Here is a 113,995-nt window from a genome sequence, read left to right as displayed (position 1 = left end):
CGCCGACCTCTCCCGCAAGCGGGAGAGGTGCACCGCGCCCACGGCCACACCTCCGGAGCCAAGTAGCACCATGTCCGTGCGCCTGAAGCTGCGAGATATCGCCTTCTTCGAACGTCCCGTGCATTTCGCGCGGCCGTTCCGCTTTGGCGCGATTACCATCAACGCGACGCCGCAGCTGTTCGTGCGGATCGAGATCGAGGTCGAGGGCAGGGGCGTCGCGGTCGGCGCCAGCGCCGAGCTGCTGGTGCCAAAGTGGTTCGACAAGCGCCCGGAGCTGTCGCCGGCGCAGACGGTCGATGGCCTGCGTCGCTCGCTCCAGATCGCACGCGGTCTTTATCTGGCGCGGACTGGATATCTGACGGCGTTCGATCTGCATGCCGCGTGCATCGGTGCGCAGGTTGCGACTTGTGCGAAGAAGAACATTCCCGCGCTTGCAGCGGCTTACGGTCCAGCGGAAATCGACAAGGCGATCCTCGATGCGCTGCTGCGCGCTATCGAGACCAGCTTTTTCGACGGGATGGCCGGCAACATTGCCGGCATCGATGCGCGGCTTTCGCCTGACCTGAGCGAAAGGGACATCAGGACGTTCCTCTCCGGCCGGAAGCGGCTGGAGCGTGTTGCCATCATCAGGCACACGGTCGGCCTCGATGATGCCGTGGAAGGCGAGGGCGGTGTTGCCGATCCACGCGAGAACGCCGGTGCTCGCTATTTCAAGCTCAAGCTGTCGGGCGATCCCGCGGCCGATGCGGCGCGGCTGGCGCAGATCGGCAAGGAGCTCGGTAGGCTGGGACATGATTACAAGGTGACGCTCGACGCCAACGAGCAATACGCCGATCTCGCCGCGTTGCAGGCGCTGATGGCTCGGCTCGATCATGATGCAGCGTTGCGGCCGATCGCCACGCGCCTGCTCTATGTCGAGCAGCCGATGCCGCGCGACATCACCCGGCAGTCGCCGCTGGGCGCGCTGGCCACACGTGGCTTCATCATCGACGAAGCGGATGATTCCTATGGCGCCTTCCCGGCAGCGCGGGCGCTCGGCTATCGCGGCATCTCATCGAAATCCTGCAAGGGCCTCTACAAGTCCATCGTCAATGCCACGCGCGCGGCGAAATGGAGCGCGGAAGGCGAGACCTTCTTCGTGACCGGTGAGGATTTGACCTGTCAGGCAGGCCTTGCCGTGCAGCAGGACCTCGCGCTCGGCGCCTTCATCGGCGTCACCCACGCCGAGCGTAACGGCCATCATTATGTCGACGGCTTCGGCGACACGCCGGCCGCTGAAGCACAAGCCTTCGCGGCCGCGCATCCCGATCTCTATGCCGCTGCCGGGCAGGGCATCCGGCTCTCCATTCACGACGGCGATCTCCTGACGGGATCGCTTCATGCTGCGGGCTTCGCCACCTCGGTCCATCCGGACTGGTCGGCGCTCCGCCCGCTCGAACAGCCAAAATCACTTCAGGAGCAATTGTCATGACCACCCAGCGTCTCGGCCTCATCATGAACGGCATCACCGGGCGCATGGGGCTCAACCAGCATCTGATCCGCTCGATCGTCGCGATCCGCGAGCAGGGCGGCGTCCGCCTGAAGAACGGCGACCGCGTCATGCCCGATCCGATCCTGGTCGGCCGCAGCGCCGAGAAGGTCGAGGCTCTGGCCAAACGCTACAACATCACGCGCTGGACCACTGATCTGGATGCCGCGCTCGCCGACAAGAACGACACCATGTTCTTCGACGCCGCGACCACGCAGGCGCGCCCCGGCCTTCTGACCCAGGCCATCAATGCCGGCAAGCACGTCTATTGCGAGAAGCCGATCGCGACGAACTTCGAGGAGGCCGTCGAGGTCGTGAAGCTCGCCAACGCCAAGGGCGTCAAGCACGGCACGGTGCAGGACAAGCTGTTCCTGCCCGGCCTGAAGAAGATCGCCTTCCTGCGCGACTCCGGCTTCTTCGGCCGCATCCTCTCGGTGCGCGGCGAGTTCGGCTATTGGGTGTTCGAAGGCGGCTGGCAGGAGGCGCAGCGGCCGTCCTGGAACTACCGCGACGAGGACGGCGGCGGCATCATTTTGGACATGGTCTGCCACTGGCGCTATGTGCTCGACAACCTGTTCGGAGAAGTCGAGAGCGTGAGCTGCATCGGCAACACCGACATTCCCGAGCGCTACGACGAGCAGGGCAAGAAATACACGGCGACCGCGGACGACTCGGCTTACGCGACGTTCCAGCTCAAGGGCGGTGTCATCGCCCACATCAACATGTCCTGGGTAACGCGGGTCTATCGCGACGACCTCGTCACCTTCCAGGTCGACGGCACGCTGGGCTCGGCAGTCGCAGGGCTCACCGACTGCATGATCCAGGCGCGGCAGGCGACGCCCCGTCCGGTGTGGAATCCCGACGAGAAGCGGCTGCACGATTTCTACGGCGACTGGCAGAAGATGCCCGACAACGTCTCCTACGACAACGGTTTCAAAGAGCAGTGGGAGATGTTCATCCGTCACGTCTACGAGGATGCGCCCTACAAGTTCACGCTGCTCGAAGGCGCCAAGGGCGTGCAGCTCGCCGAATGCGCGCTGAAGAGCTGGAAGGAGCGGCGCTGGATCGACGTCGCCCCGATCAAGGCCTGAGGTCTATTGGATAAGCCCCGATGTCTACTAAGCCGTCATTGCGAGGAGCCCGCGACAAAATTGCGAAGCAATTTTGCGCTGGCGACGAAGCAATCCAGACTGTTGCCGCGGAGGCATTCTGGACTGCTTCGCTTCGCTCGCAATGACGGGGAGAGGTTCGAAGTCATGAACAAGCCCGTCCAGCCCAAGCCTGTCCCTTCAATGTCGTCATTGTCGCTAAAATTGCCGAAGGCCGACCGGTCGATCGAGACCTATCGGCTCGCGGCCTCGCGCACGTTCCCCGCAAAGCTCGAGGGGCCGCTCAACCGCATCGCCTTCTCGGCCGTGCACACGGTGGCCGATCCTTTCGCGGACAATGATCCCTGGCTTTCGGTCGCTGTCGACTGGGACAAGACCATCGCCTTCCGCGAGCACGTCTGGGACCTCGGTCTCGGCGTCGCCGAAGCGATGGATACCGCGCAGCGCGGCATGGGGCTGGACTGGCCGACCTCGCTGGAGCTGATCACGCGCTCGGTCGGTGCCGCCAAGCGCCGCAACGCGCTGGTGTTCTCGGGCGCCGGCACGGACCATCTCGCAGTCGAGGATGCCAAGACCATCGACGACGTGATCCGCGCCTATGAGGAGCAGATCTCGGCAGTCGAGAAGGTCGGCGGCCGCATCATCCTGATGGCGTCGCGGGCGCTCGCCAAGCTCGGCCGTAACGCCGACGATTACGCAAAAGTCTATGACCGCGTGCTGTCGCAAGTCCGCGAGCCCGTGATCATCCACTGGCTCGGCGACATGTTCGATCCGGCACTGACGGGATATTGGGGCACCAAGGATCTCGACAAGGCGATGGATACCGCGGTTGCCATCATCAACGGCAACGCCGCCAAGGTCGACGGCGTCAAGGTCTCGCTGCTCGACAAGCAGCGTGAGATCGATATGCGCCGGCGGCTCGACAAGCGCATCAAGATGTACACCGGCGACGATTTCAACTATGCGGAGCTGATCGCCGGCGATAGCCAAGGCTTTTCGCATGCGCTGCTCGGCATCTTCGATGCGATCGCGCCGGCAGCCTCCTACGCGCTGTCGCGGCTGGCAGCCGGCGACGAAGCCGGCTTCCACGACGTGCTGGGACCGACGGTGCCGCTATCGCGCCACATCTTCAAGGCGCCGACGCGCTTCTACAAGACCGGCGTCGTGTTCATGGCGTATCTCAACGGCCATCAGGACCATTTCACCATGATCGGCGGCCAGGAGAGTGCGCGTTCGATGCTGCATCTGGCCGAGCTGTTTCGCCTTGCCGATCAGGCCGGCCTGCTCGCCAATCCAGAGCTGGCGACGCGGCGGATGAAGACGGTGCTCGCCTCGCACGGACTGGAAGACTGATGCGCGATTTTTCGTCCGACCATCGCTGGCTGTCGCTGAACACGGCGACGGTCCGCAAGCAGGGTGACCTCGTCGAGATCATCGAGGCCTGTGCGCGTCACGGCATTCGCGCCATCGATCCCTGGCGCGACCAGGTCGCCGCCGTCGGTCTCGACCGTGCCGCGCGCGCCGTGCGCGATGCCGGTCTCGATCTCTCAGGCTATTGCCGCGGCGGTATGTTCACTTCGGACGCCTCACGCCGGGGCGAAGTTCGTGACGACAACCGCCGCTGCGTCGATGAAGCCAAGGCGCTCGGCGCGCCTTGCATCGTGCTCGTCGTCGGCGGCCTGCCGCAATATTCGCGGCCGGGCAGCGAGGCCTCGAAGGATATCGCCGCAGCGCGCGGGCAGGTCGAGGAAGCGCTCGCCGAGATGCTCGACTACGCCAGACAGGCAAACCTGCCGCTTGCGATCGAGCCGTTGCATCCGGTCTATGCAGCCGACCGCGCCTGCGTGAACACCACGAAGCAGGCGCTCGACATCTGCGACCGGCTCGACCCCGGCCGCAGCGGAATGCTCGGCGTCGCGCTCGACGTCTATCACATCTGGTGGGACCCGGATCTGATGGGCCAGATCGCGCGCGCCGGCCAAGATCGCCTGCTTGCTTTCCACGTCTGCGATTGGATGGTGCCGACCAAGGACATCCTCAATGACCGCGGCATGATGGGCGACGGTGTCATCGACATCAAATCGGTGCGTCAAGCGGTCGAAGCGCAGGGCTTTGCCGGCTATTCGGAGATCGAAATCTTCTCCAATGACTGGTGGGCCAAGCCGATGGACGAGGTGCTGCGCACCTGCATCGCGCGGCATAAGACGGTGGTGTAAAGCGTTTTCGAGCGAAGTGGATACCGGTTCGCGTGAAGAAAACGCGTCAAAACAAAAATCTAGAGCGTCGGTTCTGATTCAATCAGAACCGATAGTGCTCTAGGTCACGCGCGCGCTGACCTCACGGGCTTGCGACCTGTTGCAGCGTGTTGAAGCGCGCCTTCTGCTCGCTGCTCAGCGTGGCGTAGAACTCGTCCAGCGCAGGTTCGACCAGCTTGGCGGCCGTCAGCATGGCCTCGAGCCGGCGCTGCATCGCCTCCAGCCGTCCGACCGGCGTCAGCGGCACATCGTTCGGGCAGGCCGCCTGCAAGTCCTGAACTCCCTTCGCCGTCGCTTCGCCGAGGCGGTCGAGCGCGTCCTTCTGCTTGCCTGCGGGGTGAAGCACGGCCTCGATCCTCTGGATCGGCAACTGGGTCAGGCCGGACTTGGGATCACCGCAGCCCTCGGCACTGGCTTGCTGCTGCTGCTGCTGCTGTGACGAGCGGTCGCCGACGTTGGGGCCGAGCGCGTTGAAGCGGGCCTGCTGTTCGTCACTGAGCGAGTTGTAGAACTTCTCCAGTGCCGGTCGCACGATCTTGACGGCTTCCAGCGTCGCGCTGATGCGGTTCATCATCGCGCGCAAGCGGCCGGGCGGCGTCAGGGCATAAGTCTCCGCGCAGGAATCCTTGAACACACCGGCAGCATCGGCCGCCGCAGTCTTCAACTCGTCGAGCAGCGCGCGTTGCTCCGGCGTCGGCTGCACTGCTTTCGCGATATCGGCAAGCGGCCAAGCGGTGACGCCCTTGTCCGGCGTGCCGCACAATTGCTGTAGCGTCTGCGGGCTCACACTGGCGCGCGGACGCGCGCGGCCGCCGCCGCCGGCTTGCGGATAGTCATACGGGTTGGTGCTGGCAAAGGCGGAATAGGGGCCGTCACCGCCCCAGAACACGGTGTCGACGAAGTCGTCATAGGCGTACGCCCAATAGCCGGGCTCATAAGCATAGGACCAGAACGTGTAGTCAAAAATGTCGGAGTAAGCGTATGGCCAGAACACCGGCCCAAGCCACGCCACGAACACCGCGGGATGGCGGTGACGCCAGGCCTGCCGGGGAGCCCAGCCGCTCTGGCGGGTGAGGAGGGCGGCTTGGGTCTGCGGAGCGGCCTGCTCACGGAAGCGCTCCGCAAACCGCCCGCGCTCGGCAGCCTGCACAGCGGCGGCCGTGGCGGCTCGCCCAACCGTCGTCGGCTCAGGTCCCAACCGCTGCAGGCGCGCCTGATCACTTTGCTGCAAGCGCTGTTCGCGCTGCAGCAGCCGGTTCTGCGTCTGCAGCATCCGCTCCTGCGCGCGTTGCGCCCGCAGGCCTTCCGGCTTCTGCGACTGCAGTTGCTGGACGCGCTGCTGCATGCGATCGATGCGGCTCTGCCGTTCTGTGCTCTGGCGCGACAGCATCTCGCGCTGCCGCTGCTGCACCACCTGCTGGCGCTGCTGGATCTGCTGCTGGCGCTGTTGCGCGCGCTGTTCGATCTGATCCCGCCGCGACAGCCGCTCGCTCGCGGCCGGCGGCGCGCTGGGGCGTGAGGGGGCTGCGATATGCGGCGTCCGCTGGGGTGCCATGGCCGGACGCTGCACTGCTGCCGGCGCCCGATGGATTTCAGGCCGCGGAGCCGCCACGTGCGGGGCCGCCCGCGACGGTGGTGCAGCGAAATGTGGTGTCGGGCGGGACGGCGGTGCAGCGAAATGCGGGGTCGGGCGCGATGGCGGTGAGGCGATATGCGGCGCCGAATGTTGCGGCATGGCCGGTCGTTGCGACATGGCCGGGGGATGGAATGCCGGTGCGGCGGGACGCGCCATGGCTGGCGGCGCCGCCGGACGGGCCATGGCCGGTGGTGCTGCTGGCCGAGCTGCCGGCGCTGCGCCCGCACCGGGTGGTCCGCCCCTTCCGTGTCCCTGGCCGGGTCCTTGGGCGAATGCACTGAGGCTCGCCGACAGCATCGAGACACCAACTAAAACAGCCGTAAGGCAAAAGCCACGCGGAAGCATGATTGCAGCTCCCAGCTCGTAATCGCCCACGACGTTTCAACGCGCAGCTGGCGGAATCGTTCGTTGTTGGCCGCTTCAGGCATTGCGATCTTCCGACGCAGGCAGCCTCAAGAGAAATCCTGCGTCAGGGTGGTGGCGAGCCGCTCCAGCGCCCAGTCGACCTGGTCGCTGGTGATCACCAGCGGCGGGGCGATGCGGATCGTGTGCTCATGGGTATCCTTGGCGAGGATGCCCTTGCCCTGAAGCGCCTCACAGTAGCGGCGTGCGCGGCCGGCCTCGGGATGCAGCTCGACCGCCAGCATCAAGCCGCGTCCGCGCACCTCGCGGATCGTATTGGCACGAATGTCCTTCAAGCCTTCCAGAAAGCGCGCGCCCTGCCTGGCCGCGTTGTCGATCATGCCTTCTTCGACCAGCACGCGGATCGCCGCGCGCGCCACCGCGCAGGCAAGCGGATTGCCGCCAAAGGTCGAGCCATGCTGCCCGGGTCTCAATGTCCCGAGCACGTCGTTGTTCGAGAGCACGGCCGACACGGGATAGAAGCCGCCCGACAAGGCCTTGCCGAGCAGCGTCACGTCCGCCTCGATTCCCTCGTGCTCTTCGGCGAGCAGCTTGCCGGTGCGGCCGAGCCCGGTCTGGATCTCGTCGAGCACCAGCATCACGTTGTTGGCGGTGCAGAGCTCCCGCACCTCAGTGAAATAGCCGGCTGGAGGAATGACGACACCGGCTTCGCCCTGGATCGGCTCGACCAGGAAGGCGACGGTGTTTGGCGTGATGGCCTCTTCCAGCGCCGCGGCGTCGCCGAACGGGATGATCCTGAAGCCAGGCGCGAACGGACCGAAGTGTGTGCGCGTCTCGGGGTCGGTTGAAAAGCCGACGATGCCCAGCGTGCGTCCGTGGAAATTGTTGGCACAGACGATGATTTCGGCCTGGCCGTCCGGCACGCCCTTCACCTCATAGCCCCATTTCCGGACCGACTTGATCGCGCTTTCGACCGCCTCGGCGCCGCTGTTCATTGGCAGCACCTTGTGGGAGCCGGTGAGCGCCGCGATCTCCTCGTAGAACAAGGCGAGCTGGTCGTTGTGGAAGGCGCGCGAGGTGAGCGTCAGCCTGTGCGCCTGTTCGACCATCGCCGCCAGGATCTTGGGGTGGCAGTGGCCCTGGCTGACCGCCGAATAGGCTGAAAGGCAATCGAGATAACGGTTGCCTTCGGTATCCCAGACCCAGACACCTTCGCCGCGCGACAGGACGACCCCGATCGGCTCGTAATTACGGGCCCCAAAGCGTGCTTCTGTTGCGATGAAATCAATGACCGACGCGCTCATCTGTCGTCACTCCATTGCTGCGCGCGGGGGCGTCAACCGACGGCACCGGCGGCCTTCAGCTTGATCTGGGGATCGGACTGCCGCCTTGGAAGCCTTCATGCGCGCCAATGCGTGGCGCGGCCCGATTTGCCCGAGATGTCAGATAGTTCTGCGGAACCGCGGGGCATGGTTCGCCGATCCAGGCTCTACTGTGCATGGGGTTGTTTTCGTCATTTTTGTTTGGAGGCGTCAGCCGATCGCGCAGGGCACGCTCAAAAAGCCGCGAAACCGGACCCGTCCGCCCCGCACCGGCTGCCCGCTCACGGCATAGTTCGGGAATCGCGCCAGGAAGCGCGAGATCGCGATCGCGCCTTCCAGCCGCGCCAGTGCCATCCCGGCGCATTGATGCGCGCCGGTGGCGAAGGCGAGGTGCCGGTTCGGTGTGCGCGCGATGTCGAAGCGTTCGGCGTCCGGAAACTGCGCGGGGTCGCGGTTGGCCGCCCCAATGCACAGTGTCACCGACGTGCCGGGGTCGAGCACGACGCCGCCGAGCTCGACCCGTTCGGTCGTCATGCGGTTGCCGAGCTGATTGGAGCTCTCGTAGCGCAGCATCTCCTCCACGGCGGTCTTGATCATGTCGGGGTTGTCGATCAGGCGCTGCTTCTGATCCGGGTTCCGATGCAGCGCGACGAGGCCGTTGCCGATCAGGTTGGTGGTGGTCTCGTGACCGGCATTGAGCAGGAAGATGCAATTGTGCAGCAGCTCCTTCTCGGTCAGCCGCTCGCCGTTCCCTTCTCCTTGGATCAGGCGCGTCAGCACGTCGCGCTCGGGATTGCCGGGCTTTTGGCGCCGGCGCGCGACCAGCGTCTCGAGATAGGCGAGGAAGTCCTGTACCGCCTTGTTGCCGCGCGCAGCCGCTTCGGGCGACACCACCGGTTCGAGCGCGCCCAGGATCGCCAGCGACCAGTCGCGCAGCGGCGCGCGTTCCTCGTGAGGCACGTCGAGCAGATTGCCGATCACCTCGATCGGAATGGAGGCGGCAAAGTCCTCGATCAGCTCGCAAGACCCTTTGGCAGCGATGGCGTCGAGCAGGCCGTCGACCAGCTTGATGAGGTCGCCCTCCATTCCGGCGATGGCGCGCGGCGACAGCGCGCCCATGATCAGGCGGCGCACGCGGGTGTGGGAGGGCGGATCGTTGAAGACGAGGCTCGTGGTGTGGTGCTCGTAGAGCAGGCTGTCGCCGTATTTCGGCGCGAACTCGCGCTTCTTGTCCGAGCTGAACGATTTGGTGTTCTTGTAGGTGGTGACGAGATCGTCATAGCGGGTCAGGAACACGGTGCCGTTCGGCAGGCGCTTGACCGGCTCGTTCTCCCGCAGTGCACGATAGGTCGGATAAGGGTTGTCGTAGAACTCAGGCGTCAGCTTCTCGAGATCGAAGCTTGCCGCCAGCTCCTTCGCATCTGCGTTCATCCCGTTATACTCGCCGGTTAAAGCCGATATGCCGTTTTTGTTGTTCTGATCGACGCACGCATGCGTCTACAGTCGCGCCGTCTTTGCTAGCCGACCGGACAGGAAAATGCACGCGCGCGCTGACGCTCCCGACACGGCCCCGAATTGGCCCGACGATATTTTCGCGACATTGCAGCGCTTCGACGTCCGGCAGGTGCCGTACGTGCCCGACGCCGGTCACTCGAAGCTGATCCAGCGCGTGCTGGCCTCCTCCACGATGCGCGGCATTGCGCTGACGACGGAGGAGGAGGGCGTGGCACTTCTCGCTGGCGCCTGGGCGGGCGGACAGCGCGGCGTGTTGCTGATGCAGTCGAGCGGCGTCGGCAATTGCATCAACATGCTGTCGCTGATCCCGATCCTGCGCTTTCCCTTCCTCACGCTCGTCACCATGCGCGGCGAGTGGGGCGAGTTCAATCCGTGGCAGGTGCCGATGGGATCGACCACGCAGGGCGTGTTCGAGCTCTCCGGGGTCAAGGTGCTGCGCGCCTCGAACGCGGCCGAGGTGCCGGCCGTGTTGGAGGCGGCCGCAGCGCAGGCCTACAACGCGCTCACCCCCACCGCCGTCCTGTTGTCGCAGCGCCTGATCGGCGCCAAGGTTTTCACCAAATGAGCAAGGCCAATCTCCTCGACCGCCGCCAGGTGGTGTCCACGCTGCTCGCGGACCGCAAGGACGTCGTTGCGATCGGCGGCTTAGGTGCCTCCACCAACGACATGTGCGCGGCCGGCGACCACGCGCGCAACTTCTATCTCTGGGGCGGTATGGGGGGCGCTGCGATGATCGGGCTCGGGCTCGCACTGGCGCAGCCAAAGCTGCCGGTGCTGGTCATCACCGGTGACGGCGAGATGCTGATGGGCATGGGCAGCCTCGCCACCATCGGCCTGCAAAAGCCGGCCAATCTCTCCATCGTCGTGCTCGACAACGAGGCCTATGGCGAGACCGGCGGCCAGACCAGCCACACCTCCGCGGCCGCCGACCTCGTCGGCATCGCCAGGGCCTGCGGCATCGAGGACAGCCGGGCCGTCACGACCATGGCCGAGGTCGAGGCCTTCGCAAAGGCCGTCCACGACGTCTCCGTGGGCCCCCGCTTTGCCAATGTGAAGATCGACAGCGCGAGCGTCGAGCGGATCTTGCCGACCCGGGACGGGACCTACATCGTCAACCGGATCCGTCGCGACCTGGGCTTCCAGCCGATCTAGGGTCAGCCTTGCCCGGCGTCCCGTTCTGCTCGTGCGCCGTGTATTCTAGCCAATTTCTACTGAATCTAGAGGTTGCGTTGCAACATATTGCTTGACTTCTGCGTGGGTGAGTGCTTACTCACTAGCATGAGTTCATTGCGTATGACGAGCGACCTGAGGCGTCAATTGATCCTCGGTGCCGCGAAACGCTGCTTTGCCCGACACGGCTATAACGGCACCACGACCAAGAGCGTGGCGGCCGCCGCTGCCATTTCCGAGGCGCTGCTGTTCAAGCATTTCCCGTCCAAGGCGGCGCTCTACGCCGAGATCCTGAGCGACGAATGCGAGGCCGATCCGGCCCTAATGGACTTGCTCGAACGGGAGCCATCGACGGCTACCCTGGTCGAGCTGATCCGCGGCATGGTCCAGCATTTCCTCGCGATCGCGGACGGGCCCGACCAGGAAGAGGCGCAGCGCCTGCGGTTGATGGCCACGAGCCATTTGGATGATGGTGAATTCGCCCGTTTGCTATATGCCAAGATCGAGACGCTGATCGGGGCTGTCTTCGTCACTTCGCTCGAGCGCGCGATTGCGGCCGGGGACGCGCGGCCGTGCACTGGCGATCCGCTCAACCTGTTCTGGTTCGCGCATCATTCGGTGATGACCGCGGCGCTGACCAGGCTGCCGGCCGCGCCCTGTCTTGCATACGGCAAGGCAAACGATCTGGAGCGGCAGCTCTGTGAGTTTCTCCTGAGGGGTATCGGACTTAACGACGCCGCAATTGCTTCGCATCTGGGCCACAATCAGGCGGCCGGTGCCGGCAAGACGGCAATTGCAGAAAGTGCATGACATGAACATCGTAGCCGAACACAAGATTTCGGGCGAACCGATCGACAAAGCGCCGAAGCGTCCGGTCAGGCCGGTGCGCTGGTTCATCATCGTCGGCACGCTTCTGGCCGTGCTCGTCGGTGGCCTCGTCTGGTTCAATTATTTCCGCGGCCAGATGATCAAGCAGTTCTTCGCCAACAACAAGCCGCCGCCGGTCGCCGTCAGCGCGGCCGAGGCGAAGTCCGAAGTGGTGCCGAACCTGCTCACCGCGGTCGGCGGCCTTGCCGCCGTGCACCAGGTCGACGTCTCCGCCGACGTCAACGGTCGCGTCACCGAAATCAAGTTCGAGCCGGGCACGCGTGTCGAAGCCGGCACGCCGCTGGTGCAGCTGTTCGACACGCCCGAGCAGGGCGATCTCGCCAACTACAAGGCGCAGGCGACCGTCGCCCAGCTGTCGCTCGACCGCGCCAAGCAGCTGGCCTCGCGTCAGTTCGGCCCGCAGGCGACCGTCGACCAGGCGCAGGCCGCCTACGACCAGGCGCAGGCGGGCATCGCCAAGACCGAGGCGCTGATCTCGCAGAAGCTGGTGCGCGCGCCGTTCTCCGGCGATCTCGGCATGCGCAAGGTCGAGGTCGGCCAGTATCTGACGGCCGGCACCGCCATCGTGTCGCTGACCGATTTGTCGGAGCTGTGGGCCAACTTCACGGTGACGGAAAAGGATTCCGGCAGCCTCAAGGTTGGACAGGTGGTGCGGTTGAAGGTCGACGCCTATCCGGGCCGCACCTTCGAGGGCAAGATCACCACGATCGAGCCGCAAATCTCGACCGACACCCGCAACATCCGCGTGCAGGCGACGATTGCCAATCCGGAGAGGATCCTGAAGCCGGGCATGTTCGTGACCACCACGGTGGTGCTGCCAGACAAGCCGGCCGTGATCACCGTGCCGGAGACGGCGGTCGACTACACGCTGTACGGCGACTCGGTGTTCGTGATCACCGAGAAGAAGGAAGAGGACGGCAAGACCAGCCTCTCCGCGGTGCGCACCTTCGTGCAGACCGGCAACCGGGTCGAAGGTCGCGTCGAGATCGTCAAGGGCCTGAAGCCGGGCGACAAGGTCGTCGCCGTGGGCCAGCTCAAGCTGCAATCGGGCGCGCCGGTGTCGATCTCGACCGATCCGGCCCCGGCAATCCCGGCGCAGCCGCCGCGCTACTGACAAATACATTCACGTGATCCGGCTCGGCCGGATCACGCCTCTTGAGACATAGAAATCGAGATCGCCGCGATGGCCTTTACCGATATTTTCATCAAGCGACCGGTCCTGTCGGTCGTCGTCAGCCTATTGATCCTGCTGATCGGTCTGCGTGCGGCGATGGTGCTGCCGATCCGGCAGTATCCGAAGCTGTCGAACACGGTCATCAACATCACGACCGTCTATCCCGGCGCATCCGCGGACCTGATCCAGGGCTTCATCACGACGCCGATCGAGCAGGCGGTCGCTTCCGCCGAGGGCGTCGACTACATCACCTCGTCCTCGGTGCTCGGCACCTCGACGATCCAGGTCTACATCAAGCTGAACTTCGATCCGAACCAGGCGCTCACCGAGGTGCTGGCCAAGACCAACTCGGTCAAATACCTGATCCCGAAGGAATCCAACGACCCGATCGTCACCAAGACCACGGGCCAGACCACGGCCGTGATGTATCTCGGCTTCTCGTCCGAGGAGCTATCGGGCTCGGCGATTTCGGATTATCTGACGCGCGTGGTGCAGCCGGTGCTGTCGACCGTCGACGGCGTGGCCTCAGCCGACATTCTTGGTGGTCAGACCTTCGCGATGCGGCTGTGGCTTGATCCCGTGAAGATGGCCGGCCGCAACGTGTCGCCGGCCGACGTCGCCGCCGCGATCACTGCCAACAACTTCCAGTCTGCGGCGGGCCAGGCCAAGGGCTATCTCATCGTCTCGAACGTCTCGACGAATACGGGCCTGACTGACGTCAACCAGTTCAAGAAGATGATCGTCAAGGCCAAGGACGGCGGCTTCGTGCGGATGGAGGACATCGCCACCGTCGAACTTGCGGCCCAAAGCACCGACGCGAGTGTCGCCTTCAACGGCGAGCATGCGATCTTCATCGGCGTGCAAGCAACGCCGCAGGGCAACCCGCTGACGTTGGTCAAGGGCGTGCGCGCGCTATTCCCTGAGCTCGAACGCAATTTGCCTCCGTCGATGAAGATGAAGGTCGCCTACGACTCGACCAAGTTCATCCAATCCTCGATCGACGAGGTGGAGAAGACGTTGGGTGAAGCCGTGATCATCGTGATCGTGGTCATCTTCCTGTTCCTCGCCTCGCTCCGCTCGGTCATCATTCCCGTCGTCACGATCCCGCTATCGATGATCGGCGTCTGCACCCTGATGCTGGCGCTGGGCTTCAGCTTCAACCTCCTGACCCTGCTCGCGATGGTGCTCGCGATCGGCCTCGTGGTCGACGACGCCATCGTCGTGGTGGAGAACATCCACCGCCACCTTGAGGAGGGTAAGACGCCGGTTCAGGCGTCGCTGCAAGGCGCGCGCGAAATCGTCGGCCCCGTCATCTCGATGACCATCACGCTCGCGGCCGTGTACGCGCCGATCGGCTTCCTTGGCGGTCTCACCGGTTCGCTGTTCCGCGAATTCGCCTTCACCCTGGCCGGCTCGGTGATCGTGTCGGGCGTAATCGCGCTGACGCTGTCGCCGATGATGTGCTCGGTGTTGCTGAAGAACACCGAAGAGGGCCGCTTCGCCAAGCTCGTGAACCGAGTGTTCGGCGCAATCACGCGATGGTACGGGCGCAAGCTCGACCGCTCGCTGGACTACAAGGCCATCACCGGCCTGTTCGCGGTGACGATCCTCGGCCTGGTCGGCTTCCTCTACATGCACACCTCGAAGGAGCTGGCGCCTGAGGAAGACCAGGGCATCGTGTTCGCGGTGACCAAGGCGCCGAAATACGCCAACATCGACTATGTCGATTTCTATGGCGAGAAGCTTGACAAGGAATTCCAGAAATTCCCCGAGACCGATCTGCGTTTCGTGCTGAACGGCATCAACGGTCCGCAGGGTGGCATCGCCGGCATGCTCTTGAAGCCCTGGGACGAGCGCAAGCGTTCGTCGATCCAGCTGAAGCCGCTGGTGCAGGCCGAGCTCTCCAAGATCGAGGGCGTGCAGGCCTTCGCCTTCAACCTGCCGCCGCTGCCGGGCGGACCGGGTGGTCTCCCGATTCAGATGGTGATCAACTCCACCGCCGGATTCCAGACGGTCTATGAGCAGATGGAGAAGCTGAAGGACGCCGCGCGCAAGAGCGGCATGTTCATCGTCTCCGACAGCGATCTTAACTTCAACCAGCCGAACGTGAAGGTCACGATCGACCGTACCAAGGCGCAGGACCTCGGCGTCAACATGCAGAACCTCGGCTCTACGCTCGCGGTGCTGCTTGGCGGCAACTACATCAACCGCTTCAACCTCGAGGGCCGCTCCTACCAGGTGATCCCGCAGGTGCCACGCGGCAAGCGTCTGTCGCCGGAATCGCTCGGCGGCTACTATGTGACGACCAACACCGGTCAGCAGTTCCCGCTGTCGACGGTGGTGTCGATCGAGACCAAGACCGACCCGAATTCGCTGACCCACTATAATCAGCTCAATTCGGCGACGTTCTCGGCCGTGCCGATGCCCGGCGTGACCGTTGGTGCGGCGGTCGACTTCCTCGAAGGCGAGGCCAAGAAGCTGCCGCAAGGCTTCAGCCACGACTATCTGGCCGATAGCAGGCAATACGTACAGGAAGGCAACCAGCTCGCGATCACCTTCGGCTTCGCGCTGATCATCATCTTCCTGGTGCTGGCGGCGCAGTTCGAGAGTCTGCGCGACCCGCTGGTGATCATGATCTCGGTGCCGATGGCGATCGTCGGTGCGCTGATCCCGCTGTTCTTCGGCGCGGCGACGATGAACATCTACACCCAGGTCGGTCTGCTCACCCTGGTCGGCCTGATCACCAAGCACGGCATCCTGATGGTGGAGTTCGCCAACGAACTCCAGGTCAATGAGCGGCTCGACCGCCGCTCGGCCATCGAGATGTCGGCCCGCATCCGCCTGCGGCCGATCCTGATGACCACGGCAGCGATGGTGACGGGCCTGATCCCGCTCCTGACCGCGACCGGCGCGGGCGCGGCCAGCCGCTTCTCGATCGGTCTGGTCGTCGTCGCCGGCATGTCGATCGGCACGCTGTTCACGCTGTTCGTGCTGCCGGCGGTCTATGTGGTGCTGGCGACCGACCATCGCGCGGCGGCCGATTCGGAGCGGAACAAGCAGGTGGCCGATCTCGACCTCGGCTCCGACAAGGCCCTGCGGCCGACCTGAGGCCCATCCGAGCGAATCCAGAGGGCGGCAATGGGTTAACCTCCATTGCCGCCCTTTTTCGTTCTCGGCTCCAGCAAAGAGTCCGTTCCCGCGCTTGCGAGAGACAAGGTCCGGTCTTCTTGCTAGGTTCCGAGGGATGAGCCTTTCCCTCCATCCCGACACCCCGCAAGCCAGGACGCTGCCGAGCGCGGCGCCGGGGGAGGGCGCGTCCGGCGAAGCGGCGGGCCGCGGGATCAGGACCCGGCTGTTCACCAAATATGTTGCGCTGTTCGTGGCAGTGGTCGCCGTCGCGCTGCTCGCCAACGGCCTGTTCGAGGTCTTCTTCTATTATCGTGAGCACAAGGCCTCGCTGATCCGGGTCCAGCACGAGCAGGCCGAGGCAGCCGCGGCCAAGATCGGCCAGTTCGTCAAGGAGATCGAGAGCCAGCTCGGCTGGACCACGCAACTGCCCTGGTCGGGGGGCTCGATCGAGCAGCGCCGCTTCGACGCGCTGCGGCTGCTCCGCCAAGTGCCTGCCGTCACCGAGCTCGCCCAGGTGGATTCGACCGGCAAGGAGCGGTTGCGCGTCTCGCGGCTGGCGATGAATGCGATCGACAGCGGGATCGACCTGTCGAACGATCCGAAATTCACCGAAGCGCTCGCACACAAGGTCTATTATGGACCTGTCTATTTCCGCCGGGAGTCCGAGCCCTACATGACGCTGGCGCTGGGCGGCGCGCGCAAAGATGCCGGCGTCAGCATCGCCGAGGTCAATCTCAAGCTGATCTGGGACGTCGTGTCGCAAATCAAGGTCGGCGAGCACGGGCATGCCTATGTGGTTGGCCCCGAAGGGCGCCTGATCGCGCATCCCGATATCAGCCTGGTCCTACGCAACACCGACATGTCGGGTCTCGCGCAAGTGCGCGCCGCGCAGGCCGGCAGTGGCCCCACCTCCGACGCGCTTCCCGAAGCGCGCAATATCCAGGGGCAGAAGGTGTTGACCGCATCGGCCCCGATCGCGCCGCTGGGCTGGACCATGTTCGTAGAGCTTCCTGTCGAAGAGGCCTACGCCGCGCTTTATGCCTCGTTGCAGCGGCTCGCGATCGTGCTGCTGGCGGCTTCGATTTTCGCGGTGCTTGCGGGGATCTTTCTCGCGCGCCGCATGGTCGGGCCGATCCAGGCGCTGCGCAGCGGCGCGGAGCGCATCGGCGGCGGCGACTTCTCCCAGCGCATCTCGATCAAAACCGGCGACGAACTCGAAGGCCTCGCCAACCAGTTCAACGAGATGGGCGCGCGCTTGCAGGAATCCTATGCCGACCTCGAAAACAAGGTCGAACGGCGCACAGCGGAATTGAGCGAGTCCCTGCAGCAGCAGACTGCGACCGCCGACGTGTTGAAAGTTATCAGCCGTTCGGCGTTCGACCTGCAAGCCGTGCTGAACACGCTTGTTGGCTCGGCAGCTCGCTTGTGTGACGCGGACGAGGGGACGATTTTCCGCCCCAACGATGGCGTTTTCTATTTGGCGGCAAGTTGCGGACTCGACGCGGAACAGGAAAACAAGCTTCGGACATTCGCGTCCGTACCTGAACGCGGAAGTGTGGTCGGCCGCACGCTGCTCGACGGTAAGACGGTTCATGTCCCGGATGTGCAGGCCGACCCGGAATATGCGCCCTCGTCCGCCCGAAGGCGCGCCAACGTGCGTACGATGCTGGGTGTGCCCCTGCTTCGAGAGGGGGCACCGATCGGGGTATTCGTTCTGACACGACACGAGGTGCGGCCGTTCAGCGCGAAGCAGATCGAACTCGCCACGACCTTCGCAGACCAGGCCCTTATCGCGATCGAGAATGTCCGATTGTTCGAGGAGGTCCAGGAACGTACCAGAGAGTTGTCGCAGTCGCTCGACGACCTCCGCGCTGCCCAGGACCGCCTGATCCAGACCGAGAAGCTCGCCTCCCTCGGCCAGCTCACGGCGGGCATCGCCCACGAGATCAAGAACCCGCTCAATTTCGTCAACAACTTCTCCGCGGTGTCGACCGAGCTGATCGACGAGCTCAAGGAGACCCTGCAGTCGGCCGCGCTCGATGGCAAGACGAAGGAGGAGGTCGACGAGCTGACCGGCATGCTCAGGGCCAATCTCGAGAAGGTGGTGCAGCACGGCAAACGCGCCGATTCCATCGTCAGGAACATGCTGCTGCATTCGCGCGAGGGCTCCGGCGAGCATCGCGCGGTGGATATCAATGCAGTCGTGGAGGAGAGCCTCAATCTGGCCTACCACGGCGCGCGCGCCGAAAGGCCGGCCTTCAACGTCACGCTTCAGCGCGAGCTCGATCCGGCCGCCGGTATGGTCGATATCTATCCGCAGGAGATCACGCGCGTCTTCCTCAACCTGATCTCCAACGGCTTCTATGCCACTGCCAAGCGCAAGGACAGCGCGGGCGAGGCGTTCGAGCCGACCTTGCGCGCGGCAACGAAGAACCTCGGCGACAGGGTCGAGATCCGGATCCGCGACAACGGCACCGGGATTCCGCCCGAGGTGAAGCAGAAGATGTTCAATCCCTTCTTCACCACCAAGCCGGCCGGCGAGGGTACAGGGCTCGGCCTTTCCATGAGCCATGACATCGTCGTGAAGCAGCACGGCGGCACGATCGACGTGAACACCGAGCCCGGTGTATTCACCGAATTCATCATCACACTGCCGCGCACGATGGCGGCAGGCGGAACTACTGGAGACGAGACTTGAACGTTTACATCCTGGTCGTCGATGACGAGCCCGACGTCGAGGCGCTGTTCCGGCAGCAGTTCCGGCGGGAGCTGCGCGCGGGACGCTTCCAGATGGAATTTGCGTCCTCTGCGCCCGATGCACTCAAGCGTGCCGCAGAGGTTCGCGATCCCTCGCTGATCCTGATTCTATCGGACATCAACATGCCCGGCATGAGCGGGCTCGACATGCTGCCGAAGGTACGTGCCGCGCATCCGGACGTTCCCGTCATCATGATCACTGCCTATGGCGACGCCGAAACGCGCCGCAAGGCGATCGAGCGCGGCGCCGTCGGGCTCCTGACCAAGCCGATCGACTTTGCACTGCTGCGGCAGGAGATCGACACGAGGCTCGAGCAAGCCGCATGACTGCGACCATCCTCTTCGTCGATGACGAGCCGGACCTCGAGGCGCTGATCCTGCAAAAATTCCGCAGGCAGATCCGGGAGGGGCGCATCGATATCATGTTCGCGCGCGACGGCCTCGAGGCGCTGCAATCGCTCGAGCAGAATCCGCATGTCGACATGGTGGTCTCCGACATCAACATGCCGAGGATGGACGGACTGTCGCTGCTGGCGAAGCTCCAGGAGGCCGAGGACAAGAAGTCGACCATTATCGTCTCCGCCTATGGCGACATGAGCAACATCCGCACCGCCATGAATCGCGGCGCATTCGACTTCCTGACCAAGCCGATCGATTTCGCCGATCTGGAAGCCACGATCGACAAAACCATTCGCCACGTCGAGATGCTGCGCGAGGTGCGGCGGCGCCAGCTGGAGGCCGAGCGCGCCCACGCCTCGCTGTCGCGCTTCTTCTCGCCGGAGATCGCCAGGCGCCTGGCGGCGGATGTCGCCGGCGACGGCATGGAGGTGCAGTGGCGCGAGGTCGCGACCATCTTCACCGACATCACCGGCTTCACGTCGCTGGTGGAGAGCGCGGCGCCCCAGATGCTCGGCGAGCTCCTCAATGAATATGTCGGCGGCATGACCGAGATCGTCTTCGCGCATGAGGGAACGGTCACGAAAATCATCGGCGATGCGATCCAGGTGCTCTTCAATGCGCCGGGGGACCAGCCGGATTATGCGACGCGTGCGGTCGCCTGCGCCCATGATCTCGACGCCTGGGCGGAGGACTTCTCGGCGCGGTGGAGGGCGAGAGGCGTGAATTTCGGGACCACCCGGATCGGCGTGCATGCAGGCCCGGCGCTGGTCGGCAATTTCGGCGGCAATCGCTTCTTCGACTACACCGCTTACGGCGACACCATCAATATCGCGGCGCGGCTGGAGGCTGCCAACAAGCATCTGGGAACGCGCATTTGCGTCAGCGCCAGCGTCGCCAAGTCGGCCGAAAACTTCCAAGGCCGCCCCATAGGCGAGCTGATGCTGCGCGGACGCAGCGAACCGCTCCGCGCGTTCGAACCGCTGCCGCAGGCCAAATTCGAAGCGCCTGAGACGGCGCTATATTCGGCGGCTTTTGCCAAGATGGAGGCCGGCGATGCCGCCGCCATGCCGGCCTTTGCCGCGCTGGTCGGCATGCACGCCGACGATCCCTTGGCTGGCTTTCACCTAAGACGCCTGCTCAACGGCGCCAAGGGCATTCGCATGCAACTGGAATAGGAGTCCGTCATGATCCGTGAGTTCTCTGCCGGCAATTATCGTTTCATTCCGTCCGTGTTCCAGTACTCGGCGGGTGCCGCCGCAGATGATGGCTACGAGATCGAGCGCGTTCGGTTCGACCGCCTGGTGCCGCTTGCGGAAGGATTTGCGCTGGCGGCGAAGTTCATCCAGCAGGCCGGGCGCCCGCTGACGGCATTCTGTGCCTGCGAATTGCGCTCGCCGGCGGCTTTCAGCGAGGAAGGTTTTCGGGCGTTCAACCTGCACTATGTGAAGACGCTGTCGGAATGGGGCATCTTCGACGGCACCACCAATCCGGTGGCACGCAGCAATGTCTGCCCCGAGATCGATCCGCCGTCCGAGCCGTCATTCTACGCATTCTCCTTCACGCGCCCAACCCGCTCGACAGCGCCGAGCTTCGTGATCGCCGGCGGCGCCGAGGCACGCGAGGGCAGCGGGACCTATGTCGAGCGCACGGTGCGCTACCGCGACCTCAGCCCGGAAGGGCTGCGGGAGAAGGTGCGCTTCACCACGACGTCGCAGATGGAGAACCGGATGGGGGCCTTCGGCTTCGGCTGGAAGGACACGACCGGCGTGCAGGCCTATTCGGTGCACGACTTCCACCACGCGCTGGTCGATGAGCTGGTCCGTCGCGGCGCGCTGCGCTCCGGCCTGACCTGGCATTTTGCCCGGCCTCCCGTGGTCGATCTCGAATATGAGATGGATTGCCGCCGCGTGATGCGAGAGGTGGTGATTTGAGGTCTATCGGCTGGTGATCTTCACCTCTCCCGTAGGGAGAGGTCGGATCGCATCAAAGATGCGATCCGGGTGAGCGGTTTCAGTCTCACTGAATGCTGCGGCCCCTCACCCGGATTGCACTGGACGATGCTTTGCATCGCCAGGCGCAATCCGACCTCTCCCCCGACGGGGAGAGGTGTAGGGCGGCAACGTTGATCCAAACTCAGCGCTGGCGCGGGTCGAGTGCGTCGCGCAGGCCGTCGCCGAGCAGGTTCAGCGACAGCACCACCAGGAAGATCGCAAGCCCCGGCCAGATCGCCATCCAGGGCGCCTGGGTCAGGAAGCGCTGTGCGGCATTGAGCATGCTGCCCCATGACGGTGCCGGCGGCTGCTGACCGAGGCCGAGGAAGGACAACGCCGCTTCGGCGATGATGGCCGCCGCGATCGACAGTGTCGCCTGCACCAGCAGCGCCGGCAGGATGTTCGGCAGGATGTGTGAGAACGCGATCCGCCACGGTGGATTGCCGAGTGCCCGCGCGGCCTCGACATAGTCCTCGGCCTTGACGCTCAGCACCTGGCCGCGGGTCAGGCGGATGAAGATCGGGGTCGCCGAGATGCCGATCGCGATCATGGCATTGCCGAGGCTCGGACCGAGGAATGCCGCCAGCGCAATCGCCAGGATCAGGAACGGGCAGGCGAGCATTGCGTCGGTGATCCGGCTGATCAGCGCATCGGTGAAGCCGCCGCGATAGCCGGCGAGCAGGCCCAGCGGCAGGCCGATGCCGAGCGCGATCGCGACCGAGATCAGACCGGCGAGCAGCGAGGCGCGCGCGCCGTAGATGACGCGGCTCAGGATGTCGCGGCCAAGCTCGTCGGTGCCAAACCAGTGCGCGGCGGTCGGCGGCTTGCGCACCAGGCTCCAGCTCGTCGCGACGGGATCATAGGGAACGACGATCGGTGCAAGCACCGCAAGAAGAATGAACGCGATGATCACCATGAGGCCAAATACAGCGGCCTTGCGCTTGAACAGACGCCGCCGCGCGCGGCGTGCCGGGCTGTCCGGCTCGTGAGCTTGCGTGACGGGGCTGGCGAGCGCCGTGTCAGTCATGGCACTAGCCCCGTAGCCGCGGATTGACGAGGATATAGGCGACGTCCGCAACGAGATTCAGCGTGATGTAGACCGTGGCCGTCACCAGCACCACGCCCTGCACGACCGCATAGTCGCGGTTGAAAACGGCGTCCACGATCAGCTTGCCGAAGCCGGGGATGGAGAAGATCTGCTCGGTCAGCACCGCACCTGACAGCAGCGTGCCAAGCTCAAGCGCGCCGAGCGTGATGATGGGCGTCAGTGCGTTGCGCATCGCGTGCTTGAGGATGACCGAGCGTTCCGACAGTCCCTTGGCGCGCGCGGTGCGGACATAGTCGCTCTCCAGCACCTGCAGCATGGCACTGCGCGTATGCCGCATCAGGATCGCGGCAATCGCGTTGCCCAGCACGAAGGCCGGCATGATGGTGGCCGCCAGGCTCGCGCGCCAGTTCTCGGTGAGCGGCACATAGCCCGAGGCCGGCAGCCAGCCGAGCTCGATCGAGAACAGGAAGATCAGCATGATGCCGAGCCAGAAATTCGGCGTGGAGATGCCCCACAGCGCGAAGAAATTGGCGCCGTAGTCCCAGACAGTGCCTTTCTTCACGGCCGCGACGATGCCGGCGGGAATGCCGATGCAGAACGCGATCAGGATCGCCATCGAGCCGAGCTGTAGCGTCACCGGCAGCTTCTGTGCGATCAGCTCGCGCACCGGCATCTTGTTGCGCAGCGACTCGCCGAAATCGCCCGACAGGACGCCCTTGATCCAGTAGGCATACTGCACGGGAATCGGCTGATCGAGCCGGTACTGATGCCGGATCTGCTCGATCACCGCAGGATCGCGCTCTTCGCCCGCCATCACCAGCGCGGGATCGCCCGGCAGCAATTGCTGCAGCGAGAAGATCAACACCGACACGAAGAACAGTGTCGGCACGATCTGGACAAGGCGGCGGGCGAGGAAGTTCAGCATCCTTTCGGCGTCACTTCAGCTTGAGGCCGACCACGCGCACGAGGCCGTCGGGCATCTGCCTGTAACCTTCGAGCTTGGTCGTGTGCGCGATGATGATGCGGCGATGGTAGAGGTAAAGGAGCGGCTCTTCCTCCCGGACCAGTTTCGCCAGAGCTTCGTAACTGGCCTTGCGCTTGGTGGAATCGGTCACCGCTCGCGCATCCTCCAGCGCCTTGTCGGCCTGTGCATTGTTCCACGCGCCGTAGTTCTGCGGCGCGCCGCTGTGGAGGAAGACGTAGGTGTTGCCGTCGGGATCGACGCGGCCGCTCCAGGCGAGCATGTAAGCCTGGTAGTCTCCGGCCTCCGCCTGCTTCAGTCCGGTCGCGAATTCGGTGAGGCGAATCTTCATGTCGAAGCCGGCTTCGGCCGCCATCGACTGGATCACCTGCGCCGGCGTCTCCGTCTCGGCGCCCTTCGGCACCAGGAAGTCGACGCTGACCGGCGGCGTCACACCGGCTTCCTTCAGCAGCGCCTTGGCTTTCTCGACATTGCGGGGACGGACCGGAAGGGATTTCTGATAATACGGATGATCAGGATTGACCCATTGATTGCCAACCTGAAACTCGCCGTTGAACACGACCTGGTTGATCGCTTCGCGGTCGATGGCGAGATCGAGCGCCTGTCGCACCTTGGCGGATTGGCTGAGCGGCCCTTTGGCCTTGTCCTTGCCGATGTTGAGGGTGACCCCCTGATAGCCCAGCTCGATGGCGGTCGCGACCTTCAGCCGCGAATCCGCGCGAACCTCCTTGAGGTCGGTGGCGAGCACCCGCTCGATCAGGTCGAGGCCGCCGGACTTCAGGTTTGCGAGCCGCACCGTGGCATCGACGATCGGCTGGAACACGATGCGGTCGATGAAGACGTTGTCCTTGTTCCAGTAGTCGGCGAACTTCTCGAACACGATGCGGTCCTGCTGCACGCGCTCGACGAATTTGTAGGGACCGGCGCAGACCGGACGCAGGCCGAACTTGTCGCCGGCTTCCTTGGCCGCCTTCGGCGACACCATCATGCCGGCACGATCGGTGAGCTGCGCGAGCAGCGGCGAGAACGGCGACTTCAGCACCAGCTTGATGGTGAGGGGATCGACGACGTCGATGTGGTCGACCGAGGCCAGCTCCGGCTTGCGGAAGGAGCCCGGGAAGGTCAGGTGGCGCTCCAGCGAGAACTTGGCGGCCTCGGCATCGAACGGCTCGCCGTCGTGAAATTTCACGCCGGGGCGGAGCTTGATGACGAGCGCTTTGCCGTCATCGGCCGTTTCGCTGGACAGCGCGAGCTGCGGCACGATGTTAAGCTTCTCGTCGATGTCGAACAGCTTGTCGCAGAACGCGGAGAACACGATGCGGCCGACATAGGTGCGTGCCATCGATGGATCGAGGATGTCGGGATCCTCGGCAAGACCGATGCGCAGCGTGGTTTGGGCTTGTGCTGTTACGACCGACAGCAGGAAGGCGGTGGCCGTTGCGGCCCGGCGAAACATCTTCATCGGACAGTCCCCATTGCTTCGACTACGTCGTTGTGGGCGCGGTGTCTTGTATACCAACCCCGGAGACGGCTTCGCCTTCCGTCTTTTGGCTGAAGGCCGCGACCAATTTTGCAAGTGCCGGCGAAAACCCGCCGGCCGCCGGCAGGATGGCGTCGGCAGACGGCAGCTCGCTTACACGGTGACAGGCGGCGGCGTGGCCCGCGCGGTCGGCCACGAGCTCCGGCGCCTCGGTACGACAGCGCTCGATAACGAAGGGGCAGCGCGTATGGAAGCGGCAGCCGGCCGGCGGGTTGAGCGCGCTAGGGATCTCGCCCGCCAATAGGACCGTCGTTCGCTTCGCTTTCGGCTGTGGCAGGGGGATCGCGGACAACAGCGCCCGGCTATAGGGATGGCGCGGTGCTGCGAAGAGCGCGTCGGCCTCCGCCGTCTCGACGATCTGGCCGAGATTCATCACCGCCACGTGGTCGGCGATGTGCTTGACCACGGCGAGGTCATGCGAGACGAAGATGTAGGCGAGGCCGAGCCGGTCCTGGAGCTCGCGCAGCAGATTAAGGATCTGCGAGCGGATCGAGACGTCCAGCGCCGAGACCGGCTCGTCGCAGATGATCAGCTTCGGCTCGACCGCGAGCGCACGGGCGATGGCAATGCGCTGGCGCTGACCGCCGGAGAATTCATGCGGATAGCGCTGCGCCAGCCGCGGCTCCAGCCCGACCAGCCGCAGCAGTTCGGTGACCCGCTCGCGCCGCTGTGCGGGAGGCACGAGATCGTGTAGCGCCAGCGGCTCGGTCAGGATCTGGCCGACCGTCATGCGCGGATTGAGCGAGGCGTAGGGGTCCTGGAAGATGATTTGGGCTTCGCGGCGGAAGGCGCGGAGTGCATTGGCGTCCAGGGAGAGAAGATCACGGCCGTCAAAGCGTACCGTACCTGCATCCGGCTCGATCAGCCGCAGCACCAGGCGACTGACGGTGGATTTGCCGCAACCGGATTCGCCGACCAGGGCCAGCGTCTTGCCGGCTTCGAGCGAGAAGCTGACGCCATCGACCGCCTTGACGTGCGCCCGAGCGCGGCCGAACAGCGAGCGTTCGGCGACGAAATGCTTGACCAGCCCTTCGACCTCGAGCAGTGCCATCACGACACCAGACGTTCAAGCGGCGCGCGGATGCAGCGCGACAGGTGGCCGGGGCTGACTTCGATCAATGGCGGCGGCGCCTTGGTGCAGGCATCCAGCACGAACGGACAGCGCGCGGCGAAGCGACAGCCGGCGGGCGGCTGCGCCATGTTCGGCACCATGCCTTCGATCGTCGCGAGCTCCTCGGCGCGATGGTCGAGGCGCGGGATCGAGCCGAGCAGGCCGACGGTGTAGGGATGCTGCGGTGCCGAGAACAATTCGTCCACCGGCGCGCGCTCGACGATCTCGCCGGCATACATCACCGCGACCTCGTCGCAGACCTCGGCGACGACGCCGAGATCATGCGTGATCAGAATGATGGCGGCACCGCTCGCCGCCTTCAACTCCCGCATCAGCTCCAGAATCTGGGCCTGCAAGGTGACATCGAGCGCCGTGGTGGGCTCGTCAGCAATCAAGAGGCGCGGATCGCAGGCCAGCGCCATCGCGATCATCACGCGCTGGCGCATGCCGCCGGAGAGCTTGTGCGGATATTCGTCGATCCGTCGCTCGGGTGAGGGGATGTGGACGCGGCGCAGAAGCTCGATCGTCCGCTCGCGCGCACTGCGCCGCGAACCGCCGCGATGGCGCAAGATCGTCTCGATGATCTGGTCGCCGATGGTCAGGCTCGGGTTGAGCGAGGTCATCGGCTCCTGGAAGATCATCGCCAGACGGTTGCCGCGGAGGTCGCGCAGGGTCTGGTCCGGGGTGCTCAGCAGGTCGAACCCCTCGAAGCGGATCGTACCCGATATCTCCGCGCTTTGCTTCGGCAGCAAGCCCATGATCGCCAGCGACGTCACGCTCTTGCCGCAGCCGGATTCGCCGACGAGGCCGAGCGTGGCGCCATTGGCGACGCTGAGATCGACGCAGTCGACCGCGTGGGTGACACGGCCATCGTCGCCGTGGAAGCGAATGCGCAGATCCGTGATCTCGATGAGGGGACTGGCGCTCATGACTGTCTTGCGCGGGCTGCTTTGATGCTGGCGTCGATGACGCTGCGATCGGTGTTGCCGGCCGGGTTCTGCCGCGTCGGCATGGAGGCGCGGAAGTGCACCCAGAGCTCCTGGCTGACCCGCTCGAGCCGTTCGAGTTCCCCGAGCGGATCGGGATGATCGTCGGCGCGAATGTCCAACGCCGGCCATTCCTCCTCACCATGGATCAGCAGCGCCGCCGATTGCTTGCCGCGCTTGTCACCGCCGGCGGCTTCGCCTGCGCGCATGGCCGCGAGCAGACGGCGCGGGAAGGGCAGGCTGTCGTTGGCGATGTAGGTCTTTGCGGTCTCGTCGAGCACGTCGGCGCCCGCAAGCATGTTGCCGGCGATGGAGAAGCCGCTGCCCGCGATGTGCCCGCACCAGTCGATACAATCGCGCCCGGTATGCGCGGCGATCGCGCCGCTCGCGTCCATGATGTGGGTCTGGCGACTTTCGCGGCCGTCGTCGGCAGCGAGCAGCGCGGCAATGACGTCGTGTGCATTGAGGCCTTCGCGCAGCAGCTTGACGCCGTCGATGCCGTAATAGGGATTGACCAAGGCCTGCGTGGCGATTGCCCCGAGTCCAGCGGCAATGTACGGGACACGCGCGCCCACGGCGAAGAAACGCGTCGCAACGGCGATGCCGAACTGGTCGGTGGCAGGATCTCGCGCGATGATCGACCAGGTCATTTTCTGCCCATCAGCGTCCTGTGGCGTAGCCCTGCATGCCGCGGGGATTTGCGGCAGCGCGCCGGCGCACGCCGACGCGCGAGGCCGCGGTGAGGCGGCCCTCGGACCAGTCGGGACCGACCTCGACGATGTGCCCGCGCTCGCGAAGGTTCTCGATCGTGGCCTTCGGCACGCGGTTCTCGACCACGAGCACGCCCGGGCGCGCGGTGCGCGGCCAGAACGAGATCGGAAAATGCTCGGAGTGCCAGGCCGGCGCGTCGATCGCCTGCTGGAGATTGAGGTTGCAATGGACGTGGCGCAGGAAGAACTGCGTGATCCACTGGTCCTGCTGATCGCCGCCGGGCGAGCCCCAGGCCAAGTACGGCTCGCCATCGCGCAGCGCCATGGTCGGCGACAGCGTGGTGCGCGGCCGCTTGCCCGGCGCGAGCGCGGCAGGATGGTCCTCCTCGAGCCAGAACATCTGCGCACGGCTGCCGAGACAAAAGCCGAGCTCGGGAATGATCGGCGAGGATTGCAGCCAGCCGCCCGACGGTGTCGACGAGACCATGTTGCCGGCTTTGTCGATGATGTCGAAATGCACGGTGTCGCCGCGCACTTCGCCGAAGCGGCCCACGGTCGGCTCGCCGGCCCCGAGCGCGCCGACCGCCTCGCGCTGGCCCTCGGCGCGGCGAAGCTTGACCACGCCGCCAAAGCCCTCGACCGAGCCGGGGCGGAAGTCGAGCGAGGCCTTGTCGGTGACGAGCTTGCGGCGCTCGTCATTATAGGCATCCGACAGCAACGTCGCGATCGGGATCTCGTTGAATTTGGGGTCGCCGTAGAACTTTTCGCGGTCGGCGAATGCCAGCTTGGCGCATTCGATCTGGAGATGGATGAACTCCGGCCCGGTCGGATCGAGCCCGTCGAGCGCAAAGCCTTTCAACAGAGCGAGCTGCTGGAGCGTCACCGGGCCCTGGCTCCAGACGCCGGCCTTGCAGACGGTGTAGCGGCCATAATCGTAGGTGAGCGGCGCCTCGATCGTCGGCTGCCAGCGCGCCATGTCGTCGGCCGAGAGGACGCCGCGATGCGGTGAGCCGCTGACGTCCATGACCTCCTGGGTGCGGCAGAATTTGTCGATGGCTTCTGCGACAAAGCCCTGCGACCAGGCTTTTCGCGCGCGCTCGATCTCGGCGTCGCGGCCGCCGCCGCCGCTCTCGGCTTCGCTGAGAATGCGGGTATAGGTCGCAGCCAGCGTCTTGTTGGTGAACAGCGTTCCGGGCCTCGGCACCTCGCCATTCGGCAGGTAGACGGCGGCCGAGGTCGGCCAATGCTTGCGGAACAGCTGCTCGACCGTCTGGATAGTGGCGCAGGCGCGCTCGACCAGCGGATAGCCGTCACGCGCATAGGAGATCGCGGGCTCCAGCACATCGCGCACACGCATCGTGCCGTAGTCGCGCAGCAGCAACATCCAGGATTCGAAGGTGCCGGGAACGCAGGCGGCGAGCAGACCGGTGCCGGGCACCATGTCGAGGCCTTCGCTCTTGTAGTGCGCGATGGTGGCGCGTGCCGGTGCCGGGCCTTGACCGCAGATCACTTCGGTGCGGCCGCGCTTGACGTCATGGACGATGACAGGCACGTCGCCGCCGGGGCCGTTCAGATGCGGCTCGACCACCTGCAGCGTGAAGGCGGTGGCGACACCGGCGTCGAAGGCGTTGCCGCCCTTCTCCAGGATGCCCATGCCAACGGCGGTCGCAATCCAATGCGTGGTGGCGACGACCCCGAAGGTGCCTTCGATCTCCGGCCTTGTCGTGAACGGATCGGGATTGATCTTGCTGGCCATGGGCTACCTCATTTGCGACGCGCGCAATTGATCACAGGGCCACGCCGCCGCCAAATGCGCAGGCTGCATGGCACGCGCGCGTCACGCCGGGACCGGCGCGGTGTTGACCGCGTGGCAGGCGACGCCGTCGATCAGTTCCGGCGTGTCCCTGCGACAGAGATCGAACGCCAGCGGACAGCGCGGGTTGAAGGCGCAGCCGGAGGGGGGATGGATCGGGTTCGGGATCTCGCCCTTGACCGGAATGCGCTGGCGGCCGCTCATGGCGAGATCAGGCACGGCACCCAGCAGCATCTTGGTGTAGGGCATGCGCGGACGGGCGAACAGCTCGCGTCCTTCCGCGATCTCGACGATGCGGCCGAGATACATCACGCCGACCCGGCTCGCCATGTGGCGGACCACGGCGAGGTTGTGGCTGATGAACATATAGGTCAGGCCGAACTTGTCCTGGAGATCGCGCATCAGGTTCAGGATCTGCGCCTGCACGGAGACGTCGAGCGCCGAGGTCGGCTCGTCGCAGACGATGAACTCGGCGTCTGATGCAAGCGCGCGCGCGATCGCGATGCGCTGGCGCTGGCCGCCGGAGAACTCGTGCGGAAATTTCAGCCTGTCGTCGGGGTGCAGGCCGACGAGGCTGAGCAGCTCGCCGACGCGAGCCTGGATGTCGCGCTCGCCCTGGATCAGGTCGAAGGCGCGGATCGGCTCGGAGATGATGGCGTCGACCCGGAAGCGAGGGTTCAGGCTGGCATAGGGGTCCTGGAAGATCATCTGGATGCGGCGGCGTAGCTTCCGCCGCGCCGACGCTTGTCGCGGATCGGTCATCGACACGCCGTCGATCAGCACGTCGCCAGAACTCGGCGGCAGCAGGCCGACGACCATGCGCGCCACCGTGGTCTTGCCGGAACCGGATTCGCCGACCAGGGCGAACGTCTCGCCCTTCCTGATCTCGAAGCTAACGTGATCGACCGCCTTGAGGTATTCGAGATGCCCACCTTCGAGCACGCGGTTGAGCCATGGCTTCGAGACGTCGAAGACGCGGCGCAGATTGGTGGCCTGGACGAAGGGAGCACTCATGCCGCGCTCTCCGCCGGCACGTTGTCATAGAGGTGGCAGGCAACCGACTGCGCGCCACGTGGGAGCGGCTCCGGCCGTTCCACCCGGCAGCGGTCGAAGGCGAACGCGCAGCGCGGATTGAACGAGCAACCCGGCGGAATCGCCGACAGGCGCGGCATGGAGCCGGGAATCTGCACGAGACGCTTGTCGTCTCCGGTCAGCGTTGGGATCGCGCCCATCAGCCCCCTGGCGTAGGGGTGTAGCGGATTCTTCACGACATCCTGCACCGGACCGATCTCGGCGATGCGGCCGGCATACATCACCGCGACCCGGTCCGACGTCTCCGCGATCACGCCCATGTCGTGGGTCACCAGCATCACGGCGGTGCCGTGGTCGCGCCCGAGCCGTTTGATCAGGGAGATGATCTGCGCCTGCACGGAGACATCGAGCGCGGTGGTCGGCTCGTCTGCGATGATCAGTTCCGGCTCGGCGCAGATCGCCAGCGCAATCACCACGCGCTGGCGCATGCCGCCGGAGAATTCGTGGGGATAGCCGTCGATGCGCTTTTCCGGCGCGGGAATGCCGACTTCGGCCAAGAGGTCGATGGCGCGGCGGCGCGCCGCTTGTTCGGAGAGATTGAGGTGGGTCCGGATCGTCTCCACGATCTGGTCGCCGACCCGGTAGAGCGGATTGAGCGAGGTGAGGGGATCCTGGAAGATCATGCCGATGCGCTTGCCCCGGATGCGGCGCATCTCCTCCGGTGGCAGATTGTCGATGCGCAGGCCCGCGAGATGAATCTCGCCGCCGGCGATGCGGCCAGGCGGATCGATCAAGCCGATCACCGAGAGGCCGGTGACGGACTTGCCGGCGCCGGATTCGCCGACCACGCCGAGCACCTCGCCCTTGGCGATGTCGAAGGACACGCCGTCGATGGCGCGCAGCGTGCCGCGGCGGGAGGCGAACTCGACCTGGAGGTTGCGCACGGAGAGAACGGGTTCGGTCATGGGCGAGGCATACTCATCGAAGTTTTGGATTGAGCGCGTCGCGCAGCCAGTCGCCGAGCAGATTGATCGACAGAATCAGCGCCGCGAGCGCAAGCCCGGGGAAGGCGACGATCCACCATTCGCCGGCGAACAGGTAGTTGTTGCCGATCCGGATCAGCGTCCCCAGCGAGGGCATGGTGTCGGGCAGGCCGACGCCGAGGAAGGACAGCGTCGCTTCGGTGATGATGGCCAGCGCGAGGTTGATGGTGGCGATGACCAGGATCGGGCCCATCGTGTTCGGCAGCACATGCCGCAGCATGATCTTTGGTGCGGGCAGGCCGATCAGCTGCGCGGCGGCGACATAGTCCTTGTTCTTCTCGACCATGACGGAACCGCGCACCGTCCGGGCATAGCCCACCCAGAAGCTCAGGCCGATCGAGATCACCAGCACCACCAGCATGCTGTTGGCATCCAGGCGGTTGCCCAGGATCGATTTCGCGATGCCATTGACCAGCAGCGCGATCAGGATGGCGGGGAAGGTGAGCTGCACGTCGGCGATCCGCATGATCACGCCGTCGACCGCGCCGCCGAAATAGCCGGCGATCAGGCCGAGCGCGATGCCGAGCGCGCCGGCGAAGATCACGCCGGCCACGCCGACGGCGAGCGAGATGCGCATCCCGTAGAGAATGGCGGAGAACACGTCGCGGCCCTGCTCGTCGGTGCCGAGCAGGAATGGGCTCTGGCCGTCCGCGGTCCACAGCGGTGAAATCCGCGAATTCATCAATTGCAGTTGCGCCGGATCGAAGGGGTTCTGCACCGCGAGCCAGGAGGCAAAGATCGCGAGCAGAAAGAACAAGACCGTGATGGCCGCCGCCACCATGGTGAGCTTGGAGCGCCGGAACGAATAAAAGAGGTCGCTGTCGAGCGCGCGGCTGAACCAGCTGTGGGCGGCATGCGTCGGCTGCGCGCTCGGCTTGTCGGAATTGGAGACGACTGCGTCGGACATGCAGGCTGCCTTATGCGGCGCGACCGACGGTCGCGCGCAAGCGCGGATCGACCACGGTGTAGAGGATGTCGACCACCAAATTGATAGTGACGAAAATCAGCGAGACCATCAGCAGGTAGGCGGCCATGATCGGGATATCGACATTTTGCACGGCCTGCACGAACAGAAGTCCCATGCCCGGCCATTGGAACACGGTTTCGGTGATGATCGAAAAGGCAATAACCGAGCCAAACTGAAGTCCGGCGACCGTGATCACGGGAATCAGCGTGTTCTTCAGCGCGTGGCCGAAATGAATGGCACGGGTGGTCAGCCCCCTCGCGCGGGCGAAGCGGATATAGTCGGTCCGCAGCACTTCCAGCATCTCCGCGCGCACCAGCCGCATGATCAGGGTCATCTGGAACAGGCCGAGCGTGATCGCGGGCATGATCAGCGCCTTCAGGCCCGACAGCGTGAGCAGGCCCGTAGTCCACCAGCCGAGCTTGACCACCTCGCCGCGGCCGAAGGAGGGCAGCCAGCCCAATGTCACCGCGAACAGATAGATCAGAAGAATGCCGATCAGGAAAGTTGGCAGCGAGATGCCGATCAGCGAAACCGCCTGGAATAATTTGGCGAGCACGGCATCCCGCCTGAGCGCCGAATAGACGCCCATCAGGATGCCGAGCACCATGGCAAAGACGGTCGCGCAGATCGCAAGTTCCAGCGTCGCGGGCATGCGCTCGCTCAACAGCGTCGAGACCGGCTGGCGGAACTGATAGGAGACACCAAATTTGAACTGCGCGGCATCGGCGAAATAGCGCACGAATTGCAACGGCACGGGATCGTCCAGGCCGAGCGACTTGCGCACGACCTCGCGTTCAGCCGCCGACGTGTCGATCGAGACGATCTGGTTGACGGGGTCGCCGGCGAAGCGGAACATCGAGAAGGCGATGATGCCGACGGCGAACATGACGCCGATGGCCTGAACGGCGCGGCGAAGCGTGAAAGCGAGCATGCCTTCCACTTTCCTTGGGTGTGCGTACGGCCGACGTCCTTGTCGGCCGGAAAAGGAAAGGTCCCGGAAGTCTGACGCTGCCGGGACCTCGTGTTCAACTGACGCTATTCCTTCTTGGTTGCCCAGTGGAACATGACGAGATTGTCGGCACGCTGCGGCAGGTTGACCTTTTTCGATACGCCCCAGGCCAGAGCCTGCTGGTGCAGCGGGATGTAGGCCCAGTCCTTGTTGGCGATTTCATAGGCCTGCTTGATCAGCTGGTTGCGCTTGGCAGTGTCGGTTTCGACCAGCACCTTGTCGGTGATGGCGTCGAACTCCTTGTTGCAGTAGCCGCCGAGGTTGGCCTCACCGCGCGAGGATTTCGCATCGTCGCGGCAACCCATGATGTCATAGAGCACGTTGTGGGAATCCATCGTGCTCGGCGTCCAGCCCAAGAGGTAGAACGAGGTCTGGTAGCCGCCTTGCTTGAGCACCTTGGCGAAGTACTGCGCCTTCGGCTGCGCCAAGAGATTGATCTTGACGCCGATGCGGGCGAGCATGCCGACGACGGCCTGGCAGATCGCGGCGTCGTTGACGTAACGATCGTTCGGGCAATCCATGGTGACCTCGAAGCCGTCAGGATAGCCGGCCGCGGTCAGAAGCTTCTTGGCGCCATCAGGGTCGAATTTCGGCCGCGTGAACTCCTTGGACAGCACAAACAATTCCGGCGCGATCATCAGAGCTGACGGCGTCGACAGTCCGCGCATGACGCGCGTCTTGATGAGCTCGATATCAATCGCCTTGTAGAAGGCCTCGCGGACACGGACGTCCTTGAACGGGTTCTTGCCCTTGACGTTGGAGTAGAGCAACTCGTCACGGGTCTGGTCGAAGCCGATGAAGATGGTGCGCAGCTCCGGCCCTTTCAGCACCTGTGCATTCGGGCTGGAATCGACGCGGGAAATATCCTGGATCGGCACCGGCTCGATGACATCGACTTCGCCCGAGAGCAGCGCGGCGACGCGGGTGGCATCGGAGGCGATCGGGGTGAAGATGATCTCCTTCAGGTTACCTTCCATCTTGCCCCAGTAATTGGGGTTGGCTTTGAACACCGTCTTCACGCCGGGCTGGTGGCTTTCGATGATGAAGGGGCCGGTGCCATTCTCGTGCAGCGAGGCGTAGCTCGGCGTGGTCGCCGCCACCGGCGTCGGATCGACGACATTGTTCTCCTCGGCCCATTTCTTGTCCATGATGTACCAGACATCCCACGACGAATGCAGGATGGGATTGGGCGAGGGCAGGACGAAATCGACGGTGTAGTCGTCGACCTTCACGACCTTGACGTCGGCCGCAAGGCGGGTCTGCATATTGGACCCCTTCTTGCGGACCCGATCGGCGGAGAACAGCACATCGTCGGCGGTGAAGGGATCGCCGTTGTGGAATTTCACGCCCTTGCGCAAATGGAAGCGCCAGCGGGTCGGCTCCGGAGTTTCCCAGCTTTCCGCCAGTGCCGGAATGATCTTGAGGTCCTTGTCCCGCGCAGTCAGGCCTTGATAGACGTGACCGAGATGGGCATGGGTGGTGCTCTCGTTGAGGGTATAGGGGTCAAGCGACTTCAGGTCGCCCTGGTTGGCATAGCGCAACGTCTGGCTCAACGCCGGCGAGACCGTCAACGCAACCGTACCGGCGAGCGCCGCCGCAAACAGACTTCGACCTACTGACATTCTTGACCCTCTCCACACCGCCGTGCCGGTGATTTTTGATTTGTTCGGCCGGCCGATCAATCCATGTTGCCCAGAGTTCTCGACCCGTGCAAGCGTCATTCCAGCAAGGAACGCGCCAACTTGCACCGCTGTGCAGCAATGCTGACCAGCATTGGCCGGCGGATGGACGCGGGTGCGAGCAATTTGATTGGCCATACCCGCCGATGGCGGAAGCCGGCGTCCCGCCGCCGACATCAGGTCGCTTGCGTCGCACCACAACTCGCGGCGATACTACCGGCAGGCCGCTCGAATCTCATCCGGAGGGGATATGAAAGTTAACATCGAAATCGACTGCACCCCCCTCGAGGCCCGCCAGTTCTTTGGATTGCCCGATGTGTCGCCGATGCAGACGGCGGTGATGGACAAGCTACAGCAGCAGGTCTTGAGCAACATCGACAAGGTCTCGCCCGAATCGTTGGTCCAGAGCTGGTTTACGTACGATCCCAAGCTCGCCGAGCGGTTTCAGGATATGTTCGTCGCGATGGCCGGCCTCGGCGGCACGCGCAGTAGCGACAAGAAGAAATAGTGTCGTCAGGGCCGGACGGGACGCTGGATCCAGGCCGGCTTCGTCCGCCGGGTGTCGGACTGCTGCTTGCCGAGGCTCGGGGCCTGTTCGAACTCAATGCGAGCCTGCTGCTGTCTCCGCTGCTGATGCGCGCACCAAGGGGCGACGGCCATCCGGTGCTGGCGCTACCGGGCTTCCTCGCCAGCGATCTCTCGATGGCGCCGATGCGGCGCTATCTCAGCGAGCTCGGTTATGAGGCACATGCCTGGCGGATGGGCCGCAATCTCGGCGGGCTCGGACGGATGCGCGACGCCTTGCGCGTTCGTCTGGGCGAAATCCATGCCGCGTCCGGACGCAAGGTCAGCCTGGTCGGGTGGAGCCTCGGCGGCGTCTATGCCCGTGATCTCGCACTTCAGGCGCCGGAAATGGTCCGCTATGTCGTCACGCTCGGCAGCCCTTTTGCCAACGACGTGCGGGCGACCAATGCCACGCGGCTGTACGAGGCGCTGTCCGGCGAGCGGGTCGAGGATTTTGCCGAACAGCGCGAGGCGCTCGCCGGCGATCTGCCGGTGCCTACGAGCTCGATCTATTCGCGCGCCGACGGTGTCGTAAACTGGCGCACCTGTCTGCTCCGTCCCTCCGACCGTGCCGAGAACATCGAGGTGCACCTGGCGAGCCATATCGGGCTCGGGGTCAATCCCGCGGCGCTATGGGCCGTGGCGGACCGCCTGGCGCAACCGGAGGGGGAATTCTGGCCATTTGACCGGGCCGGGCCGTTTGCCATTGCATATGCCCCGCCGGAACAGGCAGTATCGGCCTGACGAGAAGCGCAGACCAAGGCGCCCGTCGAAATCTTGCGGGAGGGAACTATGGCTGACGGTAAGAAGCTGTCGTCGCTGGACGCGTCGTTTCTCTATCTGGAAACGCCGGAAATGCCGATGCATGTCGGCAGCATGGCTATCTTTCGCCTGCCCGACGATTACAAGGGCGACTTCTTCGAAGACTTCAAGGCGATGATCGTCTCGCGCCTGCACATCGCGCCGATCCTGAAGGCGCGGCTGGAGAAGGCGCCGCTCGACATCGATCACCCCTCCTGGGTCGAGGACGACCAGTTCGACATCGACCGCCACATTTTCCGCGCCAGCCTGCCGCAGCCGCGCGACCGCGCCACGCTCGAACGCATCGTCGGCTGGATGCATGCCAAGCTCCTGAACCGGGCTCGTCCGCTCTGGGAGTTCTACGTGTTCGAGGGCATGAAGGACAACGAGGTCGGGCTTTATTCCAAGATGCATCATGCCGCCATCGAAGGCGGCGCCGGTGCGGCCTTGACCAACATGATCTACGACATCTCGCCGATCCCGCGGAAGGTCGATCCACCGACGGCAGGGGCCAAGCCCGGACAGGAGCCGCGCGATATCGCCGCCAACCTGCTCGATTCCTACCAGCAGCTCTTCAGCCAGCCACTCGATGCATCGGCGGCCGCGAAGAACCTGCAATTGCCGCGCACCGGCAAGAGCGACATCGGCTCGATCCTGTTCGACAATGCGATGTACCAGATCGAGAGCGCGGTGCGCTTTGCCGGTAACATCCCGACCGTGCTCAAGAGCGTCTCCGACGTGCTCGGCAAGGTCGCCGACCCGAAGTCGCGCGAAAGTCTCGCCAGCATGGTGTCGCCGCCGACCATGCTCAACAAGACCATCTCGTCGGAGCGCAGTTTCGCCGGCGTATCGATCTCACTGTCACGGGCGAAGGCGCTGGCCAAGCAGGCCGGCGGCAAGCTCAACGACGTCGTGCTGGCGCTCGCCTCCGGCGTGGTCCGCCGCTATCTGCAGCAATATGGCACGCTGCCGGCGAAATCCTTGACCGCCGCCGTGCCGATCTCGCTGCGCGAGGAGGGCAACACCGAGGCCAACAACCAGGTGTTCGGCATGATCTGCGCGATCGCGACCAACATCGCCGATCCAAAGGCGCGGCTCGAAGCGATCATCGCGCAATCGACCAAGTCCAAGGAAATGTCGCATCCGCTGCGGGCACTGATGCCGCAGGTCTCCAATATCTCGATGCTGGGCGCACCGATCATGGTGCAGATCCTGGCGCTGCTCTACAGCCGCTCCAACTTGTCGGACGTGCTGCCGCCGGCCGCCAACATCACGGTATCAAACGTGCCGGGACCGCGGCAGACGCTCTATGCCGCAGGGGCCGAGCTTCTGCACATCTTCCCGGTGTCGATCGCGACGCATGGGCAGGCGCTCAACATCACCGTGCAGAGCTATCGGGACCAGCTCGATTTTGGCTTCATCGTCGGCGCCAACATCATTCCGCATGTGCAAGTGATGTGCGACATGCTGCCGGAAGAGTTCGCGGCACTGGAGGCGGCCTATGCGCCGCCCGCGGCCGACATCAAGCGCGCTGCCGAGTAGGAAGTTCGCCATGATTGAAATGCCACCGCTCAAGTTCGCGACGACGAACGGAATCCGCATGGGCTATTACGAGGCTGGCCCGGCCGATGACAAGCCGCCGATGGTGCTGTGCCACGGATGGCCCGAGCTCGCCTTCTCCTGGCGCCACCAGATCAAGGCGTTGAGCGAGGCCGGCATCCGCGTGATCGCGCCCGATCAGCGCGGTTACGGTGCGACTGACCGGCCCGAGCCGGTCGAGGCCTACGACATCGAGAACCTGACCGGCGATCTCGTCGGACTGCTTGATCATCTGCAGATCGACAAGGCGATCTTCGTCGGTCACGACTGGGGCGGCTTCGTCGTCTGGCAGATGCCGTTGCGGCACATCGACCGGGTCGCCGGCGTGGTCGGCATCAACACACCCCACACCAATCGCGCCTGGGCCGATCCGATCGAGCTGTTGCGCGCACGCTTCGGCGACAAGATGTACATCGTGCAGTTCCAGGATCCGGCGCGCGAGCCGGACAGGATTTTCGGCAGCCGTGTCGAACAGACCTTCGATGCGTTCATGCGTAAGCCGGTGCCGCGCCCGGCCGACGCGCCGCCGGAGGAGGTCGTCGCCGGTGTCGGTGCTTCGCCGCGGCTCAATCTGGCCTTTCCGCAGATGATTGCCGCCTATGACGCGAAGCACGATCCGCGTACGCCGATCCTGTCGCCGGAAGAGAAGAAAGTCTTCGTCGATGCCTTCACCAGAACCGGCTTCACCGGCGGCATCAACTGGTACCGCAACATGTCGCGCAACTGGACGCGTGCGGAAGGGCTCGATCATACGGTCCGCGTGCCGTCGCTGATGATCATGGCCGAGAATGACGCGGTGTTGCCGCCATCCTCCGCTGATGGCATGGACAAGCTGATTCCCGATCTCGAGAAGTATCTCGTCAAGGATAGCGGCCATTGGACGCAGCAGGAGAAGCCGGAGGAGGTCAGCGCCAAGCTGATCGAATGGCGTAGAAGGCGGTTTGGCTAGGCCGTCATTGCGAGCCCGGCATTGCGAGGAGCAAAGCGACGAAGCAATCCAGATCTGTCAGCGCGGATACATTTCTGGATTGCTTCGCTGAGCCTGTCATCGGGCCGCGCTTTGCGCGGACCCGGGGGCTCGCAATGACGACAGCGAATATCGAGGCAGGGGAAAACGCTTTTCATGTCATCCAAGAACCGACTGGACCCGATCCCGCATCCGCCGACCAAGCCGGTGGTCGGCAACATGTTGTCGCTGGATTCGGCCGCCCCCGTGCAGCACCTGACGCGGCTCGCCAAGGAGCTCGGTCCGATCTTCTGGCTCGACATGATGGGCTCGCCGATCGTCGTTGTCTCCGGCCATGATCTGGTCGACGAGCTCTCCAACGAGAAGCGCTTCGACAAGACGGTGCGGGGCGCGTTGCGGCGTGTGCGTGCGGTCGGCGGCGATGGCCTGTTCACGGCCGATACCAAGGAGCCGAACTGGAGCAAGGCGCACAACATCCTGCTCCAGCCGTTCGGCAACCGCGCCATGCAGTCTTATCATCCGAGCATGGTCGATATCGCCGAGCAGCTCGTCCGCAAATGGGAGCGGCTCAACGCCGACGACGAGATCGACGTCGTCCACGATATGACCGCATTGACGCTTGATACGATCGGTCTGTGCGGTTTCGATTATCGCTTCAACTCGTTCTACCGGCGCGACTACCACCCCTTCGTCGAGTCGCTGGTGCGCTCGCTCGAAACCATCATGATGACGCGCGGCTTGCCGTTCGAGCAGCTCTGGATGCAGAAGCGGCGCAAGACCTTGGCCGAAGACGTCGACTTCATGAACAAGATGGTCGACGAGATCATCGCGGAGCGCCGCAAGAGTGCGGACGGGATCGACGACAAGAAGGACATGCTGGCCGCGATGATGACCGGCGTCGACCGCGCGACCGGCGAGCAGCTCGATGACGTCAACATTCGCTACCAGATCAACACCTTCCTGATCGCGGGTCACGAGACCACCAGCGGCCTGTTGTCCTACACGCTCTATGCACTGCTCAAGCATCCGGACATTCTCAAGAAGGCCTATGACGAGGTCGACCGCGTGTTCGGCCCCGACGTCAATGCGAAACCGACCTATCAGCAGGTGACGCAGCTCACCTACATCACGCAAATCCTGAAAGAGGCACTGCGGCTGTGGCCGCCGGCGCCGGCCTACGGCATCTCGCCGCTCAACGACGAGACCATCGGCGGTGGCAAGTACAAACTCAGGAAGGGCACCTTCACCACCATCCTGGTGACGGCGTTGCATCGCGATCCCAGCGTCTGGGGGCCAAACCCGGATGCGTTCGATCCCGAGAATTTCAGCCGCGAAGCCGAAGCGAAGCGGCCGATCAATGCCTGGAAGCCGTTCGGCAACGGCCAGCGCGCCTGCATCGGCCGCGGCTTTGCCATGCACGAGGCTGCGCTTGCACTCGGCATGATCCTGCAGCGCTTCAAGCTGATCGATCACCAGCGCTATCAGATGCACCTGAAGGAAACGCTGACGATGAAGCCGGAAGGCTTCAAGATCAAGGTGCGTCCGCGCGCCGACCGCGAGCGCGGTGCCTATGGCGGTCCCATCGCGGCTGTGGCCTCGGCACCGAGGGCGCCACGCCAGCCGACCGCGCGGCCCGGCCACAACACACCGATGCTGGTGCTGTACGGCTCCAATCTCGGCACCGCCGAGGAACTCGCGACGCGCATGGCCGATCTCGCCGAGATCAACGGTTTTGCCGTTCACCTTGGCCCGCTCGATGATTACGTCGGCAAGCTGCCGCAGGAAGGTGGCGTGCTCATCATCTGCGCCTCCTATAACGGCGCGGCGCCTGACAATGCGACGCAGTTCGTCAAATGGCTCGGCAGCGACTTGCCGACGGATGCCTTTGCCAATGTGCGCTACGCCGTGTTCGGCTGCGGCAATAGCGATTGGGCCGCGACTTATCAGTCGGTGCCGCGCTTCATCGACGAGCAATTGTCAGCGCATGGCGGGCGCGCGGTCTATCCGCGCGGCGAAGGCGATGCGCGCAGCGATCTCGACGGCCAGTTCCAGAAATGGTTCCCGGCGGCTGCCCAGGTCGCGACCGAGGAATTCGGCATCGACTGGAATTTCACCCGGACCGCGGAGGACGATCCGCTCTATGCGATCGAGCCGGTGGCGGTGACTGCCGTCAACACCATCGTCGCCCAGGGCGGCGCGGTGGCGATGAAGGTGCTGGTCAATGACGAGCTCCAGAACAAGGAAGGGTCAAATCCCTCGGAGCGTTCGACGCGCCACATCGAGGTGCAGCTGCCGTCCAACATCACCTACCGCGTCGGGGATCACTTAAGCGTCGTCCCGCGCAACGATCCAACGCTGGTGGACTCGGTCGCCCGCCGTTTCGGCTTCCTGCCGGCCGACCAGATCAGGCTTCAGGTGGCCGAAGGCCGGCGCGCGCAATTGCCGGTTGGCGAGGCCGTATCGGTCGGCCGCCTGCTCAGCGAGTTCGTCGAGCTGCAGCAGGTGGCGACGCGCAAGCAGATCCAGATCATGGCCGAGCACACCCGCTGCCCGGTCACCAAGCCGAAATTGCTGGCGTTCGTTGGCGAGGAGTCTGAAGCGCTCGAGCGCTACCGCACCGAGATCTTGGCCAGGCGCAAATCGGTGTTCGACCTGCTGCTTGAATACTCCGCCTGCGAATTGCCGTTTCACGTCTATCTGGAAATGCTCTCGCTGCTGGCGCCGCGCTATTACTCGATCTCGTCCTCGCCGTCGGTCGACTCGGCGCGATGCAGCGTCACCGTCGGCGTGGTCGAAGGTCCGGCATCCTCTGGTAGCGGCACCTACAAAGGCATCTGCTCGAACTATCTCGCCAACCGTCGCGCGGGCGATGCGATCTATGCGACCGTGCGCGAGACCAAGGCCGGTTTCCGGCTTCCCGATGATTCATCCGTGCCCATCATCATGATCGGGCCGGGCACGGGACTTGCCCCATTCCGCGGCTTCCTTCAGGAGCGCGCCGCGCGCAAGGCGAAGGGGGCCGCCCTCGGTCCGGCGATGCTGTTCTTCGGCTGTCGCCATCCCGACCAGGACTTTCTTTATGCGGACGAGCTGAAGGCGCTGGCGGCAAGCGGCATCGCCGAGCTCTTCACGGCGTTCTCGCGCGCGGATGGACCCAAGACCTATGTGCAGCATGTGCTTGCCGCGAAGAAGGACAAGGTCTGGCCGCTGATCGAGCAAGGCGCCATCATCTATGTCTGCGGCGACGGCGGCAGGATGGAGCCGGACGTGAAGGCCGCGCTCGTCGCGATCCACCGCGAGAAGAGCGGCAGCGATGCCGCGGCCAGCGCACGCTGGATCGAGGAGATGGGCGCGAAGAACCGCTATGTGCTGGACGTCTGGGCGGGCGGATAGGGCGAGATTGTAGGGTGGGTTAGCCTTGCGAACGCGAAGCGCAGTTCGCTGGGTGTAACCCACCAAGGTCTCTTACCGCGGATACAGAAGTGGTGGGTTACGCCTTCGGCTAACCCACCCTACGATTTCCGATCGTGCTAAAGCTCTCCCATGATTCCCTGGGAAAAGATCGACACCGCGCAAATCCCCGGTTCCGACGGTGAGCTGCGCCTGATGCGGCGCGGCAAGGAGTTCTCCATCAAGCTCGGCAGCAACGAGCTGATGAACAGCCGCTTGTCGGGCTCGGAGGCGGCGCTCGCCACGCTGGCGGCAAAGCAGATCGAGAATGTCGTAAAGCCCGTCGTCCTCATCGGCGGCCTCGGCATGGGCTTTACGCTGCGTGCGGCGCTTGCCGTGCTCGGAAGCAACGCGAGGATCGTGGTGTCCGAACTCGTGCCTGCGGTGGTAGCCTGGGCGCGCGGCCCGATGGCGCAGGTCTTCGGCGACAGCCTCGATGATCCCAGGGTGAGCATCCGGCAGACCGACGTTGGCGAGATCATCCGGGCGCAGCGGTCCGCCTTCGACGCCATTCTCCTCGACGTCGACAACGGGCCGGAAGGGCTGACCCGGAAGGGCAATGATGCGCTCTACGGCGCGAGCGGGCTCACGGCGGCGAAGACGACGCTGCGGCCGGGCGGCGTGCTCGCTGTCTGGTCTTCAGGACCCAACCCCGCCTTCACCAAGCGCCTCGGCCGTGCCGGCTTCGACGTCAACGAAGTCAATGTCCGTGCCACCGGCAGGGGCGGCGGTGCGCGCCACGTGATCTGGATCGCGCGGAAAAGCTAGGCCGTTCCTCAGCCGCTGTTCTATCCGTCAGAACATCGTGTTGCCGTTTGCGGGATTTTCAGGAATGTCCTGAACGACGTCCCAGTGTTCGACGATCTTGCCGTTTTCCAGCTTGAAGATATCCACGATTGCGCGCCCCTTGCTGCCGGGCTCGCGAACGGAGTGAACGTGTAGGATCACAAAGTCGCCATCCACGAAGCTGCGCTTGATCTCGCTATGCGAGTTCGGAAACTTTTCGCGCAGGAAGCCGATGAATTTTCGGAAGCCATCCGGTCCATCGGCCGCGTTTGGATTGTGCTGGACGTAGCGGTCGCCGACATGGGTAAGCGCCGCATCAGCGTCCTTCTGATTGAGACCCTTCTCGTAGAAGGCCAGCACGGTTTTGCGATTGGCTTCTTCTTGCGCGCTACCGGCCATCGCAGCGCTACTGGCGAGCGAGAGCATGAGAATTGCAGCAGTGATCATTGCGCCTGGTCGGACGATCAAATGCATGTGAGCTCCGAGAGGCCGCAGCCTCTTTGCGATTGAGGAAGGCCTGTATAGCTTTCGCGCCGGCTTTCGTTAAGAGAGTAACCAGCCACTCACATGGTCACCGTAAGGAGACCGGCGGTCTACGCCGCCTGCGCCGCCGCGCCATGCGCGTGCTTGTCGATCGCGCCGATGATCTCCGGCCAGAACCGCATCGGCAGCGCGTGGCCCATGCCCTCGATCATCAATAGCTTGGCGCCTGGAATTGACGCTGCCGTGTCCTTGCCACCCTCGGGATGGACCAGGGGATCGACGGTGCCGTGAATGACCAGCGTCGGCGTCCTCATGCCATGAAGCCGTTCCTTGCGGCTGCCGGAGGCGAGCACGGCGCGGAGCTGCCGGCCGACACCGGCCGGATTAAGTCCGCGCGCGAACACCCGCTCGGCACGACCAGGGTCGAGCGCTTCCTCTTCCGGAAAGGAGCCGACGCGCAGCACCTTCCAGGTCTGGCCGAAGCGGACCATGAATTCCTCCTTGCTGCGCGGCGGCGGCGCCATCAGCATGGCGGCCGCCTCGCGTGTCGGCGGCGGCACGCGCGGATTGCCTGTCGTTGACATGATCGAGGTCAGCGAACGCACGCGCTCGGGGAACGACAGCGTCACTTCCTGCGCGATCATGCCGCCCATCGAGGCGCCGACCAGATGCGCCGACTTGATGCCGAGCGCATCCATCAGCCCGACCGTGTCCCTCGCCATGTCGATCAGCTTGTAGGTCGCTGCCACGGGGATCCTGAGGAAGCGCAGCTTCAACAGCTCAAGCGGCGTTAGCCGCTTGCCGCCCGTCAGATGGCTCGACTTGCCGATATCGCGATTGTCGAAGCGGATCACGCGAAAGCCGCGCGCGGCGAGCTGCTCGCAGAACGCATCGTCCCAATGGATCATCTGCGCCCCGAGCCCCATGATCAGCAGCAGCGGCTCGGCGTTGCCGTTGCCGAAAATCTCGTAACAGATGTCGATGCCATTGGCGCGGACGGTCTGGGGCGGCTGATGGACGGTCACGGTCGCGATCCCTTGCTGCTGACCGATGCTGTATTGCACGGTTTCCCGCGGCAAAGAAGCCGCGTGTGCGGCACCGGGCCGCTTGCCGGTTGACCGGCCCCTCGCAACGGTGTGGTATGGCCAAAAAGAAGGGCATCGAAGCTCTCGACATCTGGAGGACGCCGATGACCGACAAGACCAACGACCCCGTCGCCGTGTGGCAGAAGATGGTGGGCGAGATGGAGAAGGGGTTCAACTCCTTCGCCAACCAGGCCATGTCATCGCCCGAGTTTTCACAGGCGATGAACCGTGCGGGAGGAGTTGCTGCAGGTGCTCAGAAGCAGCTCGGCGAGCTCGTGGAGAAATACCTCGTCGCAATGAACCTGCCGAGCCGGGAGCAGGTCACGGGTCTTGCGGAGCGGCTCCAGTCCATTGAAGCCCAGCTCGGCGAGATGAAGTCGATGCTGAGCCAAATGGCGGCAAGTTCGGGCATCTCGCAAGGCTCCGATGGGACGCCACGGCCGCCGCGGACGAAGCGTCCGCCCTCCGAAAACGGAGAGCAGAAATGAATGCGCCGACGGGACTTGATTTCGCATCTATCCCGGAGCGCATCCAGACCGAGGTGCAGCGCGCGATCCAGCGCAGCATCAAGGGTGTCGAATATTTCTCGACCTCCGGCCCCACGCTCGGCTCGACACCGAAGGACGTGCTGCATTCGCGCGGCACGATGAGCCTCTATCACTACCGACCGATGTCGGACGAGATCTACCGCGTGCCGGTGCTGATCGTGATGGCGACCACCAACCGCGGCTACATCCTCGACCTCGTGCCCGGCCAGAGTTTTATCGAGTTCCTGCTCAAGCGTGGTTACGACGTTTACATGCTGGACTGGACCGCACCGCGGCCGGAGGAGAAGAGCCTGCGGATGGAGGACTACGTCCTCGACTTCATCCCGGATTGCGTTCGTCGCGTCCAGCAGGATTCCGGCGAGCAGGACGTTTCCATCATCGGCTATTGCTTCGGCGGCGTGCTGTCGCTGCTCTACGGCTCGATTCACAAGGACGGGCCGATGAAGAACCTGATCTGCTTCACCACGCCGATCGACTTCCGCGAGATGAAGCTGTTTTCGAATTTCTCCGACCGCCGCTATTTCGATGTCGACCATCTCGTCGACAGCGTCGGCAATGTGCCGCCGGAGATGATCCTGTCCTCGTTCGAGATGCTGCGCCCGGCCTCACGCACTGTCAGCCAAATCCAGCTCTGGGAAAACATTTGGAACGACGAGTTCGTCAAGTCTTATCGCATGTTCGACCGTTGGGCGACCGACACGCTGCCGCTGGCGGGCGAGTATTTCCGCACTATTACCAAGGACCTGATGTGGGACAACAAGCTGTTCAACGACACCATGTCGGTCGGCGGCCGCGCGGCGAAGCTCGAAAACATCAAGGTGCCGATCCTGCATGCGGTCGCCGAGCACGATCACATCGTGCCTTATGACGCCGCAAAGCACCTGATCGCCAAGATCGGGTCCGGGGACAAGGAAGAGGTGATGTTGAAGGGCGGACACGTCTCGCTGGTCGCCGGTGCCAACGCGGTGAAGCGGCTGTGGCCGAAATTGGACTCCTGGCTGGGGAAGAGATCGACATGAGTGAGCAGCGTTCCTATCCGCGTCACATCAAGACCGATGCTGGTGATATCGAGATCCGCCTGATGTCGCCCGGAGACGAAGCCGCGGTGCTCGCCTTCGGCCAAGGTCTTCCGTCCCACGATCTGTTGTTCCTGCCACGCAATATCAGCGAGCCGAAGGTGCTCTCCGCCTGGGCCAAGGAGATCGAGCGCGGCGCGATTCAGAGCCTGCTCGCGATGAGGGACGGCAAGGTCGTCGGCTGCGGCACGCTGGTGCGCGATCCGCATTCCTGGTCGCCTCATGTCGGCGAGATCCGCATGGTGGTCTCGTCCGACGTGCGCGGGCAGGGTGTGGGGAAGGCGCTCTCGCAGGAGACCTTTGCACTTGCGCTCGGTGCTGGCCTGGAAAAGCTCTCGGTGCAGATGACGGTCGACCAGCGGGCGGCGATCGCGCTGTTCGAAGGCCTCGGGTTCAAGGCCGAGGCGCTGCTGCGCGACCACGTGCGGGATATCGATGGCAAGACCCATGACATTGTGGTGCTGGGGCACAACATCGCGCAGGTTCAGGCGCAGATGGAGGCCTATGGATTGCCAGGCGCCGTCCAGCATTAAGCTGAAGATCGGGCCGGTACGGACCTAATTCGTCCGAGACGGCCTCCAACTAGGGCAGTGTGGCGCCTTTTGCTAAGGCTATTCACGATTTCGTGATATCGCACTGCAATATGAATATTGCGTCGCACAATTTACTACGCCATATAAGCCATGCCCCGGGCCAATGCGGACGGGGTGAGCCCATAGCTCAGACCAATGAGGATGGAGAGAACCCCATGACCACTGAAACCAACACCGCTTTCGAGGGCTTCAAGGACGCTTTCAAGAACATCCAGAATCTGGAAGTTCCCGAGGCCGCCCGCGAGTTCGTCAAGAAAACCGCCAACACCGCCAAGGACCGTGCCGCCGAAGCTTTCGCCGGCTCCGAGCGGGTGACCGCCGCCGTCGAGAATGCGGTGACCGAATCCGTCGCCGAGGCCGGCAAGATCAGCCGCAATATCCAGCAGGCGATCTATGAGGACGCCGAGGCGTTCTTCTCGGGCATCGACAAGCTCGCGTCCGCCAAGTCGATCAGCGAGGCCGTCGAGATCCAGTCGAGCCTGCTCCGCGCCCGCGGCGAAGCGTTCGTCTCGCGTGCAAAGGCGACCGCCGACTATCTCGGCAAGCTCGCCGCCAACGGTGCGAAGTCCGCTCAGGACAACTTTGCCAGGGTCTACAACAAGACCGCCTGATTTGGCGCCTGAGTAGCAACTGAATTTGAGGCCCGCTTCGGCGGGCCTTTGTTTTGCGCTGCCGCAGTCGTCGTTGCGAGGAGCGAAGCGACGAAGCAATCCAGAGTCTTTCCACGGAGGCAGACTGGATTGCTTCGCTTCGCTCGCAATGACGGGTAGGGTGATGCAGTCATGAACGCACCCGCCACCTTCTCCTTCGACACCCCCGGCGACGCCGAACGCGCGGCGGAGCTGCGGCGCGTGAAAGCGCTGGCGACGCTGGTGTTGGCCTCGACGCTGGCTCTGTTCACTGTCGCAAAACTCCTGCTGAACGTGCATCCCGTGTTCGGCTTCATCGCGGCCTTCGCGGAAGCTGCGACCATCGGCGGGCTCGCCGACTGGTACGCCGTGGTCGCGCTCTTCAAACGGCCGCTCGGCCTGCCGATCCCGCATACCGCGATCATCCAGAGCAACCAGGCCCGCATCGCCGACAAGCTCGGCGAATTCATCCAGGTGCATTTCCTCGAGACCGGTCCCGTCGAGGCCAAGCTGAAGGAAATCGATTTCGGCTCCTTCGTCGCCGACTGGCTGCGTGACCGCAAGCGCAGCGACGATCTCGCGCGCTTTGCGCTCCGCCTGCTGCCGGAGGCGTTCTCAGCGACGGAAAGCTCGGGCCTGATGACCTTCATCATCCGCCGCATGTCCTCCCAGCTCCAGGCGATCGACCTTGCGCCGCTCGCCGCGGGCACGCTGCGCGGCTTCGTCGCGGAAGGGCGGCACCAGATTCTGTTCGACGATCTCCTGCGCGTGATGCACGACACGCTGAATCAGAAGGAGACGATGGCGATGATCCGCGAGAAGGTGCGCGCGGAATTGCCGACGTTGCTGCGGCTCTATCGCGCCGACAAGTTTCTGGTGAACAAGATCGTGGCGTCCGCCACCGCTTTCTTCAATGAAGTGCGCAGCGACCCCAAACATCCGTTCCGCGGCGAGTTCGATCGCATGGTGTTGAACTTCGTCGACCAGCTCGGCACCGACCGGGCCTATATCGACCGCATCGACGGCCTGAAGCGCGATCTGCTGGCGCGGCCGGAGCTTGCCGATCTCGCCCGCACCGTCTGGGCCAACACGCGCTCCTTCATCGAGCGCAGCGCAAGCGGCGAGACGCAAGTGCTCCAGCATCATCTCGCCGGCATGTTCGTCGCCGCGGGCGAAGCGCTCGCCGGCGATGCCGAACTGCGCGGGGAGATCAACAAGGGCTTGGTGACCGTGCTGCGCAGCGTCGTCGCCGATCAGAAGGGCGGCGTCTCGACCTTCATCTCCGACCAGGTCAAGGCGTGGAATATGACGCAGTTGATTTCGCTGATCGAAATCAACATCGGACGCGACCTGCAATACATCCGCTTCAACGGTTCGTTGATCGGCGGCCTCGCGGGACTTGCGCTCTACTCCGTAGAATTCCTGCTCCGATTGCTGTGACTTTTGCGTCACGGCCGTTAGCATTAACGCGCGGGCCTATTGTCGCCTTGCGCCTCTCCCGCTTGAATGTCGGGAACCGGCCGCCTAGCTGATTCATGTTGCGCTGCGGAACGATCAAGAAGCCGGCGTATTGGAGTTCACGCCCGTTTGCCGGCATCGCAGCCGGCGGCCTTTCCAGGAATTCTCCCAGGGGAAAAATTGATGACCGCAACTGCCCAGACGCTGCGTCCGCCGTCCCGCACCCTGATGTTTCTGGAGGGGCGTGCGATTCATGAGTTCGGCGCATTCCTCGGCGCGCTGCCGCTGCTGAGCCTTGCGCCCCGCGGCGATGGGCATCCGGTGCTGGTACTGCCGGGCCTCGTGGCCTCCGATACGTCCACGCGCGCGCTGCGCGCGTTTCTGGCCAGCAAAGGCTATGCGGTGAGCGGCTGGCGCCAGGGTCGCAACTACGGACTGCGTCCCGGCGTCCAGCACGCGATGGTCGATCTGGTCCAGGAGCTCAGCGACACGCATGGCCGCAAGATCAGCCTGGTCGGCTGGAGCCTCGGCGGCCTCTATGCGCGCCAGCTCGCCAAGATGATGCCGGAGCGCGTACGCCAGGTGATCACGCTCGGCAGCCCCTTTGCCGGCGATCCGCGCTCGACCAACGCCTGGCGCGTCTATGAATGGGCGAGCGGGCGCAAGGCCGACGAGGTCGATCCGCGTTTCGGCGGCGAGCTAGCCCTCCCGCCGCCGGTGCCGACCACCGCCATCTTCAGCCGCACCGACGGCGTCTGCGCCTGGCAGGGCTGCATGGAGAAATCGGGAGCGCAGACCGAGAGCATCGAGGTCGAAAGCAGCCATTGCGGCATGGGTCATCATCCCGCCGTGGTCTATGCCGTGGCCGACCGCCTCGCGCAGAAAGAAGGCCAGTGGCGGCCGTTCGATCGCAGCGGCTGGCGCAGCCTGGCCTATCCCGATCCGCACAGGTGATTGCTTCCTTCGCCTCTCCCCGCTTGCGGGGAGAGGCCGACACGCGGAGCGTGGCGGGTGAGGGGAATCTCCGCGAGTCCGTCTGCTACTGAGTTTGCTGATACAGCCCCTCACCCCAACCCTCTCCCCGTAAGAACGGGGAGAGGGAGAAGAGGACGCGCCATCTCGAAGGATCGAGCCTGGCTCTCGCCTAGTCGCTCCCGTCCATTGTCGCGCCCGCACCAAACGCGCTATGCCTCGCGGATGGCGCATCCGTTGTCCCGTATCATCGACCAGCTCAAGCGCGAGCCGTCGCGCACCGGCTCCATCGTCATCACCGTGTTCGGTGACGCCATCGTGCCGCGCGGCGGTGTGGTGTGGCTCGGCACGCTGTTGGAATTCTTCGAAAGCCTCGACATCGACAGTGGCGTGGTGCGCACCGCGATGTCGCGCCTTGCGGCCGATGGCTGGCTGACCCGCGAAAAGGTCGGCCGCAACAGCTTCTATCGGCTGGCCGAAAAGGGACGCCAGACTTTCGAGGCCGCGACGCGCCACATCTACGATCCGCCGCCGTCCGACTGGACCGGTCGCTTCGAGCTGCTCCTGATCGGCAACGGCGAGGACCGCGACGCCTCGCGCGAGGCACTCCGCAATGCCGGCTTCGGCAGTCCGCTGCCGGGCGTATGGGTCGCGCCGTCGGGCGTACCGGTGCCCGACGAGGCCGTGGGCGCGATCCGTCTCGAAGTCTCGGCGGAGGATGACAGCGGCCGCCGCCTGCTCAGCGCGAGCTGGCCGCTGGACCGCACTGCGGATGCGTATCTGAAATTCATGAAGACGTTCGAGCCGCTCCGTGCCGCGATCGCGCGCGGCACGGATTTATCCGAGGCTGACGCCTTCACCGCGCGCATCCTCCTGATCCACTATTACCGCCGCGTGGTGCTGCGCGATCCGCTGTTGCCCGAAAGCCTGTTGCCGTCGGATTGGCCGGGCAGGGCGGCGCGTGCGCTTTGCGGCGAGATTTATCGCGCACTGCTGGCTCCGTCGGAACAATGGCTCGACAGCCATGGAACCAACGAGAGGGGACCCTTGCCCGCGGCGCGGAAGCTTCTGGAACGGAGGTTCGGCGTTTGATCTATATGTTACAGAAATATCTTGCATGAACTAAATTCTGTTATATATTTCCTCCCAACAAATCGGGAGGATGCGCATGTACACCCAGGCGCTGAACACGGCCGAGACCGACGATCGCGGTCTTGAGGACGCGGCCAGGGCTGCGCAATTCCAGGGCCGCATCGATGCCGAGGAGCGCATCGAGCCGAACGACTGGATGCCGGCGGCCTACCGCAAGACGCTCACCCGCCAGATCTCCCAGCACGCCCATTCCGAGATCGTCGGCATGCTGCCCGAGGGCAACTGGATCACGCGCGCGCCGACGCTGCGCCGCAAGGCCGCGCTGCTCGCCAAGGTGCAGGACGAATGCGGCCACGGGCTCTATCTCTATGCCGCCGCCGAGACGTTAGGGACCTCGCGCGAAGAACTGGTCGACGCGATGCTCGCGGGCAAAGCCAAATATTCCTCGATCTTCAATTATCCGACGCTGACCTGGGCCGACATCGGCACCATCGGCTGGCTGGTCGACGGCGCCGCGATCATGAACCAGATCCCACTGTGCCGCTGCTCCTATGGCCCCTATGCGCGCGCGATGATCCGCGTCTGCAAGGAGGAGTCATTTCACCAGCGCCAGGGCTACGAGATCATGCTGACGCTGTGCCGCGGCTCGGAAGAGCAGAAGGCGATGGCGCAGGATGCGCTGAACCGCTGGTGGTGGCCGGTGCTGATGATGTTCGGCCCGCCGGATGCCACGAGTCAGCACAGCGACACCTCGACGAAATGGAAGATCAAGCGCTTCTCCAATGACGAGCTGCGCCAGAAATTCGTCGATGCCACGGTGCCGCAGGCGCAATATCTCGGCCTCACCATTCCCGATCCCGCCATGACGCAGGATGTGGACGGGCACTGGCGCTACAGCGAGATCGACTGGACCGAATTCAAGCAGGTGCTCGCCGGCAACGGCCCGTGCAATCGCGATCGCATGGCCGCGCGCCGCAAGGCGCACGAGGAGGGCGCCTGGGTGCGTGAGGCGGCAGCCGCTTACGCGGCAAAGCGCGCGCAGCGTCAGACCGCACAAGCCGCGGAATAGGGAATAGGGAGATCACGATGGCCACGCCGAACACGCCGCTGTGGGAAGTCTTCATTCGCAGCCGCAACGGGCTTGCGCACAAACATGTCGGCTCGCTGCATGCGAGCGACGCGACGATGGCGCTGCAAGCTGCTCGGGACATTTACACCCGTCGCGGCGAGGGCCTGTCGATCTGGGTCGTGCCCTCCATCGCGATCACCGCGAGCGATCCGGCCGACAAGGGCATGATGTTCGAACCGGCGGAATCGAAGATCTATCGGCACCCGACCTTTTATGAGGTGCCCGAAGAAGTGGGGCACATGTGATGCCGGTCGCCAACATCCAGGTCTCCGAAACGCCGCTAGTGCTGTACGCGCTGCGCCGCGCCGATGACGCGCTGATCCTCGGCCACCGGTTGTCGGAATGGTGCGGTCACTCGCCGATGCTGGAAGAGGACATGGCGCTGTCCAACATCGCGCTCGACCTGATCGGCCAGGCGCGCGAGCTCTACACTTACGCCGCCAAGGTCGAAGGCAACGACAACGACGAGGACAAACTCGCTTATCTGCGCGACGTCAGGCAATACCGTAACCTTCTGCTGGTCGAACAGCCGAACGGCGATTTCGCCCAGACGCTGGTGCGGCAGTTCTTCTATTCCGCCTTCGCCGACCTCTATTGGCGCGCGATGATGACCTCGCGCGATACGACGCTTGCCGCCCTTGCGGCCAAGTCGGAGAAAGAGAGCGCCTATCATCTGCGCCATGCCTCCGAGTGGATCATCCGGCTCGGCGACGGCACGGACGAAAGCCACGCCCGGGCGCAGGCCGCGATCGATCATCTCTGGGCGTTCACCGGTGAGATGTTTGCCGTGGACGAAGCCGAGCGCGCCCTGATCCATGCCGATATTGCCATCGATCCGGCGAGCTTGCGCGGTCGTTGGTTGACGACGTTGTCTGATATCGTCAGAGAGGCGACACTTGAGCTGCCGCAGAACGACTGGATGCAGCAGAGTGGCCGCTCTGGCCGGCACAGCGAGCATCTCGGCCATCTCCTGTCCGAGCTGCAATCGATGCAGCGCACCTTCCCGGGGTCGACATGGTGACGGTGCTGGAGCGCGATAGCGAGCTACGCCGGCGGGCCTGGGATGCCGCGGCGAGCGTGGTCGATCCCGAGATTCCGGTGCTGACCATCGCCGATCTCGGCGTGCTCCGTGACGTCGTTCTGGACGGCGATCGCGTCGAGGTCGCGATCACGCCGACCTATTCGGGCTGCCCGGCCATGAACATGATTGCACTCGAGATCGAGCTTGCACTGGAGCGCGCCGGCTTCCGTCGTCCGGAGGTGCGCACGGTGTTGTCGCCGGCCTGGACCACCGACTGGATGAGCGAGGAGGGCCGCCGGAAGCTGCGCGCCTACGGCATCGCGCCGCCGCAGGCCTCAAGCTCGCGCCGCGCGCTATTCGGCGGACAGGCCGTCGCGTGTCCGCAATGCGGCTCTGACAAGACCGAACTCTTGTCCGAATTCGGCTCGACCTCCTGCAAGGCGCTCTGGCGGTGCAAGGCCTGCCGTGAACCCTTCGATTATTTCAAGTGTCATTGATCATGTCAGCAGTCGCACCGCGCTTCCATCGCTTGGCCGTCAACGACCTCCGCCGCGAGGCCTCGGATGCCATCTCGATGACCTTCGCCATTCCCGGCGAACTCGCCAGTGATTATGCCTTCACGCCCGGCCAATACCTGACGCTCCGCACCACTCTCGATGGCGAAGAAGTGCGCCGTTCCTATTCCATCTGTTCCGGACCCGACGACGGCGAGATCCGCATCGCCGTGAAGAAGGTCGACGGCGGCGCGTTTTCGAGCTGGGCGGCGGACGAGCTGAAATGCGGCGACGAGCTCGACGTGATGACGCCGACGGGGCGCTTCGGCCTGGTCCCATCAGCGGAGACCGGCCGTATCCATGTCGGCTTTGCCGCGGGCTCCGGCATCACGCCCATTCTCTCGATCGTGAAAGGCACGCTCGTGCGCGAGCCCGACAGTCGCTTCTTTCTGTTCTACGGCAACCGCGCCACCGACAACATCATGTTTCTCGAAGAGCTGGAGGAGCTGAAGGACCGCTTCATCGACCGCCTCTCGATCTTCCACGTCATCTCCGGTGAGGAACAGGATATCCCGATCCTGCATGGCCGGCTCGACGGCGACAAGGTGAGGGTGCTCTTGCGTTCACTGGTGCCGGCGGAGAGCGTCGATCATGTCTTCATCTGCGGTCCATCAGGCATGAGCGAGGACGTCGAGGCGACCTGCCGCGACCTCGGGATCGCGGAAGAGCGTATCCATGTCGAGCGCTTCGTTTCCGAATTCGGCGGCAAGCCGCGGCCGAAGAAGGCCGTTGCGCCCGACGCGCCGCCGAAGGCGGTCGCATCCCTCATCATTGACGGCAAGCGCCGCGACGTGCCTGTTGCCGAGGACGAGGCGATACTCGATGCCGCGTTGCGCGCCGGCGTCGATCTGCCCTTCGCCTGCAAGGGCGGCATGTGCTCGACCTGCCGCGCCAAGCTGGTCGAGGGCGAGGCGCCGATGGACATCAATTACTCGCTGGAACCCTGGGAGCTGAAGGCCGGCTTTATCCTGACCTGTCAGGCGAAGCCGTCGTCGGAGCGGGTCGTGGTCGATTACGACCATGTTTGACAGTTTTGGCCAAGCAGCAGAGCATGATGGATAGACATTTGCCCGGGAGAAGCGCGTGAACGTCAAGGCCGCCCTGTCGCCCGAGGATATTGCCCGCGCCTGTGCTGACGCGATGTGGGCGGAGGACGATGCCTCCAAGGGACTCGGCATGGAGATCGTCGAGATCGGCCCCGGCTTTGCGACGCTGGCGATGGTGGTGCGACCGGACATGGTCAACGGCCAGCGCATCGCCCATGGCGGCTTCATCTTCACGCTCGCCGATTCCGCCTTCGCATTTGCCTGCAACTCGCACAATGAGCGCGTCGTTGCGGCGCAGGGGCAGATCTCGTTCATCAGGCCGGGCAAGCTTGGCGATCGCCTGGTTGCGATGGCAAGAGAGATCACCCGTGGCGGCCGCTCCGGCATCTACGACGTGCGTGTCACTGTAGGCGATACCGTCATCGCGGAATTCCGCGGGCATTCGCGTGTCATTCCCGGCACGTGGCTGCCGGCGCAGGATCAATAAGAGACCAAAGAAAAGAACAAACGACAATGTGGGGAAACGACGATGGCTCTGACGAGACGCAAGGAAGGTGACAACACCTATAGCGCCGAGATGGACGCGCAGGAGCGCGCCTCGCGCGACGAGATCATGGCGCTGCAAAAGCGGCGGCTGGCCTGGTCGCTGAAGCACGCCTACGACAACGTCGCGCATTATCGCAACGCCTTCGACAAGGCCGGCGTGCATCCGTCCGATTTTCGCGAGCTGTCCGATCTCGCCAAATTCCCGTTCACCGTGAAGACGGATCTCCGCGATAATTATCCTTTCAACATGTTCGCCGTGCCGCGCGAAAAACTGGTGCGGGTGCATGCCTCCTCCGGCACGACGGGCAAGCCGATCGTAGTCGGTTATACCCAACGCGACATCGGCACCTGGTCGGACGTGATGGCGCGCTCGATCCGTGCCGCCGGCGGCCGCACCGGCATGATCATCCACAATGCTTATGGATATGGTCTTTTCACCGGCGGCCTCGGTGTGCACTACGGTGCCGAGAAGCTCGGCTGCACCGTGGTGCCGATCTCCGGCGGCATGACCGAGCGGCAGGTGCAGCTCATCAACGATTTCCGGCCCGACATCATCACGGTGACGCCGAGCTACATGCTGGCGATCCTCGACGAGTTCAAGCGCCAGAAGCTCGATCCGCGCCAATGCTCGCTCAAGGTCGGCATCTTCGGCGCCGAGCCCTGGACCAACGCCATGCGCGGTGAGATCGAGGACGCCTTCGACATGGATGCGACCGACATCTATGGTCTCTCCGAGGTGATCGGCCCCGGCGTGGCGCAGGAATGCATCGAGACCAAGGACGGGCTCCATATCTGGGAGGACCATTTCTACCCCGAAGTGATCGACCCCGAGACCGGCGCAGTGCTGCCCGACGGCGAGAAGGGCGAGCTGGTCTTCACCTCGCTGACCAAAGAGGCGTTTCCGGTGATCCGCTATCGCACCCGCGACCTGACGCGGCTGCTGCCGGGCACGGCACGGCCGGGCATGCGGCGCATGGAGAAGGTGACGGGGCGCTCGGATGACATGATCATCCTGCGCGGGGTCAATCTGTTCCCGACCCAGATCGAGGAGGTGTTGCTCGCGACCGATTGGTGCGGCGGCCACTTCATCCTGGAACTCACCCGCGAAGGCCGCATGGACGAGCTGACGATCATCGCCGAAGCGCGACCCGAAAGCTGGGACGGCCGCGGGCTTGTCGATCACGCCGACAGGGTATCGACCCACATCAAGAACACGATCGGGATCAGCTCCAAGGTTCAAGTGGTCGCGCCAGCCATGCTGGAGCGCTCGCTCGGCAAGGCCAAACGGCTCTACGACAAGCGGCCCAAGGACTGACTTGACGGATTGACTTGACCGGCCCCAAAGGCGACAAGGCCGGCAAGAAATCACGGGTCTTTCGATGTCGCCAGCCGATACCAAAACCGTCGAAGCGCGCTGCGTCCGCCTCAATGCCAAGGCCGAGAATGCCGCGGCACTTGCGCCGGTGGTCGAGCCTCAGACGCTCACGCCTGGTCCGAACGATCTCCTGATCGAGGTGAAAGCTGCTGCCGTCAATCCATCCGACGTCAAAGCCGCGACGGGGTTGATGCCTTACGCTGTCTTCCCGCGTACGCCCGGCCGTGACTACGCCGGCGTGGTGATGGACGGGCCGGCCGGGACGATCGGGCGCGAGGTGTTCGGCTCCTCCGGCGATCTCGGCATCCGCCGCGACGGCACTCACGCAACCCATCTCGTGGTCGAAGCCGATGCCGTGGTGGAGAAGCCGAGGACGGTGTCCTGGGAGGAAGCTGCCGGAATCGGCGTGCCCTTCGTCACGGCCATGGAAGGCTTTCGTCGCGCCGGCGTACCGAAGCCCGGCGAAATGGTGCTGGTCTTCGGCGTCAACGGCAAAGTCGGCCAGGCCGCCGTGCAGATCGCGACCTGGCAGGGCGCGCGCGTGATCGGCGTGGTGCGCAAAGCGGAGGCCTATGAAGGCCATAGCAACGCGCCGGTCGAGGTGATCGATGCTTCCACGACTGATGTCGCCACGCGCGTGCGCGATCTGACTGGCGGCAAAGGCGCGGACATCGTCTTCAACACGGTCGGCGATCCCTACTTCCAGGCGGCGCACAAGTCACTTGCCCTGCGCGGCCGCCAGATCCTGATCGCCGCGATCGACCGCGTCGTGCAGTTCAATATTCTCGAGTTCTACCGGGGCCAGCATACCTATGTCGGTGTCGACACGCTCGGCCTTTCGTCGGTGGCGACCGGTGCGGTGCTGCGCGACCTCGGTCCGGGCTTTGCGAGTGGGCATCTGAAACCGTTCCCAATCAAGGCGAGCGCCGTCTATCCGCTGCAGCGCGCCAGGGATGCTTATGTCGCTGTCGCTGGCTCGTCGCGCGACCGGGTGATCCTGAAGCCGTAACACACCGTCATTGCGAGCGCAGCGAAGCAATCCAGAAATGCACCCGCGGAGACAGACTAGATTGCTTCGCTGGGCTCGCAATGACGGAGATTGGCGAGAGTTCTGAGAACAACCAATGGAATCCACGCAACTCGTCATCCTCGCCGGCCTCGTCATCGGCCTGATCTATGGCGCCGTCGGCCTGCTCAGCGGCTTCTGCCTGATGAGCAGCATGCGCGGTTTTCTGGCGCGGGGCGACGGGCGGTTGGTGCGCACCTATGCGCTGGCGATTGCCGTTGCGATCGCTGCCAGCCAGTTGCTGGCGGGCAGCGGCACGATCGATCTCGGCAAGTCGATCTACCTGCAGCAGACGTTCTCGGCTCCGGTACTGTTCCTCGGCGGCCTGCTGTTCGGCTACGGCATGGTGCTGTCGAATGGCTGCGGCTCGCGGGCGCTGGTGCTGCTCGGCCGCGGCAATCTCCGTTCCTTCGTCGTCGTGATCGTGCTTGCGATTGCCGCGCAGATGACGCTCAAGGGCCTGATTGCACCGGCGCGTATCGCGCTGGTTCAGGCTTCTCAAACCACCGTCAACGCCAATTCGCTGCCGGCGCTGCTGGCAACGCTTGGCCCGGCTGAAGCTCTTTCGCGCGCGCTGGCCGCTGCCGCGCTCGTCGTCGGGCTGATCCTGTTTGCATTCGCGCATCCTGCATTTCGTCGCTCGCCGGGCCAGATCGCCGCGGGCGTCGTCGTCGGCCTGCTCGTCGCCGCTGGCTGGTTCGTCACCGGCTATCTCGGTGCTGACGACTTCAATCCCGTTCCGGTGACCTCGCTCACTTTCATCGCGCCGATTGCTGATAGCCTGCAATACGCCATGCTCTCGACCGGCCTGACACTCAATTTCGGCATCGCGACGGTCGCCGGCGTCTTCGCCGGGAGCCTGGTCACTGCGCTCGTCACGGGGCGCTTCAAGCTCGAAGGCTATTCTTCGCCGCGCCACATGCTGCGCTCGGGCACCGGCGCGGCGCTGATGGGGATCGGCGGCGTAATGGCGTTCGGCTGCTCGATCGGGCAGGGGCTCACCGGCATGTCGACGCTGGCGCTGGGCTCGTTCATCGCTGTTGCCGGCATTCTGCTTGGCACGACGGCGGGTCTGCGCGGTGCGTTGCGGGTCCAACCCTTCGAGGCGGCAACCGGGGCAGGTTCGCCGGCCGCTTGAATTACTCCACGGCCTTCGTCACGATGCGAATCTCCGATGTCAGCGTCCGGTGCACCGGGCACTTGTCGGCGATCTCCATCAGCCTCTTGCGCTGCTCGGCATCGAGCGCGCCCTCCATTGCAATGTCGCGCTCGATCTGGTCGAGCATGCCCTCGCGCGTCTCGCACTCCGAACAGTCCTTGGCGTAGATCTTGGAATGCTTCAGCGTGACGGTGACGCGGTCGAGCGGCAACGATTTGCGGTCGGCATAGAGGCGCATGGTCATGGAGGTGCAGGCGCCGAGGCCTGCGAGCAGGAAATCATAGGGCCCGGGACCAGCGTCCTCGCCGCCGGCAACCACAGGCTCGTCCGCCACCAGACGGTGCGGACCGACCGAGATGATCTGGTTGAACTTGCTCTTGCGGGTCTCCTGCACCACGACCTGGCGCGGCGTCTCGGGGAGATCCATCGCCTTCGCGGGCTTTGCGGTGTCGATGTAGCGGCTGGCCCAGGCCGCGATCACATCGGCCGCGTAGAGAGCGTCGGCAGGCGTCGTCAGCAGATGGTCGGCATGGTCGAGGGAGACGAAGCTCTTGGAGTGCTTCGCCGACACGAAGATCTTGGTCGCATTGTCGATGCCGACGGTGTCGTCGACCGGGGAGTGCATCACCAGAAGCGCCTTGTGCAGGCCGGTGACGTCCTTCATCAACTCATGCTCGATGATGTCGTCGAGGAATTCACGCCTGATCCGAAACGGGCGGCCCGCCAGCGAGACTTCCACTTCGCCCTGCGCGCGGATGTTATTGATGTGCTCTTTGAACAGCCCGGTGACGTGGGCCGGATCGGACGGCGCCGCGATGGTGGCAACCGCCTTGGCTTCAGGGATATGTCCTGCTGCCGCGAGGATCGCGGCACCGCCGAGGCTGTGGCCGATCAGGACGGACGGCGCCTTGCGCGTTGCGCGCAGATGATCGGCGGCGCGCACGAGATCGGTCACATTGGAGGAAAAGGTGGAATTGGCGAAATCGCCCTCGCTGGAGCCGAGCCCGGTGAAGTCGAACCGCAGCACCGCAATGCCCTTGGCGGCGAGCGCAACCGAGATGCGCTTGGCCGCCAGCGTATCCTTACCGCAGGTGAAGCAATGCGCGAACAGCGCGAAAGCCGCGGGCTCACCGTCCGGCAGTTCGAGCGCGGCCGAAAGCTGATGGCCGCCTTCACCCGTGAATTGAAAGCGTTCCGTCGGCATTGGACTTCCCCCGTCCTTTGTTGAACCTAATCGCCTGAATAGCGCTGCTCGGCCCAGGGATCGCCGCGGTTGTGATAGCCGCGGACTTCCCAGAAGCCCGGAGCGTCCTCAGTCAGGAATTCGATGGCCTGGAGCCATTTGGCACTCTTCCAGAAATACAGATGCGGCACGACCAGCCGCACCGGTCCGCCATGCTCCTCCGTCAGCGGCTGACCCGACCAGCTATGGGCGAGCAGCGCATCCTCGGCGGCGAAGTCCTCCAGCGCGAGATTGGTGGTGTAACCGTCATAGGAATGCAGCACGACGAAGCGCGTATCCTCGCGCGGCTGGCAGGCCGCGAGCAACTCACGCGTCGCGAGCCCGTCCCACTCATTGTCATAGCGCGACCAGGTCGTCACGCAGTGGATGTCGGAGGTGAACCGCGCCTGCTTCTGCGCGGTGAATTCGGCAAAGGTCCAGAACACCGGTCTCTCGACCGCGCCATAGACGTCGAGGCGCCAGCGCTCGCGCGATACCGGCGGCACGACCCCGAGATCGAGCACCGGCCAATCCTTGGTGAGGTGCTGGCCGGGCGGCAGCCTTTGGTCCTCCGGCCGCGTGATCTTCCCCGTGAGGAAGCGGCCCTCGCGCGCCCATTTCTCCTTGGTGCGCGTCAGCTTGCTGTCGGGCGGCTCGTTGTCGTCAGCCATGGCCTACTCGTGCCGATGCATTGCGGAGGCGTGCTTGGTGTCGCGCATGGTAGCATAGATGATCATCGACAGGCAGATGATACCGCTGAGATAGAAGTAGAACCATTCCTCGTGCCCGATGCTCTTGAAATAGAGCGCGATCGCCGGCGCCGTGCCGCCGAAGATCGAGACCGTAATGGCATAGGGCAGGCCGACGCCGAGCGCGCGGACATTGGTTGGGAACAGCTCGGCCTTCACCACCGCATTGATCGAGGTGTAGCCGGCGACGAACAGCCAAGCGGCGCAGATCAGGACGAACGCGACGAAGGGCGACTTGGTCTCCTTCAGCGTCATCAGCAGCGGCACGGTCGCGAGCGTGCCGGCGACACCGAAGAAGATCAGCAGCGGCTTGCGTCCGATCCTGTCGGAGATCGCGCCGTAGATCGGCTGGAGGATGGTCGCGAAAATCAAAGTGCCGAAGATCACGAAAGTGGTCTGGTCCTCGGTCAGCCCGACCGAGAGCTTGACGAAGGTCTGCATGTAGGTCGTGAATGTATAGAAAGCGGCGGTGCCGCCGGCGGTGAGGCCGACGACCAGCAAGAGCTCGCGCGGATAACGCAGCAGGTTGGTGATCGATCCGGTCGGCTTCACCACCTTCTTGGCCTCCTCGAACGCCTCGGTCTCGTGCAGGCCACGCCGCATCACCGCGGCGAAGATCGCAAGCGCCGCGCCGATTGCGAAGGGGATACGCCAACCCCAGTCCTTCAGCTCTGCCGGCGTGAGGAAGACCTTTTGCAGGAGCAGCAGCACGATGATTGCGGTGAGTTGGCCGCCGATCAGCGTCACGTACTGAAAGCTGGAATAGAAGCCGCGGTGCTTGGGGTCGGCGACTTCGCTGAGGTAAGTGGCACTGGCGCCATATTCGCCGCCGAGGCTCAAGCCCTCGATGACGCGGGCGAGCGCCAGGATCACCGGCGCCGCAAAGCCGATCGTGGCATAGGTCGGCGTCAGCGCGATGATCAGCGAGCCGAAGCACATGAAGACGACAGACAGAGTGAGCGAGATGCGGCGGCCGAAATGATCGGCGATATAGCCGAAGAACCAGCCGCCCAAGGGCCGCATCAGGAAGGTCGCCGCGAATACGACGGCGACGTTCAATTGCTGCACGACGGGGTCGTTACCGGGGAAGAACGCGGGAGCGAAGTAGAGCGCAAACGCCGTATAGGCGTAGAAATCGTACCACTCGACGAGATTGCCGATCGAGCCGATGAAGATCGCCTTGATCCGCCGCTCGGCGTCGGCGAGGTCAAAATACGCAGAGGCCGGGTTGGTTGCTTGCTCTGTCACGTCCGGCCTCTCCGTATCGTTGTTTGGAGAGGCCTACATCGCCTTTCCAAGCAGAAATGGCAACTGGCGGGGCCCTCTCACCGTGCCTTGCGACCAGGTCACGGTGCCTGCCGGGTCAAGAGCAAAATCCGGAATCCGCTTCAGCCATTCCTCCAGCGCAACCTGCATTTCCATGCGCGCAAGGTTGGAACCGACGCAGCGATGGATGCCGAGGCCGAAAGCGGCGTGACGGTTCTCGCGACGGTCGATCACGACTTTGTCAGCGTCCGGAAACATCTTGGGATCGCGGTTCGCGGCGGGGAAGGACAGCAGCACCATGTTGCCTGCTTTCACCGGGCAGCCCGAAATAGATGTGTCCTTGACCACCTCGCGCGCCATCGTCACCGGGGAATAGGCGCGCAGCAGCTCTTCCACCGCGGTTGGAATCAACCCTGGCTCGGCGATCAGCCGTTCACGATCGGTCGGCGTTTTCGCGAGATGCCAGAGCGAGGAACCGATCGCGCTCCAGGTGGTGTCGATGCCGGCGATCAGGAGCAGGCGCAGCGAGCCCAGCACGTGGGAGTCCTCGAGCGGATTGCCGTCCTTGTCCCTGGCGTTCATCAGGTAGGAGATCAGGTCGTCGGTCGGCTTCGTCTTGCGCGCCTCGATATGACCGCTGAAATAGGCGCTCATCTCCTCGACGGCCTGGAGCAGCTTGGTCTCGTCCCTGATGCCGAGCTCCAGGATCATGTGGATCCAGTCGACGAAGAGGTCGCTGTCGCTTTCGGGAATGCCGAGCATGTGCGCGATCGCGCGCACCGGAATGTGCTTCGTGTAGCGCGCCGCCGCGTCCACGCTCTTCTCGGTGATGAAGTCGTCGATCAGCTCGTTGCAGATGGCGCGGACCCGCGGCTCGAGCTTCTTCATCGCGTCCGGCGTGAACGGCGGCAGCAGCAATTGCTTGGCCGGCTTGTGCACGGGCGGGTCGGAGGTGATCGGCGGGGCCGCATTCCTGGCGATCTCCGGGCGCACGTCGCGGACGATGATGCGGCGGGAGGAGAAATGCTCGGTGTCGTTGGCGATCTCGCGCACGGCTGCATAGGTCGTCGGCAGATAGCAGCCGAGAAAGCGCTTGGTATGCACGACCGGGCTCGCGGCGCGCAGCTCGTCCCAGATCGGGAAGGGGTCGTCCGTCCATTGCGGATCGGTGTGGTCGAAATCATGGACCCAGTCGGTCACAGGCGGATGAGCGGCGGGTTGGCTGACGTCGGACATCTCGGAATCCCCAGGGGCTCGTGTTCGCGGAAGGCACGCACAACGCGGAAAGCACGCTACTCCTCGATCACATCGATTGCGATCTCCGGACAATTGGACTTGGCAAGCCAGGCTTTGTCTTCCAGTCCCGGCGGGACGGTGCCGTCTCCGGCTTCATGGGCGTTGCCGTATTCGTCGAGCTCGAACAGCTCCGGCGCGAGCGCCTTGCAGCGGGCGTGGCCCTGGCATTTGTCGGGATCGACGTGAACCTTCAGTCGCTCTGCCATTGCGGCTTCCTCGGTCGTGTGCGCGCGAGGCCCGAAGGCGGCGCGTTTCCTCATCTGCGTTCTATAAGTTATATCCTATTACATTCGCGACAGGCTTCCCCTGTCAAGCGCAAACTTATAGTCTCGCCGCGACATGCGCTCACAACTCGCCCGCAAGCCCGAGAAGACCTACCACCATGGCGATCTTCGCGATGCCTTGATCAAGGCCGCGCTGCGCGAAGCGGAACGCGGCGGCGCCGAGGCGATCAGCATCAAGGCGCTGGCCAAGCAGCTCGGCGTCTCGCAGCCGGCGCCATATCGGCATTTTGCCGACCGCGACGCCTTGCTCGCGGCGGTGACGGCGGAGGCGTTCCGGCAGCTCAGTGCAACCTTTCGGGCGGCGATGGCGAAACCGTCAGAGCAGTCGAAGCTGTCGCGGCTGGCGCAGGCAATGCTCGACTTCGGATTGCGCCGCAACGGCATCTATCGCCTGATGTTCGCGTCCCGCACAGTGTCCTGCGCCGCCAAGGGCAGCGAGCTGCATGAGGCCACGCGCGAGACGTTTGCGCTTGTCATCGAGGCCCTGGAGGTGCCTGCCGTCGGCTATTTGCGCGAACGGCAGGCCCTCAAGATCTGGGCGGCGCTGCACGGCGTGGTGATGCTGGCCGAGCAGGGCCTGTTCACCGGCGAGGCCGCACATGCCACGCGCGAGGATCTCGTCCAGGATTTCGTGAGCGAAACGAAGGCCGCGCTCGCGGTCGCGATCAAGGATGCCCGGCGAAAAAAGAACGGCGCTTAAGCCTTCGCCTTCAGCAGGCTCATCAGCTTCTCGACGGCGCTGTCCGGCGTCGTCACGACAGGGCGGCCGGTGGCTTCCGCAACCAGCGGCGCCGTTGCCGCGATGCTGAACTGCGCGAGCGCGATGACATCGCAATCGCGCAAATCGCGCGAGGCCTCCGCAATCAGCCGGTCGTGCGTGGCACGGTCGCCGCGGTCGAGAGCGGCCAGCGCGCCCTCGGCAAGTTTCGGCACGATTTGGACGGAAGCGGGAAATTCCGGCGGCATCGAGACCAGGGTCGGCGGGAAGGTCGAGAGCAGGCCGATGCGCTTACCCATGGTCACGGCACGCTCGATCATCGCCTCGTTCGGCTTCAGCACCGGCATCGGCGCATGCGCCCGCGCGACCGCATCGATGCAGGGACCGAAGGCCGAACAGGTGAACAAGATCCCGTCCGCCCCCGTCGCGACGGCGTAATCGCCGAGCGCCAGGAAGCGCTCGGTCATCGTGTCGGTGAGCGCACCGTCGCGCGCCAGATCCGCCGACAGGCTGTCGTCGAGCAGGTTCATCAGCCGCGCCTCGGGCCACGCCTGCGCGAACGCCGCCTCGATCGGCGCGATGGAGTGCTTGAGGGCGTGGATGAGGGCGATGCGCATGGGATGTCTCGTCTCCCTCGCCCCGCTTGCGGGGAGAGGGTGGGGTGAGGGGGAGTCTCCGCGGGGGCGGTGAGAGTTGGACTCGCGGAAGCTCCCTCTCACCCGACCGCTGCGCGGTCGACCTCTCCCCCGCAGGCGGGGAGAGGTGAAGCACCGTCTACTTGAACGGCAGCGCGTACATCAAGCCGCCCTTGCTCCAGAGGCCGTTGAGGCCGCGATCGAGCTTGAGCGTGCTGGCCTTGCCGACGTTGCGCTCATAGATCTCGCCATAATTGCCGGTGGCCTTGATCGCCGTGACCAGCCATTTGTTGTCGAGCCCAAGCCGCGAGCCGAGGTCGCCGGAGGCACCGAGGAGCCGCTGGATCGCAGGCGTCTGCGACTTCGCCATCTCGTCGACATTGGCTTGGGTGACGCCGAGTTCTTCGGCCTCGATCAGACCGTAATGCAGCCAGGTGATGATGTCGCTCCAGACCTCGTCGCCGTTGCGGGTGAAGGGGCCGAGTGGCTCCTTGCTGATGGTCTGCGACAGCACGACGTAGTCGGCCGGGTTCGGCGCCGCGGTCGTCACGGCACCCGCGAGCGCAGAGGCGTCCTGGGTCATGGCATCGCAGCGGCCGCCGAAGAAGGTCTGGTACATGGTGTCGATGCGGTCGAACACCAGCGGCTTCCAGTCGATGCCGTTGGCGCGGCCGTAATCACCCAGCGTGACCTCATGCGTGGTGCCTTGAGCCACGCAGACGGTGGCGCCCTTGAGGTCCTTCAGCTCCTTCACACCGAGGTCTTTCTTCACGACAAAGCCCTGGCCGTCGTAGAAGTTGATCGGCCCCTGCCGCAGGCCCAGCGTCACGCCGCGCAAGTATGTCTGGGTCGAGTTGCGGTAGAGCACGTCGATCTCGCCCGATTGCAGCGCGGTGAAGCGGTTCTGCGCGGTCAGCGAGACGTAACGCACCTTGTTGGGATCACCGAGCACGCCGGCCGCGAGGGCGCGGCAATAGTCGACGTCGAGACCCTTGTAGTTGCCTTGCGAATCCGGCGCGGAGAAGCCGGCAAAGCCGGCGCTGACGCCGCACACCAGCGTGCCGCGGCTCTTCACCGTGTCGAGCGTCGCGGCCGACGCGACCACCGTCGATGCCGCGAGCACGCCCGCTGCGATAACCACTTTCCTCATCATGCTAGTCTCCCCTCAGTGATTGACACTACGCAACACGTTGTCGACGGCCGTGCCGAGCCTGTCGACGATCAGGTCGATCTCGTCTGCGGAAGCGATATAGGGCGGCGCCAGCAGCACGTGGTCGCCGCGGACCCCATCCACGGTGCCGCCGCCGGGATAGCAGCCGAGCCCGTTGGCGAGCGCCTCCGCCTTGATTTTCTGGTGCAGCTTGAGCGCCGGGTCGAACGAGGTGCGGCTGGCGCGATCGGCGACGAGCTCGATCGCCCAGAACAGTCCGCGGCCCCTGATGTCGCCGACGTGGCGGTGATTGCCGAAGCGTTCGGTCAGCCGTTGCTCGAGTTGTCGTCCGCGCTCCCTGACCTGATCGAGCAGGCGCTCCTCGCGGATCACGTTTTGCACCGCGAGCGCGGCCGCGCAGGCGAGGGGATGCGCCAGATAGGTGTGACCGTGCTGGAACGCGCCGGAGCCGGCGCGGATCGTGTCGACGATCTTGCCGCTCGCGAGCATCGCGCCGATCGGCTGATAGCCGCCACCGAGACCCTTCGCGATCGCCTGGATGTCGGGCGCGATACCTTCCTGCTCCCAGGCGTGCGTGGTGCCGGTGCGGCCCATGCCGCACATGACCTCGTCGAGGATCAGCAGCGCGCCGTGTCGGTCGCAGATCTCGCGCATGGCCTTGAAGTAGCCGTCGGGTGCAGTCACGGCGCCGGCGGTGGCGCCGACGACGGGCTCGGCGAGGAACGCCGCGACGGTGCCGGGGCCAAGCCGCTGAAACTCGGCCTCGAGCTCGGCGGCAAGCCGCGCGACGAACTGCGCATCCGACTCGTCCTCGCTCTTCTCGTGATAGGCGAAGGCCGGCGTCACGTGGCTGAATGCCGCCGAGAGTAGCGGTGCATAGGGTGCGCGCCGCCAGGCATTGCCGCCGGCGGCCAGCGCGCCGAGCGTGTTGCCGTGATAGCTCTGCCGCCGGGCGATGAAGTGTTGCCGCTGCGGCTCGCCGCGCTCGATGAAATATTGCCGCGCGAGCTTGATGCTGGCCTCGATCGCCTCCGATCCGCCGCTGACGAAATAGGCGTAGGCGAGACCGCCGGGCTCGTGGCCGACCAGCACCTCAGCCAGCGCCTCGGCCGGCTCGGAGGAGAAGAACGCCGTATGAGCATAGGCGAGCGTCGCGGCCTGCTTCGCCATCGCCGCGATCACGCGCGGGTGCTGGTGCCCGAGGCAGGAGACGGCCGCGCCGCCGGAGGCGTCGATGATGCGCCGGCCGTCTTCGGCGAAGAGATAGACGCCTTCGCCGCCGATCGCTTTGGGCGGCGTTTCGCGCAACGAGCGGTGCAGCACGCGGCTGGTGCGAGCGGCCATGGGTCAACCTTTCTCTGGGACGTAAGTGGAGGTCGCAGCGAGTCGCGCCTCGGTACTTTCCAGACGCTTCTTCGCGGCAACGCCGCCGAGCGAGAACGTGACCGCCGCGAGCGACTGCGCGATCGCAATCGCGCCGGTGAGGCTCGGAAAGAAGCCCGGAGAGGACGCCGCCTCAAACTGCAGCACGTGGTCGGCGCCCTCGGCCATTGGTGCCGATGGGCTATCCGCGATGGCGATCAGTGTCGCGCCGGCGCGATAGGCCGCCTGTGCGACGCGGACGCTTGCATGCGTGTAGGGTAGGAAGCCGACGACGATAACGGCTTCCCGGGGCCGGAACGCGCCGAGATCGAGGTCGTCGGGCCCGGAAGCGCCGACGAGCTGGACCTGCTCGGGCCGGAACAGTCGCAGCTCGTAGTTCAGCAATTCCGCGACGCTGCGGCAGCTGCGATAGCCGGCGATCCAGATCCGCTTGGCATCGTGCAGCGCGCGGGCAGCTTCCGCGATCGGGTGTGCCGGGATCCGCGGAAGGCCGGCGGCCTCGGCCGCAAGCTTGTTGGTGACGAGCGCGACATCGGCGTTCGGCCCGTGGCGACGGCCTCTTGCGCGGCCGGAGAAGGGCGCGGTCTGCGACGGCCGCCGCGCCTCGGTCAGCGCCGCGCGCAACTCCTCCCAGCCCGAATAGCCGATCGCCTTCGCAAGCCGCGTGAACGCGGCAGGATCGGCGCCGGCTTCCGCCGCGAGATCGCGCATCGAACGGGTGGTGGCGTCGTAATCGTTGGCGGCGACGAAGCGTCCGACCTCCTGCAAGCGCATCGGGAGCGATGGCAATGCAATACGCAGCTCGCTCAACGGCGAGGATTTCGCGGGCTCGGCCATGAAACATTTGTTGCATGAATCGAAGTTTGGTGCAACAGTTGACGTGCGCTGCCGGAAATCGCTGCCCCTTGAGAAGGATTTTTGTGCCGTGACCTCAGATGCGCCGAGACCGTCGCCGCGCCGCCACTTCTTCGGCGCCTTCGGGCGCCGCGAGCTGAAGGGCCTGTTCTGGCAGGTCCTGGTCGTCGGCATCGCGGTTGCGGTCGTCGCCTTCCTCTGGTCCAACACCGTCACCAACCTCTCGGCCCGCCGCATCACCACCGGTTTTGCCTTCCTCGGCCGCGAGGCCGGCATGCCTATCGCCGACAGTCTGCTCGCCTATAGTCCGAGAGACACTTACTTCTGGGCCTTCGTCGTCGGCGTCGCCAACACCTTGCGCGTTGCCGTGATCGGGATCGTGCTCGCGACGATTTTGGGCACGCTAATCGGCATCTCGCGATTGTCGGCGAACTGGCTGCTGTCACGGCTCGCCGCGGTCTATGTCGAGACGCTTCGCGATATCCCGCTGCTGCTTCAGCTCCTGTTCTGGTACGTGTTGATGCAGGCGCTGCCGGCCGCACGCGCCGCGTGGCGACCTGTCGAGGGTGTGTTCCTCTCCAATCGCGGCTTGATCCTGCCGGCGATCCCGTTCGGCCCGCCGCAGCTCGCGGTCCTCGGCACTGCAGTGCTGGGGTGTGCGGTGTTCTATATGGTCCGGCGATGGCTGGTCGCGCAGCAGATGCGCGATGGCAAGCCGCGGCCGGCGTGGCCCTTTGCGGTTGCGCTGGTGATTGCGTTGCCGGCGCTGGCGTCCGTGCTGCTCGGCGTATCCTGGCGGATCGAATGGCCCCAGCTGCGCGGCTTCAACTTCGTCGGCGGGCTGACGCTGGCGCCCGAATATTTCGCGCTGCTGATCGCGCTCGTCACCTACACCTCGGCCTTCATCGCCGAGATCGTGCGCAGCGGCATCCAATCCGTGCCGCGGGGACAGTGGGACGCCGCCAACGCGCTCGGTCTGCGCCGCAGCTTCATGCTGCGGCAGATCATCTTGCCGCAGGCGCTACGCGTGATCGTGCCGCCGATGACGAGCCAGTATCTCAATCTGACAAAAAACTCCTCGCTCGCGGTCGCGATCGGCTACCAGGATGTCGTCTCGATCGCGAACACCACGCTGAACCAGACAGGCCAGGCAATCGAGGCGATCGCGTTGATCATGGCGGTGTTCCTGACCATCAGTCTCGGCATCAGCTTTTTCATGAACTGGTACAATGCGCGCATCGCGCTGGTGGAGCGCTGAGGATGACGGCGATCAGCGATATGCCGGACGTGCCGCGTGCCGCTCGCCGCCCGCAAGTTGGTAATCCGATGCTGCGCTGGCTGCGCAGCAACTTGTTCTCGTCGATCCCGAACGGCATCCTGACGATAGTGCTGCTGGCGGTGCTCGCGAAGGGCGTGATCAGCTTCGTGCAATGGGGCGTTGCCAGTGCGGTCTGGCTTACGCCGGTGAATGATTCCAGCGCTTGCCGCGCGGTGCGCGGCATCGGCGCCTGCTGGGCGGTCATTCCTGAAAAGTACCGCTTCATCCTGTTCGGCACCTATCCGTTCGACGAGCAGTGGCGGCCGGCGCTGTCGGTCGTGCTGTTCATCGCGCTGTTCTATCTTTCGACGCGCCGCGCGCTCTGGCGGCGCGAGCTCGTTTTCATCTGGATCGGTGCGCTCGCGCTGATCAGCGTGCTGATGTGGGGCGGGGTGCTGGGACTCTCTTTCGTCTCGCAGGATCGCTGGGGCGGATTGCCGGTGACACTGATCCTGGCGACGTTTGGACTCGCGTTCGGCTTTCCACTCGGCATCCTTGTCGCGCTCGGCCGGCGTTCAAAGCTTCCAGCGATCCGTTCGCTCAGTGTGCTCTATGTCGAGCTGATCCGCGGCGTGCCGCTGGTGAGCCTCTTGTTCATGGCCAGCGTGATGTTTCCACTGTTCATGCCCAGTGGGTTCAACATCGACAAGCTCCTGCGCGCACAGATCGCGATCATCCTGTTCGCGGGCGCCTACCTTGCCGAAGTCATCCGCGGTGGCCTTCAGGCCGTGCCGCGTGGTCAATATGAGGCTGCCGACGCGCTCGGGCTGTCCTACTGGCGCAAGAACCGGCTGATCATCCTGCCGCAGGCGATCCGCCACGTCATCCCGCCGCTGGTCAACACCTTCATCGCCTTCTTCAAGGACACCAGTCTCGTGCTGATCATCGGCATCTTCGACCTGCTGACGACGGCGAAGACCGCGATCATCGATCCCGCCTGGCAGCAGTTTTCCGTCGAGGTCTATATCTTCGTCGCCGCAATCTATTTTGTCTTTTGCTTTGCGATGTCGCGCTACAGCCGGAGTCTTGAAGCGACGAGAAGGTGATCTTCCTTCTCCCCTTGTGGGAGAAGGTGGCATAGGCGGCCTTTGGCCGCCGTTCTTGGGAACGCCGATGCTTCGCATCGGCTATGGCGCCGGATGAGGGGTTTGCTTCAGCGAACTCCCATGACGAGATTTGCGCGCGGAGAGATACCCCTCACCCGTCTCGCCGCTATGCGGCGATCCACCCTCTCCCGCAAGGGGAGAGGGGTACTGCGCTAGCATCATGGATTGCGCTGTTGCTTCACCCTCGGATCGATCGGTGTCGTGCCGCGCAGGCCCAATATATCCTCCAGCACTTTCGCGCCTGCGATCACTTGCGCATCCGCACGTGGTGCGCCGACCACCTGCACGCCGACCGGCAGGCCTGACGCCGTGAAACCGCAGGGCAGCGACAGTGACGGGCAGCATGCGAGCGTGATGGCGTAGACGATGCCGAGCCATTCGACGTAATTGTCAAATCGCTTGCCCGCGCATTCGGCGACATAGCGATTTTCGACCGGGAAGGGCGGCACGATCGTGGTCGGCACCAGCAGGAGATCGTAGGTCCTAAAGAACTCGACCGCGCGCGCGGTCATGCCGACGCGCTGGGCCTCGGCACGTTCGAGCTGCTCGACGGTGAGCTTGAGGCCTTCCTCGATGTTCCAGATCACCTCCGGCTTGAGCAGGTCACGCTTGGTGCGAAGAAGTTGCGCCTTGCTGATCGCGAAGTCGAAAGCGCGCAGCACGTGGAAGCATTCATGCGCCTCGCGCCAGTCCGGATGCGCCTCCTCGACGGTGACGCCGGCCTCGGCGAAGCGTTCAGCCGCCTTGCGTGTGATCGCCTTGACTTCGGGATCGACCGGCGTGATGCCGAGATCGGGCGAATAGGCGATGCGCCTCGGCTTCTTGCCGGACTGGGCAGCCGACAGGAACGACATCAGAGGCGCCGGCAGCGACAGCGGATCGGCGGCATAGTCGCCGCTCATGGCATCCAGCAGCAGCGCGAGATCCTCGACGTTGCGGGCCATCGGGCCCTGCACGCCGAGATTGCGGTCGATGCCCGCCTTGGGCGTATGCGCGACGCGGCCGATGCTCGGCCGCATGCCGACGATGCCGCAGAAACTTGCCGGACTGCGCAGGCTGCCGCCCATGTCGGAGCCCTGCGCGAGCCAGGCCATGCCGGTGGCCAGCGCCACTGCCGCGCCGCCGGAGGAGCCGGCGGCAGATTTCGAAGTATCCCAGGGATTGAGGGTCGCACCGAACACCTCGTTGAAGGTGTTGGCGCCGGCGCCGAATTCCGGCGTGTTGGATTTGGCGTAGATCACCGCGCCGTTGGCTTCGAGGTTCTCGACCATGAGGTCGGATTTCGCGGGGATGTTGTCCTTGAAGATCGGCGAGCCCTGGGTGTTCAGCACGCCCGCAACGTCGGTCAGATCCTTGATCGGCACCGGCAGGCCCGCGAGCAGCCCGCGCGCGCCGGCCGGCTTCTGCATCAGCGCCTTGGCGTTATCCCGGGCGCGATCGAAGCACAGCGTCGGCAGCGCGTTGACCTTGCCATCGACTTCACTGATGCGCTTTTCCAATACGTCCAGCAGTCCGAGCGGCGAGACGTCGCCAGACCGCAATTTGTCGACGACGGTGCACGCGGTTTCGCGGATCAGCTCTTGAGACAACTATTTTACTCCTATGCTTGTACTTGGTGCCGTCATTGCGAGCGAAGCGAAGCAATCCAGTCTTTTCACCGCGGGGGCATTTCTGGATTGCTTCGCTTCGCTCGCAATGACGGGGATAGAGTTAGCCCCATCCGGAGCTGATGCCGCCGTCCACGGTGTAGATCACCCCCGACGTATAGCCCGAGCGGTCCGACGCCAGGAACGCCATGAGATCGCCGATCTCGCGCGCATGCGCAGGGCGGCCGAGCGGCAGGCTCTTCTGGAATTCCTTGTAGCGGCTCTCGTCGCCGAATTGGTGCTTTGCCCGCGTCTTGAGCAGGGTGACGTGGCGGTCGGTGCCGACAGGGCCGGGATTGATGCCCACCACGCGGATGTTGTCGGCGAGACTTTTTCCCCCGAGCGCACGGGTGAAGGCCATCAGCGCGGCATTGCCGGCGCTGCCGCAGATGTAATTGGCATCGAACTTCTCGCCGGCGGCGCCGATGTCGTTGATGATCACGCCGCCGCCCTTGGCCTTCATCTGCGCATAGATCTGCCGCGTGAGGTTGATGTAGCCGAACACTTTCAATTCCCAGGCGTGCCGCCAGGTCGCCTCGTCGATCTTGTCGATGGACCCGCCAGGGATGTCGCCGGCGTTGTTGACGAGGATGTCGATGTCCGCAGCTTCCTTGGCGAGCCGCGCGATGTCCTCGGCTTTGCGTAGATCGACGATACTCGGCGCGGCATCGACCTGGTGCGCGGAGCGCAACCGCTCGGCCAGCGCCTTGAGCTGCTCGCCGCTGCGGGCAGCGAGCAGCAGATGCGCGCCTTCCTCGGCAAACGCCTCGGCGGCGGCCGCGCCGATGCCCTTGGATGCGCCCGTGATCAGGACGCGCTTGCCACGCAGATGCAGATCCATGAAGGGGACTCGCAGGACAGGAACAGGATCAAATCAGTAGGCGCTCGGTCGCGCCATGGTCAACATTGCAGTGCAGCGTTGCACTGCCGCCGCGTTTGGTCCATTGCAGTGCGATCAAAAGGCGGCGGCTGCCGAACCAACCAGGGACATTCTCGATGAGCAAGAAACAATACCGGATCGCGGTCATTCCCGGCGACGGCATCGGCAAGGAAGTGATGCCTGAGGGCCAGCGCGTTCTGGAGGCGGCGGCGAAGAAGCACGGGGTGTCCCTGCAATTCGACCATTTCGACTTCTCGTCCTGGGACTATTACGAGAAGCACGGCCAGATGATGCCGGATGACTGGAAAGAAAAGATCGGCAAGCACGATGCGATCTATTTCGGTGCGGTCGGTTGGCCGGCCAAGATTCCGGACCACGTCTCGCTGTGGGGCTCGTTGATCAAGTTTCGTCGCGAGTTCGACCAGTATGTGAACCTGCGCCCGGTTCGGCTGATGCCCGGCGTGCCGTCGCCGCTGGCGAACCGCAAGCCCGGCGACATCGATTTCTGGGTGGTGCGCGAGAACACGGAAGGCGAATATTCCTCCGTCGGCGGCCGCATGTTCCCGGACACCGACCGTGAGTTCGTGACGCAGCAGACGGTGATGACCCGCACCGGCGTGGATCGCATTTTGAAGTTCGCCTTCGAGCTCGCGCAGTCGCGGCCGAAGAAGCACCTGACGTCGGCGACGAAATCGAACGGCATCTCCATCACGATGCCCTATTGGGACGAACGCGTGGAGGCGATGGCCAAGAAGTTCCCGGGCGTGAAGTGGGACAAGTACCACATCGACATTCTTACCGCGAACTTCGTGCTGCATCCGGACTGGTTCGACGTCGTGGTCGGCTCCAATCTGTTCGGCGACATCCTCTCCGATCTCGGCCCGGCCTGCACCGGCACCATCGGCATTGCGCCGTCAGGCAACATCAATCCCGAGGGCGATTTCCCCTCGGTGTTCGAGCCGGTGCACGGCTCGGCGCCTGACATCGCGGGGCAGGGCATCGCCAACCCGATCGGCATGATCTGGTCGGGCGCGATGATGTTGGAACATCTCGGCGAGAAGGAAGCCGCCAAGTCGATCGTCGACGCGATCGAGCGCACGCTCGCCGAACGCACGCTCCGGACCAAGGACCTCGGCGGTAACGCGGACACGACGGCCTGCGGCAAGGCCGTCGCGGAGATGGTGGATTAGTTCGGTGCTTCACCCTCTCCCCTTGTGGGAGAGGGTGGCTTCGATGCGGAGCATCGAGGCCGGGTGAGGGGTCTCTATCCGCGGAGATAGGCCTCTCATTTGAAGGACACCTCGTGGAGCGAACCCCTCATCCGGCGCCATAGCCGATGCGAAGCATCGGCGTTCCCAAGAACGGCGGCCGAAGGCCGCCTATGCCACCTTCTCCCACAAGGGGAGAAGGGAGGGCAGCGCGGAAAGTGACTCTTCCATTCCCGCGCAGCAGATTACTTACCCCACGATCTTCTCGATCGCGGCTTGATCCATCCCGAACTTCTTCCCGGCCTCGAGAATTTCCTGCCAGGTGGTCGGATCGACCGGAATGCCTTCGGCGAGGCGCTTCTTCTTGGTCTCGCGCTCGGGCTCGCCGGCGATTCTGACCTTGTCGACGCCGGGGCCGGGCGGCGAGCCGGTGTGCCAGGCAACGAAACTCTCGACTTCGCGCGCGAGGTTCTCGCCAGTGCCGAGCTTGCCAGGGTCGATGACGATCGAGAGCATGCCGTTGAGGACGTTGTACTTGCCGTCGGACGGGCCCTTGACCACCTGCCCGCCGGAGAGCGCGCCGCCGAGGATTTCGCACACCAGCGCGAGCCCCGAACCCTTGTGCTCGCCGAACGGCAGGATCGCGCCGTATGGCGGGATCACGGTGTAGCGCGGATTGACCGTGGGCTTGCCTTCATCGTCGATGATGGTGCTGGGCTCGAGCTCGACGCCCTTGTTGTGGGCGACGCGGGTCTTGCCCTGCGCGATCCTGCTGGTGGCGAAGTCGAGCACGATGGGGTCCTTGCCCCGGCGCGGGATGCCGACGCAGAACGGATTGGTGCCGTGGCGCGCATCGCTGCCGCCCCAGGGCGCCACGATCGGGCGCGAGATCACGTTGACGAAGTGGATCGAGACCAGCCCGTGGTCGATGCATTGCTCGGCCCAGTGACCGATGCGGCCGATATGGTGCGAGTTCGAGAGGCCGACGAGGCACACGCCATTTTTCTTGGCGCGCTCGGCAGCCAACTCCATCGCCTCATGGCCGATCACCTGGCCGTAGCCGGTCAGGCCGTCGAGGGTGAGCAGCGGACCGGTGTCGAGCACGATCTTGACGTGCTGGTTCACGGCGAGTCCGCCTGTCGTGACGCTCTGAACATAGCGCGGGATCATGCCGACGCCGTGGGAGTCATGTCCCTTCAGATTGGCCTCGACGAGGTTGGTGGACACGAGCTCGGCCTCGCGGTCCGAGGAGCCGCCGGCCTTGACGATGGCGTGGATGGCGTTGGTGAGCGGCTCTGCCTTGATGGTGCGGTAATCGGCCATTTGTTATTGCTCTTATCCTCTTACGATCCGGCGGGGGGCGTAGGGTGGGTTAGGCGAAGCCGCAACCCACCTCTTCTGTCCCAGCGGAAATAGACAGTGGTGGGTTACGCTTCGCTAACCCACCTACGAACTTACGATCCGGCGGCAGTGCTCCCACGCCGCTTCAATCAGATTCTCGCTCGCTTCCGGGGTGCGGAAGGCGGAATGCGCCGACAGTGTCACGTTCGGCAATTTCGTCAGCGGATGATCGCCGGGCAGCGGCTCGATGTTGAAGACGTCGAGACCGGCATGGCGGATGTGGCCCGACTTCAGCGCGTCGATCATCGCGGCTTCGTCGACGATCGCGGCGCGAGCGGTGTTGATGAGGATGACGCCGCGCTTCATCGCAAGGATCTTCTCGCGCGTGATCATGCCGCGCGTCTCATCGTTGAGCAGCAGATGCAGCGACACCACGTCGCTCCTTGCCAGCACGGTGTCGAGATCGGTGAACTCGACGCCAGGACAGCTCTTCGGCGAGCGGTTCCAGGCGATCACCTTCATGCCGCTGCCGGACGCAATGCGGGCAACTTCCGCGGCGATACCGCCGAAGCCGATCAGTCCGAGCGTCTTGCCGGTGAGCTGCATGCCGTCCTCGCGCAGCCAGTTGCCGCCGCGCATCTCGCGATCCATCATCGCGATGACGCGGGCGGAGGCCCACATCAGCGCGATCGCGGATTCCGCCACTGCCGTGTCGCCGTAGCCCTTGATCAGATGCACCGAGATGCCGAGTTCGGCCAGTTTCTCCGGATTCATGTAGCTGCGCGCGCCGGTGCCGAGGAACACGACGTGCTTCAGCCCGGCGCACTTCTTCGCGACGTCGGTCGGCAGCGCGGTGTGATCGACGATGGCGATTTCGGCGCCGTCGAGGATCTCGGGATATTGTTCGGGCTTGATGTTGGGGTCCCTGTGGATCCGGACCTTGGGATCGCCCGGCTTCTCCAGCCGCTCCATGATCACGGCAAGCGTTTCATTGGCGTCGACGAAAACTCCGCGCATGGTTCTCTCCGGTCAGGATGCGACGCCGGCGATCGCCAGCACGGTATGCATGAGCACGTTGGTGCCCGCGGCGCAGTCGGGCTGCGTGGCATCCTCCAGCTCGTTGTGGCTGATGCCGTCCTTGCAGGGCACGAACACCATTGCCGCCGGCATGATGGTGTTGAGGTTGCAGGCGTCGTGGCCAGCTCCGGAGGTGATGCGGCGAGACGAATAGCCGAGCGTCTTCGCCGCGTTCTCGACCGCCGCAATCAGCTTGGGATCGAAATGCGTCGGCGGCTTGCGCCAGACCAGGTCGATCTTGACCTCGACCTTGCGGCGCGCGGCGATCTCGGCAATCGCGGCGCGCAAATCGCGATCGAGCGCGTCCATGATGGCGCCATCCGCGCTGCGGCAATCCATGGTGAAAGCGATCTCGCCGGGAATGACGTTGCGTGAGGGGTTTGCGATCACGGCCTCGCCGATGGTGCCGACCGCGTTCGGTCCATGCTTTTTCGCGATCGCTTCCATCGCCAGCACGATCTCCGACAGTGTCGCCAGCGCGTCGCGCCGCAGCGGCATCGGCGTCGAGCCGGCATGGCTCTCGAAGCCGGAAATCTTGCCGTCATACCACAGCACGCCCTGGCCGGAATCGACCACGCCGATGCTCTTGCCTTCGGCCTCCAGGATCGGGCCCTGCTCGATGTGCAGCTCGACGAAGCAGCCGAGCTTCTGGAAACCGACCGGCTTGTCGCCGCGATAGCCGATGCCGTCGAGGGCCTGGCCGACGGTCGTACCCTCGGCGTCCTTGCGCGACAAAATGTCGTCGGTGGTGAAGTCGCCGACATAAGCCGCGGAGGCCATCATCGCCGGTGCGAAGCGCGAGCCTTCCTCGTTGGTCCAGTTGACGACGCAGATCGGCGCTTCGGTTTCGATGCCGGCATCGTTCAGCGTGCGGATCACTTCGAGTGCGCCGAGCGTACCCAGAATGCCGTCATACTTGCCGCCGGTCGGCTGCGTGTCGAGATGCGAGCCGATGCCGACGGGCGGCTTCGACATGTCGCGTCCCTTGCGCAGGCCGAACATCGAGCCGAGCGCATCGACATGCACCTCCAGGCCCGCGTCTTCGCAGGCCTTACGGAACCAGTCGCGGACCTGCTTGTCCTCGGAGCTGAGCGTCAGCCGCCGCACGCCGCCCTTGGCCGTCGCGCCGAACTGCGCGGTCTCGTGGATGGAGCCCCAGAGGCGGGCGGAATCGATCTGCAGGTTGGTGGCGGCTCGGCTCATGCGGTCAGTCTCTCAATTGTCCGGCGCCTTTTTCAATGACGCGCCAGCGCGGGCGCGTCAACCGCGAGGCTGCTCTGCGCAATTTGCCGTGCCAGCTCAGCGACGCGCTCGACTGCCACGACGTCGGGCGAGGCGAGCCAGCTCGCGGTGAAGGTCAGCGGCGCGATCGCGAGATCGGTGTCGAGCAGTTGCAGCCGCCCGTCGGCAAGCTCGTTCTCGACGATGGCGTCGGGGATCACGGCGATGCCGAGTCCTTCGACCGCCATGTGGATGACGGTGGCCAGCGAGGCGGAGGCGTGCAGCCGGATCGGCGGCAGCTCAGGCCGGTCGAACACTTCGCGCACGACCTCGTAAGGCTTGGTCTTGCGCGGAAAGGTGATGATCGGAAATCGTGCGAGCTCCGCCGGCGTCACCGGACCCTGGCCGAGGCCGAGCGAGGGGCTTGCGAGGAAGCCGATCGGATAATCGGCGAGCACGCGATTGTGCACGCCGGAAGTGGACAGCGGTCCCACCACAAACGCAAGCTCGATCTCCTGCGCGAGCAGGCGCGCGGTGAGGTTCGGCGTGATGTCGACCTCGATCTCCAGCGACAGGTTCGGATAGACCTCGTTCACGCTCTTCACCAGGCGCGGCAGCCAAGTGTGCACGATGGTCTCGGCGACGCCGAGCCGCATGACGCCGCGCATTGCCGAGCGATCGCCGATCTCCGCCATCATCGCGGCGCGCAGGCCGATCAGCTTCTCCGCATAGACCATCATCTGCCGGCCGCTCGGCGTCGGCGAGGCGACGCGATGATCGCGATTGAGGAGCTTCACGCCCATCTCGCGCTCGAGCTGGGCGATGCGCTGGGAGATCGCTGGCTGGGTGGTATTGAGCCGTTGTGCAGCGCCCCGAAAGCTGCCGAGCTTCACAACCCAGAGGAATGTCTCGATCGACCTGAAGTCCAGCATTGGAAGGATTTTCCCAGTCGATAAATCAGATTTATCGAGATTGATTAGAAACGACGATTAGACTTTATAGCACGCTTGGTGTTGGCTTGTCTTTGTCGAGTTTATAGGCAGGTCGATCCCATGACTGTTTTGGTGGCAGCGCAGCAAACTGAAACGCCCGACATGCTCCCGAGCCGCAAGGCCCGGCTCGCCTATCGCAACGGGCTGGTCGCCTCCACCGCCGGCGTCGCCCCAGGATTCGTTCAGGGCAATCTGGCGATCCTGCCGGCGGAATATGCCGGCGCCTTTCACCGCTTCTGCCAGCTCAATCCCAAGCCGTGCCCGATCATCGGCATGTCCGACGTCGGCAGCCCTTACATCCCTTCGCTCGGCGCCGATCTCGACATCCGCACCGACGTTCCGCGCTATCGAGTCTGGCGCGACGGCGAGGTCGTGGACGAACCGACCGACGTGACGTCGTATTGGCGCGACGATCTCGTCACCTTTGTGCTCGGCTGCTCCTTCTCGTTCGAAGAGGCCCTGCTCGACGAGGGAATGCCGATCCGCCACATCGAGAAGAACGTGCGCGTGCCGATGTACCGCACCAACATCGCCTGCAGCGAGGCCGGACCGTTTGCCGGCCCGATGGTGGTGTCGATGCGTCCGTTCAAGCCGGCGGATGCGATCCGCGCGGTGCAGATCACCTCGCGCTATCCCGCCGTGCACGGCGCGCCGGTACATCTCGGCCATCCGCATCTGATCGGCATCAAGGACATTGCCAAGCCCGACTACGGCGATCCCGTGCCGGTCGCAGATGACGAGATCCCGGTGTTCTGGGCCTGTGGTGTCACGCCGCAATCGGTCATCAACGCCGCGAAGCTGCCGTTCGCGATCACGCATTCGCCCGGCCTGATGCTGGTGACGGATCTCAAGAACAGGACCATGGCCGTGATTTAGCAGGCAGCGTTTGCTGCTTGTTCGGGCTTTACCGCATCCATCAATCGCTCCATTCGATCAGCCGAAATTCAGTAACAGGGGACTTTGCCATGACGATCTCTCGCCGCGACGTGTTGTTGGGAGCTACCGCTACAGCCGCGCTGGTGCCGCTGGCCGCGCGCGCACAGAGTTCGGAAGTCGTGATCGGCGTGATCTATCCGTTCTCCGGCGGCAGCGCGCAGCAGGGCGTCGATGCCCAGAAAGCCTATGAGACCGCGCTCGAAGTCATCAACAAGGACACCGATTTCGACCTGCCGCTGGCGAAGGGCGAGGGCCTGCCGGGCCTCGGCGGCGCCAAGGTGCGCCTCGTGTTCGCCGACCACCAGGCCGATCCGCAGAAGGGGCGCGCCGAGGCCGAGCGCCTGATCACGCAGGAGAAGGTCGCCGCCATCATCGGCACCTATCAGAGCGCGGTCGCCGTCACCGTCAGCCAGATCTGCGAGCGCTACCAGATCCCGTTCGTCTCCGCCGACAATTCCTCGCCGAGCCTGCATCGCCGCGGCCTCAAATATTACTTCCGCGCCGCCCCGCATGACGAGATGTACTCGGCCGCGATGTTCGATTTCTTCGATGCCATGAAGAAGAAGGGCACCAAGATCGAGACGCTGTCGTTGTTCCACGAGGACACCATCTTCGGCACCGATTCCGGCAACGCCCAGGCCAAGATCGCCGGCGAGCGCGGCTACAAGATCGTGACCGACATCAAGTATCGCGCCAACTCGCCGTCATTGTCGGCCGAGGTGCAGCAGCTCAAGACCGCCAATGCCGACGTGCTGATGCCCTCGAGCTACACCACAGACGGCATCCTCCTGGTCAAGACCATGGCCGAGCTCGGTTACAAGCCGAACGCGATCGTGGCGCAGGATGCCGGCTTCTCGGAGAAGGCGCTCTATGATGCCGTCGGTGACAAGCTCGAAGGCGTGATCTCGCGCGGCACCTTCTCGCTCGACCTCGCGCAGAAGCGCCCGATGGTCGGCAAGATCAACGAGATGTTCAAGGCGCGGTCGGGCAAGGACTTCAACGACCTCACCTCGCGCCAGTTCATGGGCCTGATCATCCTCGCCGACGCCATCAGCCGCGCCAAGTCGACCGACGGCGAGAAGATCCGCGACGCGCTGGCCGCGACCGACATCCCCGGCGAGCAGACCATCATGCCCTGGAAGCGCGTCAAGTTCGACGAGGCAGGCCAGAACAACGACGCCGACCCGGTGCTGCTGCAATATGTCGGCGGCAAGTTCGTCACCATCTTCCCGCCGCAGGCCGCGATCGCCGAGGCGATCTGGCCGATGAAGTAAGCGGGACGCAGCGCCGGGGCAGGGAACCAAGCACTGTGAGAGCCGAGAAGATCGAGCCGCTAACCGCATTCTCCGTCATTGCGAGCGAAGCGAAGCAATCCAGAAATGTATCCACGGAGACAGTCTGGATTGCTTCGTCGCATCAGCGCAAAATTGCTTCGCAATTTTGTCGCGAGCTCCTCGCAATGACGGAAGTTCCGCGCTTATCCTGAGCGCATTTGTGGGGGACGACTTTTGACAGCCCAAGCCATTATCCAGAGTCTCGCGAGCGGCCTGCTCATGGGCCTGCTCTATGGACTGATCGCGGTCGGCCTCGCGCTGATCTTCGGCCTGATGGACGTCGTGAACTTCGCCCATGGCGAGTTCCTGATGATCGCGATGTATGCGAGCTTCTTCCTGTTCGCGTTCTTCGCCATCGATCCCTTGCTGTCGGCGCCATTGGTTGCCGCGGCGCTGTTCGTGTTCGGAGCGGTGGTCTACCTACTCATTGTACGCTTCGCCATGCGAGCCAAGGCCAATGCCGGCATGGTGCAGATCTTCTCCACCTTTGGCCTTGCCATCGTGATGCGTGGCCTGGCGCAGTTCTTCTTCACGCCGGATTATCGCAGCATTCCGCAGTCATGGCTCGGCGGCAAAACCATTTCGGTCGCCGGCATCTTCCTGCCGGAGCCGCAGCTGATCGGCGCGCTGGTCTCGATTCTCGCCTTTGCCGGCCTCTACTTCTTCATCCATCGCACCGATTTCGGCCGTGCGTTGGAAGCGACGCGTGAGGATCCCGGCGCGGTGGCCCTCGTCGGCATCGACAAGAACCGTGTGTTCGCGCTGGGCTGGGGCTTGGGTGCCGCGCTGGTCGGTCTGGCCGGCGCCATCATGGCGGTGTTCTTCTACATCTATCCCGATGTCGGCGCGTCCTTTGCGCTGATCGCTTATGTCACGGTGGCGCTGGGCGGCTTCGGCAGCGTGTTCGGCGCCTTCGCTGGCGGCATCATCGTCGGCCTCGTGGAGGCCGTCACCGCCTTGGTGCTGCCGCCGTCGCTGAAGTCGGTCGGCATCTACGCCGTCTACCTGCTCGTCGTCTTCATCCGGCCGCGTGGCCTGTTCGGGTCGATGTGATGGACAAGAATTTCGCCGCGCGGCGCCGCCGCGACCTCATCATCGCCGCGGTGCTGGCCGGGCTCGCAGCGCTCGCGCCGCTGTTCATCAAGGATGTCTACGTCCAGAACATCCTCGTCCTGACCTTGATGTATGCGGCGCTGTCGCAGAGCTGGAACATCCTGTCCGGCTATTGCGGACAGATCTCGCTGGGCCATGCGCTCTATTTCGGCATCGGCGCCTACACCACCGAGCTCTTGTTCACCAAGTTCGGCGTGCTGCCCTGGTTCGGCATGCTCGGCGGTGGCGTGGTTGCCGCCCTGATCGCAATGGGACTCGGCTATCCCTTCTTCCGCCTGCGCGGCCATTACTTCGTGATCGCGACCATCGTCATCGCCGAGATCGGACTGCTGCTGTTCCAGAACTGGGAGTGGGCGGGAGCCGCGATGGGCATCACCATTCCGATCCGGGGTGACAGCTGGCTGAAATTCCAGTTCCTGCGCACCAAGCTGCCGTACTTCTATTTCGCGCTGGCGCTCTGCTGCCTCGCCTGGTTCGTCACCTGGTGGCTGGAAGACTCCAAATGGGGCTTTTGGTGGCGTGCGGTGAAGGACAATCCGGAGGCGGCCGAAAGCCTCGGCGTCGTCGTGTTCAACTCCAAGATGGGCGCGGCAGCCGTCTCCGCCTTCCTCGTCGCCATCGGCGGCGCCTTCTATGCGCAGTTTCTCGCCTATATCGATCCCGAGAGCGTGATGGGCTTCCAGTTCTCGCTGCTGATGGCGCTGCCGGCCGTGCTCGGCGGCATCGGTACCCTCTGGGGGCCGGTGTTAGGGGCTGCCATCCTGATCCCGATGACCGAGCTGACGCGCTCCTATATCGGCGGCTCCGGGCGCGGCGTCGACCTCATCGTCTACGGCGCCCTGATCGTGCTGATCTCGCTGGCGTTACCGCAGGGTCTGGTGAGCCTGTTCTCGCGTACCAAGGCGAAGGGGGCCACGCGATGACCGCGCTCCTTGAAACCCGCGGCGTCTGGCAGCGTTTTGGCGGCCTCGTCGCCAACAGCGATGTCTCGATCTCGGTCGGCCGCGGCGAGATCGTCGGCCTGATCGGCCCGAACGGCGCCGGCAAGTCGACGCTGTTCAACCTCATCGCCGGCGTCTTGCCGCCGACGCAAGGCTCGATCTGGTTCGACGGCGAGGATGTCACCCATATGCCGGCGGCCGAGCGCTGCCAGCGCGGCATCGGGCGCACCTTCCAGGTGGTCAAGAGCTTTGAGACCATGACGGTGGTCGACAACGTCATTGTCGGCGCTTTGGTTCGCAACACCGTGATGCGCGAGGCGCGCCGCAAGGCGCATGAGGTGCTGGAGTTCACCGGCCTTGCCGCACGCGCCGACGTGCTCGCAAGCGACCTCGTGCCGGCCGAGAAGCGCCGCCTCGAAGTCGCCCGTGCGCTCGCAACCGAGCCAAAGCTGTTGCTGCTCGATGAGGTGCTCACCGGCCTGACGCCGACGGAGGCGCAGACCGGCGTGGCGCTGGTGCGCAAGGTGCGCGATGCCGGCATTACCGTGCTGATGGTCGAGCATGTCATGGAGATCGTGATGCCGCTGGTCGATCGCGCCATCGTGCTCGACCTCGGCAAGGTGCTGGTCGAGGGCAAGCCTTCCGAGGTCGTCCGCGATCCCAAGGTGATCAGCGCATATCTGGGAGATCGTCATGCTGTCGGTGCGTGAAGTCACGACGGCCTATCAGGGCCTGGTTGCGATCTCCGCGGTCTCGATCGAGGTTCAGAAGGGCGAGATCGTCTGCGTCGCCGGCGCCAACGGTGCGGGCAAGTCGACGCTGCTCAAATCCATCGCCGGCGCCGAGCGCCCGCGTTCGGGCTCCGTGACGTTCGACGGCAAGCGCCTCGACGGCATGGCGCAGCATCACATCACCGCCACCGGCATTGCCTATGTGCCGGAGAACCGCCGGCTGTTTCCGCGCCTGTCGGTGCGCGACAATCTCCGCCTCGGCAGCTATCTCTATCGCGGCGAGGCAAACCGCGAGGAGCCGCTGGATCTCGTCTTCAATCTGTTCCCGCGCTTGTCCGAACGCCTCGAGCAGCGCGCCGAGACGCTTTCCGGCGGCGAGCAGCAGATGCTCGCGATCGGCCGTGCGCTGATGACGCGCCCGCGGCTGTTGATGCTGGACGAGCCCTCGCAGGGCATCATGCCAAAACTGGTCGACGAGATTTTTCAGGCGGTGAAGCGCATCCGCGACGCCGGCATGACCGTGCTGATCGTCGAGCAGCGCATGGCCGAGTGTCTGGAGATCGCCGACCGCGCCTACATCCTGCAGACTGGGCGCGTGCTGATGCAGGGCCCGTCCGTGGAGATCAAGGGCAATCCGGATGTGCGGAAGGCGTACCTCGGATTGTAGCCGCTCGCTACGATCCCTATCCTGATTGCTTCTTGTTCCGGTTCTTGCTTGCGCCGCGCAGCGTCGACGCGGGTGCCGAGGGTTGCCCGAAGCCATTCATCTGGATGCAGGAGAGAAGGTCGACATAGCTTTCGATGCCACCGGCGGAGGCCTCGGCGTAGCATTGGGTGCGAATTTTCTCCGGCGTTGTCGTCCAGATGGACCCGAGCTGTTGCTGTGCGGTTTGCTCGTCGCTCATGCAGGCCTCGTAGGACTGCGGCTCGGTCAGCGACTTGTCGATTTCCTGAGTTGCCTTGCAATTGGCCTCGACCTTGAGATCGGGGACGCCGCCGCGCGCGGACGTCTGGGCGTTTGCGGAAAGTGGCAGGGCAATAAAGCAGGCGGCAGAGAGGAGGGCGCAGGATATTTTGAAATCCATGACAATTCTCCTAGCGATCGATGAAACAACTCCTTCAGTCAATTACAGGGAGATCATGTGCTCGCGATCCCGATGATGCAAATCAATTCCGGTCCGCTGGTCCCGCATATCGCTCCGCTCATGCGGGCTACTGTCCTCACCACATCATCCGTCATTTGCGAGCGCAGCGAAGCAATCCAGAGTCTTCCCGCGGAGGGATTCTGGATTGCTTCGCTACGCTCGCAATGACGGGGTTAGAGCCGGGCTAATGCCCATCCCCATGCTCCGGCAACGTCACCCCGAACACCTTCACCAAATCCGTCACCTGCTCCGGCGATAGATAGCGCGGGTTCATGCCGCGCAGCAGCAGGTACAGCTTGGCCGTTTCCTCCAGCTCTTCCGTGGCGAACACCGCGGCCTCCAGCGTGTCGCCCGCGACCACCGGGCCGTGATTGGCGAGGAGCACGGATGAATATTTCCCTGCCAGGCGCTTGATCGCGTCCGCGACCGCGGGGTCGCCCGGGCGGTAATAGGGCACGAGCGCGGTGGCGCCGCATTTCATCAGATAATAGGCCGTCATCGGCGGCAGCGCGGCGCGCGGGTCGATTTCGGGCAGCATCGAGAGCGCGACCGAATGGGTCGAGTGCAGGTGCACGATCGCGCGCGTGCTCCCGCGCGTGTCGTAGAGGGCGGTGTGCAGCGGAACTTCCTTGGTCGGCGCATCGCCCGAAACCAGCCGTCCCCTTCTATCCAGCCGCGACAGCCGCGCCGGATCGAGGAAGCCGAGCGAGGCGTTGGTCGGTGTCACCAGCCAGCCGTCATCGTCCAGCTTGACGCTGATATTGCCGGAGGAGCCCGGCGTCAGTCCGCGCTCGAACAGCGACCGCCCGAAGCGGCAGATATCCTCACGCAGCCGTGTCTCGTTGTTCATGGCCGTCATGCCTGCTTGTCTCACGCTTTGGCAGCGCGGCCAAGCCGTGTTATCGGTGCGCCGAGCCGCCGCAAAGGGCGGCCGTCCGGGAAACGTTTCGCAAGGGTTAGTTGCATGTCCGCCTCCACGTCCCAAAATCAGCGCATCGCCGTGATCGGGCTCGGCTCGATGGGCTTTGGCATGGCGACATCGCTGAGGCGTGCCGGCCATACCGTGACCGGCTGCGACGTTTCGGCGGATGCCGTCGCGCGCTTCGTGAAGGACGGCGGCGCAGGCGCCAGGACGCCGGCCGAGGCGGCCAAGGACGCCGATATCGTGGTCAGCGTCGTGGTCAACGCCGCCCAGACCGAAACCATCCTGTTCGGCAAGGACGGCGCCGCTGAGACCATGCCGAAGGGCAGCGTCTTCATATCCTCGGCGACCATGGACCCGGATATCGCGCGGCGCCTTGCTAAGCAGTTGGAGGCCACCGGCCGGCATTATCTGGATGCGCCGATCTCCGGCGGAGCCCAGCGCGCCGCGCAAGGCGAGCTGACCATCCTCGCTTCCGGCAGCTCCGCCGCTTTTGCCAGCGCGCGCCCAGCGCTCGATGCCATGGCCGCAAAGCTCTATGAGCTCGGTGATGCCGCAGGGCAGGGCGCTGCCTTCAAGATGATCAATCAGCTCCTCGCCGGTGTGCACATCGCCGCGGCTTCGGAAGCGATGGCGTTCGCGGCCAAGCAGGGCCTCGACATCCGCAAGGTCTATGAGGTGATCACGGCCTCCGCCGGCAATTCCTGGATGTTCGAGAACCGGATGCCGCATGTGCTCGACGGCGACTACACGCCGCGTAGCGCGGTCGAGATCTTCGTGAAGGACCTTGGTATCATCCAGGACATGGCGCGCAGCGCCAGATTCCCGGTGCCGGTCTCCGCCGCCGCACTCCAGATGTTTCTGATGACATCAGCCGCCGGCATGGGCCGCGACGACGACGCGTCGGTGGCGCGAATGTATGCGCAGGTCACCGGCGTCAAGCTGCCCGGCGACAAGTAGAACTGAGAGGACTCCGATGCCCCGTTTTGCCGCCAACCTCTCGATGATGTTCACCGAGGTGCCGTTCCTCGACCGCTTCGATGCCGCCGCGCAAGCCGGCTTCACCGCCGTCGAGTTTCTCTTTCCCTACGAGCATCCGGCCGAGGCGGTCGGCGAGCGCCTCAAGCGTAACGGGCTGACCCAGGCGCTGTTTAATCTGCCGCCGGGCGACTGGAACGCCGGCGAGAAAGGTTTTGCGGCGTTGCCAGCGCGCTTCTCCGATCTCAAGGCCAGCCTGGAGACGGCGCTGCCGTATGCCAAGGCGACCGGCGTCAAGCGCCTGCACCTGATGGCTGGTATCGCCAACCGCGGCGAGCGCGTCGCGATCGAGGCGTTCTACAAGTCAGTGGCGTGGGCCGCGGAGTTCTTCGCACCTCACGGCATCGACATCGTGATCGAGCCGATCAATGCACGCAACGTGCCCGGCTACTTCCTCAACGATTTCGGTTTCGCGCGCGACCTGATCCAGGAATTGCGACTTCCGAACCTAAAACTCCAGTTCGACATCTATCACTGCCAAATCATTCATGGCGACGTCACCATGCGGCTGCGCGAGATGATGCCGATCATCGGCCACATCCAGATCGCCAGCATCCCCTCGCGCAACGAGCCTGACGGCGAGGAGCTGAACTATCCGTTCCTGTTCGAAGAGATCGACCGGCTCGGCTATGCCGGCTTCATTGGCTGCGAATACAATCCGCGCGGCAAGACAACGGATGGGCTCGCTTGGTTCAAGCCTTACGCTGGAGTGAAGCCGTGACACTCGCATTGGGCTGCATCGCCGACGATTACACCGGCGCCTCCGATCTCGCCAACACGCTGACGCGCGCCGGCTTGCGCACCGTGCAGACCATCGGCGTGCCTGCCGATGATTTGGCGTTGCCCGAGGTCGATGCCGTCGTGGTGTCATTGAAGAGCCGCTCGATCGAGGCGGGCCTTGCCGTGTCGCGTTCGCGCGCGGCGGAGGCGTGGCTGCGCGGCCGCGGCGCCGGCCACGTGCTGTTCAAGATCTGCTCGACCTTCGATTCCACTGACGCCGGCAATATCGGCCCCGTCATGGACGCGCTCCGCGCCGATTGCGGCGAAGGCGTCGTTCTGGTGACGCCGGCCTTTCCGGAGACCGGCCGCACCGTCTATCAGGGCAACCTCTTCGTCGGCGCCGTGCCCTTGAACGAGAGCCCGCTGAAGGACCATCCGCTCAACCCGATGCGGGATTCCAACCTGGTGCGCGTCTTGGCGCGCCAGAGCAAGACGCAGATCGGCCTCGTCGATCTCGCCACAGTCACGCGCGGGGCAGACGCCGTGCGGGCGCGGCTGGCCGAACTCGCGGAGAAGGGCATCGGTGCCGCGATCATCGACGCCGTGTTCGACCGCGACCTCGAGACCATCGGCCTCGTTGCCGCCGAGCATCGGCTGTCGGTCGGCGCCTCCGGCATCGGCCTTGGCCTGGCGCGGGCGCTGGTGTCGACCGGAAAGGTGCGGTCGAGCGCGGCGGGCAGCGACGCTGGTGCGGCGGTTGGCGACCCGGCGGCGTGCCTTGCCGGGAGCTGCTCGCAGGCGACGCTTCAACAGATCGCCAATGCCGAGCGTGTCATGCCGGTGTTACATCTTGATCCCGAGCAGATCGTTTCAGGTTCTGGCGAAGCGCAGCGCGCGCTGGCCTGGGCGCGGCCGCGTCTGGCGGATGGCCCTGTTCTGATCGCCTCGAGCGCGACACCGGAAGCCGTTGCCGCCGTTCAGGCGCGTCATGGCCGCGACGCGGCCGGGCATGCCATCGAGCAGGCCATGGCCGACATCGCCGAGGGCCTGGTGCAGGCCGGCGTCCGGCGCCTGATTGTCGCGGGCGGCGAGACGTCGGGCGCCGTGGTCGACCGGTTGAGGATTCCTGGGTTTCTCGTGGGCGTGGAAATAGCCGCGGGCGTCCCGGTGCTGCGTGCGGTCGGTGCGCAGGCAGGCGAGATGTTGCTCGCTCTGAAATCCGGCAATTTTGGCGGTCCGGAGTTTTTCTCCGATGCGCTTAGGCTCATGCGCTGAGCGCAGGGCATTCTTAGCCGCCTGTTCATTTCTTTCGGGCTCCGTACTCGTACGGAGTCGTAGTTAACGTCCGCACAGGTGCTCAGGTGCTGGATGTCGGTGCTGCTCCCTTTGTTTGATTCGTAAAACCTCCGAAGTCCCGCATCGCGGCGAGAAGACGGAGATCGGCACCATGGCCGACGTGCTCCAGATCTTCAAGGAAGCCTGATCGCCAAGAAGGCCGCCGACGAAGCCGCTGGGGCCGACGCCGAAGCCAAGATCAAGCGTGGCCGCCGCGTTGACAACATCACCCGCGAATTCGAAATGATGATCGGCGAGATCGTCCAGACCGTGTCGTCGGCCTCTCCCCAGAACGTCTGTCGGAAATCTCGTCGGCGATCGCGGCGGCCGTGGAAGAGCAGGGCGCGGTAACCCAGGAGATCGCTCGCAACGTCCAGCAGGCTGCTCAAGGCACCCAACAGGTCTCCTCCAACATCACCGACGTGCAGCGCGGCGCGACCGAGACCGGCACCGCCTCCTCGCAGGTGCTGTCGGCCGCGCAGATGCTGTCGAACGACTCCAACCGGCTGAAGAACGAGGTCGGCAAATTCCTGACCAACGTCCGAGCCGTGTGAAGCACGCGGCCGCATGGCTGCAATGTAGATTTCGCAGTGCGGTAGCAGGGAAGTGAATGCGCGAAGGCCGCCGGAGGTTAGCGTTTCCGGCGGTGCTCGGGTAAAGGGGGGAATGGGGATCGCCCGGGGGCGGATTCCACATCCTCGTTTGACCTGGAATTGTCTGGCGCATGATTGCTCTGGTCCGTATTGCCCTGAGCCGGCCCTATACTTTCGTCGTGCTCGCGCTGCTGCTGCTGATCATCGGACCGCTCGCGGCACTGCGGACCCCGACCGACATCTTCCCGGACATTCGCATTCCCGTGATCGGCGTGGTCTGGCAGTACACCGGCCTGCCGCCCGACCAGATGTCCGGCCGCATCACGACGCCGTTCCAGCGCGCGCTGACGACGACGGTCAACGATATCGAACACATCACTGCCAATTCCTATAATGGCTTTGGCATCATCAAGATCTTCTTCCAGCCCAACGTCGACATCCGTACCGCCAACGCGCAGGTCACCGCGATCTCGCAGACACTGCTGAAGCAGATGCCGCCGGGCGCGACGCCGCCCTTGATCCTGAACTACTCCGCCTCCACCGTGCCGATCATTCAGGTGGCGCTGTCGGGCGAGGGGCTCACCGAGCAGAACCTTGCCGATATCGGCATCAATCAGCTGCGCACGCCATTGGTCACCGTGCCCGGCGCGGCGATCCCGTACCCGTTCGGCGGCAAGCAGCGCCAGGTCCAGATCGACCTCGATCCGACCGCGCTGCAGGCCCGCGGCCTCTCGGGCCAGGACGTCGCCAATGCGCTGGCCGCCCAGAACCTGATCACGCCGGTCGGCACCCAGAAGATCGGCCAGTTCGAATACAACATCCAGCTCAACAACTCGCCGCTCCGGATCGACGAGCTCGGCAATCTGCCGATCAGGACCGTCAACGGCGCCATGGTCTATGTGCGCGACGTCGCAAGCGTGCGCGACGGCAACCCGCCGCAGACCAACATCGTCCACGTCGATGGCAACCGCTCGGTGCTGATGATGGTGCTGAAGGCGGGCGCGACCTCGACGCTCGATATCATCGCCGGCATCAAGCAGAAGGTGATCGACGTCAAGGATCAGCTGCCCGACGCGCTGAAGATCGGCTTCATCGGCGACCAGTCGGTGTTCGTCCGCGGCGCGATCCAGGGCGTCGCCTTCGAAGGCGTGATCGCGGCGCTGCTCACCAGTGTCATGATCCTCCTGTTCCTCGGCAGCTGGCGCTCGACCATCATCATCGCGGTCTCGATCCCGCTGTCGGTGCTGGGCGCCATCATCATGCTGTCGGCGATCGGCGAGACGCTCAACATCATGACGCTCGGCGGCCTCGCGCTCGCGGTCGGCATCCTCGTCGACGACGCCACCGTGACGATCGAGAACATCAATTACCATCTGGAGCAGGGCAAGCCGGTCGAGCAGTCGATCCTCGACGGCGCCAACCAGATCGTGACGCCGGCCTTCGTGTCGCTGCTCTGCATCTGCATCGTGTTCGTGCCGATGTTCTTCCTGACCGGCGTGGCGCGCTTCCTGTTCGTGCCGATGGCGGAAGCCGTGATGTTCGCGATGATCTGGTCGTTCATCCTGTCGCGCACGCTGGTGCCGACCATGGCGAACTACCTGCTGCAGGCGCATGTCCACCACGAGGGCGGGCCGCCGAAGTCGCGCAATCCCTTCGTCTGGCTCCAGCGCGGCTTCGAGGCGCGGTTCGAGCGCATCCGCGGCGGCTATCGTGGTTTGCTCGGCACGGCGCTTGCGCATCGTGCGGTGTTCGTGATCGGCTTCCTCTGCGTCGTCGGCGCGTCCTTCGCGCTGGTGCCGTTCCTCGGGCGCAATTTCTTCCCCGCTGTCGATGCCGGCAACATCCTGATGCATGTCCGCACCCAGGTCGGTACCCGCGTCGAGGAAACTGCCAACCAGCTTGCAGACGTGCAGAAGGCGGTCCGCAAGCTGATCCCGGGCGAGATCGAGACCATGACCGACAATATCGGCATGCCGATCTCCGGCATCAACATGACCTACAACAACACCGGCGTGATCGGTCCACAGGACGGCGACATCCAGATCAAGCTGAAAGAAGGCCACAAGCCGACCGAAGAACATGTGAAGGTGCTGCGTGAGCAGCTGCCGCGATTGTTCCCCGGCGTCAGCTTCGCCTTCCTGCCGGCCGACATCGTCAGCCAGATCCTGAATTTCGGTGCGCCGGCGCCGATCGACCTGCAGATCCGCGGCGCCAATCTCAGCGCCAACTTCGCTTACGCCAATAATCTGCTGGCAAAGGTCCGCAGGATTCCCGGCGTTGCCGATGCGCGCATCCAGCAGTCGCCGAACAATCCGACCTTCAACATCGATGTCGATCGCACCCGCGCGCAATATGTCGGCCTGACCGAGCGCGACGTCACCAACAGCCTCGTGGTCAACCTCGCCGGCTCCTCGCAGGTGGCACCGACCTACTACCTCAATCCCGACAACGGCGTGTCCTACTCGATCGTGATGCAGACGCCGCAATACCAGATCGACTCGCTCAGCGCGCTGCAGACGCTGCCGATCACCGCCGCCGGCAATGCGCAATCGCCGATCCTCGGCGGCATCGCCGACATCAAGCGCTCAACCTCGAGCGCCGTGGTCTCGCAATACGACATCCAGTCGATGGTGCAGATCTTTGCGACCACGTCGGGCCGCGATCTCGGCGCGGTCGCCGCCGATATCCGTCAGCTGATCGCCGACACCGCCAAGGAGGTGCCGAAGGGGTCGTCCGTGGTGCTGCTCGGTCAGGTGCAGACCATGGACAGCGCCTTTACCGGTCTGCTGTTCGGCCTGCTTGGCGCCGTCGTGCTGATCTATTTCCTGATCGTCGTGAACTTCCAGTCGTGGTCCGATCCCTTCGTCATCATCACGGCGCTGCCGGCCGCGCTCGCCGGCATCGTCTGGATGCTGTTCATGACGGAGACGACGCTGTCGGTGCCGGCGCTCACCGGCGCCATCATGTGCATGGGCGTTGCCACCGCCAACAGCGTGCTCGTGATCTCCTTCGCGCGCGAACGCTACGCGGAGCTCGGCGATCCCGTCGCCGCTGCGCTCGAAGCCGGCTTTGTCCGATTCCGCCCCGTCTTGATGACCGCGCTCGCCATGATCATCGGCATGGCGCCGATGGCCCTGGGGCTGGGCGAGGGCGGCGAGCAGAATGCGCCGCTCGGCCGCGCCGTGATCGGCGGCCTGATCTTTGCAACCTTCGCAACGCTGATGTTCGTTCCCGTGGTGTTCAGCATGGTACACAAGAAACAAGGCGCCAAAGCCGCCGCCTCATTGGAGACCCCGCATGTCGCCCACTGAACCCCGCTCCCCGGTGTCGCGCCGGAAACTGGGCATCTTCGGCGTGGTGGCGCTGATCGCGGCTGGCCTCGTCGTGGGGACCGGCATCCGTGCCCGCGAGGAGCAGGGCTCCAAGCTGAAGGAATGGACCGATGATCAGGCCGTTCCCAGCGTTGCGGTGACCCAGCCCAACGCCAAGGTCCTCAACGCCACCATCGATCTGCCGGGCCGGCTGGAAGCCTACTACCGCGCCCCGATCTTCGCGCGCGTGTCGGGCTATCTGAAGAGCTGGAACGCCGACATCGGCGCCCGCGTCAAGGCAGGGCAGGTGATTGCCGAGATCGAGGCGCCGGACCTCGACCAGCAGCTCTTGCAGGCCCGAGCCGACCTCGCCAGCCAGCAGGCCAGCGCCAGGCTATCCGAGGCAACGCTGAACCGGCGCAAGACGCTGGTCGCCTCGAACTTCGTCTCCGCGCAGGAGATCGACGAGCGCACCGCCGATCTCTCCAACAAGAACGCCGCCGTGCATTCGGGCCAGGCCAATGTGGAGCGCCTGGAAGCGCTGGCCGGCTACAAGAAGATCACCGCGCCGTTCGACGGCGTCGTCACCGCGCGCGACACCGACGTCGGCGCGCTGATCAATGCCGGCGGCGGGGCAGGCCCGGCGATGTTCGTGGTCTCCGACATCACCAAGCTGCGCGTCTACGTCAACGTGCCCCAGAACTATGTGCCGGCGATCAAGATCGGCGCCAAGGCCACCATCACCCTGCCGGAATATCCGAACCGAACCTTCCAGGCGACAGTGGAAGCCTCCTCCCAGGCCGTCGACGTCGCCTCCGGCACCACGCGCATGCAGCTCGGGCTCGACAATTCCTCGGGCGAGCTGATGCCCGGCGGCTATGCCAGCGTAAAGCTGAATCTCCAGCGCGATGCCGCGCCGCTCAGCATCCCCGCCAGCGCGCTGATCTTCAACGGCAGCGGCCTGCGCGTTGCGACCGTCGGTCCCGACGACAAGGTGTTGTTCAAGACCGTGACCATCGCCCGCGATCTCGGCCGCGAGATCGAGCTGGCCTCGGGCATTGCGCCCGATGATCGCGTCATCACGGCACCGCCGGACGGCTTGTCGGATGGGGATGCGGTACGCGTGGTTGGCGCCAAGGCCAAGCCGGCGACGGCTTCGGAGAAGCAGGCGCCAAGGAGCTAGGCAGTCTCGTAGGCTGGGCAAAGGCGCTCTTGCGCCGTGCCCACCATTACGTCCGCCATCGTCGCAAGATGGTGGGCACGCTCCGCTTTGCCCACCCTACGAGAGCTACGCCACCCGCCACTCCGGCACCCCGTCGGCAGCCATCGTGATCTCGCCGCGCGAGCCTACCGGCGTGCGATCCATGTTGAGCAGATGCGCTAGCGTCGCGCTGTCGCTCGCCGGAATCCGCGCCAGCGTGCGCCGGTCATCCTCCGTGCGCAGCATCACCACGCCGTGCTCGACATCGCCGCCGCGGCCGTAGAGCACGGTAAAGCTCTCGACCTTGCCCCCGCCAGTTGCCTCCGCGACGAATTCCGGTACCGCGCGTTTGTTGCGGTCCGCCACCGCCTGCACGCTCGTGTCCTGCACCAGCGCCTCGCGCGGCGGCGTTTTCGACACCACCAGCGCATGGTGCTTGGTGACGAAGCCGCCCTGGCCGTAGAGCAGGCCGAGCTTGGCGCCGTCGCGCACACGGCGGACCATCGCGCAGGCCGCGTGCGTCATGTAGGTGTTGAGCGGGGCGCCGAAGAAGGTGAGGCCGCCGGTCACGGTCGGTTGCACATCGGCGCCCAGGCCCAGCGTCCGCCGTGCCATCTTGGGCACGCACGGGAAGCAGCTGTAGAGCTCGATGGCGTCGAACTGTTTGCCGTCGCCGCCGGCAAGATCCATCACCGCCTTCAGCACCGCGTTCTGCGGATGGCTCTCGTAGAACTGGTCGCGCAGGAGATAGTCGCGCGGCTCCTCCGCCGAGGCGCCGCCGAGCGGATAGATCAGTCTGTCCTCGGCAATCCCGGCCGCCCGCGCCTTGGCGAGGCTCGTGAGCAGCAGCGCGCCGCCCATGTTGACGCTGGGATTGGCGACCATCAGCTTGTTGTAGGGCCACGCGATCAGGCGATTGTCGGCGGTCGGCGTCGTGATTTCGTCAGGCGCATAGCGCCGCTTCAGCCAGGCGTTGGGATTCTGCGCGGCAGCTTCCGAATAGCGCGACCACAGCGTGCCTGATTCCGCCATCGCCTCGCGCGGCGTCTGGCCCCAATGCGCGGAGGAGGCCGCCTCATAGAACGGATAGACGGTGACGGGCCGGAACACGCCAAGCTTCACAGCGAGCGGCTTCTGGAACGCTGCGCCGCGCTTGGGCTCCTCAACGTCGTGCGCGAACGGCGTCCACGGCAGCTTGACGCCGGCGCGCTCTGCCTTGGTCGCGGTCGACTGCGCCTCGGCGCCGCAGATGGCCGCCACGGCGCATTCGCCGCGCGCGATGCGCTGTGTAGCCTCGTGGATGTAGCGGATCGGGCTCTCGCCGCCGACCGGGCCGTAGTAGCAATGCGACGGCGAGATGCCGAGCCGTTGCGCCAAAAGCCTCTCCGGATCGCGATAGCGCCAACTCAGGAAGTTGACGACGTCGAGCGACTGCACCTCGCCGAGCAGCTTTGCGCCAGCGTCTGCTTCCGCGCGCCGCAGCGCCTGTTCCAGGAGATCGAGCGGTTCGAGGCCTTCGGTGATCTCCTTGGGACGGTCGACGATCTCGCCGATGCCGACGATGACGGGGATGCGGTCTTCGGGGATATTGTTCTTATCTGTCATGCTTCAATTCACGATGTCAGTTGTTTCGTCATTGCGAGCGCAGCGAAGCAATCCAGACTGCCGCCGCGGAAAGATTCTGGATTGCTTCGCTGCGCTCGCAATGACGAGGTGAGGGCCTACTCCGCCACCAGCGCATTCATGTGCTCGACGGCTTCGGCAAACTCTTCCTTGAACTCCTGCACCACGGCGCCGGCCGATTTCACGCTGTCGATCAGCCCGACGCCCTGGCCGACGAAATAGCTGACGAGATCGCGCGCCCTCGCGTTGCCGCTCGCCGCCGCGCGGTCGATGGAGTTGAAAGCGTCGCGGCTGATGATGCTTTGCAGCGGCATCGGCAGCGCGCCCGGGCTGTCCGGCGCGCGGTCCCAGGCATCGGTCCAGACCGAGCGGAGCTGACGTGCCGGCTTGCCGGTGCGGCCCTTTGAGCGCACCGCGTCGCGCGAGGACGCCGCGATCATCTTCTCGCGGAAGATCTCCGTGGTCTCGGCCTCGACGGTGGCCAGCCACACCGAGCCGGTCCAGGCGCCGGCCGCGCCCATCGCCATGCAGGCCGCCATCTGCCGTCCGGTCATGATGCCGCCGGCCGCCAGCACCGGCACGTCCCGGATCGGCTTAATCGCCTTGATCACCTCCGGCACCAGCACCATGGTCGAGACCTCGCCGCAATGGCCACCGGCCTCGGTGCCCTGCACGACGAGGATGTCGACGCCGGCCGCGACCTGGCGCAGCGCGTGCTCCTTGGCGCCGACAAGCGCGGCAACGGGCACGCCATGCTTCTTGCCCATCTCGATCATCGCCTTCGGCGGCACGCCCAGCGCATTTGCGATCAAGCGGATCGGATGATTGAAGGAGACCTCGAGCAATTGAAGCGCGGTCTTCCCGTCGAACGGCTGCGGCTGATTGTCTGCCACTTCAGTGGCGGTCAGCTCGATATCGTATTTCTTCAGGAGGTCGCGCGTGTAGTTGCGGTGCTCTTGCGGCACGCGCGCCTCCAGGCTCTTCCAGGTGACGTCCTTCTCGCCTGCGGTGGAGATGTTTTCGGGGATCAGCACGTCGATGCCGTAGGGCTTGCCGTCGACGTGATCGTCGATCCACTTCAGTTCGCGTTCGAGCGTATCCGGCGTGTGCACAGTGGCGCCCAGCACGCCGAAGCCGCCGGCGCGGCTGACGGCGGCAACGACGTCGCGGCAATGGCTGAAGGCGAGCAGCGGGAACTCGATGCCCAGCATGTCGCAGATCGGCGATTTCATGGCTCTCTCCCGGCGGCGGGCCTTCGCTTGCTCTTGTTGCTTTCCTCGGGCGAAGGCATCCCGACGCTAGCCCATCACCACCGGCGATGCCACGCCGGATTCTGAGGCGCATCTTGCGTGCAGGCGCCACGTGCAGGACGGGTTGCAGGGATGAGTGCCATGACGAAATGGAGAGCGGCCCCGCCCGGCAATGCATGTCGGCGCCCTTGTCAATTTTACCAGTCTCGCTAGCTAACGTTGCACGCGCCCTTCCGCGCCGGAGCATTTTCATGACCGACACCCCCTACGTACCGCCCAAAGTCTGGACCTGGGACAAGGAAAATGGCGGGCAGTTCGCCAACATCAACCGCCCGATCGCCGGGCCCACCCACGACAAGGAGCTGCCGGTCGGTCGCCACCCGCTCCAGCTCTACTCGCTGGCGACGCCGAACGGGGTGAAGGTCACGGTGATGCTGGAGGAGCTTCTGGCGCTCGGTCATAAGGGCGCCGAATACGACGCCTGGTTGATCAGGATCGGCAACGGCGATCAGTTCGGCAGCGGTTTTGTCGACATCAATCCGAACTCCAAGATCCCGGCGCTGATGGACCGCTCCGGGCCCGAGCCGATCCGCGTGTTCGAGTCCGGCTCGATCCTGTTCTACCTCGCCGAGAAGTTCGGCGCCTTCCTGCCGAAGGACGTCAAGACCCGCACCGAGGCGATGTCCTGGCTGTTCTGGCAGATGGGCAGCGCGCCCTATCTCGGCGGCGGCTTCGGCCATTTTTACGCCTACGCGCCGACCAAGATCGAATACGCCATCGATCGCTTCGCGATGGAGACCAAGCGCCAGCTCGACGTGCTCGACCGCCGGCTCGCCGACAGCGAATATCTCGCGGGCAGCGAGTACACCATCGCCGACATGGCGGTGTGGCCCTGGTACGGCGCGCTTGCCAAGGGGCTGGTCTATGGTGCCGGCGAATTCCTCTCGGTGCAGGACTACAAGAATGTGCAGCGCTGGACCGACCAGATCGCCAAGCGGCCGGCCGTGAAGCGCGGCCGCATGGTCAACCGCGTCTCCGGCGATCCCGCTAGCCAGCTCCACGAGCGCCACGACGCGAGCGACTTCGAGACCAAGACGCAGGACAAGCTCGCGCCCGCGACGTAGCTCTTGCTTCACCTCGCCCCGCTTGCGGGGAGAGGTCGAATTCGATCGCAGATCGAATTCGGGTGAGGGGGACTCTCCGCGAGTCCAACTCTCACCACCTCTGTGGAGGCAGCCCCTCACCCCAACCCTCTCCCCGTAAGAACGGGGAGAGGAGAGAGCCTCACGCCATGCTCAGCTCGTGCCGGCCGACCACCATCCAGTGCACCTCGTCCGGACCGTCAGCGAAGCGGAGGTGACGGACGTCCTGGTACATCTCGGCCAGCGGGGTCCAGTGCGAGATGCCGGTGGCGCCGTGCATCTGGATCGCCTGGTCGATGATCTTGCAGGCGCGCTCCGGCACCATGGCCTTGACCATGGAGACCCAGACGCGGGCCTCCTTGTTGCCGAGCACGTCCATCGCCTTCGCCGCCTTCAGCACCATCAGCCGCATCGCCTCGATCTCGCAGCGCGCCTGCGCGATGATCTGCATGTTGCCGCCGAGATGGGCGATCTTCTTGCCGAAGGCCTCGCGGGTGAGGCCACGCTGCACCATGAGGTCGAGCGCCTTCTCGGCCTTGCCAATGGTGCGCATGCAATGGTGGATGCGCCCCGGTCCGAGACGAAGCTGTGAGATCTCGAAGCCGCGGCCCTCGCCGAGCAGCATGTTCTCCTTCGGCACGCGGACATTGTTGAAGCGCATATGCATGTGGCCGCGCGGGGCGTGGTCCTGGCCGAACACGTACATGGGGCCGAGCACCTCGACGCCGGGCGTGTCGCGCGGCACCAGGATCTGCGACTGCTGCTTGCTCGGCGCCGCATCCGGATTGGTCTTCACCATCACGATGAGGATCTTGCAGCGGGGATCGCCGAGACCTGAGATGTAGTACTTCTCGCCATTGATGACCCATTCGTCGCCGACGAGCTTGGCCGTGGTCGAGATGTTCTTAGCGTCGGAGGAGGCGACGTTCGGCTCGGTCATGACATAGGCCGAACGAATCTCGCCGTTGAGCAGCGGCTTCAGCCATTTCTCCTTCTGCTCCTTGGTGCCGACGCGCTCCAGCACCTCCATGTTGCCGGTGTCGGGCGCCGAGCAGTTCATGGTCTCCGAAGCCAGCGGGCTCTTGCCGAGCTCGGCCGCGATATAGGCATAGTCGAGATTCTTCAGGCCCTGGCCGGTCTCGTCATCGGGCAGGAAGAAGTTCCAGAGGCCTTCCTGCTTGGCCTTGTTCTTGGCCTTCTCCAGCACCTCGAGCTGCTTCGGCGTAAAGCTCCAGCGATCCTCCTTGCTCTCGCCGGCCTTGGCAAACTCGATCGACATCGGCTCGACGGTATCGCGGATGAATTTCTTGACGTGATCATAGAGCGGCCGGACCTGGTCCGACATCCTGAGGTCGTTGAGCTCGTCGCCGGGATTGAGAGTGTAGTTGGTGGTGCGGGGAATGTAGGTGTGTTTTGTCATTGTTCCTCCCGGATCGTTGAGACTGCTGAGCCGGAGAATAGTCGCAGCGCTGCCAAAGTGCGAGCGCGCATTTTTCACGCGCGCCATGCCATGCGATGGAATTTCGCAAGGGCGTTTGAAACGTTGTTTGAATGGTGCTGGGCGGGAGGCGGCAGGCGCGCCTCACTCTCCGCCGTCATCGCCCGGCGAAGACCGGGCGATCCAGTATTCCAGAGACCGCAGTGATTGAATCGAGAAGCTGCGGCGTACTGGATTCCCCGCTTTCGCGGGGAATGACAGCGGTGGATGTAGCTAGCTCACGCTGGCAGCCGATGCATCGCGCAGATCTTGTTGCCGTCGAGATCACGCAAATAGGCGAGGTAGAGCTTGCCGCCGGGGCCCTGGCGGATGCCGGGCGGATCCTCGATCGATTTTGCACCGGCGGCGACTCCGGCCGCGTGCCAAGCCTCGACCTGCTCCGGCGAATTGCAAGCAAAGCCGATCGTGCCGCCATTCGCGCAGGTCGCCGGTTCGCCGTTGATCGGCTTCGACACCGAGAACACTCCGGTCTTGGTGATGTAGAAGATGCGGTGGCCGTCGACCCTGGCCGGCCGTACCTCGAGCGTGCCGAGCAGCTTGTCGTAGAACGCCTTGGCCTTGTCCAAGTCGTTGGTGCCGATCATGACGTGCGAGAACATTTTGCCTCCCCTCAGTTTGTAGCCCGGATGGAGCGTAGCGAAATCCGGGTCTTGCTTGCTTTTGGCCGTCCCGGATTGCGCTTCGCTCCATCCGGGCTACGAGAAAGAAAAATCAGAATGCCGTATAGCCGCCGTCGATCACGAACGTATCGGCGGTGTGATACGACGACGCCTTGCTCATCAGATACACGGCAATGCCCCCGAAATCGGATGCTTCGCCGAAGCGCCGCACCGGAATGCGCGGCATCACATTGGCGACGAATTTTTCGTTCGCCATGATGCCGGCGGTCATGTCGCTCTTGATCCAGCCGGGCAGGATCGCGTTCGCGGTCACGCCGTAACGCGCCAGCTCGACGCCGAGCGCGCGCACCAGCGCGTTGATGGCGGCCTTGGTCGCCGCATAGTGCTCGTTGCGCGCGGTGCCGAAGATCGAGGCGAGGCTCGAGGTGGCAACCAGCCGGCCGAAGGGATCGCCGGCATTGGCGCGCTCGGTCATGTGCTTTGCCGCGGCCTGGAACGCATGAAACACGCCGTCGAGATTGGTCGCAAACATCGTGCGCCATTCCTCCTCGGTGCGCTCGATGAAGGAGCGCCGGCCGCCGCCGCCGATGCCGGCATTGGCAAAGCAGCCGTCGACCCGGCCGAAAGTATCGAGCGTCGCCTTCATCGCGGCATTGACAGATGCCGGATCGGTGACGTCGCAGACGCGGGTGTCGACCTTGCCGGCAAGGCCGGCCAGGCTCGCGGCAGCGCTGCTGTTCTTGTCAGGATTGCGGCCCCAGATCGAGACGTTGCAGCCCTGGCCGGCGAGCGCCTGCGCGATGCCAAGCCCGATGCCGCCATTGCCGCCGGTGATCACGGCGACGCGGCCGGTGAGGTCGAAAAGGTTCATGGCGCGTTTCCTGTTTTGGGCAAGGCATCTTGGTATGCGGCGCATCAGCCGCTGCGCGCAAGATTGCTTGCTATGCTCTGATCACCATGGACAAGACCGCGCCAAAAATCAAATATGCGCCCCGGCAAAACAAATTCCGGTCTGCGAAACTGACGCAGGCCGGCAACTGACGAGGAAACCATGCAGTTCAAACACGTCACGCTCGATCTCGATGGCGCGGTCGCGATCCTCAAGCTCGACCATCAGGAGGTGATGAACGCAGTCTCCTTGGACATGCTGGGCGGTCTTGCCGAAGCGCTTGATACCATCGAGGAGAAGAGGGACGAGGTGCGCTGCGTCGTGCTGACCGGCGCGGGGCGGGCGTTCTGCACCGGCGCGAATCTCCAGGGCCGCAACAATCAGTCGAAGAAGACCAAGGCCGGCCTGACACTGGAGACTGGCTTTCATCCCTTCCTGCGCCGCATTCGCAACCTGCATTGCCCGATCATCACTGCGGTCAACGGCCCGGCCGCCGGCGCCGGCATGAGCTTCGCACTGCTCGGCGATATGATCCTGTGCGCGCGCTCGTCCTATTTCCTGCAAGCCTTCCGCCGCATCGGCCTTGTGCCGGATTGCGGCTCGACCTGGCTGTTGCCGCGCCTCATTGGTCGGGCGCGCTCGATCGAATTGTCGCTGATGGGCGAGCGGCTGCCGGCCGAGAAGGCGCTGGAATGGGGCCTCGTCAACCGCGTCTACGATGACGGCGTGCTGATGGAGGAAGCGATGAAGCTCGCGCGCGAGCTCGCCAGCGGCCCGACGGTCGCGCTGTCGCTGATCCGCAAGCTCTATTGGGACAGCCCGGAAAATTCCTTTGAGGATCAGCTCAACCTTGAATTCCAGTGCCAGCTCCGCGCCGGCGACACCCAGGATTTTCGCGAGGGCGTCGGCGCGTTCCTGGAGAAGCGGCCCGCGCAGTTCAAAGGCAAATGATCGAGGCGGAGCTTTCACGCAGCGTCCAGCGCTGGTGCCCGGGCGCGACCGGCGTCACCGGCGCGGCAAAGCTCTCAGGCGGCGCCAGCCAGGAAACCTGGCGCTTCGACGTCGTGCATCCTGATGGGCCGATCGGCGCGATCCTGCGCCGCTCGCCGAAGGGCTATGGCGCTGCGCCAACGCGTGCGGCCGGTCTTGGCGCTGAAGCGCAGCTCATGCAGCTCGCTTATGAGGCCGGCGTGCCGTCGCCGCGGGTGATGCATGTGCTCACGCCGGAGGACGATCTCGGCACCGGCTTCATCATGCAGCGGGTCGAGGGCGAGACCATCGCACGCAAGATCCTTCGCGATGACGAGTTCGCAGCCGCACGGCCGCTGCTGGCGCGGCAGATCGGCGGCGTGCTCGCTGGACTGCACAATCTGTCGCTCGACAAGCTGCCCGAGTTGCGCACCCGCGGCGCGACCCAGGAGATCTCTGAGTTCGAGCGCGACTATCGCAGCCTGAACTGGCCAAAGCCCGTGTTCGAGCTGGCGCTGCGCTGGCTGCGCGATCACGATCCCGGCCCCTCGGCCGTGGAGACGCTGGTGCATGGCGATTTCCGCAACGGCAATCTCATCATCGGCGCCGACGGTGTCCGTGCGGTCCTCGATTGGGAACTCGCCCATCTCGGCGATCCCATGGAGGATCTCGGCTGGGTCTGCGTCAACTCCTGGCGCTTCGGCGAGATCGACAAGCCGGTCGGCGGCTTTGGCTCGCGTGAGGAGCTGTTCGCGGGCTATGAGGCCGCGGGCCGCAAGGTCGATCCCGCGCGCGTGAAATTCTGGGAAGTGATGGGGACGCTACGCTGGGGCATCATGTGCGGCGGCATGATGCAGCGGTTCCGCGAGGGGCCCGACCATTCCATGGAGCGCGCTATGATCGGCCGCCGCGCCTCCGAGACCGAGATCGATCTGTTGCGGCTGCTCGCGCCGCGCGGGAGTTGACCATGCAGGACGAACCCACACCGATCGAGCTGACCAAGTCGGTCGCAGATTTCTTACGCAACGACATCACGCCGCTGATCTCCGGCCACCAGGCCTTCAAGCTGCGCGTCGCCATCAACATCCTCGACCTCGTGACGCGGCAATTGACGCGGGAGGAGGGCAGCGATGCAAGGGAGGTGGAGCGTCTGCGCGCGCTGCTGGGCGTGGACGGTTCGGTCACCGACCTCAATCGCGCTCTTGCCGACCGCATCGCCAAAGGCGAGGTGGACCTCGCAACGCCGGGCCTTGCCGAGCACCTCTGGGCCACCACGATGGACAAGCTCGCGGTCGATCAGCCGAATTACGCGTCATACAAGCGAGAGCTGGGCCGGGGCGGGTAGGCGTAGCCACCTGCTCCGTCAGTGCGAGGAGCTCGCGACAAAATTGCGGGGCAATTTTGCGCTGATGCGACGAAGCAATCCAGACTGCTTCCGCGGAAAGATTCTGGATTGCTTCGCGGAGCCTGTCATCGGGCCGGCTTCGCGCGGACCCGTTGGCTCGCAATGACGAGTTTGTGGTAGTCGTCATCCAAGCTCTCAGCTGTCATCGCCCGCGCAGGCGGGCGATCCAGTATTCCAGAGACGGCAGTGACATACGGAGAAGCTGCGGCGTACTGGATGCCCCGGTCAAGCCGGGGCATGACCCCGGTGATGTTGGGGGGCGCGGAATGACGGCGCCGAGCGGGGCTACTTCCCCACCCATTTCGGCGGCCGCTTCTCCGAGAACGCCTTCGGGCCCTCGATGTAATCCTGCGACGCTGCCATCGCCTTCACCGCCGGATACTCCCGCTGCTCCTCGATCGCCTGTTCCAGCGAAACGCCAAGCCCCTTCTGAATCGCCTGCTTCGAGGCTCGTATCGACATCGGCGAGTTCTTGGTGATCATCTCAGCCCAGCGCAACGCGGCGCTAAGCGCCTCGCCCTGCGGCACCACCTCGTTGACGAAGCCGAGGTCATAGCCTTCCTTGGCGCTGACATGACGTGCGGTCAGGATCATGCCCATGGCGCGCTTGAGCCCGATCTGCCGCGGCAGCCGGTGCAGGCCGCCGGCGAGTGCGGCTAGTCCGACGCGCGGCTCGGGCAGGGCGAAGGTGGCATTCTCCGAGGCAATGATGAGATCGCAGGCCAGCGCGATCTCGAAGCCGCCGCCCATCGCCACACCATTCACCGCAGCGATGATCGGCTTGTCGCAGTCGAACCGCGAGGTCAGGCCGGCAAAGCCGCCCTTGTCCCAGCCCCGTTTGCCGCCCGCCGCCTGCCACTTCAGATCGTTGCCGGCGCAAAACGCTTTGTCGCCGCTACCCGTGACGATCGCGATCCATTGCTCGGGATCGGCGGAGAAGTCGTCGAACACCTTGTTGAGCTCGAAATGCGCATCGGTGTGCAGCGCGTTGTAGACCTCGGGGCGCGACAGCGTGACGATCGTGATCGGGCCCTTGCGTTCCACCTTCGAAAATTTCAGCTCCATGATCGCTCCCGCATTTTCTCGTGAAGGAATATTGCCGGCATAGTAGCGCGCGGGTGCACCTGAGCACCATCGAATTGCGCAAGCGCGCCTTGCGCGCCTCACACGTCTCGGCTTGCTTGACTTGGATGCGCTCTTCTCCGCTTAATCATGCGAAGCAAGAATGCGCGTAGCGCCTTAACGCAAAACGAAAAATCATTCCGGGAGAGAGCCCTTGGATTTCTCATTGCCTGCCGATCTCGTCGCCTATCTCGGAGAGCTCGACCGTTTCATCGAACGCGAGATCAAGCCGCTGGAAGAGGCCGACGACAACATCCGCTTCTTCGATCACCGCCGCGAATGGGCGCGCACCGATTTCGAGAATGGCGGCCTGCCACGCCACGAATGGGAGGTGTTGCTGCGCAAGGCCAAGGACCTTGCGGACGCCGCCGGCCATCTGCGTTTTCCAGTGCCGAAGCAATATGGCGGCAAGGACGGCTCCAATCTCTGGATGGCCGTGATCCGCGAGCACTTTGCCGCAAAGGGTCTCGGCCTGCACAACGACCTCCAGAACGAGCATGCCATCGTCGGCAATTTCCCCGTCGTCACCATGCTCGATCGCTACGGCCGCGACGACCAGAAGGCGATGATCGACGGCTCGATCAAGGGCAAGTACCGCATCACCTTTGGCTTGACCGAGCCGCATCACGGCTCGGACGCGACCCATATGGAGACGCGCGCGGTGCCGGCGACCCGCGATAACGTCAAGGGCTGGATCATCAACGGCGAGAAGATGTGGACCACCGGCATGCATGTCGCCACGCATTGCGCGCTGTTTGCGCGCACGAGCGGCAATGACGGCGATGCGCGCGGCATCACCTGTTTCCTGGTGCCGGCGAAGAGCCGCGGCGTCAAGGTCGAGGAATACATGTGGACCTTCAACATGCCGACCGATCATCCCCGCGTCAGTTTTACCGACGTGTTCGTGCCTGAGGACGCGCTGTTCGGCGAGGTCGGCCGCGGCCTGTCGCTGGCGCAGTGCTTCGTGCATCAGAACCGTATCCGGCAGGCCGCAAGCTCGCTGGGCGCTGCGGTCTACTGCATCAACGAGAGTGTGAAGTACGCCCGCGAGCGCAAGCCGTTCGGGAAGGCGCTCGCCGAAAACCAGGCGATCCAGTTCCCGCTGGTTGAGCTCGCCACGCAGGCCGAGATGCTGCGTCTTCTGATCCGCAAGACCGCCTGGGAGATGGACCAGCTCACCGAGGAGCAGATCGAGCGCACGCTCTCCGACCGCGTCTCGATGTGCAACTACTGGGCAAACCGCCTCTGCTGCGAATCCGCCGACCGCGCCATGCAAGTCCACGGCGGCATGGGCTACTCACGCCACAAGCCGTTCGAGCACATCTACCGCCACCACCGGCGCTATCGGATCACCGAGGGCAGCGAGGAGATCCAGATGCGCAAGGTGGCGGGGTTCTTGTTCGGCTATATGGGGCCGGGGAAACATTAGCTTCCTGCGGCGCTCTCTCTCTCCAACGTCGTCCCGGCGAAGGCCGGGACCCATACCCCAGGACGCAGTTTGAGGCGAGATTGCAACCGCCGGTCTTCGCCAAACCACGTTCGGTGGGTATGGGTCCCCGCCTTCGCCGCAACGACGATAGGAGAGAGCCGTGGCTAATTCACCCTTCGGTCCTTCCCCGCCCAATACGGCTCGCGCAATTGCCGCCGCAAAATCTTGCCACTCGGATTGCGCGGCAGCACCGGCAGGAACTCCACGCTCTTCGGCGTCTTGTAGCCGGCGATGCGCTCGCGGGTGAAGTTGATGATGTCTGTGGCCGTGGCTTGCTTCCCCGGCTTCATCACCACCACGGCCTTCACCGCCTCGCCCCATTTGTCGTCGGGCACGCCGATCACGGCAGCTTCCGCGACATCGGGATGATCGGATAACGCACTCTCGACCTCGGCCGGGTAGATGTTCTCGCCGCCGGAGATGATCATGTCCTTGATGCGGTCGTGGATGTAGAGATAGCCGTCCTCGTCCATGTAGCCGGCATCGCCGGTGCGCAGCCAGCCGTCGGAACGAAGCGTCGCGGCGGTCGCCTCGGGCAGGTTCCAATAGCCGGCCATGTTCGAGCCGGAGCGCGTCGCGATCTCGCCGACCTCACGCGGCGGCAGTGGCTTGCCGGCCACGTCCAGGATCGCGATTTCGACGCCCGGTAGCGCCTTGCCGGCCGAGCGCATCCGCTCCAGACCCTCGACATGGTCTTCCGGCGGCAGCGCGACGATCGTGCCCGCGGTCTCGGTCATGCCGTATAGTTGCACGAAGCCGCATTTGAAAACCTCGATGCACTCCTTCAGCAGCGCTGCCGGTATCGGCGAGGCGCCATAGAGCATGTATTTCAGGCGCGAGAAATCGACCGTCCTGGCGCGCGGCTGCCGCACCACGAACTGCATCGCCGCCGGCACCATGAACAGCTTTGTGATCCCGGACTGCTCGAAGAAGTCCAGCACCTTGGTCGGATCGAACTCGCGCGCGATCACCCCGCGAGCGCCGTGATAGAGGCCCATCACGCCCCAGCCCGAACCGCCGATGTGGAAGACCGGCATCGCCACCAGCGAGACGTCGTCGGTCGACCACCGGTTCCACTCCGGTTTGTCTTCGGCATTGCCTGACTGCACCAGGTTGAGGAAGTTTGCGTGCGACAGCATCGCGCCCTTCGGTTTGCCTGTCGTACCCGACGTGTAGAGCTGGATCGCGATGTCCTTCGCGTCGATCGGCACCTTCGGGTCGTCACCGCTCTGCGCATCGCGCCAGGCCGCAAAATCCGGCCATTCCGGCGCGCCGCCCTCGGTGGTGATGATTGTCCGTACGCTCGGTAGCTTGTCCTTGTTCTGGCAGACGAGCGTGATGAACTCCGGTCCGACGAACAGCACCGGCGCCTTGCAGTCCTCCACGATGAATGCGACCTCGGGTCCCGCGAGCCGCCAATTCACCGGCGCCATCACCACGCCGGCCTTCATCGCGCCCATCAACAGCTCGAAATAGAAGTCGCTGTTCTTGCCGAGATAGGCGATGCGGTCGCCCTTCTTCACGCCCATCGCGATCAGTGCGTTGGCGACTTGGTTCGTCTTGATATCGAACTCTGCAAAGCTGGTGAGGCGGCCCTCGAACTCGTAGGCGATGGCGTCGCCGCGGCTTCTCGCGCGCTCGCGCACCATCTCGGCGAGGTCCGCCAATGGCTGTGTGGTCATGTTTCTCCCGTCGTGTCTTGTTTTTATGCGGGGAAGTGTGGCGTCATCCGCGGGTGAAGACAAGGTGGGAAGCCTCGCTGTCGTCCCGGCCTAGTGCGCAATTGCGCACGGGGGCCGGGACCCATAACCACTGAACGCAATTTGACGAAGACTGGTCGTGACCAATCTTCGCCAAACAAAATTCAGTGCGTATGGGTCCCGGCCTTCGCCGGGACGACGGCGGAGCGTTTAGCTATATCTTCAAACTTCTCCTTACAAAGCGTTCACCCCCGCTTCGCCCGGTCCTTCTCGTTCTGCGCCATGATGCTCTCGCGCGCGGCTTTCCAGTCGTCGTCGCTCCAGTCGCGCAGCTGATAGAAATTGCCGCCCATCGCGAGCGCCTGCGCGCCATCCATGGCGATGGTCTCGCCGTTGATCCAGTCGCAGCCGCCGGAGATCAGGAACACCGCGAGGTTCTGCAGTTCCTCCATGGTGCCGACGCGCCCCATCGGGTTCATCGCCTTGGTGCGCGCGCCGGCTTCATCACCGGGCTTGATGCGCTTGCTCATGCCTTCGGTCGGGATTTCGCCCGGTGCGATGGTGTTGAGGCGGATGCCGTAGCGGCCCCATTCTGTGGCGAGCGACATCGTCATGGCGTGGATCGCCGACTTGCTCATCGCCGATGGCACCACGTAGGGCGAGCCGTTGCGCACCCAGGTCACGGTGATCGAGACGACGTTGCCGGGCTGTTTCAGGGCGATCCAGCGCTTGCCGACCGCATGGGTGACGTAGAAGGTGCCGTGCATGACGATGTTGGCGACGGCATCGAAGCCGCGCGGCGAGAGCTCCTCGCTGCGCGAGATGAAATTGCCGGCGGCATTGTTGATGAGGTCGGTGAGGGGACCGTCGCGAAAGATGGTCTCGATCATCTCCTCGACCGCGAGCGCGTTGCGGATGTCGACGCCGTGGCTGGTGACGCGGCCGCCATAGAGATCCATCAATTCGGTCGCGGTCTCGTCGCACACGATCTTGCGCCGGCCGCAGATGTGCACCTCGGCGCCGAGCTGGAGGAACCGCGCTGCCATCGACTTGCCAAGCCCAGTGCCGCCGCCGGTGACGAGAATGCGCCGTCCGGCCAGAAGATTTTCCTTGAACATGGCTGTTTCTCCCGTACGGATTGTCAGTTAATTGGTCGATTGACTAAATCCGGCCGCCGGCTTCCTGTAAAGCGGCACCGAACAAGAACAGGGGAGAATTCATCCATGGAAGAGCGCGTCTCGATCTCGATCTCGGAAGGCATCGCCGACGTGCGCCTGATGCGCGCCGACAAGATGAATGCGCTGGATCAGGCTATGTTCGAGGCCCTTGTCGCCGCAACCGAGCGTCTTTCGAAGGACAAGAGCGTACGCGTCGTCGTGCTGTCCGGCGAGGGGCGCGCCTTCTGCGCCGGCCTCGACATGGGGCGCTTTGCCGCCATGAAGGAGAAGGGTGGCAACGGAATTCCGGGTGGCGAAAATCGTGACCTCACCAAGCGCACGCATGGCCAGGCGAACTTTCCGCAACAGGCGGTGTGGGGCTGGCGCCAGCTTCCGGTGCCGGTGATTGCGGCCGTGCATGGCGTCGCTTTCGGCGGCGGCTTCCAGCTCGCACTCGGCGCCGACATGCGGCTCCTCGCAGCCGATGCGCGGATGTCGATCATGGAGATCAAATGGGGGCTCGTGCCTGATATGGCGGGCACGCCGATCCTGGCTTCGCTCGTGCGCGACGATATCCTGCGCGATCTCACCTACACCGGCCGCATCTTCTCCGCGCAGGAGGCAATGGCTTACGGTCTCGCTACGCGCATCTGCGACGACCCGCGCGCTAGCGCCCTCGAAGTCGCGCGCGAGATCGCCGGCAAGAGTCCCGATGCCATCCGTGCCGCCAAGCGTTTGCTCAACAATCTCTCGGCCGATCCCGGCCCCGCGCTGCTCGCTGAATCCGTCGAGCAGCAGAAGCTGATCGGCAGCGCGAACCAGACCGAGGCGGTCCGCGCCAATCTGGAGAAGCGCGCGCCGAAATTTGCGGATTAGCAACTTGTCATTCCGGGATGCGCCGTAGGCGCAGGCCCGGAATCCATCGAGCCGCATTTCTGAGGTGAAATGGATTCCGGGCTCGATGCTTCGCATCGTCCCGGAATGACGAGCTGGTGGCCTCCACATTTCTTAACCCGACGAAAGATCGGAAAACAAAAATGAGCGAAACGTCCCACTTCCTCGGCATCGTCTCCGGCGAGCGCCGCCGTGCCCACGCTGAAATCGCTGACCGTGCCGACCGCATCGCCTCCGGCCTCGCCAAGCTCGGCGTCAAGCCAGGCGATTGCGTCTGCATGCTGATGCGCAACGACATCGTCTTCCTGGAGGCCGCCTATGCCGCGATGCGGCTCGGCGCCTATGGCGTGCCGATCAACTGGCATTTCAAGCCGGAGGAGATCAGCTACATCCTCGGAGATACCGGCACGTCCGTGCTGATCGGACATGCCGACATGCTGCACGCCTTGCGCGATGCGATCCCAAGCGGCGTCACCGTGCTCAGCGTGCCGACGCCGCCGGAGATCCTGTCCAACTACAGGATTGATCCCGATCAGTTGGCGACGCCGGACTTTGCGATCGATTTCGAGTCCTGGCTCGCGCAGCACCAGCCTTATGACGGCCCGGTCGTGCCGCAGCCGATGAACATGATCTACACTTCGGGCACCACAGGCCACCCCAAGGGCGTCCGCCGCAATGCGCCGACGCTGGAGCAGCAGGCCGCCGGCGAACGCATGCGCGCGATGATCTACGGGCTGAAGCCGGGCGCCCGCGCGCTGTTGCCGGGCCCGCTCTATCACTCCGCGCCGAATTCTTTCGGCATCCGTGCCGGCAAGCTCGGCGGCGCGCTGGTGCTGATGCCGCGCTTCGAGGCCGAGGAGTTTCTTGCGCTGATCGAGCGCTACAAGGTCGACACCATCTTCATGGTGCCGACCATGTTCATCCGCCTGATGAAGCTGCCGGAGCAGGTGCGCAAGAAATACGACGTCTCCTCGCTACGCCACGTCATCCATGCCGCCGCGCCATGTCCGGCTGACGTCAAGCGCGCCATGATCGAGTGGTGGGGGCCGGTGATCCACGAATTCTACGGCTCGACCGAATCCGGCGCCGTCACCTTCGCAACCTCCGAGGACGCGCTGAAGAAGCCCGGCACGGTCGGCAAGATCTCGCCCGGCGCCGAGCTGCGCTTCCTCGGCGAGGACGGCCGCGTGCTGCCGGCCGGCGAGATCGGCGAGATCTATTCCCGCATGCCTGATATGGCCGATTTCACCTATCACAACAAGCCGGAGAAGCGCGCCGAGATCGATCGCAACGGCTTCATCACCTCCGGCGACGTCGGCTACATCGATGAAGACGGTTACGTCTTCATCTGCGACCGCAAGCGCGACATGGTGATCTCGGGCGGCGTCAACATCTATCCGGCCGAGATCGAATCCGTGCTGCATGCCGTGCCCGGCGTGCACGATTGCGCGGTGTTCGGCATCCCCGATGCCGAATTCGGCGAGGCGCTGATGGCGGTGATCGAACCGCAGGCCTGCGTCGCGCTCGATGCCGCCGATGTCCGCGCGCGGCTGAAGACGTCACTCGCCGATTACAAGGTGCCCAAGCACATCGAGATCCGCAGCGGGCTGCCGCGCGAAGACTCCGGAAAGATCTTCAAGCGCCGCCTGCGCGATCCCTATTGGGAGCAGGCCGGACGGAAGATCTAGCCGCAGTCGGTAGTGCCGTAGGGTGGGCAAAGCGGAGCGTGCCCACCAGGACGGTCGCAGGTATTGATCGTGGGCACGGCGCAAACGCGCCTTTGCCCACCCTACGAGATAACGGATGGGGAAACATTGGAAGCGCGACCGGAAATTCGAGGGGCGGTAGCCGGTTGCGCCGATCGGACAGTCTTAGCGGCGACAGATTTCGAGCCTATATAGACGTGGTCATCCACTTCCGGATCATCCCATGGCTCCCGTTTCCATCCTGCTCAACCTGCTCTGGATCCTGATCGGCGGCGCCTGGATGGCGTTCGGCTGGCTGATCGCTGCGATCATCATGGCCGTCACCATCATAGGCCTGCCCTGGGCGCGGGCGGCGTTCAACATCGCCGTCTACACGCTGCTGCCGTTCGGCTCGAAGGCGGTCAGCCGCTACGAGGTCACGGGTGTCGAGGATATCGGCACCGGCCCGCTCGGGGTGATCGGCAACATCATCTGGTTCGTGCTGGCCGGCTGGTGGCTGGCGCTCGGTCACCTCGTGACCGCGCTGGTGCTCGCGGTCACCATCATCGGAATCCCCTTCGCCTGGGCCCATCTGAAGCTCGCCGGCATCGCGCTCTGGCCGATCGGCAAGGTGATCGTGCCGGCTTAGGACGCGCGTACCCAGAAAGATCAGGACTATCGCATTTCAGGCGGTCTTCCCGCGGCGCATCCTTCGAGACGCCCGCCCCTGGCGGACCCTCAGGATGAGGGCGGAGTGTGTGGCAGCAGTTTCTGCGGGAGCCGATGCCGTTCAGCCTCATCCTGAGGGACCGCGAAGCGGTCGTCTCGAAGGACGAGGCGTGCACTCAGATCGCTCGAAAGGCATATGCGATAGCCCTGCCACAAACGCGGGCTCTTCGCCGGCAGAGCGGAAATCGCCCATCACTGGCGGCTTATGACCAGGGCGGACTTTCGTTGAACAGGCTTGACACGTTGAACACGGTCGCAGCCCGATGAGTAGAGCGCCAGCGAAACCCATCAATCCCTCCGCCTGTGACGAAGCATGATGGGTTTCGCAAGGGCTCAACCCATCCTCCGTGCTCTCCAAGACCTCCCACAAAATTTTGCGGCGGGCGTTGCAGAATGCGGGTGGACGGTCGCTGCGGGAGTGCAAGCCTTTAGCTGATAATCTCCTTGGCCTTGATGCCGCGCAAGGCCTCGATGCAGTCAGCTACCAAATGCAAGAACTCTTGCCGCTTTATGCTTTTCACCTGACGACCTTCCATATTGATGAGAATGAATCTCGCCATTTCGTAGGCGACTTCAAACTGCGATTTGCCGGTAACCTCGACATCGATTCTTTCAGCCATTTCGCTGCCCGCTAGTTGTAATTGGAAAGCAGGAGCCTATTGGAAAGCGCGTGGCCAAGTCGAGTCGGTCTTCCTTTGCGGCTAGATCATATCGGCCTAAACGTCCGCTGGCGCCGCAACCTCGAAATGCAGAGCATTAATCCAGTCCGCTTCTGGCCGATCAGCGAAGTAGCGGCGCACCCCCTTAAGGCTCGCTGAGGAAGTCATCGCGGATTAGATTTGCTCAGGTTGAGTTCTTCGCATTCGGACCCGCAGCCGACATTACTTCTCCGGCCCACCGGCGAGCCGCATTGAACTCGCCAGCTCCGCTCGCCATGTGTGGGAGACAGCTTGGAGCAGACAATGAAGAAGCTTTTCACC

At 64.4% G+C, this 113,995-nt stretch carries 102 protein-coding genes and 1 pseudogene (1 of these 103 only partly in view); 60 read left to right on the top strand and 43 right to left on the bottom strand.

The window, feature by feature from the left end; genetic code table 11:
* The first annotated feature begins 70 nt into the window (after nucleotides 1-70).
* From AAE027_RS01500 to AAE027_RS01485, 4 genes are all read left to right on the top strand, one after another.
* Complete coding sequence (locus AAE027_RS01500; protein WP_370985093.1) at nucleotides 71-1,471, top strand: enolase-like domain-containing protein; 1,401 nt, start codon at nucleotides 71-73, stop codon at nucleotides 1,469-1,471.
* Entirely contained in the window at nucleotides 1,468-2,619 is a 1,152-nt protein-coding gene (locus AAE027_RS01495) for a Gfo/Idh/MocA family protein (protein WP_370985094.1), read from the top strand. Before AAE027_RS01500 ends, AAE027_RS01495 begins: the two co-directional genes overlap by 4 nt.
* Before the next feature lie 165 nt (nucleotides 2,620-2,784).
* A complete protein-coding gene (locus AAE027_RS01490) occupies nucleotides 2,785-3,990 on the top strand; it encodes a dihydrodipicolinate synthase family protein (protein WP_370985095.1) in 1,206 nt (401 codons plus the stop codon).
* A complete protein-coding gene (locus AAE027_RS01485; protein ID WP_370985096.1) occupies nucleotides 3,990-4,853 on the top strand; it encodes a sugar phosphate isomerase/epimerase family protein in 864 nt (287 codons plus the stop codon). The genes AAE027_RS01490 and AAE027_RS01485 overlap by 1 nt, the downstream gene beginning before the upstream one ends.
* Nucleotides 4,854-4,974: 121 nt before the next feature.
* On the opposite strand, the gene AAE027_RS01480 is transcribed toward AAE027_RS01485, so the two are convergent.
* From AAE027_RS01480 to AAE027_RS01470, 3 genes are all read right to left on the bottom strand, one after another.
* The gene (locus AAE027_RS01480; protein ID WP_370985097.1) at nucleotides 4,975-6,447 is read right to left on the bottom strand and encodes a Spy/CpxP family protein refolding chaperone; all 1,473 of its coding nucleotides are present in this window, start codon (nucleotides 6,445-6,447) and stop codon (nucleotides 4,975-4,977) included.
* Nucleotides 6,448-6,980: 533 nt separating this feature from the next.
* The gene (gene rocD / locus AAE027_RS01475) at nucleotides 6,981-8,195 is read right to left on the bottom strand and encodes an ornithine--oxo-acid transaminase (RefSeq protein WP_370985098.1); all 1,215 of its coding nucleotides are present in this window, start codon (nucleotides 8,193-8,195) and stop codon (nucleotides 6,981-6,983) included.
* 228 nt (nucleotides 8,196-8,423) lie between these two features.
* Nucleotides 8,424-9,644 carry a cytochrome P450 gene (locus tag AAE027_RS01470; protein WP_370985099.1) on the bottom strand — a complete coding sequence of 407 codons (1,221 nt, stop codon included), beginning with the start codon at nucleotides 9,642-9,644 and terminating at the stop codon, nucleotides 8,424-8,426.
* Nucleotides 9,645-9,750: 106 nt separating this feature from the next.
* Between AAE027_RS01470 and AAE027_RS01465 the strand changes: the two genes are divergently transcribed.
* The 9 genes from AAE027_RS01465 to cnbZ all read left to right on the top strand — a co-directional run bounded on the left by AAE027_RS01465 (nucleotide 9,751) and on the right by cnbZ (nucleotide 21,176).
* On the top strand, nucleotides 9,751-10,293 hold the full coding sequence (locus AAE027_RS01465) for a phosphonopyruvate decarboxylase (protein WP_091891605.1): 543 nt from the start codon (nucleotides 9,751-9,753) through the stop codon (nucleotides 10,291-10,293).
* Nucleotides 10,290-10,880 (top strand): thiamine pyrophosphate-dependent enzyme, encoded by a 591-nt coding sequence (locus AAE027_RS01460; protein ID WP_370985100.1) that lies wholly within the window; start codon nucleotides 10,290-10,292, stop codon nucleotides 10,878-10,880. Before AAE027_RS01465 ends, AAE027_RS01460 begins: the two co-directional genes overlap by 4 nt.
* A gap of 141 nt (nucleotides 10,881-11,021) precedes the next feature.
* Nucleotides 11,022-11,708 carry a TetR/AcrR family transcriptional regulator gene (locus AAE027_RS01455; protein ID WP_176945764.1) on the top strand — a complete coding sequence of 229 codons (687 nt, stop codon included), beginning with the start codon at nucleotides 11,022-11,024 and terminating at the stop codon, nucleotides 11,706-11,708.
* Nucleotide 11,709: 1 nt separating this feature from the next.
* Complete coding sequence (locus AAE027_RS01450; protein ID WP_370985101.1) at nucleotides 11,710-12,900, top strand: efflux RND transporter periplasmic adaptor subunit; 1,191 nt, start codon at nucleotides 11,710-11,712, stop codon at nucleotides 12,898-12,900.
* A gap of 69 nt (nucleotides 12,901-12,969) precedes the next feature.
* The gene (locus AAE027_RS01445; protein ID WP_370985102.1) at nucleotides 12,970-16,068 is read left to right on the top strand and encodes a MexW/MexI family multidrug efflux RND transporter permease subunit; all 3,099 of its coding nucleotides are present in this window, start codon (nucleotides 12,970-12,972) and stop codon (nucleotides 16,066-16,068) included.
* Between the two features lie 136 nt (nucleotides 16,069-16,204).
* Nucleotides 16,205-18,787, top strand: a complete 2,583-nt coding sequence (locus AAE027_RS01440) for a sensor histidine kinase (protein WP_370985103.1) — start codon at nucleotides 16,205-16,207, stop codon at nucleotides 18,785-18,787.
* Nucleotides 18,784-19,173: a response regulator gene (locus tag AAE027_RS01435; RefSeq protein ID WP_018315558.1), complete on the top strand. Its 390-nt coding sequence runs from the start codon at nucleotides 18,784-18,786 to the stop codon at nucleotides 19,171-19,173. Before AAE027_RS01440 ends, AAE027_RS01435 begins: the two co-directional genes overlap by 4 nt.
* Nucleotides 19,170-20,420, top strand: a complete 1,251-nt coding sequence (locus AAE027_RS01430) for an adenylate/guanylate cyclase domain-containing protein (RefSeq protein ID WP_370985104.1) — start codon at nucleotides 19,170-19,172, stop codon at nucleotides 20,418-20,420. Before AAE027_RS01435 ends, AAE027_RS01430 begins: the two co-directional genes overlap by 4 nt.
* 9 nt (nucleotides 20,421-20,429) lie before the next feature.
* Nucleotides 20,430-21,176 (top strand): 2-amino-5-chloromuconate deaminase CnbZ, encoded by a 747-nt coding sequence (gene cnbZ, locus AAE027_RS01425; RefSeq protein ID WP_249760459.1) that lies wholly within the window; start codon nucleotides 20,430-20,432, stop codon nucleotides 21,174-21,176.
* A 202-nt stretch (nucleotides 21,177-21,378) separates the two neighbouring features.
* On the opposite strand, the gene AAE027_RS01420 is transcribed toward cnbZ, so the two are convergent.
* The 12 genes from AAE027_RS01420 to AAE027_RS01365 form a co-directional block, all read right to left on the bottom strand.
* Nucleotides 21,379-22,263, bottom strand: coding sequence for an ABC transporter permease (locus AAE027_RS01420; protein ID WP_370985105.1), 885 nt, complete (start codon nucleotides 22,261-22,263; stop codon nucleotides 21,379-21,381).
* A gap of 4 nt (nucleotides 22,264-22,267) precedes the next feature.
* On the bottom strand, nucleotides 22,268-23,209 hold the full coding sequence (locus AAE027_RS01415) for an ABC transporter permease (RefSeq protein WP_091891577.1): 942 nt from the start codon (nucleotides 23,207-23,209) through the stop codon (nucleotides 22,268-22,270).
* Nucleotides 23,210-23,219: 10 nt separating this feature from the next.
* Nucleotides 23,220-24,728, bottom strand: coding sequence for an ABC transporter substrate-binding protein (locus AAE027_RS01410; RefSeq protein WP_370985106.1), 1,509 nt, complete (start codon nucleotides 24,726-24,728; stop codon nucleotides 23,220-23,222).
* A gap of 22 nt (nucleotides 24,729-24,750) precedes the next feature.
* The gene (locus AAE027_RS01405; protein WP_176945757.1) at nucleotides 24,751-25,857 is read right to left on the bottom strand and encodes an ABC transporter ATP-binding protein; all 1,107 of its coding nucleotides are present in this window, start codon (nucleotides 25,855-25,857) and stop codon (nucleotides 24,751-24,753) included.
* Nucleotides 25,857-26,846: an ABC transporter ATP-binding protein gene (locus AAE027_RS01400; protein WP_091891572.1), complete on the bottom strand. Its 990-nt coding sequence runs from the start codon at nucleotides 26,844-26,846 to the stop codon at nucleotides 25,857-25,859. The genes AAE027_RS01405 and AAE027_RS01400 overlap by 1 nt, the downstream gene beginning before the upstream one ends.
* On the bottom strand, nucleotides 26,843-27,553 hold the full coding sequence (locus AAE027_RS01395) for a DUF1028 domain-containing protein (RefSeq protein ID WP_370985107.1): 711 nt from the start codon (nucleotides 27,551-27,553) through the stop codon (nucleotides 26,843-26,845). Before AAE027_RS01395 ends, AAE027_RS01400 begins: the two co-directional genes overlap by 4 nt.
* A 10-nt stretch (nucleotides 27,554-27,563) precedes the next feature.
* Nucleotides 27,564-29,369, bottom strand: coding sequence for a gamma-glutamyltransferase family protein (locus AAE027_RS01390; RefSeq protein ID WP_370985108.1), 1,806 nt, complete (start codon nucleotides 29,367-29,369; stop codon nucleotides 27,564-27,566).
* Nucleotides 29,370-29,450: 81 nt separating this feature from the next.
* Nucleotides 29,451-30,440, bottom strand: a complete 990-nt coding sequence (locus AAE027_RS01385; RefSeq protein WP_370985109.1) for an ABC transporter ATP-binding protein — start codon at nucleotides 30,438-30,440, stop codon at nucleotides 29,451-29,453.
* Entirely contained in the window at nucleotides 30,437-31,423 is a 987-nt protein-coding gene (locus AAE027_RS01380; RefSeq protein ID WP_370985110.1) for an ABC transporter ATP-binding protein, read from the bottom strand. Before AAE027_RS01380 ends, AAE027_RS01385 begins: the two co-directional genes overlap by 4 nt.
* 13 nt (nucleotides 31,424-31,436) lie before the next feature.
* A complete protein-coding gene (locus AAE027_RS01375) occupies nucleotides 31,437-32,408 on the bottom strand; it encodes an ABC transporter permease (protein ID WP_370985111.1) in 972 nt (323 codons plus the stop codon).
* Between the two features lie 10 nt (nucleotides 32,409-32,418).
* A complete protein-coding gene (locus AAE027_RS01370; RefSeq protein WP_370985112.1) occupies nucleotides 32,419-33,399 on the bottom strand; it encodes an ABC transporter permease in 981 nt (326 codons plus the stop codon).
* A 104-nt stretch (nucleotides 33,400-33,503) separates the two neighbouring features.
* Entirely contained in the window at nucleotides 33,504-35,099 is a 1,596-nt protein-coding gene (locus AAE027_RS01365) for an ABC transporter substrate-binding protein (RefSeq protein ID WP_091891551.1), read from the bottom strand.
* A 307-nt stretch (nucleotides 35,100-35,406) separates the two neighbouring features.
* On the opposite strand from AAE027_RS01365, the gene AAE027_RS01360 reads away from it, so the two are divergent.
* The 6 genes from AAE027_RS01360 (at nucleotide 35,407) to AAE027_RS01335 (ending at nucleotide 43,305) form a co-directional block, all read left to right on the top strand.
* Nucleotides 35,407-35,664, top strand: a complete 258-nt coding sequence (locus tag AAE027_RS01360; protein WP_091891548.1) for a DUF6489 family protein — start codon at nucleotides 35,407-35,409, stop codon at nucleotides 35,662-35,664.
* Complete coding sequence (locus AAE027_RS01355; protein WP_370985113.1) at nucleotides 35,664-36,464, top strand: esterase/lipase family protein; 801 nt, start codon at nucleotides 35,664-35,666, stop codon at nucleotides 36,462-36,464. Before AAE027_RS01360 ends, AAE027_RS01355 begins: the two co-directional genes overlap by 1 nt.
* 48 nt (nucleotides 36,465-36,512) lie before the next feature.
* Nucleotides 36,513-38,063, top strand: coding sequence for a wax ester/triacylglycerol synthase family O-acyltransferase (locus tag AAE027_RS01350; protein ID WP_370985114.1), 1,551 nt, complete (start codon nucleotides 36,513-36,515; stop codon nucleotides 38,061-38,063).
* Nucleotides 38,064-38,073: 10 nt separating this feature from the next.
* Nucleotides 38,074-39,069: an alpha/beta fold hydrolase gene (locus AAE027_RS01345; RefSeq protein WP_370985115.1), complete on the top strand. Its 996-nt coding sequence runs from the start codon at nucleotides 38,074-38,076 to the stop codon at nucleotides 39,067-39,069.
* Between the two features lie 174 nt (nucleotides 39,070-39,243).
* Nucleotides 39,244-42,480, top strand: coding sequence for a bifunctional cytochrome P450/NADPH--P450 reductase (locus AAE027_RS01340; protein ID WP_370985116.1), 3,237 nt, complete (start codon nucleotides 39,244-39,246; stop codon nucleotides 42,478-42,480).
* Nucleotides 42,481-42,630: 150 nt separating this feature from the next.
* Entirely contained in the window at nucleotides 42,631-43,305 is a 675-nt protein-coding gene (locus AAE027_RS01335) for a spermidine synthase (protein WP_370985117.1), read from the top strand.
* Nucleotides 43,306-43,332: 27 nt separating this feature from the next.
* Here the strand turns inward: AAE027_RS01335 and AAE027_RS01330 are convergent, their stop codons facing one another.
* Entirely contained in the window at nucleotides 43,333-43,797 is a 465-nt protein-coding gene (locus AAE027_RS01330; RefSeq protein WP_370985119.1) for a nuclear transport factor 2 family protein, read from the bottom strand.
* A gap of 119 nt (nucleotides 43,798-43,916) precedes the next feature.
* On the bottom strand, nucleotides 43,917-44,831 hold the full coding sequence (locus AAE027_RS01325; RefSeq protein WP_370985120.1) for an alpha/beta fold hydrolase: 915 nt from the start codon (nucleotides 44,829-44,831) through the stop codon (nucleotides 43,917-43,919).
* A gap of 164 nt (nucleotides 44,832-44,995) precedes the next feature.
* On the opposite strand from AAE027_RS01325, the gene AAE027_RS01320 reads away from it, so the two are divergent.
* The 16 genes from AAE027_RS01320 (at nucleotide 44,996) to AAE027_RS01245 (ending at nucleotide 59,134) form a co-directional block, all read left to right on the top strand.
* Entirely contained in the window at nucleotides 44,996-45,379 is a 384-nt protein-coding gene (locus tag AAE027_RS01320; RefSeq protein WP_091891717.1) for a hypothetical protein, read from the top strand.
* Nucleotides 45,376-46,458, top strand: coding sequence for a PHA/PHB synthase family protein (locus AAE027_RS01315; protein ID WP_370985121.1), 1,083 nt, complete (start codon nucleotides 45,376-45,378; stop codon nucleotides 46,456-46,458). The genes AAE027_RS01320 and AAE027_RS01315 overlap by 4 nt, the downstream gene beginning before the upstream one ends.
* Entirely contained in the window at nucleotides 46,455-47,048 is a 594-nt protein-coding gene (locus tag AAE027_RS01310; protein WP_370985122.1) for a GNAT family N-acetyltransferase, read from the top strand. Before AAE027_RS01315 ends, AAE027_RS01310 begins: the two co-directional genes overlap by 4 nt.
* 215 nt (nucleotides 47,049-47,263) lie before the next feature.
* On the top strand, nucleotides 47,264-47,719 hold the full coding sequence (locus tag AAE027_RS01305; RefSeq protein ID WP_370985123.1) for a phasin: 456 nt from the start codon (nucleotides 47,264-47,266) through the stop codon (nucleotides 47,717-47,719).
* Nucleotides 47,720-47,890: 171 nt separating this feature from the next.
* Nucleotides 47,891-49,177: a DUF445 domain-containing protein gene (locus tag AAE027_RS01300; protein WP_370985124.1), complete on the top strand. Its 1,287-nt coding sequence runs from the start codon at nucleotides 47,891-47,893 to the stop codon at nucleotides 49,175-49,177.
* A 201-nt stretch (nucleotides 49,178-49,378) separates the two neighbouring features.
* Nucleotides 49,379-50,149 (top strand): esterase/lipase family protein, encoded by a 771-nt coding sequence (locus AAE027_RS01295; protein ID WP_370985125.1) that lies wholly within the window; start codon nucleotides 49,379-49,381, stop codon nucleotides 50,147-50,149.
* Between the two features lie 243 nt (nucleotides 50,150-50,392).
* A complete protein-coding gene (paaX, locus tag AAE027_RS01290) occupies nucleotides 50,393-51,259 on the top strand; it encodes a phenylacetic acid degradation operon negative regulatory protein PaaX (protein ID WP_370985127.1) in 867 nt (288 codons plus the stop codon).
* A 76-nt stretch (nucleotides 51,260-51,335) separates the two neighbouring features.
* The gene (gene paaA, locus AAE027_RS01285; protein ID WP_370985128.1) at nucleotides 51,336-52,328 is read left to right on the top strand and encodes a 1,2-phenylacetyl-CoA epoxidase subunit PaaA; all 993 of its coding nucleotides are present in this window, start codon (nucleotides 51,336-51,338) and stop codon (nucleotides 52,326-52,328) included.
* Nucleotides 52,329-52,345: 17 nt separating this feature from the next.
* Complete coding sequence (gene paaB / locus AAE027_RS01280) at nucleotides 52,346-52,633, top strand: 1,2-phenylacetyl-CoA epoxidase subunit PaaB (protein ID WP_370985129.1); 288 nt, start codon at nucleotides 52,346-52,348, stop codon at nucleotides 52,631-52,633.
* A complete protein-coding gene (paaC, locus tag AAE027_RS01275) occupies nucleotides 52,633-53,409 on the top strand; it encodes a 1,2-phenylacetyl-CoA epoxidase subunit PaaC (RefSeq protein WP_370985130.1) in 777 nt (258 codons plus the stop codon). Before paaB ends, paaC begins: the two co-directional genes overlap by 1 nt.
* Nucleotides 53,403-53,906 (top strand): 1,2-phenylacetyl-CoA epoxidase subunit PaaD, encoded by a 504-nt coding sequence (paaD, locus tag AAE027_RS01270; RefSeq protein ID WP_370985131.1) that lies wholly within the window; start codon nucleotides 53,403-53,405, stop codon nucleotides 53,904-53,906. The genes paaC and paaD overlap by 7 nt, the downstream gene beginning before the upstream one ends.
* A 2-nt stretch (nucleotides 53,907-53,908) precedes the next feature.
* Nucleotides 53,909-54,991 (top strand): 1,2-phenylacetyl-CoA epoxidase subunit PaaE, encoded by a 1,083-nt coding sequence (gene paaE / locus AAE027_RS01265; RefSeq protein ID WP_370985132.1) that lies wholly within the window; start codon nucleotides 53,909-53,911, stop codon nucleotides 54,989-54,991.
* Nucleotides 54,992-55,046: 55 nt separating this feature from the next.
* A complete protein-coding gene (paaI, locus tag AAE027_RS01260) occupies nucleotides 55,047-55,496 on the top strand; it encodes a hydroxyphenylacetyl-CoA thioesterase PaaI (protein WP_370985133.1) in 450 nt (149 codons plus the stop codon).
* 42 nt (nucleotides 55,497-55,538) lie between these two features.
* Nucleotides 55,539-56,870, top strand: a complete 1,332-nt coding sequence (gene paaK / locus AAE027_RS01255; RefSeq protein ID WP_370985134.1) for a phenylacetate--CoA ligase PaaK — start codon at nucleotides 55,539-55,541, stop codon at nucleotides 56,868-56,870.
* 64 nt (nucleotides 56,871-56,934) lie between these two features.
* Nucleotides 56,935-57,939: a quinone oxidoreductase family protein gene (locus AAE027_RS01250; protein WP_370985135.1), complete on the top strand. Its 1,005-nt coding sequence runs from the start codon at nucleotides 56,935-56,937 to the stop codon at nucleotides 57,937-57,939.
* A gap of 115 nt (nucleotides 57,940-58,054) precedes the next feature.
* On the top strand, nucleotides 58,055-59,134 hold the full coding sequence (locus AAE027_RS01245) for a YeeE/YedE family protein (protein WP_370985136.1): 1,080 nt from the start codon (nucleotides 58,055-58,057) through the stop codon (nucleotides 59,132-59,134).
* 1 nt (nucleotide 59,135) lies between these two features.
* Here the strand turns inward: AAE027_RS01245 and AAE027_RS01240 are convergent, their stop codons facing one another.
* Genes AAE027_RS01240 through AAE027_RS01220 form a run of 5 tightly spaced genes read right to left on the bottom strand, consistent with a single transcriptional unit; the run spans nucleotide 59,136 to nucleotide 63,894 of the window.
* Nucleotides 59,136-60,359 (bottom strand): bifunctional alpha/beta hydrolase/OsmC family protein, encoded by a 1,224-nt coding sequence (locus tag AAE027_RS01240; protein ID WP_370985137.1) that lies wholly within the window; start codon nucleotides 60,357-60,359, stop codon nucleotides 59,136-59,138.
* A 26-nt stretch (nucleotides 60,360-60,385) separates the two neighbouring features.
* Entirely contained in the window at nucleotides 60,386-61,048 is a 663-nt protein-coding gene (locus tag AAE027_RS01235) for a sulfite oxidase-like oxidoreductase (protein ID WP_370985138.1), read from the bottom strand.
* 3 nt (nucleotides 61,049-61,051) lie between these two features.
* Nucleotides 61,052-62,374: an MFS transporter gene (locus AAE027_RS01230; RefSeq protein ID WP_370985139.1), complete on the bottom strand. Its 1,323-nt coding sequence runs from the start codon at nucleotides 62,372-62,374 to the stop codon at nucleotides 61,052-61,054.
* A 33-nt stretch (nucleotides 62,375-62,407) separates the two neighbouring features.
* Nucleotides 62,408-63,628, bottom strand: a complete 1,221-nt coding sequence (locus AAE027_RS01225) for a cytochrome P450 (protein ID WP_370985140.1) — start codon at nucleotides 63,626-63,628, stop codon at nucleotides 62,408-62,410.
* 56 nt (nucleotides 63,629-63,684) lie between these two features.
* Entirely contained in the window at nucleotides 63,685-63,894 is a 210-nt protein-coding gene (locus AAE027_RS01220) for a ferredoxin (protein ID WP_018648108.1), read from the bottom strand.
* Between the two features lie 133 nt (nucleotides 63,895-64,027).
* On the opposite strand from AAE027_RS01220, the gene AAE027_RS01215 reads away from it, so the two are divergent.
* The gene (locus AAE027_RS01215; protein WP_370985142.1) at nucleotides 64,028-64,672 is read left to right on the top strand and encodes a TetR/AcrR family transcriptional regulator; all 645 of its coding nucleotides are present in this window, start codon (nucleotides 64,028-64,030) and stop codon (nucleotides 64,670-64,672) included.
* Here the strand turns inward: AAE027_RS01215 and AAE027_RS01210 are convergent.
* The 4 genes from AAE027_RS01210 to AAE027_RS01195 form a co-directional block, all read right to left on the bottom strand.
* Complete coding sequence (locus AAE027_RS01210) at nucleotides 64,669-65,307, bottom strand: aspartate/glutamate racemase family protein (RefSeq protein ID WP_249760487.1); 639 nt, start codon at nucleotides 65,305-65,307, stop codon at nucleotides 64,669-64,671. The two genes, AAE027_RS01215 and AAE027_RS01210, sit on opposite strands and share 4 nt — an antisense overlap.
* Nucleotides 65,308-65,464: 157 nt before the next feature.
* Complete coding sequence (locus tag AAE027_RS01205; protein ID WP_091895341.1) at nucleotides 65,465-66,478, bottom strand: amino acid ABC transporter substrate-binding protein; 1,014 nt, start codon at nucleotides 66,476-66,478, stop codon at nucleotides 65,465-65,467.
* 12 nt (nucleotides 66,479-66,490) lie between these two features.
* A complete protein-coding gene (locus AAE027_RS01200; RefSeq protein ID WP_370985143.1) occupies nucleotides 66,491-67,840 on the bottom strand; it encodes an aspartate aminotransferase family protein in 1,350 nt (449 codons plus the stop codon).
* Between the two features lie 3 nt (nucleotides 67,841-67,843).
* A complete protein-coding gene (locus AAE027_RS01195) occupies nucleotides 67,844-68,716 on the bottom strand; it encodes a MurR/RpiR family transcriptional regulator (protein WP_370985144.1) in 873 nt (290 codons plus the stop codon).
* Between the two features lie 88 nt (nucleotides 68,717-68,804).
* Between AAE027_RS01195 and AAE027_RS01190 the strand changes: the two genes are divergently transcribed.
* Both AAE027_RS01190 and AAE027_RS01185 read left to right on the top strand, forming a co-directional pair.
* Nucleotides 68,805-69,992: an amino acid ABC transporter permease gene (locus AAE027_RS01190; RefSeq protein WP_370985146.1), complete on the top strand. Its 1,188-nt coding sequence runs from the start codon at nucleotides 68,805-68,807 to the stop codon at nucleotides 69,990-69,992.
* A gap of 2 nt (nucleotides 69,993-69,994) precedes the next feature.
* Entirely contained in the window at nucleotides 69,995-71,098 is a 1,104-nt protein-coding gene (locus AAE027_RS01185; protein WP_370985147.1) for an amino acid ABC transporter permease, read from the top strand.
* A gap of 218 nt (nucleotides 71,099-71,316) precedes the next feature.
* On the opposite strand, the gene AAE027_RS01180 is transcribed toward AAE027_RS01185, so the two are convergent.
* Nucleotides 71,317-72,747, bottom strand: a complete 1,431-nt coding sequence (locus tag AAE027_RS01180) for an amidase (protein WP_370985148.1) — start codon at nucleotides 72,745-72,747, stop codon at nucleotides 71,317-71,319.
* Between the two features lie 121 nt (nucleotides 72,748-72,868).
* The gene (locus tag AAE027_RS01175; RefSeq protein ID WP_370985149.1) at nucleotides 72,869-73,645 is read right to left on the bottom strand and encodes an SDR family oxidoreductase; all 777 of its coding nucleotides are present in this window, start codon (nucleotides 73,643-73,645) and stop codon (nucleotides 72,869-72,871) included.
* 155 nt (nucleotides 73,646-73,800) lie between these two features.
* Between AAE027_RS01175 and AAE027_RS01170 the strand changes: the two genes are divergently transcribed.
* Nucleotides 73,801-74,874 (top strand): tartrate dehydrogenase, encoded by a 1,074-nt coding sequence (locus AAE027_RS01170; RefSeq protein ID WP_370985150.1) that lies wholly within the window; start codon nucleotides 73,801-73,803, stop codon nucleotides 74,872-74,874.
* A 267-nt stretch (nucleotides 74,875-75,141) separates the two neighbouring features.
* On the opposite strand, the gene AAE027_RS01165 is transcribed toward AAE027_RS01170, so the two are convergent.
* The 4 genes from AAE027_RS01165 to AAE027_RS01150 all read right to left on the bottom strand — a co-directional run bounded on the left by AAE027_RS01165 (nucleotide 75,142) and on the right by AAE027_RS01150 (nucleotide 79,463).
* Nucleotides 75,142-76,215, bottom strand: a complete 1,074-nt coding sequence (locus AAE027_RS01165) for a malate/lactate/ureidoglycolate dehydrogenase (RefSeq protein WP_370985151.1) — start codon at nucleotides 76,213-76,215, stop codon at nucleotides 75,142-75,144.
* A 123-nt stretch (nucleotides 76,216-76,338) separates the two neighbouring features.
* A complete protein-coding gene (locus tag AAE027_RS01160; protein WP_370985152.1) occupies nucleotides 76,339-77,250 on the bottom strand; it encodes an NAD(P)-dependent oxidoreductase in 912 nt (303 codons plus the stop codon).
* Between the two features lie 12 nt (nucleotides 77,251-77,262).
* Nucleotides 77,263-78,513 carry a Zn-dependent hydrolase gene (locus AAE027_RS01155; protein ID WP_370985153.1) on the bottom strand — a complete coding sequence of 417 codons (1,251 nt, stop codon included), beginning with the start codon at nucleotides 78,511-78,513 and terminating at the stop codon, nucleotides 77,263-77,265.
* Nucleotides 78,514-78,545: 32 nt separating this feature from the next.
* Entirely contained in the window at nucleotides 78,546-79,463 is a 918-nt protein-coding gene (locus AAE027_RS01150; RefSeq protein WP_370985154.1) for a LysR family transcriptional regulator, read from the bottom strand.
* A gap of 120 nt (nucleotides 79,464-79,583) precedes the next feature.
* Here AAE027_RS01150 and AAE027_RS01145 point away from each other — a divergent pair, with 120 nt between their 5' ends.
* The 6 genes from AAE027_RS01145 (at nucleotide 79,584) to AAE027_RS01120 (ending at nucleotide 85,245) form a co-directional block, all read left to right on the top strand.
* A complete protein-coding gene (locus AAE027_RS01145; protein ID WP_370985155.1) occupies nucleotides 79,584-80,399 on the top strand; it encodes a putative hydro-lyase in 816 nt (271 codons plus the stop codon).
* Between the two features lie 89 nt (nucleotides 80,400-80,488).
* Entirely contained in the window at nucleotides 80,489-81,733 is a 1,245-nt protein-coding gene (locus tag AAE027_RS01140) for an ABC transporter substrate-binding protein (protein ID WP_370985156.1), read from the top strand.
* 234 nt (nucleotides 81,734-81,967) lie between these two features.
* Nucleotides 81,968-82,846 carry a branched-chain amino acid ABC transporter permease gene (locus AAE027_RS01135; RefSeq protein ID WP_091895304.1) on the top strand — a complete coding sequence of 293 codons (879 nt, stop codon included), beginning with the start codon at nucleotides 81,968-81,970 and terminating at the stop codon, nucleotides 82,844-82,846.
* Nucleotides 82,846-83,829 carry a branched-chain amino acid ABC transporter permease gene (locus AAE027_RS01130; protein WP_370985157.1) on the top strand — a complete coding sequence of 328 codons (984 nt, stop codon included), beginning with the start codon at nucleotides 82,846-82,848 and terminating at the stop codon, nucleotides 83,827-83,829. Before AAE027_RS01135 ends, AAE027_RS01130 begins: the two co-directional genes overlap by 1 nt.
* Nucleotides 83,826-84,557, top strand: coding sequence for an ABC transporter ATP-binding protein (locus AAE027_RS01125; protein WP_128955474.1), 732 nt, complete (start codon nucleotides 83,826-83,828; stop codon nucleotides 84,555-84,557). Before AAE027_RS01130 ends, AAE027_RS01125 begins: the two co-directional genes overlap by 4 nt.
* Nucleotides 84,541-85,245 carry an ABC transporter ATP-binding protein gene (locus tag AAE027_RS01120; RefSeq protein WP_370985158.1) on the top strand — a complete coding sequence of 235 codons (705 nt, stop codon included), beginning with the start codon at nucleotides 84,541-84,543 and terminating at the stop codon, nucleotides 85,243-85,245. The genes AAE027_RS01125 and AAE027_RS01120 overlap by 17 nt, the downstream gene beginning before the upstream one ends.
* Before the next feature lie 16 nt (nucleotides 85,246-85,261).
* Here AAE027_RS01120 and AAE027_RS01115 read toward each other — a convergent pair whose 3' ends face one another.
* Both AAE027_RS01115 and otnC read right to left on the bottom strand, forming a co-directional pair.
* Nucleotides 85,262-85,663 carry a hypothetical protein gene (locus tag AAE027_RS01115; protein WP_128935067.1) on the bottom strand — a complete coding sequence of 134 codons (402 nt, stop codon included), beginning with the start codon at nucleotides 85,661-85,663 and terminating at the stop codon, nucleotides 85,262-85,264.
* A gap of 244 nt (nucleotides 85,664-85,907) precedes the next feature.
* Complete coding sequence (gene otnC / locus AAE027_RS01110) at nucleotides 85,908-86,582, bottom strand: 3-oxo-tetronate 4-phosphate decarboxylase (RefSeq protein ID WP_370985159.1); 675 nt, start codon at nucleotides 86,580-86,582, stop codon at nucleotides 85,908-85,910.
* 105 nt (nucleotides 86,583-86,687) lie between these two features.
* On the opposite strand from otnC, the gene ltnD reads away from it, so the two are divergent.
* The 6 genes and pseudogenes from ltnD to AAE027_RS01080 all read left to right on the top strand — a co-directional run bounded on the left by ltnD (nucleotide 86,688) and on the right by AAE027_RS01080 (nucleotide 94,825).
* Entirely contained in the window at nucleotides 86,688-87,605 is a 918-nt protein-coding gene (ltnD, locus tag AAE027_RS01105; protein WP_370985160.1) for an L-threonate dehydrogenase, read from the top strand.
* A 16-nt stretch (nucleotides 87,606-87,621) separates the two neighbouring features.
* Nucleotides 87,622-88,404, top strand: coding sequence for a 2-oxo-tetronate isomerase (otnI, locus tag AAE027_RS01100; protein WP_370985161.1), 783 nt, complete (start codon nucleotides 87,622-87,624; stop codon nucleotides 88,402-88,404).
* The gene (otnK, locus tag AAE027_RS01095) at nucleotides 88,401-89,678 is read left to right on the top strand and encodes a 3-oxo-tetronate kinase (RefSeq protein WP_370985163.1); all 1,278 of its coding nucleotides are present in this window, start codon (nucleotides 88,401-88,403) and stop codon (nucleotides 89,676-89,678) included. The genes otnI and otnK overlap by 4 nt, the downstream gene beginning before the upstream one ends.
* 350 nt (nucleotides 89,679-90,028) lie before the next feature.
* Nucleotides 90,029-90,292: pseudogene (locus tag AAE027_RS01090) on the top strand (methyl-accepting chemotaxis protein); the annotation flags it as partial.
* Between the two features lie 170 nt (nucleotides 90,293-90,462).
* Nucleotides 90,463-93,642, top strand: coding sequence for an efflux RND transporter permease subunit (locus AAE027_RS01085; protein WP_370985164.1), 3,180 nt, complete (start codon nucleotides 90,463-90,465; stop codon nucleotides 93,640-93,642).
* Nucleotides 93,629-94,825, top strand: coding sequence for an efflux RND transporter periplasmic adaptor subunit (locus AAE027_RS01080; protein WP_370985165.1), 1,197 nt, complete (start codon nucleotides 93,629-93,631; stop codon nucleotides 94,823-94,825). Before AAE027_RS01085 ends, AAE027_RS01080 begins: the two co-directional genes overlap by 14 nt.
* 105 nt (nucleotides 94,826-94,930) lie before the next feature.
* Here the strand turns inward: AAE027_RS01080 and AAE027_RS01075 are convergent, their stop codons facing one another.
* On the bottom strand, nucleotides 94,931-96,448 hold the full coding sequence (locus AAE027_RS01075; RefSeq protein WP_370985166.1) for an acetyl-CoA acetyltransferase: 1,518 nt from the start codon (nucleotides 96,446-96,448) through the stop codon (nucleotides 94,931-94,933).
* Between the two features lie 116 nt (nucleotides 96,449-96,564).
* Nucleotides 96,565-97,698 carry a nitronate monooxygenase gene (locus tag AAE027_RS01070; RefSeq protein WP_370985167.1) on the bottom strand — a complete coding sequence of 378 codons (1,134 nt, stop codon included), beginning with the start codon at nucleotides 97,696-97,698 and terminating at the stop codon, nucleotides 96,565-96,567.
* A gap of 269 nt (nucleotides 97,699-97,967) precedes the next feature.
* Here AAE027_RS01070 and yghU point away from each other — a divergent pair, with 269 nt between their 5' ends.
* Nucleotides 97,968-98,840 carry a glutathione-dependent disulfide-bond oxidoreductase gene (gene yghU / locus AAE027_RS01065; RefSeq protein ID WP_370985168.1) on the top strand — a complete coding sequence of 291 codons (873 nt, stop codon included), beginning with the start codon at nucleotides 97,968-97,970 and terminating at the stop codon, nucleotides 98,838-98,840.
* Between the two features lie 160 nt (nucleotides 98,841-99,000).
* Here yghU and AAE027_RS01060 read toward each other — a convergent pair whose 3' ends face one another.
* The 3 genes from AAE027_RS01060 to AAE027_RS01050 all read right to left on the bottom strand — a co-directional run bounded on the left by AAE027_RS01060 (nucleotide 99,001) and on the right by AAE027_RS01050 (nucleotide 101,847).
* A complete protein-coding gene (locus AAE027_RS01060; RefSeq protein WP_176945975.1) occupies nucleotides 99,001-100,278 on the bottom strand; it encodes an acyl-CoA dehydrogenase family protein in 1,278 nt (425 codons plus the stop codon).
* Nucleotides 100,279-100,574: 296 nt separating this feature from the next.
* Entirely contained in the window at nucleotides 100,575-100,955 is a 381-nt protein-coding gene (locus AAE027_RS01055) for a VOC family protein (protein ID WP_128935056.1), read from the bottom strand.
* 112 nt (nucleotides 100,956-101,067) lie between these two features.
* Nucleotides 101,068-101,847, bottom strand: a complete 780-nt coding sequence (locus AAE027_RS01050) for an SDR family NAD(P)-dependent oxidoreductase (protein ID WP_370985169.1) — start codon at nucleotides 101,845-101,847, stop codon at nucleotides 101,068-101,070.
* 180 nt (nucleotides 101,848-102,027) lie between these two features.
* Here AAE027_RS01050 and AAE027_RS01045 point away from each other — a divergent pair, with 180 nt between their 5' ends.
* From AAE027_RS01045 to AAE027_RS01035, 3 genes are read left to right on the top strand one after another with little or no spacing between them, the layout of a single operon-like run.
* The gene (locus AAE027_RS01045; protein ID WP_370985170.1) at nucleotides 102,028-102,816 is read left to right on the top strand and encodes an enoyl-CoA hydratase/isomerase; all 789 of its coding nucleotides are present in this window, start codon (nucleotides 102,028-102,030) and stop codon (nucleotides 102,814-102,816) included.
* Nucleotides 102,813-103,799 carry a phosphotransferase family protein gene (locus tag AAE027_RS01040; RefSeq protein WP_370985171.1) on the top strand — a complete coding sequence of 329 codons (987 nt, stop codon included), beginning with the start codon at nucleotides 102,813-102,815 and terminating at the stop codon, nucleotides 103,797-103,799. Before AAE027_RS01045 ends, AAE027_RS01040 begins: the two co-directional genes overlap by 4 nt.
* A gap of 2 nt (nucleotides 103,800-103,801) precedes the next feature.
* Nucleotides 103,802-104,179: a DUF6285 domain-containing protein gene (locus tag AAE027_RS01035; RefSeq protein WP_370985172.1), complete on the top strand. Its 378-nt coding sequence runs from the start codon at nucleotides 103,802-103,804 to the stop codon at nucleotides 104,177-104,179.
* A gap of 345 nt (nucleotides 104,180-104,524) precedes the next feature.
* On the opposite strand, the gene AAE027_RS01030 is transcribed toward AAE027_RS01035, so the two are convergent.
* Nucleotides 104,525-105,304, bottom strand: a complete 780-nt coding sequence (locus AAE027_RS01030) for an enoyl-CoA hydratase-related protein (protein WP_370985173.1) — start codon at nucleotides 105,302-105,304, stop codon at nucleotides 104,525-104,527.
* A gap of 211 nt (nucleotides 105,305-105,515) precedes the next feature.
* On the opposite strand from AAE027_RS01030, the gene AAE027_RS01025 reads away from it, so the two are divergent.
* The gene (locus AAE027_RS01025) at nucleotides 105,516-106,790 is read left to right on the top strand and encodes an acyl-CoA dehydrogenase family protein (protein WP_370985174.1); all 1,275 of its coding nucleotides are present in this window, start codon (nucleotides 105,516-105,518) and stop codon (nucleotides 106,788-106,790) included.
* A gap of 164 nt (nucleotides 106,791-106,954) precedes the next feature.
* On the opposite strand, the gene AAE027_RS01020 is transcribed toward AAE027_RS01025, so the two are convergent.
* Both AAE027_RS01020 and AAE027_RS01015 read right to left on the bottom strand, forming a co-directional pair.
* Nucleotides 106,955-108,532, bottom strand: a complete 1,578-nt coding sequence (locus AAE027_RS01020; RefSeq protein ID WP_370985175.1) for a fatty acid--CoA ligase — start codon at nucleotides 108,530-108,532, stop codon at nucleotides 106,955-106,957.
* A gap of 263 nt (nucleotides 108,533-108,795) precedes the next feature.
* The gene (locus tag AAE027_RS01015; protein ID WP_370985176.1) at nucleotides 108,796-109,668 is read right to left on the bottom strand and encodes an SDR family oxidoreductase; all 873 of its coding nucleotides are present in this window, start codon (nucleotides 109,666-109,668) and stop codon (nucleotides 108,796-108,798) included.
* Between the two features lie 105 nt (nucleotides 109,669-109,773).
* Here AAE027_RS01015 and AAE027_RS01010 point away from each other — a divergent pair, with 105 nt between their 5' ends.
* The 3 genes from AAE027_RS01010 (at nucleotide 109,774) to AAE027_RS01000 (ending at nucleotide 112,935) form a co-directional block, all read left to right on the top strand.
* Entirely contained in the window at nucleotides 109,774-110,583 is an 810-nt protein-coding gene (locus AAE027_RS01010) for a crotonase/enoyl-CoA hydratase family protein (RefSeq protein WP_370985177.1), read from the top strand.
* 161 nt (nucleotides 110,584-110,744) lie between these two features.
* Nucleotides 110,745-112,289, top strand: coding sequence for an acyl-CoA synthetase (locus AAE027_RS01005; protein ID WP_370985178.1), 1,545 nt, complete (start codon nucleotides 110,745-110,747; stop codon nucleotides 112,287-112,289).
* A gap of 241 nt (nucleotides 112,290-112,530) precedes the next feature.
* The gene (locus tag AAE027_RS01000) at nucleotides 112,531-112,935 is read left to right on the top strand and encodes a YccF domain-containing protein (protein WP_370985179.1); all 405 of its coding nucleotides are present in this window, start codon (nucleotides 112,531-112,533) and stop codon (nucleotides 112,933-112,935) included.
* A gap of 508 nt (nucleotides 112,936-113,443) precedes the next feature.
* Here the strand turns inward: AAE027_RS01000 and AAE027_RS00995 are convergent.
* A complete protein-coding gene (locus AAE027_RS00995; protein ID WP_370985180.1) occupies nucleotides 113,444-113,635 on the bottom strand; it encodes a hypothetical protein in 192 nt (63 codons plus the stop codon).
* Nucleotides 113,636-113,977: 342 nt separating this feature from the next.
* Between AAE027_RS00995 and AAE027_RS00990 the strand changes: the two genes are divergently transcribed.
* Nucleotides 113,978-113,995, top strand: partial view of a hypothetical protein gene (locus AAE027_RS00990; RefSeq protein WP_370985181.1) — the 5' portion only. The gene runs 342 nt beyond the window's last position; 18 of the gene's 360 nt are visible here — the first part of the coding sequence; it begins with the start codon at nucleotides 113,978-113,980; its stop codon lies beyond the right edge, outside the window.

Origin of the sequence: Bradyrhizobium sp. DN3, from assembly GCF_041357655.1 — a bacterium.
Lineage (GTDB): Bacteria > Pseudomonadota > Alphaproteobacteria > Rhizobiales > Xanthobacteraceae > Bradyrhizobium.
The sequence above is the reverse complement of the archived record's forward strand: the minus strand, read 5'-3'. Positions and strand labels throughout refer to the sequence as shown.

Bases quoted from the DNA above. Each gene is read 5' to 3' on its own strand.
- AAE027_RS01205 (WP_091895341.1), bottom strand. From the start codon at position 66,478: ATGATGAGGAAAGTGGTTATCGCAGCGGGCGTGCTCGCGGCATCGACG.
- AAE027_RS01240 (WP_370985137.1), bottom strand. From the start codon at position 60,359: ATGCCGACGGAACGCTTTCAATTCACGGGTGAAGGCGGCCATCAGCTT.
- AAE027_RS01490 (WP_370985095.1), top strand. From the start codon at position 2,785: ATGAACAAGCCCGTCCAGCCCAAGCCTGTCCCTTCAATGTCGTCATTG.
- AAE027_RS01395 (WP_370985107.1), bottom strand. From the start codon at position 27,553: ATGACCTGGTCGATCATCGCGCGAGATCCTGCCACCGACCAGTTCGGC.
- AAE027_RS01480 (WP_370985097.1), bottom strand. From the start codon at position 6,447: ATGGCACCCCAGCGGACGCCGCATATCGCAGCCCCCTCACGCCCCAGC.
- AAE027_RS01215 (WP_370985142.1), top strand. From the start codon at position 64,028: ATGCGCTCACAACTCGCCCGCAAGCCCGAGAAGACCTACCACCATGGC.
- AAE027_RS01430 (WP_370985104.1), top strand. From the start codon at position 19,170: ATGACTGCGACCATCCTCTTCGTCGATGACGAGCCGGACCTCGAGGCG.
- AAE027_RS01060 (WP_176945975.1), bottom strand. From the start codon at position 100,278: ATGACAAAACACACCTACATTCCCCGCACCACCAACTACACTCTCAAT.
- AAE027_RS01055 (WP_128935056.1), bottom strand. From the start codon at position 100,955: ATGTTCTCGCACGTCATGATCGGCACCAACGACTTGGACAAGGCCAAG.
- AAE027_RS01295 (WP_370985125.1), top strand. From the start codon at position 49,379: ATGACCGCAACTGCCCAGACGCTGCGTCCGCCGTCCCGCACCCTGATG.
- AAE027_RS01335 (WP_370985117.1), top strand. From the start codon at position 42,631: ATGATTCCCTGGGAAAAGATCGACACCGCGCAAATCCCCGGTTCCGAC.
- AAE027_RS01500 (WP_370985093.1), top strand. From the start codon at position 71: ATGTCCGTGCGCCTGAAGCTGCGAGATATCGCCTTCTTCGAACGTCCC.
- AAE027_RS01360 (WP_091891548.1), top strand. From the start codon at position 35,407: ATGAAAGTTAACATCGAAATCGACTGCACCCCCCTCGAGGCCCGCCAG.
- paaE (WP_370985132.1), top strand. From the start codon at position 53,909: ATGTCAGCAGTCGCACCGCGCTTCCATCGCTTGGCCGTCAACGACCTC.
- AAE027_RS01195 (WP_370985144.1), bottom strand. From the start codon at position 68,716: ATGGCCGAGCCCGCGAAATCCTCGCCGTTGAGCGAGCTGCGTATTGCA.
- AAE027_RS01245 (WP_370985136.1), top strand. From the start codon at position 58,055: ATGGAATCCACGCAACTCGTCATCCTCGCCGGCCTCGTCATCGGCCTG.
- AAE027_RS01380 (WP_370985110.1), bottom strand. From the start codon at position 31,423: ATGACCGAACCCGTTCTCTCCGTGCGCAACCTCCAGGTCGAGTTCGCC.
- rocD (WP_370985098.1), bottom strand. From the start codon at position 8,195: ATGAGCGCGTCGGTCATTGATTTCATCGCAACAGAAGCACGCTTTGGG.
- paaD (WP_370985131.1), top strand. From the start codon at position 53,403: ATGGTGACGGTGCTGGAGCGCGATAGCGAGCTACGCCGGCGGGCCTGG.
- AAE027_RS01115 (WP_128935067.1), bottom strand. From the start codon at position 85,663: ATGGATTTCAAAATATCCTGCGCCCTCCTCTCTGCCGCCTGCTTTATT.
- AAE027_RS01370 (WP_370985112.1), bottom strand. From the start codon at position 33,399: ATGCTCGCTTTCACGCTTCGCCGCGCCGTTCAGGCCATCGGCGTCATG.
- AAE027_RS01400 (WP_091891572.1), bottom strand. From the start codon at position 26,846: ATGAGCGCCAGTCCCCTCATCGAGATCACGGATCTGCGCATTCGCTTC.
- AAE027_RS01410 (WP_370985106.1), bottom strand. From the start codon at position 24,728: ATGAAGATGTTTCGCCGGGCCGCAACGGCCACCGCCTTCCTGCTGTCG.
- AAE027_RS01465 (WP_091891605.1), top strand. From the start codon at position 9,751: ATGCACGCGCGCGCTGACGCTCCCGACACGGCCCCGAATTGGCCCGAC.
- AAE027_RS01310 (WP_370985122.1), top strand. From the start codon at position 46,455: ATGAGTGAGCAGCGTTCCTATCCGCGTCACATCAAGACCGATGCTGGT.
- AAE027_RS01015 (WP_370985176.1), bottom strand. From the start codon at position 109,668: ATGTTCAAGGAAAATCTTCTGGCCGGACGGCGCATTCTCGTCACCGGC.
- AAE027_RS01405 (WP_176945757.1), bottom strand. From the start codon at position 25,857: ATGGCACTGCTCGAGGTCGAAGGGCTGGTCAAGCATTTCGTCGCCGAA.
- AAE027_RS01420 (WP_370985105.1), bottom strand. From the start codon at position 22,263: ATGACTGACACGGCGCTCGCCAGCCCCGTCACGCAAGCTCACGAGCCG.
- AAE027_RS01495 (WP_370985094.1), top strand. From the start codon at position 1,468: ATGACCACCCAGCGTCTCGGCCTCATCATGAACGGCATCACCGGGCGC.
- AAE027_RS01485 (WP_370985096.1), top strand. From the start codon at position 3,990: ATGCGCGATTTTTCGTCCGACCATCGCTGGCTGTCGCTGAACACGGCG.
- AAE027_RS01375 (WP_370985111.1), bottom strand. From the start codon at position 32,408: ATGTCCGACGCAGTCGTCTCCAATTCCGACAAGCCGAGCGCGCAGCCG.
- AAE027_RS01330 (WP_370985119.1), bottom strand. From the start codon at position 43,797: ATGCATTTGATCGTCCGACCAGGCGCAATGATCACTGCTGCAATTCTC.
- otnC (WP_370985159.1), bottom strand. From the start codon at position 86,582: ATGACGGCCATGAACAACGAGACACGGCTGCGTGAGGATATCTGCCGC.
- AAE027_RS01210 (WP_249760487.1), bottom strand. From the start codon at position 65,307: ATGCGCATCGCCCTCATCCACGCCCTCAAGCACTCCATCGCGCCGATC.
- AAE027_RS01225 (WP_370985140.1), bottom strand. From the start codon at position 63,628: ATGTCCGACGTCAGCCAACCCGCCGCTCATCCGCCTGTGACCGACTGG.
- AAE027_RS01390 (WP_370985108.1), bottom strand. From the start codon at position 29,369: ATGGCCAGCAAGATCAATCCCGATCCGTTCACGACAAGGCCGGAGATC.
- AAE027_RS01315 (WP_370985121.1), top strand. From the start codon at position 45,376: ATGAATGCGCCGACGGGACTTGATTTCGCATCTATCCCGGAGCGCATC.
- AAE027_RS01165 (WP_370985151.1), bottom strand. From the start codon at position 76,215: ATGGCCGATTACCGCACCATCAAGGCAGAGCCGCTCACCAACGCCATC.
- paaX (WP_370985127.1), top strand. From the start codon at position 50,393: ATGGCGCATCCGTTGTCCCGTATCATCGACCAGCTCAAGCGCGAGCCG.
- AAE027_RS01365 (WP_091891551.1), bottom strand. From the start codon at position 35,099: ATGTCAGTAGGTCGAAGTCTGTTTGCGGCGGCGCTCGCCGGTACGGTT.
- AAE027_RS01160 (WP_370985152.1), bottom strand. From the start codon at position 77,250: ATGCGCGGAGTTTTCGTCGACGCCAATGAAACGCTTGCCGTGATCATG.
- yghU (WP_370985168.1), top strand. From the start codon at position 97,968: ATGACCGACACCCCCTACGTACCGCCCAAAGTCTGGACCTGGGACAAG.
- AAE027_RS01305 (WP_370985123.1), top strand. From the start codon at position 47,264: ATGACCACTGAAACCAACACCGCTTTCGAGGGCTTCAAGGACGCTTTC.
- AAE027_RS01075 (WP_370985166.1), bottom strand. From the start codon at position 96,448: ATGACAGATAAGAACAATATCCCCGAAGACCGCATCCCCGTCATCGTC.
- AAE027_RS01010 (WP_370985177.1), top strand. From the start codon at position 109,774: ATGGAAGAGCGCGTCTCGATCTCGATCTCGGAAGGCATCGCCGACGTG.
- AAE027_RS01140 (WP_370985156.1), top strand. From the start codon at position 80,489: ATGACGATCTCTCGCCGCGACGTGTTGTTGGGAGCTACCGCTACAGCC.
- paaC (WP_370985130.1), top strand. From the start codon at position 52,633: ATGCCGGTCGCCAACATCCAGGTCTCCGAAACGCCGCTAGTGCTGTAC.
- AAE027_RS01085 (WP_370985164.1), top strand. From the start codon at position 90,463: ATGATTGCTCTGGTCCGTATTGCCCTGAGCCGGCCCTATACTTTCGTC.
- AAE027_RS01120 (WP_370985158.1), top strand. From the start codon at position 84,541: ATGCTGTCGGTGCGTGAAGTCACGACGGCCTATCAGGGCCTGGTTGCG.
- AAE027_RS01155 (WP_370985153.1), bottom strand. From the start codon at position 78,513: ATGAGCCGAGCCGCCACCAACCTGCAGATCGATTCCGCCCGCCTCTGG.
- AAE027_RS01345 (WP_370985115.1), top strand. From the start codon at position 38,074: ATGATTGAAATGCCACCGCTCAAGTTCGCGACGACGAACGGAATCCGC.
- AAE027_RS01150 (WP_370985154.1), bottom strand. From the start codon at position 79,463: ATGCTGGACTTCAGGTCGATCGAGACATTCCTCTGGGTTGTGAAGCTC.
- AAE027_RS01070 (WP_370985167.1), bottom strand. From the start codon at position 97,698: ATGAAATCGCCGATCTGCGACATGCTGGGCATCGAGTTCCCGCTGCTC.
- AAE027_RS01030 (WP_370985173.1), bottom strand. From the start codon at position 105,304: ATGGAGCTGAAATTTTCGAAGGTGGAACGCAAGGGCCCGATCACGATC.
- paaK (WP_370985134.1), top strand. From the start codon at position 55,539: ATGGCTCTGACGAGACGCAAGGAAGGTGACAACACCTATAGCGCCGAG.
- AAE027_RS01340 (WP_370985116.1), top strand. From the start codon at position 39,244: ATGTCATCCAAGAACCGACTGGACCCGATCCCGCATCCGCCGACCAAG.
- AAE027_RS01145 (WP_370985155.1), top strand. From the start codon at position 79,584: ATGACTGTTTTGGTGGCAGCGCAGCAAACTGAAACGCCCGACATGCTC.
- AAE027_RS01320 (WP_091891717.1), top strand. From the start codon at position 44,996: ATGACCGACAAGACCAACGACCCCGTCGCCGTGTGGCAGAAGATGGTG.
- AAE027_RS01125 (WP_128955474.1), top strand. From the start codon at position 83,826: ATGACCGCGCTCCTTGAAACCCGCGGCGTCTGGCAGCGTTTTGGCGGC.
- AAE027_RS01130 (WP_370985157.1), top strand. From the start codon at position 82,846: ATGGACAAGAATTTCGCCGCGCGGCGCCGCCGCGACCTCATCATCGCC.
- otnI (WP_370985161.1), top strand. From the start codon at position 87,622: ATGCCCCGTTTTGCCGCCAACCTCTCGATGATGTTCACCGAGGTGCCG.
- ltnD (WP_370985160.1), top strand. From the start codon at position 86,688: ATGTCCGCCTCCACGTCCCAAAATCAGCGCATCGCCGTGATCGGGCTC.
- AAE027_RS00995 (WP_370985180.1), bottom strand. From the start codon at position 113,635: ATGGCTGAAAGAATCGATGTCGAGGTTACCGGCAAATCGCAGTTTGAA.
- AAE027_RS01050 (WP_370985169.1), bottom strand. From the start codon at position 101,847: ATGAACCTTTTCGACCTCACCGGCCGCGTCGCCGTGATCACCGGCGGC.
- AAE027_RS01385 (WP_370985109.1), bottom strand. From the start codon at position 30,440: ATGAGTGCTCCCTTCGTCCAGGCCACCAATCTGCGCCGCGTCTTCGAC.
- AAE027_RS01170 (WP_370985150.1), top strand. From the start codon at position 73,801: ATGAGCAAGAAACAATACCGGATCGCGGTCATTCCCGGCGACGGCATC.
- AAE027_RS01350 (WP_370985114.1), top strand. From the start codon at position 36,513: ATGGCTGACGGTAAGAAGCTGTCGTCGCTGGACGCGTCGTTTCTCTAT.
- AAE027_RS01455 (WP_176945764.1), top strand. From the start codon at position 11,022: ATGACGAGCGACCTGAGGCGTCAATTGATCCTCGGTGCCGCGAAACGC.
- AAE027_RS01440 (WP_370985103.1), top strand. From the start codon at position 16,205: ATGAGCCTTTCCCTCCATCCCGACACCCCGCAAGCCAGGACGCTGCCG.
- AAE027_RS01175 (WP_370985149.1), bottom strand. From the start codon at position 73,645: ATGGATCTGCATCTGCGTGGCAAGCGCGTCCTGATCACGGGCGCATCC.
- AAE027_RS01300 (WP_370985124.1), top strand. From the start codon at position 47,891: ATGAACGCACCCGCCACCTTCTCCTTCGACACCCCCGGCGACGCCGAA.
- AAE027_RS01185 (WP_370985147.1), top strand. From the start codon at position 69,995: ATGACGGCGATCAGCGATATGCCGGACGTGCCGCGTGCCGCTCGCCGC.
- cnbZ (WP_249760459.1), top strand. From the start codon at position 20,430: ATGATCCGTGAGTTCTCTGCCGGCAATTATCGTTTCATTCCGTCCGTG.
- AAE027_RS01040 (WP_370985171.1), top strand. From the start codon at position 102,813: ATGATCGAGGCGGAGCTTTCACGCAGCGTCCAGCGCTGGTGCCCGGGC.
- AAE027_RS01415 (WP_091891577.1), bottom strand. From the start codon at position 23,209: ATGCTGAACTTCCTCGCCCGCCGCCTTGTCCAGATCGTGCCGACACTG.
- AAE027_RS01035 (WP_370985172.1), top strand. From the start codon at position 103,802: ATGCAGGACGAACCCACACCGATCGAGCTGACCAAGTCGGTCGCAGAT.
- AAE027_RS01450 (WP_370985101.1), top strand. From the start codon at position 11,710: ATGAACATCGTAGCCGAACACAAGATTTCGGGCGAACCGATCGACAAA.
- AAE027_RS01045 (WP_370985170.1), top strand. From the start codon at position 102,028: ATGCAGTTCAAACACGTCACGCTCGATCTCGATGGCGCGGTCGCGATC.
- AAE027_RS01005 (WP_370985178.1), top strand. From the start codon at position 110,745: ATGAGCGAAACGTCCCACTTCCTCGGCATCGTCTCCGGCGAGCGCCGC.
- AAE027_RS01250 (WP_370985135.1), top strand. From the start codon at position 56,935: ATGTCGCCAGCCGATACCAAAACCGTCGAAGCGCGCTGCGTCCGCCTC.
- AAE027_RS01235 (WP_370985138.1), bottom strand. From the start codon at position 61,048: ATGGCTGACGACAACGAGCCGCCCGACAGCAAGCTGACGCGCACCAAG.
- AAE027_RS01000 (WP_370985179.1), top strand. From the start codon at position 112,531: ATGGCTCCCGTTTCCATCCTGCTCAACCTGCTCTGGATCCTGATCGGC.
- AAE027_RS01470 (WP_370985099.1), bottom strand. From the start codon at position 9,644: ATGAACGCAGATGCGAAGGAGCTGGCGGCAAGCTTCGATCTCGAGAAG.
- AAE027_RS01200 (WP_370985143.1), bottom strand. From the start codon at position 67,840: ATGGCCGCTCGCACCAGCCGCGTGCTGCACCGCTCGTTGCGCGAAACG.
- AAE027_RS01220 (WP_018648108.1), bottom strand. From the start codon at position 63,894: ATGGCAGAGCGACTGAAGGTTCACGTCGATCCCGACAAATGCCAGGGC.
- AAE027_RS01020 (WP_370985175.1), bottom strand. From the start codon at position 108,532: ATGACCACACAGCCATTGGCGGACCTCGCCGAGATGGTGCGCGAGCGC.
- AAE027_RS01080 (WP_370985165.1), top strand. From the start codon at position 93,629: ATGTCGCCCACTGAACCCCGCTCCCCGGTGTCGCGCCGGAAACTGGGC.
- AAE027_RS01445 (WP_370985102.1), top strand. From the start codon at position 12,970: ATGGCCTTTACCGATATTTTCATCAAGCGACCGGTCCTGTCGGTCGTC.
- AAE027_RS01460 (WP_370985100.1), top strand. From the start codon at position 10,290: ATGAGCAAGGCCAATCTCCTCGACCGCCGCCAGGTGGTGTCCACGCTG.
- paaB (WP_370985129.1), top strand. From the start codon at position 52,346: ATGGCCACGCCGAACACGCCGCTGTGGGAAGTCTTCATTCGCAGCCGC.
- paaA (WP_370985128.1), top strand. From the start codon at position 51,336: ATGTACACCCAGGCGCTGAACACGGCCGAGACCGACGATCGCGGTCTT.